At 63.8% G+C, this 114,757-nt stretch carries 108 protein-coding genes, 1 tRNA gene, 2 pseudogenes and 3 riboswitches (1 of these 114 cut by a window edge); of the genes and pseudogenes, 69 read left to right on the top strand and 42 right to left on the bottom strand.

What is annotated here, in order from left to right; all coding sequences use genetic code 11:
• From mnmG to NCT05_RS00470, 16 genes are all read left to right on the top strand, one after another.
• On the top strand, positions 1-469 hold the final stretch of the coding sequence (gene mnmG, locus NCT05_RS00545) for a tRNA uridine-5-carboxymethylaminomethyl(34) synthesis enzyme MnmG (RefSeq protein ID WP_250501863.1). It extends 1,496 nt beyond the left edge of the window; 469 of the gene's 1,965 nt are visible here — the last part of the coding sequence; the start codon falls outside the window, past its left edge; it ends in the stop codon at positions 467-469.
• Positions 466-1,131, top strand: coding sequence for a 16S rRNA (guanine(527)-N(7))-methyltransferase RsmG (gene rsmG, locus NCT05_RS00540; RefSeq protein WP_250501579.1), 666 nt, complete (start codon positions 466-468; stop codon positions 1,129-1,131). The genes mnmG and rsmG overlap by 4 nt, the downstream gene beginning before the upstream one ends.
• A 76-nt stretch (positions 1,132-1,207) precedes the next feature.
• Positions 1,208-1,987, top strand: coding sequence for a ParA family protein (locus NCT05_RS00535; RefSeq protein ID WP_008352447.1), 780 nt, complete (start codon positions 1,208-1,210; stop codon positions 1,985-1,987).
• Positions 1,988-2,031: 44 nt separating this feature from the next.
• Positions 2,032-2,934: a ParB/RepB/Spo0J family partition protein gene (locus NCT05_RS00530; RefSeq protein ID WP_008352449.1), complete on the top strand. Its 903-nt coding sequence runs from the start codon at positions 2,032-2,034 to the stop codon at positions 2,932-2,934.
• 12 nt (positions 2,935-2,946) lie between these two features.
• Positions 2,947-4,083, top strand: a complete 1,137-nt coding sequence (locus NCT05_RS00525) for an SLC13 family permease (protein WP_008352451.1) — start codon at positions 2,947-2,949, stop codon at positions 4,081-4,083.
• Between the two features lie 211 nt (positions 4,084-4,294).
• Positions 4,295-4,840, top strand: a complete 546-nt coding sequence (locus NCT05_RS00520) for an ATP synthase subunit I (protein ID WP_081851863.1) — start codon at positions 4,295-4,297, stop codon at positions 4,838-4,840.
• A gap of 177 nt (positions 4,841-5,017) precedes the next feature.
• Complete coding sequence (gene atpB / locus NCT05_RS00515) at positions 5,018-5,869, top strand: F0F1 ATP synthase subunit A (RefSeq protein WP_008352455.1); 852 nt, start codon at positions 5,018-5,020, stop codon at positions 5,867-5,869.
• An 89-nt stretch (positions 5,870-5,958) separates the two neighbouring features.
• A complete protein-coding gene (gene atpE / locus NCT05_RS00510; RefSeq protein ID WP_007180033.1) occupies positions 5,959-6,228 on the top strand; it encodes a F0F1 ATP synthase subunit C in 270 nt (89 codons plus the stop codon).
• A gap of 133 nt (positions 6,229-6,361) precedes the next feature.
• Positions 6,362-6,832: a F0F1 ATP synthase subunit B gene (locus NCT05_RS00505; protein WP_008352476.1), complete on the top strand. Its 471-nt coding sequence runs from the start codon at positions 6,362-6,364 to the stop codon at positions 6,830-6,832.
• A 2-nt stretch (positions 6,833-6,834) separates the two neighbouring features.
• Positions 6,835-7,377: a F0F1 ATP synthase subunit delta gene (locus NCT05_RS00500; RefSeq protein ID WP_034472325.1), complete on the top strand. Its 543-nt coding sequence runs from the start codon at positions 6,835-6,837 to the stop codon at positions 7,375-7,377.
• A gap of 70 nt (positions 7,378-7,447) precedes the next feature.
• Complete coding sequence (atpA, locus tag NCT05_RS00495; protein WP_008352478.1) at positions 7,448-8,989, top strand: F0F1 ATP synthase subunit alpha; 1,542 nt, start codon at positions 7,448-7,450, stop codon at positions 8,987-8,989.
• A 64-nt stretch (positions 8,990-9,053) separates the two neighbouring features.
• Positions 9,054-9,938, top strand: a complete 885-nt coding sequence (gene atpG, locus NCT05_RS00490; RefSeq protein ID WP_175979661.1) for a F0F1 ATP synthase subunit gamma — start codon at positions 9,054-9,056, stop codon at positions 9,936-9,938.
• Positions 9,939-9,976: 38 nt separating this feature from the next.
• The gene (gene atpD / locus NCT05_RS00485) at positions 9,977-11,371 is read left to right on the top strand and encodes a F0F1 ATP synthase subunit beta (RefSeq protein ID WP_033536458.1); all 1,395 of its coding nucleotides are present in this window, start codon (positions 9,977-9,979) and stop codon (positions 11,369-11,371) included.
• A gap of 77 nt (positions 11,372-11,448) precedes the next feature.
• Positions 11,449-11,874: a F0F1 ATP synthase subunit epsilon gene (locus NCT05_RS00480; RefSeq protein WP_008352481.1), complete on the top strand. Its 426-nt coding sequence runs from the start codon at positions 11,449-11,451 to the stop codon at positions 11,872-11,874.
• 279 nt (positions 11,875-12,153) lie between these two features.
• Entirely contained in the window at positions 12,154-13,884 is a 1,731-nt protein-coding gene (locus NCT05_RS00475; RefSeq protein WP_250501578.1) for an AMP-binding protein, read from the top strand.
• Between the two features lie 615 nt (positions 13,885-14,499).
• Positions 14,500-15,447: an alpha/beta hydrolase gene (locus NCT05_RS00470; RefSeq protein ID WP_250501577.1), complete on the top strand. Its 948-nt coding sequence runs from the start codon at positions 14,500-14,502 to the stop codon at positions 15,445-15,447.
• Between the two features lie 3 nt (positions 15,448-15,450).
• Here NCT05_RS00470 and NCT05_RS00465 read toward each other — a convergent pair whose 3' ends face one another.
• On the bottom strand, positions 15,451-16,296 hold the full coding sequence (locus tag NCT05_RS00465) for a transporter substrate-binding domain-containing protein (protein ID WP_250501576.1): 846 nt from the start codon (positions 16,294-16,296) through the stop codon (positions 15,451-15,453).
• 182 nt (positions 16,297-16,478) lie between these two features.
• On the opposite strand from NCT05_RS00465, the gene hemE reads away from it, so the two are divergent.
• Both hemE and NCT05_RS00455 read left to right on the top strand, forming a co-directional pair.
• A complete protein-coding gene (gene hemE / locus NCT05_RS00460; RefSeq protein WP_175979658.1) occupies positions 16,479-17,576 on the top strand; it encodes a uroporphyrinogen decarboxylase in 1,098 nt (365 codons plus the stop codon).
• 461 nt (positions 17,577-18,037) lie between these two features.
• On the top strand, positions 18,038-20,284 hold the full coding sequence (locus NCT05_RS00455; RefSeq protein ID WP_250501575.1) for a primosomal protein N': 2,247 nt from the start codon (positions 18,038-18,040) through the stop codon (positions 20,282-20,284).
• Position 20,285: 1 nt separating this feature from the next.
• Here NCT05_RS00455 and NCT05_RS00450 read toward each other — a convergent pair whose 3' ends face one another.
• Entirely contained in the window at positions 20,286-20,441 is a 156-nt protein-coding gene (locus NCT05_RS00450; protein WP_250501574.1) for a hypothetical protein, read from the bottom strand.
• 314 nt (positions 20,442-20,755) lie between these two features.
• Between NCT05_RS00450 and putA the strand changes: the two genes are divergently transcribed.
• Both putA and NCT05_RS00440 read left to right on the top strand, forming a co-directional pair.
• Positions 20,756-24,682 carry a trifunctional transcriptional regulator/proline dehydrogenase/L-glutamate gamma-semialdehyde dehydrogenase gene (gene putA, locus NCT05_RS00445; protein ID WP_250501573.1) on the top strand — a complete coding sequence of 1,309 codons (3,927 nt, stop codon included), beginning with the start codon at positions 20,756-20,758 and terminating at the stop codon, positions 24,680-24,682.
• Positions 24,683-24,794: 112 nt separating this feature from the next.
• Positions 24,795-25,940 carry a branched-chain amino acid ABC transporter substrate-binding protein gene (locus NCT05_RS00440; protein ID WP_008352495.1) on the top strand — a complete coding sequence of 382 codons (1,146 nt, stop codon included), beginning with the start codon at positions 24,795-24,797 and terminating at the stop codon, positions 25,938-25,940.
• A gap of 360 nt (positions 25,941-26,300) precedes the next feature.
• Here NCT05_RS00440 and NCT05_RS36930 read toward each other — a convergent pair.
• The 5 genes and pseudogenes from NCT05_RS36930 to NCT05_RS00420 form a co-directional block, all read right to left on the bottom strand.
• A pseudogene (locus NCT05_RS36930) lies at positions 26,301-26,351 on the bottom strand (hypothetical protein); the annotation flags it as partial.
• Positions 26,335-26,739, bottom strand: a complete 405-nt coding sequence (locus NCT05_RS00435; protein ID WP_250501572.1) for a hypothetical protein — start codon at positions 26,737-26,739, stop codon at positions 26,335-26,337. The pseudogene NCT05_RS36930 and the gene NCT05_RS00435, both read right to left, overlap by 17 nt.
• A 127-nt stretch (positions 26,740-26,866) precedes the next feature.
• A complete protein-coding gene (locus NCT05_RS00430; protein WP_250457094.1) occupies positions 26,867-27,382 on the bottom strand; it encodes a cytochrome b/b6 domain-containing protein in 516 nt (171 codons plus the stop codon).
• Between the two features lie 10 nt (positions 27,383-27,392).
• A complete protein-coding gene (locus tag NCT05_RS00425; protein WP_008352500.1) occupies positions 27,393-27,656 on the bottom strand; it encodes a PepSY domain-containing protein in 264 nt (87 codons plus the stop codon).
• Positions 27,657-27,734: 78 nt separating this feature from the next.
• Entirely contained in the window at positions 27,735-29,426 is a 1,692-nt protein-coding gene (locus NCT05_RS00420) for a thiamine pyrophosphate-binding protein (RefSeq protein ID WP_034472322.1), read from the bottom strand.
• A gap of 296 nt (positions 29,427-29,722) precedes the next feature.
• Here NCT05_RS00420 and flhF point away from each other — a divergent pair, with 296 nt between their 5' ends.
• From flhF to NCT05_RS00405, 3 genes are read left to right on the top strand one after another with little or no spacing between them, the layout of a single operon-like run.
• Complete coding sequence (flhF, locus tag NCT05_RS00415) at positions 29,723-31,495, top strand: flagellar biosynthesis GTPase FlhF (RefSeq protein WP_008352504.1); 1,773 nt, start codon at positions 29,723-29,725, stop codon at positions 31,493-31,495.
• Positions 31,488-32,405, top strand: a complete 918-nt coding sequence (locus NCT05_RS00410; RefSeq protein ID WP_034472320.1) for a MinD/ParA family ATP-binding protein — start codon at positions 31,488-31,490, stop codon at positions 32,403-32,405. The genes flhF and NCT05_RS00410 overlap by 8 nt, the downstream gene beginning before the upstream one ends.
• 18 nt (positions 32,406-32,423) lie before the next feature.
• Positions 32,424-33,155, top strand: coding sequence for an RNA polymerase sigma factor FliA (locus tag NCT05_RS00405; protein ID WP_008352509.1), 732 nt, complete (start codon positions 32,424-32,426; stop codon positions 33,153-33,155).
• A 6-nt stretch (positions 33,156-33,161) separates the two neighbouring features.
• On the opposite strand, the gene NCT05_RS00400 is transcribed toward NCT05_RS00405, so the two are convergent.
• A complete protein-coding gene (locus NCT05_RS00400) occupies positions 33,162-34,256 on the bottom strand; it encodes a GGDEF domain-containing protein (RefSeq protein ID WP_008352510.1) in 1,095 nt (364 codons plus the stop codon).
• A gap of 191 nt (positions 34,257-34,447) precedes the next feature.
• On the opposite strand from NCT05_RS00400, the gene NCT05_RS00395 reads away from it, so the two are divergent.
• Positions 34,448-35,458 (top strand): Rieske 2Fe-2S domain-containing protein, encoded by a 1,011-nt coding sequence (locus NCT05_RS00395; protein ID WP_250501571.1) that lies wholly within the window; start codon positions 34,448-34,450, stop codon positions 35,456-35,458.
• Between the two features lie 33 nt (positions 35,459-35,491).
• Here the strand turns inward: NCT05_RS00395 and NCT05_RS00390 are convergent.
• Positions 35,492-35,567: transfer RNA gene (locus tag NCT05_RS00390), tRNA-Arg, on the bottom strand.
• A gap of 312 nt (positions 35,568-35,879) precedes the next feature.
• Here NCT05_RS00390 and NCT05_RS00385 point away from each other — a divergent pair.
• The gene (locus NCT05_RS00385; protein ID WP_250457096.1) at positions 35,880-36,767 is read left to right on the top strand and encodes a c-type cytochrome; all 888 of its coding nucleotides are present in this window, start codon (positions 35,880-35,882) and stop codon (positions 36,765-36,767) included.
• 62 nt (positions 36,768-36,829) lie between these two features.
• Here the strand turns inward: NCT05_RS00385 and NCT05_RS00380 are convergent, their stop codons facing one another.
• Entirely contained in the window at positions 36,830-38,917 is a 2,088-nt protein-coding gene (locus NCT05_RS00380; protein WP_008352515.1) for a UvrD-helicase domain-containing protein, read from the bottom strand.
• A gap of 144 nt (positions 38,918-39,061) precedes the next feature.
• Between NCT05_RS00380 and NCT05_RS00375 the strand changes: the two genes are divergently transcribed.
• Positions 39,062-40,105: an oxidoreductase gene (locus NCT05_RS00375; protein ID WP_175979653.1), complete on the top strand. Its 1,044-nt coding sequence runs from the start codon at positions 39,062-39,064 to the stop codon at positions 40,103-40,105.
• A 62-nt stretch (positions 40,106-40,167) separates the two neighbouring features.
• Here NCT05_RS00375 and NCT05_RS00370 read toward each other — a convergent pair whose 3' ends face one another.
• A complete protein-coding gene (locus NCT05_RS00370) occupies positions 40,168-40,434 on the bottom strand; it encodes a hypothetical protein (RefSeq protein ID WP_250501570.1) in 267 nt (88 codons plus the stop codon).
• A 197-nt stretch (positions 40,435-40,631) separates the two neighbouring features.
• A riboswitch (glycine riboswitch) is annotated at positions 40,632-40,737 on the top strand.
• Positions 40,738-40,746: 9 nt separating this feature from the next.
• Positions 40,747-40,878: riboswitch (glycine riboswitch) on the top strand.
• A gap of 116 nt (positions 40,879-40,994) precedes the next feature.
• On the opposite strand from NCT05_RS00370, the gene gcvT reads away from it, so the two are divergent.
• The 7 genes from gcvT to NCT05_RS00335 all read left to right on the top strand — a co-directional run bounded on the left by gcvT (position 40,995) and on the right by NCT05_RS00335 (position 49,577).
• Positions 40,995-42,119 carry a glycine cleavage system aminomethyltransferase GcvT gene (gene gcvT, locus NCT05_RS00365; protein WP_034472309.1) on the top strand — a complete coding sequence of 375 codons (1,125 nt, stop codon included), beginning with the start codon at positions 40,995-40,997 and terminating at the stop codon, positions 42,117-42,119.
• Between the two features lie 62 nt (positions 42,120-42,181).
• On the top strand, positions 42,182-42,562 hold the full coding sequence (gcvH, locus tag NCT05_RS00360; protein ID WP_008352521.1) for a glycine cleavage system protein GcvH: 381 nt from the start codon (positions 42,182-42,184) through the stop codon (positions 42,560-42,562).
• Between the two features lie 62 nt (positions 42,563-42,624).
• The gene (gene gcvP, locus NCT05_RS00355; protein ID WP_250501569.1) at positions 42,625-45,555 is read left to right on the top strand and encodes an aminomethyl-transferring glycine dehydrogenase; all 2,931 of its coding nucleotides are present in this window, start codon (positions 42,625-42,627) and stop codon (positions 45,553-45,555) included.
• A gap of 124 nt (positions 45,556-45,679) precedes the next feature.
• A complete protein-coding gene (locus tag NCT05_RS00350) occupies positions 45,680-46,783 on the top strand; it encodes an alginate lyase family protein (protein WP_502801768.1) in 1,104 nt (367 codons plus the stop codon).
• A 21-nt stretch (positions 46,784-46,804) separates the two neighbouring features.
• Complete coding sequence (locus tag NCT05_RS00345) at positions 46,805-48,193, top strand: L-serine ammonia-lyase (protein ID WP_239295435.1); 1,389 nt, start codon at positions 46,805-46,807, stop codon at positions 48,191-48,193.
• 140 nt (positions 48,194-48,333) lie between these two features.
• Positions 48,334-48,831 (top strand): hypothetical protein, encoded by a 498-nt coding sequence (locus NCT05_RS00340; RefSeq protein WP_250501568.1) that lies wholly within the window; start codon positions 48,334-48,336, stop codon positions 48,829-48,831.
• On the top strand, positions 48,825-49,577 hold the full coding sequence (locus tag NCT05_RS00335; protein ID WP_008352529.1) for a hypothetical protein: 753 nt from the start codon (positions 48,825-48,827) through the stop codon (positions 49,575-49,577). The genes NCT05_RS00340 and NCT05_RS00335 overlap by 7 nt, the downstream gene beginning before the upstream one ends.
• A 9-nt stretch (positions 49,578-49,586) precedes the next feature.
• Here the strand turns inward: NCT05_RS00335 and flhA are convergent, their stop codons facing one another.
• The 5 genes from flhA to flgA all read right to left on the bottom strand — a co-directional run bounded on the left by flhA (position 49,587) and on the right by flgA (position 55,454).
• A complete protein-coding gene (gene flhA, locus NCT05_RS00330) occupies positions 49,587-51,692 on the bottom strand; it encodes a flagellar biosynthesis protein FlhA (RefSeq protein ID WP_008352531.1) in 2,106 nt (701 codons plus the stop codon).
• Positions 51,689-52,897, bottom strand: a complete 1,209-nt coding sequence (gene flhB, locus NCT05_RS00325; RefSeq protein WP_250501567.1) for a flagellar biosynthesis protein FlhB — start codon at positions 52,895-52,897, stop codon at positions 51,689-51,691. Before flhB ends, flhA begins: the two co-directional genes overlap by 4 nt.
• 219 nt (positions 52,898-53,116) lie before the next feature.
• The gene (locus tag NCT05_RS00320) at positions 53,117-53,551 is read right to left on the bottom strand and encodes a flagella synthesis protein FlgN (RefSeq protein WP_008352534.1); all 435 of its coding nucleotides are present in this window, start codon (positions 53,549-53,551) and stop codon (positions 53,117-53,119) included.
• Positions 53,552-53,631: 80 nt separating this feature from the next.
• Positions 53,632-53,973 (bottom strand): flagellar biosynthesis anti-sigma factor FlgM, encoded by a 342-nt coding sequence (flgM, locus tag NCT05_RS00315; RefSeq protein WP_008352536.1) that lies wholly within the window; start codon positions 53,971-53,973, stop codon positions 53,632-53,634.
• Positions 53,974-54,143: 170 nt separating this feature from the next.
• Positions 54,144-55,454, bottom strand: a complete 1,311-nt coding sequence (gene flgA / locus NCT05_RS00310) for a flagellar basal body P-ring formation chaperone FlgA (protein WP_250501566.1) — start codon at positions 55,452-55,454, stop codon at positions 54,144-54,146.
• Positions 55,455-55,694: 240 nt separating this feature from the next.
• Here flgA and flgB point away from each other — a divergent pair, with 240 nt between their 5' ends.
• The 10 genes from flgB to NCT05_RS00260 all read left to right on the top strand — a co-directional run bounded on the left by flgB (position 55,695) and on the right by NCT05_RS00260 (position 64,297).
• On the top strand, positions 55,695-56,174 hold the full coding sequence (flgB, locus tag NCT05_RS00305) for a flagellar basal body rod protein FlgB (protein WP_008352539.1): 480 nt from the start codon (positions 55,695-55,697) through the stop codon (positions 56,172-56,174).
• A gap of 18 nt (positions 56,175-56,192) precedes the next feature.
• Positions 56,193-56,618, top strand: coding sequence for a flagellar basal body rod protein FlgC (gene flgC / locus NCT05_RS00300; RefSeq protein WP_008352540.1), 426 nt, complete (start codon positions 56,193-56,195; stop codon positions 56,616-56,618).
• A gap of 23 nt (positions 56,619-56,641) precedes the next feature.
• Positions 56,642-57,364, top strand: coding sequence for a flagellar hook assembly protein FlgD (locus tag NCT05_RS00295; protein ID WP_008352541.1), 723 nt, complete (start codon positions 56,642-56,644; stop codon positions 57,362-57,364).
• A gap of 45 nt (positions 57,365-57,409) precedes the next feature.
• Positions 57,410-58,657 (top strand): flagellar hook protein FlgE, encoded by a 1,248-nt coding sequence (gene flgE, locus NCT05_RS00290; protein WP_008352542.1) that lies wholly within the window; start codon positions 57,410-57,412, stop codon positions 58,655-58,657.
• A gap of 49 nt (positions 58,658-58,706) precedes the next feature.
• Entirely contained in the window at positions 58,707-59,459 is a 753-nt protein-coding gene (flgF, locus tag NCT05_RS00285) for a flagellar basal-body rod protein FlgF (RefSeq protein ID WP_008352543.1), read from the top strand.
• Between the two features lie 57 nt (positions 59,460-59,516).
• Positions 59,517-60,305 (top strand): flagellar basal-body rod protein FlgG, encoded by a 789-nt coding sequence (flgG, locus tag NCT05_RS00280; RefSeq protein WP_008352544.1) that lies wholly within the window; start codon positions 59,517-59,519, stop codon positions 60,303-60,305.
• Positions 60,306-60,383: 78 nt separating this feature from the next.
• Complete coding sequence (locus tag NCT05_RS00275; protein WP_008352545.1) at positions 60,384-61,067, top strand: flagellar basal body L-ring protein FlgH; 684 nt, start codon at positions 60,384-60,386, stop codon at positions 61,065-61,067.
• Between the two features lie 2 nt (positions 61,068-61,069).
• Complete coding sequence (locus NCT05_RS00270) at positions 61,070-62,197, top strand: flagellar basal body P-ring protein FlgI (RefSeq protein WP_008352546.1); 1,128 nt, start codon at positions 61,070-61,072, stop codon at positions 62,195-62,197.
• 15 nt (positions 62,198-62,212) lie between these two features.
• Positions 62,213-63,274 (top strand): flagellar assembly peptidoglycan hydrolase FlgJ, encoded by a 1,062-nt coding sequence (flgJ, locus tag NCT05_RS00265; protein ID WP_051996850.1) that lies wholly within the window; start codon positions 62,213-62,215, stop codon positions 63,272-63,274.
• Positions 63,275-63,544: 270 nt separating this feature from the next.
• Positions 63,545-64,297 carry a flagellar brake protein gene (locus NCT05_RS00260; protein WP_008352549.1) on the top strand — a complete coding sequence of 251 codons (753 nt, stop codon included), beginning with the start codon at positions 63,545-63,547 and terminating at the stop codon, positions 64,295-64,297.
• A gap of 626 nt (positions 64,298-64,923) precedes the next feature.
• On the opposite strand, the gene NCT05_RS00255 is transcribed toward NCT05_RS00260, so the two are convergent.
• The gene (locus tag NCT05_RS00255; RefSeq protein ID WP_250501565.1) at positions 64,924-65,181 is read right to left on the bottom strand and encodes a hypothetical protein; all 258 of its coding nucleotides are present in this window, start codon (positions 65,179-65,181) and stop codon (positions 64,924-64,926) included.
• 42 nt (positions 65,182-65,223) lie between these two features.
• On the opposite strand from NCT05_RS00255, the gene flgK reads away from it, so the two are divergent.
• From flgK to NCT05_RS37165, 3 genes are all read left to right on the top strand, one after another.
• A complete protein-coding gene (flgK, locus tag NCT05_RS00250; protein ID WP_008352554.1) occupies positions 65,224-67,167 on the top strand; it encodes a flagellar hook-associated protein FlgK in 1,944 nt (647 codons plus the stop codon).
• A gap of 11 nt (positions 67,168-67,178) precedes the next feature.
• Entirely contained in the window at positions 67,179-68,414 is a 1,236-nt protein-coding gene (flgL, locus tag NCT05_RS00245) for a flagellar hook-associated protein FlgL (RefSeq protein WP_034473278.1), read from the top strand.
• Positions 68,415-68,660: 246 nt separating this feature from the next.
• Positions 68,661-68,990, top strand: coding sequence for an LAPAL motif-containing putative phage structural protein (locus NCT05_RS37165; RefSeq protein ID WP_502801773.1), 330 nt, complete (start codon positions 68,661-68,663; stop codon positions 68,988-68,990).
• 3 nt (positions 68,991-68,993) lie between these two features.
• Here the strand turns inward: NCT05_RS37165 and fliR are convergent, their stop codons facing one another.
• From fliR to NCT05_RS00190, 11 genes and pseudogenes are all read right to left on the bottom strand, one after another.
• Positions 68,994-69,785 carry a flagellar biosynthetic protein FliR gene (fliR, locus tag NCT05_RS00240; protein WP_008352560.1) on the bottom strand — a complete coding sequence of 264 codons (792 nt, stop codon included), beginning with the start codon at positions 69,783-69,785 and terminating at the stop codon, positions 68,994-68,996.
• Between the two features lie 10 nt (positions 69,786-69,795).
• On the bottom strand, positions 69,796-70,065 hold the full coding sequence (gene fliQ, locus NCT05_RS00235) for a flagellar biosynthesis protein FliQ (protein ID WP_008352562.1): 270 nt from the start codon (positions 70,063-70,065) through the stop codon (positions 69,796-69,798).
• A gap of 17 nt (positions 70,066-70,082) precedes the next feature.
• Positions 70,083-70,853: a flagellar type III secretion system pore protein FliP gene (gene fliP, locus NCT05_RS00230; protein ID WP_033536657.1), complete on the bottom strand. Its 771-nt coding sequence runs from the start codon at positions 70,851-70,853 to the stop codon at positions 70,083-70,085.
• Positions 70,854-71,098: 245 nt separating this feature from the next.
• Entirely contained in the window at positions 71,099-71,608 is a 510-nt protein-coding gene (fliO, locus tag NCT05_RS00225; RefSeq protein ID WP_250501564.1) for a flagellar biosynthetic protein FliO, read from the bottom strand.
• Entirely contained in the window at positions 71,605-72,036 is a 432-nt protein-coding gene (gene fliN / locus NCT05_RS00220) for a flagellar motor switch protein FliN (protein ID WP_008352569.1), read from the bottom strand. The genes fliO and fliN overlap by 4 nt, the downstream gene beginning before the upstream one ends.
• Positions 72,029-73,027 carry a flagellar motor switch protein FliM gene (fliM, locus tag NCT05_RS00215; protein ID WP_008352571.1) on the bottom strand — a complete coding sequence of 333 codons (999 nt, stop codon included), beginning with the start codon at positions 73,025-73,027 and terminating at the stop codon, positions 72,029-72,031. Before fliM ends, fliN begins: the two co-directional genes overlap by 8 nt.
• A 24-nt stretch (positions 73,028-73,051) precedes the next feature.
• Positions 73,052-73,540, bottom strand: a complete 489-nt coding sequence (gene fliL / locus NCT05_RS00210) for a flagellar basal body-associated protein FliL (RefSeq protein ID WP_250501563.1) — start codon at positions 73,538-73,540, stop codon at positions 73,052-73,054.
• A gap of 439 nt (positions 73,541-73,979) precedes the next feature.
• Positions 73,980-75,655 (bottom strand): annotated as a pseudogene (locus NCT05_RS00205) (long-chain-fatty-acid--CoA ligase).
• A gap of 51 nt (positions 75,656-75,706) precedes the next feature.
• Positions 75,707-76,570, bottom strand: coding sequence for a POTRA domain-containing protein (locus NCT05_RS00200; protein WP_250501562.1), 864 nt, complete (start codon positions 76,568-76,570; stop codon positions 75,707-75,709).
• Positions 76,567-76,908, bottom strand: a complete 342-nt coding sequence (locus tag NCT05_RS00195; RefSeq protein ID WP_250501561.1) for a patatin-like phospholipase family protein — start codon at positions 76,906-76,908, stop codon at positions 76,567-76,569. Before NCT05_RS00195 ends, NCT05_RS00200 begins: the two co-directional genes overlap by 4 nt.
• A 121-nt stretch (positions 76,909-77,029) precedes the next feature.
• On the bottom strand, positions 77,030-77,239 hold the full coding sequence (locus NCT05_RS00190) for a hypothetical protein (protein ID WP_250501560.1): 210 nt from the start codon (positions 77,237-77,239) through the stop codon (positions 77,030-77,032).
• A 9-nt stretch (positions 77,240-77,248) separates the two neighbouring features.
• On the opposite strand from NCT05_RS00190, the gene NCT05_RS00185 reads away from it, so the two are divergent.
• Positions 77,249-77,644, top strand: coding sequence for a hypothetical protein (locus NCT05_RS00185; protein ID WP_250501559.1), 396 nt, complete (start codon positions 77,249-77,251; stop codon positions 77,642-77,644).
• Here the strand turns inward: NCT05_RS00185 and NCT05_RS00180 are convergent.
• From NCT05_RS00180 to fliF, 6 genes are all read right to left on the bottom strand, one after another.
• Entirely contained in the window at positions 77,595-78,956 is a 1,362-nt protein-coding gene (locus tag NCT05_RS00180; RefSeq protein ID WP_175979640.1) for a flagellar hook-length control protein FliK, read from the bottom strand. The two genes, NCT05_RS00185 and NCT05_RS00180, sit on opposite strands and share 50 nt — an antisense overlap.
• Positions 78,957-78,986: 30 nt before the next feature.
• Positions 78,987-79,442, bottom strand: coding sequence for a flagellar export protein FliJ (gene fliJ / locus NCT05_RS00175; RefSeq protein WP_008352578.1), 456 nt, complete (start codon positions 79,440-79,442; stop codon positions 78,987-78,989).
• A 65-nt stretch (positions 79,443-79,507) separates the two neighbouring features.
• Positions 79,508-81,031 (bottom strand): flagellar protein export ATPase FliI, encoded by a 1,524-nt coding sequence (gene fliI / locus NCT05_RS00170; RefSeq protein ID WP_008352580.1) that lies wholly within the window; start codon positions 81,029-81,031, stop codon positions 79,508-79,510.
• Positions 81,025-81,699, bottom strand: a complete 675-nt coding sequence (gene fliH / locus NCT05_RS00165; protein WP_250501558.1) for a flagellar assembly protein FliH — start codon at positions 81,697-81,699, stop codon at positions 81,025-81,027. The genes fliI and fliH overlap by 7 nt, the downstream gene beginning before the upstream one ends.
• Positions 81,692-82,687 (bottom strand): flagellar motor switch protein FliG, encoded by a 996-nt coding sequence (gene fliG / locus NCT05_RS00160; RefSeq protein WP_008352584.1) that lies wholly within the window; start codon positions 82,685-82,687, stop codon positions 81,692-81,694. Before fliG ends, fliH begins: the two co-directional genes overlap by 8 nt.
• On the bottom strand, positions 82,677-84,473 hold the full coding sequence (fliF, locus tag NCT05_RS00155) for a flagellar basal-body MS-ring/collar protein FliF (protein ID WP_250501557.1): 1,797 nt from the start codon (positions 84,471-84,473) through the stop codon (positions 82,677-82,679). The genes fliG and fliF overlap by 11 nt, the downstream gene beginning before the upstream one ends.
• Positions 84,474-84,744: 271 nt before the next feature.
• Between fliF and fliE the strand changes: the two genes are divergently transcribed.
• The 5 genes from fliE to NCT05_RS00130 all read left to right on the top strand — a co-directional run bounded on the left by fliE (position 84,745) and on the right by NCT05_RS00130 (position 87,821).
• Positions 84,745-85,119: a flagellar hook-basal body complex protein FliE gene (fliE, locus tag NCT05_RS00150; protein WP_250501556.1), complete on the top strand. Its 375-nt coding sequence runs from the start codon at positions 84,745-84,747 to the stop codon at positions 85,117-85,119.
• A gap of 242 nt (positions 85,120-85,361) precedes the next feature.
• Positions 85,362-85,781, top strand: coding sequence for a flagellar export chaperone FliS (fliS, locus tag NCT05_RS00145; RefSeq protein ID WP_033536660.1), 420 nt, complete (start codon positions 85,362-85,364; stop codon positions 85,779-85,781).
• A gap of 29 nt (positions 85,782-85,810) precedes the next feature.
• Entirely contained in the window at positions 85,811-86,140 is a 330-nt protein-coding gene (locus NCT05_RS00140) for a flagellar protein FliT (protein ID WP_033536661.1), read from the top strand.
• Between the two features lie 53 nt (positions 86,141-86,193).
• Positions 86,194-87,510: a flagellar hook-length control protein FliK gene (gene fliK, locus NCT05_RS00135; RefSeq protein WP_008352594.1), complete on the top strand. Its 1,317-nt coding sequence runs from the start codon at positions 86,194-86,196 to the stop codon at positions 87,508-87,510.
• Entirely contained in the window at positions 87,507-87,821 is a 315-nt protein-coding gene (locus NCT05_RS00130; protein WP_008352596.1) for an EscU/YscU/HrcU family type III secretion system export apparatus switch protein, read from the top strand. Before fliK ends, NCT05_RS00130 begins: the two co-directional genes overlap by 4 nt.
• Before the next feature lie 7 nt (positions 87,822-87,828).
• Here NCT05_RS00130 and NCT05_RS00125 read toward each other — a convergent pair whose 3' ends face one another.
• Entirely contained in the window at positions 87,829-89,535 is a 1,707-nt protein-coding gene (locus NCT05_RS00125; RefSeq protein ID WP_250501555.1) for an isovaleryl-CoA dehydrogenase, read from the bottom strand.
• A 358-nt stretch (positions 89,536-89,893) separates the two neighbouring features.
• Here NCT05_RS00125 and NCT05_RS00120 point away from each other — a divergent pair, with 358 nt between their 5' ends.
• Positions 89,894-91,489 carry an OmpA family protein gene (locus tag NCT05_RS00120; protein ID WP_250501554.1) on the top strand — a complete coding sequence of 532 codons (1,596 nt, stop codon included), beginning with the start codon at positions 89,894-89,896 and terminating at the stop codon, positions 91,487-91,489.
• 78 nt (positions 91,490-91,567) lie between these two features.
• Here the strand turns inward: NCT05_RS00120 and NCT05_RS00115 are convergent, their stop codons facing one another.
• Positions 91,568-92,494 (bottom strand): LysR family transcriptional regulator, encoded by a 927-nt coding sequence (locus NCT05_RS00115; protein ID WP_008352602.1) that lies wholly within the window; start codon positions 92,492-92,494, stop codon positions 91,568-91,570.
• A gap of 128 nt (positions 92,495-92,622) precedes the next feature.
• Between NCT05_RS00115 and NCT05_RS00110 the strand changes: the two genes are divergently transcribed.
• The 11 genes from NCT05_RS00110 to NCT05_RS00060 all read left to right on the top strand — a co-directional run bounded on the left by NCT05_RS00110 (position 92,623) and on the right by NCT05_RS00060 (position 104,015).
• Entirely contained in the window at positions 92,623-93,066 is a 444-nt protein-coding gene (locus tag NCT05_RS00110) for a CidA/LrgA family protein (RefSeq protein ID WP_250501553.1), read from the top strand.
• Between the two features lie 10 nt (positions 93,067-93,076).
• Positions 93,077-93,799 (top strand): LrgB family protein, encoded by a 723-nt coding sequence (locus tag NCT05_RS00105; RefSeq protein ID WP_250501552.1) that lies wholly within the window; start codon positions 93,077-93,079, stop codon positions 93,797-93,799.
• An 82-nt stretch (positions 93,800-93,881) separates the two neighbouring features.
• Positions 93,882-94,017, top strand: a riboswitch (S-adenosyl-L-homocysteine riboswitch).
• A gap of 32 nt (positions 94,018-94,049) precedes the next feature.
• Positions 94,050-95,471 (top strand): adenosylhomocysteinase, encoded by a 1,422-nt coding sequence (ahcY, locus tag NCT05_RS00100; protein WP_008352605.1) that lies wholly within the window; start codon positions 94,050-94,052, stop codon positions 95,469-95,471.
• Positions 95,472-95,549: 78 nt separating this feature from the next.
• Complete coding sequence (locus NCT05_RS00095; protein WP_008352606.1) at positions 95,550-95,903, top strand: phage holin family protein; 354 nt, start codon at positions 95,550-95,552, stop codon at positions 95,901-95,903.
• Positions 95,904-95,939: 36 nt separating this feature from the next.
• On the top strand, positions 95,940-96,779 hold the full coding sequence (gene metF, locus NCT05_RS00090; RefSeq protein ID WP_250501551.1) for a methylenetetrahydrofolate reductase [NAD(P)H]: 840 nt from the start codon (positions 95,940-95,942) through the stop codon (positions 96,777-96,779).
• Positions 96,780-97,104: 325 nt separating this feature from the next.
• The gene (locus NCT05_RS00085; protein ID WP_250501550.1) at positions 97,105-98,739 is read left to right on the top strand and encodes an ABC transporter substrate-binding protein; all 1,635 of its coding nucleotides are present in this window, start codon (positions 97,105-97,107) and stop codon (positions 98,737-98,739) included.
• A 125-nt stretch (positions 98,740-98,864) separates the two neighbouring features.
• Entirely contained in the window at positions 98,865-99,875 is a 1,011-nt protein-coding gene (locus tag NCT05_RS00080; RefSeq protein WP_008352611.1) for an ABC transporter permease subunit, read from the top strand.
• Between the two features lie 91 nt (positions 99,876-99,966).
• Positions 99,967-100,884, top strand: coding sequence for an ABC transporter permease subunit (locus tag NCT05_RS00075; protein ID WP_008352613.1), 918 nt, complete (start codon positions 99,967-99,969; stop codon positions 100,882-100,884).
• A gap of 1 nt (position 100,885) precedes the next feature.
• Complete coding sequence (locus tag NCT05_RS00070; protein ID WP_175979632.1) at positions 100,886-101,878, top strand: ABC transporter ATP-binding protein; 993 nt, start codon at positions 100,886-100,888, stop codon at positions 101,876-101,878.
• Positions 101,875-102,879, top strand: coding sequence for a peptide ABC transporter ATP-binding protein (locus tag NCT05_RS00065; RefSeq protein WP_175979631.1), 1,005 nt, complete (start codon positions 101,875-101,877; stop codon positions 102,877-102,879). Before NCT05_RS00070 ends, NCT05_RS00065 begins: the two co-directional genes overlap by 4 nt.
• A gap of 44 nt (positions 102,880-102,923) precedes the next feature.
• Positions 102,924-104,015: a TraB/GumN family protein gene (locus tag NCT05_RS00060; protein ID WP_239295508.1), complete on the top strand. Its 1,092-nt coding sequence runs from the start codon at positions 102,924-102,926 to the stop codon at positions 104,013-104,015.
• Positions 104,016-104,047: 32 nt separating this feature from the next.
• Here the strand turns inward: NCT05_RS00060 and NCT05_RS00055 are convergent, their stop codons facing one another.
• The 5 genes from NCT05_RS00055 to pxpB all read right to left on the bottom strand — a co-directional run bounded on the left by NCT05_RS00055 (position 104,048) and on the right by pxpB (position 108,343).
• A complete protein-coding gene (locus tag NCT05_RS00055) occupies positions 104,048-105,004 on the bottom strand; it encodes a DUF979 domain-containing protein (protein WP_250501549.1) in 957 nt (318 codons plus the stop codon).
• Complete coding sequence (locus NCT05_RS00050; RefSeq protein ID WP_008352624.1) at positions 105,001-105,720, bottom strand: DUF969 domain-containing protein; 720 nt, start codon at positions 105,718-105,720, stop codon at positions 105,001-105,003. The genes NCT05_RS00055 and NCT05_RS00050 overlap by 4 nt, the downstream gene beginning before the upstream one ends.
• A 110-nt stretch (positions 105,721-105,830) precedes the next feature.
• A complete protein-coding gene (gene pxpA / locus NCT05_RS00045; RefSeq protein WP_250501548.1) occupies positions 105,831-106,580 on the bottom strand; it encodes a 5-oxoprolinase subunit PxpA in 750 nt (249 codons plus the stop codon).
• A 72-nt stretch (positions 106,581-106,652) separates the two neighbouring features.
• Complete coding sequence (locus NCT05_RS00040) at positions 106,653-107,693, bottom strand: 5-oxoprolinase subunit C family protein (protein ID WP_008352628.1); 1,041 nt, start codon at positions 107,691-107,693, stop codon at positions 106,653-106,655.
• On the bottom strand, positions 107,690-108,343 hold the full coding sequence (gene pxpB / locus NCT05_RS00035; RefSeq protein ID WP_008352630.1) for a 5-oxoprolinase subunit PxpB: 654 nt from the start codon (positions 108,341-108,343) through the stop codon (positions 107,690-107,692). The genes NCT05_RS00040 and pxpB overlap by 4 nt, the downstream gene beginning before the upstream one ends.
• A gap of 182 nt (positions 108,344-108,525) precedes the next feature.
• Here pxpB and NCT05_RS00030 point away from each other — a divergent pair, with 182 nt between their 5' ends.
• On the top strand, positions 108,526-109,038 hold the full coding sequence (locus NCT05_RS00030) for a winged helix DNA-binding protein (RefSeq protein WP_008352632.1): 513 nt from the start codon (positions 108,526-108,528) through the stop codon (positions 109,036-109,038).
• Here the strand turns inward: NCT05_RS00030 and NCT05_RS00025 are convergent.
• Positions 109,035-109,664: a 5-formyltetrahydrofolate cyclo-ligase gene (locus tag NCT05_RS00025; RefSeq protein ID WP_244256204.1), complete on the bottom strand. Its 630-nt coding sequence runs from the start codon at positions 109,662-109,664 to the stop codon at positions 109,035-109,037. The two genes, NCT05_RS00030 and NCT05_RS00025, sit on opposite strands and share 4 nt — an antisense overlap.
• Positions 109,665-109,683: 19 nt before the next feature.
• Between NCT05_RS00025 and NCT05_RS00020 the strand changes: the two genes are divergently transcribed.
• The 4 genes from NCT05_RS00020 to NCT05_RS00005 all read left to right on the top strand — a co-directional run bounded on the left by NCT05_RS00020 (position 109,684) and on the right by NCT05_RS00005 (position 114,600).
• Positions 109,684-111,651, top strand: a complete 1,968-nt coding sequence (locus tag NCT05_RS00020; protein ID WP_250501547.1) for a lytic transglycosylase domain-containing protein — start codon at positions 109,684-109,686, stop codon at positions 111,649-111,651.
• A 121-nt stretch (positions 111,652-111,772) separates the two neighbouring features.
• A complete protein-coding gene (locus NCT05_RS00015; protein ID WP_008352635.1) occupies positions 111,773-112,729 on the top strand; it encodes a complex I NDUFA9 subunit family protein in 957 nt (318 codons plus the stop codon).
• An 18-nt stretch (positions 112,730-112,747) separates the two neighbouring features.
• Positions 112,748-113,368: a glutathione S-transferase family protein gene (locus tag NCT05_RS00010; protein ID WP_008352636.1), complete on the top strand. Its 621-nt coding sequence runs from the start codon at positions 112,748-112,750 to the stop codon at positions 113,366-113,368.
• On the top strand, positions 113,365-114,600 hold the full coding sequence (locus NCT05_RS00005) for a multifunctional CCA addition/repair protein (RefSeq protein ID WP_250501546.1): 1,236 nt from the start codon (positions 113,365-113,367) through the stop codon (positions 114,598-114,600). The genes NCT05_RS00010 and NCT05_RS00005 overlap by 4 nt, the downstream gene beginning before the upstream one ends.
• The last annotated feature ends 157 nt before the right edge of the window (positions 114,601-114,757 follow it).

Below are 114,757 nucleotides of genomic sequence, written 5' to 3'. Positions count from 1 at the left end.
GCTCGGCAAGCCGATCGACCATGAGTACAGCTTGGCGGATCTGCTACGCCGGCCGGGTGTTTCGTACGACGGCATCTGCGCGCTGCGCGACGGAGCGTGTGGCCCGGACGCGCCGTTAGCGGAGGATTCGGTTCTTCTCAGCCAGATCAAGGAGCAAATCGAAATCGGCGTGAAGTACCAAGGCTACATCGACAGGCAAGCGGACGAGATCGTGCGGAACGGCGCGCAGGAAAATACGCGCCTGCCCGAAGGTCTCGACTACAACGAAGTCCGCGGCCTTTCGTTTGAAGCTCGCCAGAAACTGATTCAGCACCGGCCCGAGACCATCGGTCAGGCATCGCGAATCTCGGGCATTACGCCGGCCGCGATCTCGCTGCTGATGGTGCATCTGAAGCGCGGCGCGGGACGTCGCGGCCGCAACTCGCCTAGCGACGATTCGACAAGCGGTAATACGACGGCGGTTCAATGACTGAGCGCAACCAAACTCTGGCGACGACGCTCGAAAAGGGCGTCGCCGCGCTCGGCCTCGCGCTGTCGTCTTCGCAAAGCCAGAAATTACTCGATTATGTCGCGCTGCTCGGCAAGTGGAACTCCGTCTATAACTTGACGGCAATCCGCGACCCGCAGCAGATGCTGATCCAGCACATTCTGGATTCGCTCGCGATCGTCCCGGCTGTATCCGCGCGAAATCCGTCGACTCTGCTGGACGTCGGTTCGGGCGGCGGTTTGCCCGGCGTCGTGCTGGCGATCGCGCAGCCAGATGTGCGTGTGACGTTGAATGACATCGTCCACAAGAAAACAGCTTTTCAGTCGCAGGCGAAGGCCCAGTTAGGTCTGAACAATCTGTCTGTCGTAACCGGGCGCGTCGAAAGTTTACGTCCAGGCATCGAAGTACCGGAAAAATTCGATGTAATCGTGTCGCGCGCATTCGCAGAGCTCTCCGATTTCGTTACACTTTCGCGTCATCTGGTTGCGGACAACGGGCGGATTCTGGCGATGAAAGGGGTGAAGCCAGATGCCGAAGCCGCGCGAGTGCCGGCGGGCGCCACGGTGCTCGGCATCGAGCGCTTGAATGTGCCGATGCTCGACGCCGAACGGCATCTCGTCGAGATTGCCGTCGAGCCGGTATGACGGTTCGTTGAAGGTTTTCATCCGCCATTCCAGGCACGCTGATCTTCTGACAGCGAAGAAACGAGGACACTAAACGATGGCAAAAATCTTCTGCGTCGCAAATCAGAAGGGCGGCGTTGGAAAGACCACGACAGCGGTCAATCTCGCGGCGAGCCTCGCGGGGCTGGGTCAGCGCGTGTTGCTGATCGACCTGGACCCGCAGGGCAACGCGACCATGGGTAGCGGCATCGACAAGGCCGCGTGCGAGAACACGGTTTACGAAGTGCTCGTCGATGGCGTCACGCTGCGCGAAGCGCGTACCCGTCCGGAGGCCGTTGGTTACGACGTGCTGCCGGCCAATCGCGAACTCGCTGGCGCGGAAGTCGAACTCGTGGACATGGAAAACCGCGAGCGCATTCTTCGCGTCGCGATCGAAGAAGTAGTCGATGACTATGACTTCGTGCTGATCGATTGCCCCCCGGCGCTTTCGCTGCTGACGCTCAACGCGTTGTGCGCGGCGCACGGCGTCGTGATTCCGATGCAGTGCGAATACTTCGCGCTGGAAGGGCTGTCCGACCTCGTGAACACGATCAAGCAGGTTCACGCCAATCTGAACCGCGACCTGAAGGTCATCGGCTTGCTGCGCGTGATGTTCGATCCCCGGATCACGCTGCAACAACAAGTGTCGGATCAATTGAAAGAGCATTTCGGCAGCAAGCTGTTCGATGTCGTGATCCCGCGCAATGTGCGTCTTGCCGAGGCGCCGAGCTACGGGCTGCCGGGTGTCGTGTTCGACAAATCGTCGCGCGGCGCGCAGGCGTATATCCAGTTCGGCACGGAAATGATCGAGCGCGTGCGTGCGCTCGACCTCAACTAAGCAAACCCATTCGATGCGGCAGTCACGCCGATGGAGGAACCGAAATGAGCGCTGTGATGAAAAAGAAGGGTTTGGGCCGAGGCCTGGATGCATTGCTCGGCGGCAGCGTCGACATTACGGAAGCCGTGCGCGGTGAAGGCACGCCGTCGGTGTTGCCGCTCGACAAGCTGCAGGCCGGGAAGTATCAGCCGCGCACGCGCATGGACGAGGGCGCGCTTCAGGAGCTCGCGGCGAGTATCCGCGCGCAAGGGCTGATGCAACCGATCCTCGTGCGCTCCGTCGGCGACGATCACTATGAAATCATCGCAGGCGAGCGGCGTTTTCGCGCCGCGCGCCTGGCGGGGCTCGATGAAGTCCCCGTTCTTGTAAAAAACGTGCCAGATCAGGCTGCCGCAGCGATGGCGCTGATCGAAAACATCCAGCGCGAGGATTTGAATCCGCTGGAAGAGGCGCAGGGCATCCAGCGCCTGCTCGATGAGTTCAGCTTCACGCACGAACAGGCTGCCGAGTCGGTCGGCCGCTCGCGCAGCGCCGTCTCTAATCTGTTGCGTCTTTTGAACCTGGCGACGCCCGTTCAGACGATGCTCCTCGCCGGCGACCTCGACATGGGCCACGCGCGCGCACTGCTCGCCGTCGACGCAGCGACGCAAATTCAACTTGCCAATCACGTTGTCAATCGCCGCTTGTCGGTGCGTGAAACGGAGCGCCTCGTCGCGGCGACGACCAAGGAAGCGCCTGCGACAAAAGCACGCGCCGCGAACGACGGCGGACGTGATACGCGTCGGCTCGAAGAAGAGTTGTCGGATCTGCTATCGGCCAACGTGAAGATCAAGCTGGGCGGAAGAGGGCGCGGAAAAGTCACGATCGATTTCGGCACGCTCGACTCGCTCGAAGGCATTCTGACGAAGCTGCGCGGCAGCATCGAAGCGACGACTCCCACAGCCTGACCCGCGCACATCTTGTCCGAATTCGACGTCAACCGTACACGTTCCGACTTTCTTGCGCGCATCTGGCGGGCCGTCTCGAAAGAGCCGGTTCTCGCCATTTTGGTATTCGCGCTCGTCGTGTTGCAGATCGCCCACCCACGTCCGTGGATGTCCCTGCCGGGTCTCGTCGACTGGCAGACGGTGCTTACACTCGCGGGCCTGCTGGTGCTGACCAAGGCCATCGAATTATCAGGATTCCTGATGTGGGCCGCGCATCGCCTCGTGCATCACATTCATGGCGAGCGTACATTGGCGCTGCTGCTCGTGGCGCTCGCCGCGGGCCTCTCCACGGTGCTGACCAACGACGTAGCGCTTTTCGCCGTCGTGCCGCTCGCCTTGTCGTTGCACAAGCTCGCGCCGCTGCCGATCAAACGGCTCGTCATCGTCATTGCGCTGTCGGTCAACGCAGGCTCGATTCTCACGCCGCTCGGCAATCCCCAGAACCTTTTCCTGTGGCAGACGAGCGGCGTCGGCTTCCCGGCGTTCGTCTGGGCGATGCTGCCGCTGTGCGCCGCGTTGATGGCGCTGCTCGGCATCGTCACGTTCGCGATGTTCCGCGCGGAGCCGCTGGATCTTTCCGGCGATGTCGAGGAACATCGCGTCGATCGCGTGCTGTGCGGTGTCAGCGTGCTCGCGTTTGCGGCGTTCGTCGCGCTCGCCGATGCGCATCACGCCGGCCCGGCGCTGGCCGTTCTGGCGGCCGTCTTCCTGTTGTGGCGACGTGAAGTCGTGTTGAAGATCGACTGGCTGCTGCTCCTCATCTTCGTGATGATGTTCATCGTGCTGCGCAGCGCGGCCGCCTTGCCGTCGATTCACGCAGGCATCGCCCATATAGGCATCGATACGCCGATGCGCGCGTATGCGGCGGGCGCGGTGCTGTCGCAGGCCATCAGCAACGTGCCGGCGGCCATCGTGCTCGCGGAGTTCTCGAAGGACTGGCGCGCGCTCGCATTTGGCGTGAGCGTCGGTGGATTCGGTATCGCAATCGGTTCGCTCGCGAATCTCATCGCCGTGCGCTTGTCGGGTGAAAAAGGCATGTGGATGCCATTTCACATGGTGTCGATCCCGTTCTGGATCGTGGCAATCGTCATCGGCTGGGCGCTCGTTTGATGCTCGGCGCAGGCTCCTCCATCGAATGAAAATCTCCTTGCAATTGCAAGGAAAGTCTCGCTTTTGAGACCGTTTTTTAAGGTTCGTCTGCTTGGTTTTTGACGCGCCTAAACTATTGAATCCGTGACAACAATCGCTTACAATCGCCCGGATTTATCAGCTAGGCCACCTCGAAAGCGCAGCGAAAGCGCAGGGTGATTTTCCCGGACTTTTGGTTGAAGGTTGGAAGACGGTGCGAGAGGAAAATCGAGCGCCGGACGCTCACGCAACCGGCGATGAAAACGCCTCCGGAAATCAGCCGCGCAGTTCGTCGAGCGACTCGTGGGATGCCGAAGCGCAAGAAAATAATATCGTTCCGCTCACGCGGGATCAGGCACAGAAGCTGTTTGGGCCCGAGGTGAGTCGTCCATCGCGTGTCACGCCGTTTAAGGTCGTGGCAGCGCAAATGGTTTTGTCCCTGGGTGCGACGCTGTTGTGGTGGCTGTTCTACAAGCCGCCGGGCGATGCTGCGCTGTCCGCATTTCTGGGGGGAGCGATCTGCTGGGTGCCGAGCGCTCTGTTCGCCGCGCGCCTGCGGGCGAAGAGCGGCGCGGAGACGATCATGAGCTGGATGATCGGCGAAGCGCTCAAGATGGGAGCGACGATCGCCATGTTCGTGGCGGTCGCGTACTGGTACAAGAGCGCGTTGTGGTTGCCGCTGCTCGTTACGTACATCGTCGCTCTGAAGACTTACTGGGTTGCAATGGCGCTTCGGTGACGATTCTTGACGTCCCAGGTAAGTGCCCGCAGCACGGATTGTAAGTAGCATCACGTATGAACAAGTGCGGACGTTGTGCCGCACTCGGGCCTCTCGACCCGGAGCCGCGACGCGAAGCGGCGGCTCGGAAGCGACAGGCGGCGAAAGATTTTTGACAATTTGGGTGGCTTTAACGATATGGCAGCTAGCGAAGGAACGCACGCTCTGGATCCGTCCGAGTACATTGCGCACCACTTGCAGAATCTTTCCACGCACGCACAGACGTCGATCTTCGACATCCACGTCTGGAATCTCGACACGCTGTTCTGGTCGATCGTGTGCGGTGTCATCACCATCGTCATTCTCGGTCTTGCTGCACGCAAGGCGACGTCCGGTGTTCCCGGCCGTTTCCAGTGCGCCATCGAGATGCTGGTCGAAATGGTCGAAGACCAGTCGAAGTCGATGATCCACGGCAGCCGCCGCTTCATCGCTCCGCTCGCGCTGACCGTATTCGTCTGGGTCGCCCTGATGAACTCGCTCGACTTCATCCCCGTGGATCTGCCGCCGCGCATCATCGGCTGGCTCGGTCTCGAAAACGTCCTTCCGCATCATCGCATCGTTCCGACGGCTGACCTCAACGGCACCATCGGTATCGCGCTCGGCGTGTTCGTGCTGATGATCTACTACAACTTCAAGATCAAGGGCGCTGGCGGCTTCGTGCACGAACTGCTGTCCGCTCCGTTCGGCGCGCATCCGCTGCTGTGGATTCCGAACCTCGCGCTGAACATCATCGAGTTCGTCGCCAAGACGGTGTCGCTCGGCATGCGGCTGTTCGGCAACATGTACGCCGGCGAACTGCTGTTCCTGCTGATCGCCCTTCTGGGCAGCATGTGGACGTTCGGTGCGGACGCTTCCGTGCTCGGCTTCATCGGCCACGTGGTCGCGGGCACGGTTTGGGCGATCTTCCACATTCTGATCGTGCTGTTGCAGGCGTTCATTTTCATGATGCTGACGCTGGTGTACATCGGCCAGGCGCATGACTCACACTGACGCGTTGCGGCACGTTCCGGAATCGTTCAGGTTTTAGGTTTTCGTTTTTTATAAATCCAGTTCCAAAGTCTTTAATCAAAGGAGTGATCATGCAAGCTTTCATCGCCAACATCCAAGGTCTGACCGCCATCGGTATCGGCATCATCATCGGCCTGGGTGCAATCGGCGCCTGTATCGGTATCGGTCTGATGGGCGGCAAGTACATCGAAGCATGCGCCCGCCAGCCGGAACTGATGAACCCGCTGCAGACCAAGATGTTCCTGCTGGCTGGTCTGATCGACGCGGCGTTCCTGATCGGCGTTGGTGTGGCAATGCTGTTTGCGTTCGCGAACCCGCTGCTCTCGAAGCTCGCAGGCTGAGGTTCCTCGGAAGTGTGCGTCTGACTTTTTAAAGACGCTGAACGGAACGGGTGAGGCGCTGATCGAGCTCAACAAGCCGATGAGCGCCTTTTAACCGTTTCACCTCCGATCAAGCAACGTTTAAGGAAACACCGTGAATCTCAACGCAACCCTGTTTGCGCAAATGGTCGTGTTTCTGATCCTCGCGTGGTTCACGATGAAGTTCGTGTGGCCGCCGTTGATCAACGCCCTCGACGAGCGCTCGAAGAAGATTGCCGACGGCCTCGCCGCCGCCGACAAGGGCAAAGCGGAACTCGAAGCTGCGCACAAGCGCGTCGACCAGGAACTCGCGCAAGCGCGCAACGACGGCCAGCAACGCATCGCCGACGCTGAAAAGCGCGCTGCCGCAGTCGCAGAAGAAATCAAGGCCAACGCTCAAGCCGAAGCCGCGCGTATCGTTGCGCAAGCCAAGGCCGACGCCGACCAGCAAATCGTGAAGGCTCGCGAAGCGCTGCGTGGCGAAGTCGCTGCGCTGGCTGTGAAAGGCGCTGAGCAGATTCTGAAGCGCGAAGTCGATCAGAAGGCACACGCCGATCTGCTGAATCAACTCAAAACCGAGCTCTGATCATGGCCGAACTTGCAACCATCGCTCGTCCTTACGCAGAAGCGCTGTTCCGCGTGGCCGAAACCGGCGATCTCGCGGGCTGGTCCACCTTCGTTGAGGAGCTGGCACAGGTTGCGCGTCTGCCCGAAGTGGAAACGGTCGCTTCGAGCCCGAAGGTGAGCCGCCAGCAAATCGTCGATCTCCTGCTCGCCGCAGTGAAGTCGCCGTTGGCCCAAAGCCAGCCTCAAGCGAAGAACTTCGTCGGCATGCTGGTCGAGAACCATCGCCTGCCGCTGCTGCCGGAAATCGCCGTCCAGTTCGACGAGCTGAAGAACGCCCGTGAAGGTGCTGCCGATGCTCACATCGTGAGCGCGTTCCCCCTCGAAGGCGAACAGTTGAACGACCTCGTTGCAAGCCTCGAACGCAAGTTCCAGCGCAAGCTGAAACCGACCGTCGAAATCGATCAGTCGCTGATCGGCGGCGTTCGCGTGACGGTTGGCGACGAAGTGCTCGATACCTCGGTCCGCGCGCGCCTCGCCAGCATGCAGACGGCTCTGACCGCTTAATTTGCGAATTAATGCGATCAACCGAGTCTGATGACTGGCACGCAACAGAATTGACTATCAGGAGCGAATAATGCAACTCAATCCCTCTGAGATCAGCGAGCTGATCAAGAGCCGGATCCAGGGCCTTGAAGCGAGCGCGGACGTTCGCAACCAGGGCACCGTGATCTCCGTGACCGACGGTATCGTGCGTATCCACGGCCTGTCGGACGTGATGCAGGGCGAAATGCTCGAATTCCCGGGCAACACCTTCGGCCTCGCGCTGAACCTCGAACGTGACTCGGTCGGCGCCGTTATTCTCGGCGAGTACGAGCACATCTCGGAAGGCGACATCGTCAAGACGACGGGCCGCATTCTCGAAGTGCCGGTCGGTCCGGAACTCGTCGGCCGTGTGGTCGACGCGCTCGGCAACCCGATCGACGGTAAAGGCCCGATCAACGCGAAGGCAACGGACGCAATCGAAAAGATCGCCCCGGGCGTGATTTGGCGTAAGTCGGTGTCGCAGCCGGTGCAGACGGGTCTGAAGTCGATCGACTCGATGGTGCCGATCGGCCGTGGCCAGCGCGAGCTGATCATCGGCGACCGTCAGTGCGGCAAGACCGCGGTGGCCGTCGACGCGATCATCAACCAGAAGGGCAAGGATCTCATCTGTATCTACGTCGCGATCGGCCAGAAGGCTTCGTCGATCATGAACGTGGTGCGCAAGCTCGAGGAAACCGGCGCGATGGCTTACACCATCGTCGTGGCGGCTTCGGCTTCGGAATCGGCCGCGATGCAGTACCTCGCGCCGTACGCCGGCTGCACGATGGGCGAATACTTCCGCGATCGCGGCCAAGATGCGCTGATCGTCTATGACGACTTGACCAAGCAGGCGTGGGCGTATCGCCAGATCTCGCTGCTGCTGCGCCGTCCGCCGGGCCGCGAAGCGTATCCGGGCGATGTGTTCTATCTGCACTCGCGTCTGCTCGAGCGTGCGGCTCGGGTCTCGGAAGAGTACGTCGAGAAGTTCACGAACGGCGAAGTGAAAGGCAAGAGCGGTTCGCTGACGGCACTGCCGGTCATCGAAACGCAAGCCGGCGACGTGACCGCATTCGTTCCGACGAACGTGATCTCGATTACCGACGGCCAGATCTTCCTGGAAACCGACCTGTTCAACGCCGGTATCCGCCCTGCTATCAACGCGGGCGTGTCGGTGTCGCGCGTCGGCGGTGCGGCTCAGACGAAGGTCATCAAGAAGCTGTCGGGCGGTATCCGTACCGACCTCGCGCAGTATCGTGAGCTCGCCGCGTTCGCGCAGTTCGCATCGGACCTCGACGAAGCCACCCGCAAGCAGCTCGAGCGCGGCCGCCGCGTGACGGAACTGCTGAAGCAGCCGCAGTATCAGCCGCTGCAAGTGTGGGAACTGGCCGTCGCGCTGTTCGCAGCCAACAACGGCTATCTGGACGATCTCGAAGTTTCGCAAGTGCTCGCATTCGAAAAGGGCATGCGCGAATTCCTGAAGACCAGCCACGGCGATCTGATTAAGCGCATCGAAGACAATAAAGACTTGTCGAAGGACGACGAAGGCGCACTGCATGCCGCGCTGAAGGACTTCAAGAAGTCGGGCGCTTATTGATCGGGATAGAGGAGCAACGCGCGATGTCACCGGACGTCGCGCGGCTTCGATCAAGGAGTAAGCAATGGCTGGAATGAAGGAAATTCGCGGCAAGATCAAGAGCGTGCAGAACACGCGCAAGATCACGAAAGCGATGGAAATGGTCGCCGCATCGAAGATGCGCCGCGCCCAGGAGCGCATGCGTTCCGCCCGTCCGTATGCCGACAAGGTCCGTTCGATCGCATCGCACATGAGCCGTGCGAACCCCGAGTATCGCCATCCGTTCATGGTCGAGAACAAGGGCGCAAAGACGGCCGGCCTGATCCTCGTCACGACCGACAAGGGTCTGTGCGGCGGCATGAACACGAACATCCTGCGTGCGTCGCTGAACAAGATCAAGGAACTCGATCAAAGCGGTGTCCAGATCGAAGCTTCGGCGATCGGCGGCAAGGGACTCGGCTTCCTGAATCGCCTGAAGGCGAAGGTCGTGTCGCAAGTCACGCAACTGGGCGACACGCCGCATCTGGAAAAGCTGATCGGCGCGATCAAGGTGCAGCTCGACCTGTATTCGGAAGGCAAGATCAACGCGGTGTACCTCGCGTACACGCGCTTCATCAACACGATGAAGCAGGAAGCGGTGATCGAGCAACTGCTGCCGTTGTCGGTGGACGACCTGGACGCGAAGGACGAAGACGGCGTCACGCCGAAGACCTCGTGGGACTACATCTACGAGCCGGACGCGCAAACCGTGGTGGACGAGCTTCTCGTGCGCTACGTCGAAGCGCTCGTCTATCAGGCGGTCGCGGAAAACATGGCGTCGGAGCAATCCGCGCGCATGGTCGCGATGAAGGCCGCGTCGGACAACGCGAAGACCGTGATCAACGAACTGCAGCTCGTCTACAACAAGAGCCGCCAGGCCGCGATTACGAAAGAATTGTCGGAAATCGTCGGCGGCGCCGCAGCGGTCTGACGGCCGCGTGAAAGAACACAGTATCTAAAGGAAATGCGATGAGTACTACTGCTTTGGTAGAAGGCAAGATCGTACAGTGCATCGGCGCCGTTATCGACGTGGAATTTCCGCGTGCGCAAATGCCGAAGATTTACGACGCGCTCATTCTGGAAGGCACCGAACTGACGCTCGAAGTCCAGCAGCAGCTGGGCGACGGCGTGGTTCGCACCATCTGTCTGGGTGCATCCGACGGCCTGCGCCGCGGCACGATGGTCAAGAACACGGGCAAGCCCATCAGCGTGCCGGTCGGCAAGCCGACGCTCGGCCGCATCATGGACGTGCTCGGCCGTCCGATCGACGAAGCGGGTCCGATCGAATCGGAAACGACGCGTTCGATCCACCAGAACGCACCTTCGTTCGACGAGCTGTCGCCGTCGACGGAACTGCTCGAAACCGGCATCAAGGTTATCGACCTGATCTGCCCGTTCGCGAAGGGCGGCAAGGTCGGTCTGTTCGGCGGTGCAGGCGTGGGCAAGACCGTGAACATGATGGAACTCATCAACAACATCGCGAAGGAGCACGGCGGTTACTCCGTGTTCGCGGGCGTGGGCGAGCGTACCCGTGAAGGGAACGACTTCTATCACGAAATGAAGGACTCGAACGTTCTCGACAAGGTCGCGCTGGTCTACGGCCAGATGAACGAGCCGCCGGGCAACCGTCTGCGCGTCGCGCTGACCGGTCTGACGATGGCCGAGCACTTCCGTGACGAAGGCCTCGACGTGCTGTTCTTCGTCGACAACATCTATCGTTTCACGCTGGCGGGTACGGAAGTGTCCGCACTGCTCGGCCGTATGCCTTCGGCAGTGGGCTATCAGCCGACGCTGGCTGAAGAAATGGGCAAGCTGCAAGAGCGCATCACGTCGACGAAGACCGGCTCGATCACGTCCGTTCAGGCCGTGTACGTCCCTGCGGATGACTTGACCGACCCGTCGCCGGCTACGACCTTCGGCCACCTGGATGCAACCGTCGTGTTGTCGCGTGACATCGCTTCGCTGGGTATCTATCCGGCAGTGGACCCGCTCGATTCGACCTCGCGTCAGATCGACCCGAACGTGATTGGCGAAGAGCACTACACGATCACGCGCGGCGTGCAGCAGACGCTGCAGCGCTACAAGGAACTGCGCGACATCATCGCGATTCTGGGCATGGACGAACTGTCGCCGGAAGACAAGCTGTCGGTTGCGCGCGCTCGTAAGATCCAGCGTTTCCTGTCGCAGCCGTTCCACGTTGCTGAAGTGTTCACGGGCTCGCCGGGCAAGTACGTGCCGCTGAAGGAAACCATCCGCGGCTTCAAGATGATCGTCGAAGGTGAGTGCGATCATCTGCCGGAGCAGGCGTTCTACATGGTCGGCACGATCGACGAAGCCTTCGAAAAGGCCAAGAAGATCCAGTAAGAGTCGGGTGTTTTTCAGGCGGACGTCCGCGCAGCGCGGGCGTCCACTCATGACACCGACGACAGGAGTCGACATACATGGCAACCATCAAGGTAGACGTCGTCAGCGCGGAAGAGCAGATCTTCTCGGGCCAGGCGAAGTTCGTCGCGCTGCCGGGCGAAGCGGGTGAACTCGGCATTCTGCCGGGTCATACGCCGCTCATCACGCGCATTCGTCCCGGTGCGGTGCGTATCGAGGCGGAAGACGGTACGGAAGAGTTCGTGTTCGTTGCCGGCGGGATTCTCGAAATCCAGCCGGGCATCGTGACCGTGCTCGCCGATACAGCCATCCGCGGCGCGGATCTCGACGAAGCGAAGGCAGAGCAGGCGAAGAAGCGCGCCGAGGAAGCGATTCAAAACAACACCTCGGAGCTCGAGTACGCGACCGCGCAAGCGGAACTCGCTTACGCGACGGCTCAACTCGCGGCGATCCAACGTCTGCGCAAGGCGCACGCAAAGCACTAAGCGCACGACGCATCGAGCAGCAGCGATCAGCAGGTCAAGAAAGCAGCCTTCGGGCTGCTTTTTTTATGCTCCTAATCGGCAAGTCGCGCGCGCAAATCTGCATAACGGTTATGTGGCGCTCACTCCGATTCACGTAAGCGATTGATTCAGCGCATCTTTCGCCGATTCCACGAAAGCGGCATTGCGGGAAACACTCAATGCCCGCGCTCGTCCTCGCGATGCACAATGGCCTCCAATTAGCCTTCACCGGGCGGCGATTCACATTGGCGGAGACCATCGATGACAACTGAACCGACCCACGCCGGCGCGCAGATCGAACCGCGCGACGGCATTTCCTATGTTCGCGGCGCGACCGACATCCCATTGAGCGACGCGACCGTTGCGCGCTTCCTTCTCGAAACCGCTGGGAGATTCCCCGATCGCCCGGCCGTCGTGTTCCGCGAGCAGAACATCCGCTGGACGTGGCGCGAGTTCGCAAATCAGGTCGACGTGCTCGCGAGCGGACTGCTCGCGCTCGGCATCGAGGCGGGTGATCGCGTCGGCATCTGGTCGCCCAACCGCATCGAATGGCTGCTCACGCAGTTCGCCACCGCGCGCATGGGCGCCACGCTCGTCAACATCAATCCGGCGTACCGGCTGGCCGAGCTCGAATATGCGCTGAACAAGGTCGGCTGCAAGGCGATCATCGCGGCCGAGCAGTTCAAGTCATCGAAATATCTGGAGATGCTGCAGACGCTCGCGCCCGAACTCGCGCATGCCGAGCCGAACGCGCTTCACGCCGGGAAGCTGCCGGAATTGCGCGCCGTGATCCGCATGGGCGAGAGCAAGACGCCCGGCATGCTCAATTTCGAGGACGTGATGCGTACCGGTCGCGAACGGCTCGACGCGACGCCGCTCGACGCAGTCGAGGCGAAGCTGAAGCCGGACGATCCAATCAACATCCAGTTCACGAGCGGCACCACGGGCAATCCGAAGGGCGCGACGCTCACACATCGGAACATCGTCAACAACGCGCGCTATATCGCAATGGCGATGCGCCTGACCGAGCAGGATTCGCTGTGCATTCCGGTGCCGCTGTATCACTGCTTCGGCATGGTCCTGGCCGTGCTCGCGTGCGTATCGACGGGCTGCACGATGGTGTTTCCCGGCGAAGCCTTCGACCCCGCCGCGACGCTCGCTGCCGTGCACGAGGAAAAATGCACGGCGCTGCATGGCGTGCCGACGATGTTCATCGCCGAACTCGATCACCCGGACTTCGGGAAGTACGATCTGAGCCGGCTGCGCACGGGCATCATGGCGGGTTCGCCGTGTCCGATCGAGACGATGAAGCGCGTCGTGTCGAACATGCATCTCAGCGAGATCACGATCGCGTACGGCATGACTGAGACAAGCCCCGTATCCTTCCAGAGCTCGACGACCGATCCGCTCGACAAGCGCACCACGACCGTCGGACGCATTCAGCCGCATCTGGAAGTGAAGATCGTCGATCCGCTGGGCAATATCGTGCCGGTCGGCGAAACCGGCGAGCTGTGCACGCGCGGCTATTCGGTGATGAAAGGCTACTGGGGCGACGACGCCAAGACGCGCGAGGCGATCGTCGACGGTTGGATGCACACCGGCGACCTCGCGACCATCGACGCGGAAGGTTACTGCAATATCGTCGGCCGCCTGAAGGACATGCTGATTCGGGGCGGCGAGAACGTCTATCCGCGCGAAATCGAGGAATTCCTGTTCCGTCATCCGAAGGTGCAGTCGGTGCAGGTCTTCGGCGTGCCCGATCAGAAATACGGTGAGGAAGTATGCGCGTGGATCGTCGTGCGTCCCGGCGAGCAGGCGAGCGAGGAGGAAATTCGCGAGTTTTGCCAAGGACAGATCGCGCACTACAAGATTCCGCGCTACATCCGCTTCGTCGACGAACTGCCGATGACCGTCACCGGCAAGGCGCAGAAATTCGTGATGCGCGCCCGCATGATCGACGAACTGAAGATCGCCGAGGCCAAAACGGCCTGAACTTCGGCGCTGCTTCGCGGTGAAAAGACAAAGGGAGCGCTGCGGCGCTCCCTTCTGTCATTGGACGAAACGTTCGGGTGTTGAATCCCAAAACGCAAACGTTTGTCCGGGCGAAAAAAAAGCGGGCCTGGAGCCCGCTAAAAACCACACGCTACGGGGTTAGCGCGAGGAGACCAAACGTGGGATGTGTCGAATGCCTTGCATTCGAATAACGACCCCAACACCGATGCCCCAAATGTGAGTGCTTCGGCCACAGCCTGCCATCGGATCACGTTGTTTTCGCACGACGCGACCCAATACATCCGTGTTGAAACCGTTTCAACAGATTGTGGGCGAATTGAATCCGGGTCGCCGTAACAAAGTGTTTCAGGTTGTAACCCGCGCCCGATAAGGCTCGGAGGAAATTTTCGAGCGCGATTGTCCAGATTTCGACCGATATATTGTCTGTTATTCGGACGATTAATCCGTTGGGGATGACTTGACGCGCGATTGCAGATTTTCGAACTCGTGCGATTATTCTATTTTTTTCGCGGAAATCGAACGCCCGGACGCATGAAATCGATGCGCAAAGCAGGCCGCGCGCGCATAACGACACAAAAACCTATGGAGATACGCATGAGCATTGATGCAGCCCTGCTTCGCTATTACGGCGCCGTCAAGGACGCTTTTCCGGCTTTGCCGCCCGACGCGGACGCGCTGGCAATCCGGGAGCGCTTCAGCAAGGTCGCTCGAGCTTACGCCGGAGAGCGCGACGATGCCGTAACGGCGGAAAATATTCAGCTCGATCTCGAAGGCCGCACGCTTGCCGCCCGCATCTACAAGCCGAAAGAGGCGCGCGGCCCGCTGCCGCTGATCGTGTACTTTCACGGCGGCGGCTGGGTCGTCGGCGATATCGACACGCACGATGGCCTCGTCGCACGGCTCTCGCGCGACTCGCAATGCGCGGTGGCGAGCGTCGACTACCGGCTCGCGCCCGAGCATCCGTTTCCCGCGCCGTGCGAAGACGCGCTCGACGCGCTGCTCTGGCTCGCGGAGCACCGGTCGCGGCTCGGCTTCGCGACCGACCGGCTGGCTGTCGGCGGCGACAGCGCGGGCGCGCATCTGGCGGTTGTCGCGGCACGCGGCGCGAACGAGCGCGTCGCGGGCATCGTCGGCTTGCAACTGCTGCTTTACCCGGTCATGCGTCGTCAGTTCGAGAGCCCGAGTTGCATCGCCAATGCGAACTGTCCGGGTCTCACGAACGATGAGATGAAGTGGTACTGGACCCAGTTCCTTTCGGGTGAAACACCGCAGGCGCACGATGTGCGCGCCTTTCCGCTCTCCGAGCCGTTCGAGCGCACGCCGGCGCCCGCGATCGTCGTCGCGGCGGCGTACGATCCGCTCTATGACGACGCCGTCGAACTCGAACGCTTCCTACAAGCGAACGGCGGCCGTGTCGAGCTGATCGACGCGCGCGACATGACGCACGGGTTCGGCCGCATGCATTCACAGTCCGACGCGGCGCTCGGCTGGCTGCGCAAGATCGGCGAGCGCACCGGCGAACTCTTGCGCGCCGCGCGCTGACCGCTACTTCAGCCACTTGTCATAGACAGCCTGGAACTCGCCCGACGAACGGGCGAGATGCAGCCACTGATCGACATACTGCTGGAACGGCACGTCGCCGCGCGGCAGCAGATACGCCTTTTCGCCAAACTGGAACGGCTTGTCCGGATGCACCGAGCACAGCCCCGGATTGAGCTTCTGCTGTAGCAGCGTTTCGGATGCGTCCGTGACCATGACGTCGGCCTTGCCGTCGAGAATCTGCTTGAAGATGGTCACGTTGTCCGGATACTCGATCAGTTGCGAGCGCGCAAAGAACTGCTTCGCGAAGCGTTCGTTCGTACCGCCCGGATTCACGATCGTCCGCACGTTCGGCTGATCGATCTGCGCGACGGTCTGATACTTCTCGACATCGTCGCAACGCACGATCGGCGTCTTGCCGTCTTCCATGTACGGCGCGGTGAAAAACGCGCGCTTCTGCCGTTCGAGCGTCGTCGAGACGCCGCCCACGGCGATATCGCATTTCGCGATGAAGTCGTTCATCAGATTCGACCACGACGTCTTCACATACTCGGCCTTCGCGCCGAGCGACTTCGCGAGACTTTCCGCGAGATCGATGTCGATGCCCTCGAACTGCCCGTCCGGACGCAGGAACGAGTACGGTTTGTAATCGCCGGTCGTGCAGACGCGCAGCGTGTGGCGTGCGAGGATGTCGTCGAGGCGAGAGGGCGCGGCAACCGAGGAAGGCGCGGGCGCGGCGGACTTTGCTCCGGCGACGGTGCCGGCCTGAACCGTCTGCGCGTGCGCGGCGTTCAAAAGCGAGAGCGACACCGCGAAGGCAGCGGCTGCGAGACTGACGGACGTGCGTTGCATCGATTCTCCTGGTTCTAGTTGTGTAAGCACACCGATCATAACGAGGGCTTCGCTTGCCCGAAATCCGGCCAAACGACATAGGCCGCGCGGCATGAGCCGTTCCGAATTGCCGGGCTCAGCCGGCGTAGACGTTCGACCGCTCCGGTAGAATGGACGATTCTCTGCCTTGAGCATCGAGCGACGTGGCACACACTCTTCTGAACGACACCTTCCTGCGCGCGCTCTTGCGCCAGCCGACCGACTACACGCCGATCTGGCTGATGCGCCAGGCAGGGCGCTATCTGCCGGAATACAACGCGACGCGTGCTCGCGCGGGCAGTTTTCTCGGTCTCGCGAAGAATCCGGATTACGCGACCGAAGTCACGCTTCAGCCGCTCGAACGCTTTCCGCTCGACGCCGCGATTCTCTTCTCGGACATCCTGACCGTCCCCGACGCAATGGGGCTCGGTCTGAACTTCGTGCAGGGCGAGGGGCCGCGTTTCGAGCGCACGGTGCGTACCGAAGACGATGTGAAGCGCCTTGCCGTGCCGGACATCGGCGCGACGCTTTCCTACGTCACCGACGCCGTAAGCCAGATTCGCCGCGCGCTCACCGACGCGCAAGGCCGCCAGAAGGTCCCGCTGATCGGCTTCTCCGGTAGTCCGTGGACGCTCGCGTGCTACATGGTCGAAGGCGGTGGCTCGGACGACCATCGCACGGTCAAGTCGATGGCGTATTCGCGGCCGGACCTGATGCATCGCATTCTCGAGGTCAACGCGCAAGCCGTCACCGCTTACCTGAACGCGCAGATCGAAGCGGGCGCGCAGGCCGTGATGATCTTCGATACATGGGGCGGCGCACTCGCGGATGGCGCGTATCAGCGCTTCTCGCTCGAATACATCGCGAAGGTGGTTGCCGGCCTGAAGCGCGAGCACGATGGCGCGCGCGTCCCGGTCATCACGTTCACGAAGGGCGGCGGACTCTGGATCGAGGAAATCGCGGCGACGGGCGTCGATGCGGTCGGTCTCGACTGGACCATGAATCTCGGCCGGGCGCGCGAAAAGGTCGGCTCGCGTGTGGCGCTGCAGGGGAACATCGATCCGAGCGTGTTGTTCGCGCCGCCCGCGTCGATCCGCACCGAAGCGCGCGCCGTGCTCGAAAGCTTCGGCAATTTTCCAGGCCACGTCTTCAACCTGGGCCACGGCATCTCGCAGTTCACGCCGCCGGAAAATGTCGCGGAGCTGGTCGACGAGGTTCATCGACATAGCCGCGCCATGCGCGCCGGCCAAGCCGCCCGGTAAAAGGCGTACGAAAACATGCGTTGCGGACGCGTGCTGCAGTGCAATATCGGTGATTCGGGGCAAGTGATCAGGAGCTGGAGGGTTCTGTCCGGATCGCCCGCCTCAGGCGGCGCTCCCCGATGTCAAGACTGAACTTATGCACAATTTGTTCGCTGCGGCGCGCCATCAGACGTATGGCTTACAGCAACCAATAAGATGTCGCTATGTGTGCTTCAAGCCAATGATTTTTAACGCATTTCGACGGCGTCGCCCGAAATGTGGGTTAGCGCGCATAAGGGATTCGTGACATTGTTTGCGGCGATCACGGACGCACTTCTCAACAAAGTTATCCACAGGGCTGTGGAAAGCATCGGAAATCCAAAAATAATCGGCGGTTTACAGACGATTCTGATGTTTCACTTTAACTTCTCCCGCCTCGGGCGCTTGGTTCTGTCGAACCGTCTTGCGCGGGGTCCCGCGCGGTGACTGATCTATTCGTCCGCGTCGCCGTCGATCAGCCCATGCCCGTGCTGTTCGACTACCGCTATGCGCTGCCGGCCGCGCCTGCCGTCGGCATGCTGGTGCAGGTGCCGTTCGGGCGACGCGAAGTCGTCGGGTTGATCTGCGAAATCGCCCATTCAAGCGACGTGCCCGCTGCCAAACTGCGCGACATCACTTCGATTTGCGAAGGCTGCGCGCCGCTGTCGGAAAAGTGGATCGCGCTTGTCAGCTTCGCCGCCGATTACTATCAGCGCGGGCTGGGCGAAGTCGCGCTGCCGGCGCTTCCGCAGGCGTTGCGCGACGCCTCGCGCTGGGATCGCCTTTTTGCCGTCGAGCCGCGCTTTCGGATTCTCCCCGAAGGGCGCGCACAACTCCCCGATGCTTTGCCCGCCCGCGCCAGCGCCCTCCGGCGTCTCGCCGATGCGCTCGCGGAACAGCCGTCGCTGACGTTGTCCGACGCGCGCGCGTTGCATCCGAAAGCGGGCGCGACCTTCGACGACTGGATCGCGCGCGGATGGATCGAAACGGTGACAGCGCAGATCGCCGAACCCGACGCGAGCGCGCCGATGCTGCCGACCGGCGCGGTGCCGCTGCCCTTGCTGACCGATGAACAACGCGAAGCCGTCGATGCAATTTCCGGCGCGCAAGGGTTCGCCCCGTTCCTGCTGCACGGCGTGACGGGCAGTGGCAAGACCGAGGTGTATCTGCACGCGCTCGCCGCGTTGCTCGCCGACCGGCCCGACGCGCAGGCGCTCGTCCTCGTTCCCGAAATCAATCTGACGCCGCAGTTCGAAGCGGCGTTTCGCGCGCGTTTCGCGGCGCTCGCGGACGGCTCGATCGTCACGATGCACAGCGGACTCGCCGAAGGCGAACGCGCGCGCAACTGGCTCGCGGCGCATACGGGCAGCGCGCGCATCGTGCTCGGCACGCGCCTCGCGATTCTCGCGTCGATGCCGAAGCTCGCGATCATCGTCGTCGATGAGGAACACGATCCCGCGTACAAGCAACAGGAAGGCTTGCGCTACTCCGCGCGCGATCTCGCCATCTATCGCGCGAAGCAACTGGATATTCCCGTCGTGCTCGGATCGGCGACGCCATCGCTCGAAACCTGGTGGCAGGCCGAGCAGAGCCGCTACACGCGACTCACGCTCACGCGCCGCGCCGTCGCCGAAGCGGTGCTGCCGAGCGTCCGGCTCATCGATCTGGAAGAGGAAAGACGGCGAGGCCGCGCCTCGGTCGAGGGGCTCGCGGGGCCGCTGATCGCGGCGCTGAAGACACGCGTCGAGCGCGGCGAGCAAAGCCTCGTATTCCTGAACCGGCGCGGCTATGCGCCGATCCTGTCCTGCGATGCCTGCGGCTGGGTCGCCGGTTGTCCGCGTTGCAGCGCGTATGCCGTGCTGCATAAGCCTGAGCGCGCGCTGCGTTGTCATCACTGCGGCTGGGAATCGCGCATTCCGAAGTCGTGTCCGGAATGCGGCAACATCGATATCGCGCCGATGGGCCGCGGCACGCAGCGCGTCGAGGAAACGCTCGCGAGCGTGGTGCCGGGTGCTCGCGTGCTGCGCATCGACGCCGACAGCACGCGCCGCAAAGGCAGCGCGCAGGCGCTTTTCTCCGATGTCCACGCGGGCGAAGTCGACATTCTCGTTGGCACGCAGATGATCGCGAAGGGCCATGATTTCCGGCGCGTGACGCTCGTCGGCGTGCTGAACGCGGACACCGCGCTCTTCTCCCACGACTTTCGCGCGAGCGAGCGGCTCTTCGCGCAACTGACGCAGGTGAGCGGGCGCGCCGGACGCGCGGGCTTGCCCGGCGAAGTGATGATTCAGACGCGCTATCCGCGTCACGCGCTGTATCAGGCGCTTTCGCGACAAGACTACGTGGGTTTCGCCAATTCGACGCTCGCCGAACGCCGCGACGCGCGTCTGCCGCCGTTCGTCTATCAGGCGATGCTGCGCGCCGAAGGCCGCACGCTCGATGCGGCGCTGAAATTCCTCGAGGAAGCGGCGGCGGCGTTCGCGCCTCTGCCCGGCGCTGAGCGCGTGACGGTCTACGACGCGGTTCCGCTCACCATCGTGAAAGTGTTCAATGTCCACCGTGCGCAACTGCTGCTCGAAAGCGCGTCGCGGGCCGCGCTGCAGGCGTCGCTGCGCGCGTGGCAGCCGGCGCTGCGCTCGCTCAAGGGCGTGCTGCGCTGGAACGTGGAAGTCGATCCGCTGGACGTCTGATTCAGATTTCGGCGCGTGGAACGTCGCTGACCGCGCGGTCGCCTTGGCCGGAAGCGTCATCGGACCGATGAACGTGCGGCGACGCGCCCCGCACGAACAACACGACGCAGACTGCGAACATCGCCCAAACGCCGCCCACCACCATCCAAGTGCTCATGCTCGTTGCTCTCCCCGAAATCGCGGAATATCGACCGCTAAAGGCGTCGCCATCGACGGCGCATGGCGTTTATAACGGCGGTGCCCGAGGATTTACTTAGGGGCCGTCTCAAAAATTCCGGATTAGGGAAACTACTAGGCGCCGAGCGCCGCGCGCCATCCGGCGGTGCACCGCTCAAAGCCTTGTGCCACAAGGGTTTCATTGTGGTGCAACCCTAGCGAAAATCTCGGTTGCACCTTTTAAATCAGCGGGGTACGATTCGCCAACTTTTCAGGTCTCTGGCCGGCTGAGCACGACCGGCAAACGAAGGAAATATGGCGAGCACAACCCTAGGCGTCAAAGTCGACGATCTGCTGCGTTCCCGGCTCAAAGATGCCGCGACGCGCCTCGAACGCACTCCCCACTGGCTTATCAAGCAGGCGATCTTCGCTTATCTGGAGCGCATCGAGCATGGCCAGCTTCCGCCCGAACTGACGGGCGCGAACGGCTCGTCGGAAATGGCGGATGCACCTTCCGTCGATGGCGACGAAGACGGCGCGCCGCATCCGTTCCTCGATTTCGCGCAGAACGTGCAGCCGCAATCGGTGCTGCGCGCGGCGATCACGGCGGCGTATCGTCGGCCGGAGCCGGAGTGCGTGCCGTTTCTGATCGGTCAGGCGCGACTGCCTTCGAACGTCGCGGCCGAAACCGAAAAGCTCGCGACGAAGCTCGTCGAAGCGCTGCGCGCGAAAAGCTCGGGCGGCGGCGTCGAAGGTTTGATCCACGAATTCTCGCTGTCGAGCCAGGAAGGCGTCGCGCTGATGTGCCTCGCCGAAGCGCTCCTGCGCATTCCCGACCGCGCCACGCGCGACGCGCTGATTCGCGACAAGATCAGCAAGGGCGACTGGAAATCGCACATGGGCCAGGCGCCGTCGCTGTTCGTGAACGCGGCGACGTGGGGTTTGATGATCACCGGCAAGCTCGTCACGACGAACAGCGAAGCGGGCTTGTCGTCGGCGCTGACGCGTCTGATCGGCAAGGGCGGCGAGCCGCTGATCCGCAAGGGCGTCGACATGGCGATGCGCCTGATGGGCGAGCAGTTCGTCACCGGCGAGACGATTTCCGAAGCGCTCGCGAACAGCCGCAAGTACGAAGCGCGCGGGTTCCGCTACTCGTACGACATGCTCGGCGAGGCCGCGACGACGGAAGAAGACGCGCAGCGCTACTACGCGTCCTACGAGCAGGCGATCCACGCGATCGGCAAGGCGGCGGGCGGGCGCGGCATCTACGAAGGCCCGGGCATTTCGATCAAGCTCTCCGCGCTGCATCCGCGTTATTCGCGCTCGCAGCAGGAACGCACGATGAACGAGCTGCTGCCGCGCGTGCGCTCGCTCGCGCAACTGGCGCGCCGTTATGACATCGGCCTGAACATCGACGCCGAGGAAGCCGATCGTCTCGAAATCTCGCTCGATCTGCTCGAAGCGCTCTGTTTCGATCCGGAGCTCGCGGGCTGGAACGGCATCGGTTTCGTGGTGCAGGGTTATCAGAAGCGCTGCCCGTTCGTGATCGACTATCTGATCGATCTCGCGCGCCGCAGCCGTCATCGCCTGATGATTCGCCTCGTGAAGGGCGCGTACTGGGACACGGAAATCAAGCGCGCGCAAGTCGATGGACTCGAGGGCTATCCGGTCTATACGCGCAAGATCTACACGGACATCTCGTATCTCGCGTGCGCGAAGAAGCTGCTCGGCGCGCCGGATGCCGTCTATCCGCAATTCGCGACGCACAACGCGTTCACGCTCTCCGCGATCTATCACCTCGCCGGACAGAACTACTATCCCGGCCAGTACGAGTTCCAGTGCCTGCACGGCATGGGCGAGCCGCTCTACGAAGAAGTCACGGGCCGCGACAAGCTGAACCGTCCGTGCCGCGTGTATGCGCCGGTCGGCACGCACGAAACGCTGCTCGCGTATCTCGTGCGCCGTCTGCTGGAAAACGGCGCGAACACGTCGTTCGTGAACCGCATCGCCGATGAATCGATTCCGGTGAAGGAACTCGTGCGCGATCCGATCGACGAAGCGCAGGCGATCACGCCGCTCGGCGCGCCGCACACGAAGATTCCGCTGCCGCGTCAGCTTTACGGCAACGAGCGCTCCAATTCGATGGGCCTCGATCTGTCGAACGAGCATCGGCTGGCTTCGCTGTCGTCGGCGTTGCTGGCGAGCGCGCATCATCCGTGGCGCGCGGAACCGATGCTCGAAGGCGGTGACATCGGCAACGGCGTCGCGCGCGATGTGCGCAATCCGTCGGATTTGCGCGATCTCGTCGGCACGGTCGTGGAAGCGTCGCCGGAACAGGTGAGCGCCGCGATCGCCAACGCGGTCGCCGCCGCGCCGATCTGGCAGGCGACGCCCGTCGAAGACCGCGCCGATTGCCTCGCGCGCGCCGCCGATCTGCTCGAAGCGCAAATGCACACGCTGATGGGCCTCGTCGTGCGCGAAGCGGGCAAGTCGCTGCCGAACGCGATCGCGGAGATTCGCGAAGCCATCGATTTCCTGCGCTACTACGCGTCGCAGATTCGCGCCGAGTTTTCGAACGATACGCATCGCCCGCTCGGTCCGGTCGTGTGTATCAGCCCGTGGAACTTCCCGCTCGCGATCTTCATGGGCCAGGTCGCCGCTGCGTTGGCCGCGGGCAACCCGGTGCTCGCGAAGCCCGCTGAACAGACGCCGCTGATCGCCGCGCAAGCCGTTCGCCTCCTGCGCGAAGCGGGCGTGCCGGCGGGCGCGGTGCAACTGCTGCCGGGCAATGGCGAGACGGTCGGCGCGGCGCTCGTCGCCGATCCGCGCACGCGCGCCGTCATGTTCACCGGTTCGACGGAAGTCGCGCGCCTCATCAACAAGACGCTGTCCGAGCGCCTCGATCCGGATGGCCGCCCAATTCCGCTGATCGCCGAAACCGGCGGCCAGAACGCGATGATCGTCGATTCGTCGGCGCTCGCGGAGCAGGTCGTCGCCGACGTGCTGCAGTCGTCGTTCGATTCGGCTGGCCAGCGCTGCTCGGCGCTGCGCGTGCTGTGCCTGCAGGACGACGTCGCGGATCGCACGCTCGAGATGCTGACCGGCGCGATGAACCAGCTCGCGGTCGGCAATCCGGATCGTCTGTCGACGGATGTCGGTCCCGTCATCGACGCCGACGCGAAACGCGGCATCGACGCGCATATCGCCGGGATGCGCGACAAGGGCCGCAACGTCACGCAACTGCCGCTGCCCGACACCTGCGCGCAAGGCACGTTCGTGCCGCCGACGCTGATCGAGCTCGATAGCATCGACGAACTCAAGCGCGAAGTATTCGGCCCGGTGCTGCATGTGGTGCGTTATCGCCGTTCGAACCTTGATAAACTCCTCGACCAAATTCGCTCGACGGGTTATGGCCTCACGCTCGGCATCCATACGCGTATCGACGAAACCATCGCGCACGTGGTCTCGCGGGCGCATGTCGGCAACATCTATGTGAACCGCAATGTGATCGGCGCCGTGGTCGGCGTGCAGCCGTTCGGCGGCGAAGGGCTGTCGGGCACGGGTCCGAAGGCGGGCGGCGCGCTGTATCTGCAGCGTCTGCTCGCGAAGCGCCCGACCGGTCTGCCGAAATCGCTGGCGAGCACGCTCGTCGTCGATCAGGTGGCGTCGAAGGACACGCCGACGGCCGCGCTCACCGCATTGCGCGACTGGGCGATCGGCGAACGCGATCCGCAGACGGCCGCGCGTTGCGACGGTTATCTGCAGCATGTGATGGCGGGCGCGACGGCCGTGTTGAGCGGACCGACCGGCGAACGCAACACGTACACGCTCGGCGCGCGCGGCACGGTGCTGTGCGTGGCGGCGACGGCGAGCGGCGCGCGCGCGCAACTGGCCGCCGTGCTGGCGACGGGCAACAAGGCGTTGTTCTCCGGCTCGGCGGGCGAGCAACTGGCGGCGTCGTTGCCTTCTGCGCTCAAGCCGTTCGCGATGGTCAGGAAAGCGGCGGAAGACTTCGACGCCGTCTTGTTCGAAGGCGACAGCGATGAACTGCTGTCGCTCGTGAAGGAAGTCGCGAAGCGTCCGGGACCGATCGTATCGGTGCAGGGCGTGGCTGCGGGAGCGTTCGCCGACGCTGGCCACGACGGTGAAGACTACGCGCTCGAACGTCTGCTGACGGAACGCTCGGTGAGCGTGAACACGGCGGCGGCGGGTGGCAATGCGAATTTGATGACGATCGGTTGAGACACCCCTCGAACGCTCGGTTCAAACGAATTCAAACAATCGGCAGCAGGCACGGCGTAACGGAGACACGCGCGGCACAGGCTGCCATCCACACTGGAACACAGGAGAAGCTATGAAGCACACGATGACCAAGCTGGCGGCAGCCATGACGCTCGCCGGCCTGTTCGCGGGGACCGCAGCTGCACAGCAGGCAGAAGACGTGAAGGTTGGCTACGCCGGCCCGCTGACCGGTGCGCAGGCGCACTACGGCAAGGACATGCAGAACGGCATCACGCTCGCCGTCGAAGACTTCAACGCCACGAAGCCGGTGATCGGCGGCAAGCCGGTTCGCATCGTGCTGAACTCGGCGGACGACCAGGCCGACCCGCGCACGGGCACGACCGTGGCGCAACGCCTCGTCGACGATGGCATCAAGGGCATGCTCGGCCACTTCAATTCGGGCACGACGATCCCGGCATCGCGCATCTACGCGAACGCGGGCATCCCCGAAATCGCGATGGCGACGGCGCCCGAGTACACGACGCAAGGCTTCAAGACCGCCTTCCGCATGATGACCTCCGACACGCAGCAAGGCTCGGTCGCGGGCGAGTTCGCGGTGAAGACGCTGAAGGTCAAGAAGATCGCGATCGTCGATGACCGCACGGCGTACGGCCAGGGTCTTGCCGACCAGTTCGAGAAGGCGGCGAAGGCGGCGGGCGGCACGATCGTCGACCGTGAATTCACGAACGACAAGGCTGTCGACTTCAAGGCGATTCTGACGAAGATCAAGTCGACGAATCCGGACCTCGTGTACTACGGCGGCGCGGATTCGCAAGCCGGCCCGATGGTCAAGCAGATGAAGACGCTCGGCTTCCGCGCGCCGCTGATGGCGGGCGAAATGGTGAAGACGGACACGTTCCTGAAGATCGCGGGCGACGCGGCTGACGGCACGGTGGCATCGCTCGCCGGCCTGCCGATGGACGAAATGCCGGGCGGCGCGGACTACTCGGCGAAGTACAAGAAGCGCTTCAACGAAGACGTGCAGACGTACTCGCCGTATGCCTACGACGGGGCGATGGCCATGTTCACCGCGATGAAGGCTGCGAACTCGACGGATCCGGCAAAGTACCTGCCGTTCCTCGCGAAGACCGACATGCAGGGCGTGACGGCGAAGCACCTGTCGTACGACTCGAAGGGCGATTTGAAGAACGGCGGGATTACGCTCTATAAGGTCGTCGGCGGGAAGTGGACGACGTTGCAGAGCGTGGGCGGGAAGTAAGGGCTTGTCGCAGTGTTCGAACGGCCCGGTCGCGAAAGCGGCTGGGCCGTTTTGTTTTCTTCTAGCTGCTGACCGTCTTTCAATTGTTCCCATCTTCCGGTCGGCCTCTGGCGTACCGGAATTAGGTTGTCGGTCGCGGCGTCGTTGGAACAGGTCGCTCAAGACATCGCGCTCGTCTCCTCGCGTCTCATCCATCTTGTCGATGACTTCGGACATCGAGATGCGATAGCTCACTTCCTTTAGCAACATTGTGCTTGGTCGTTCAGGCTTGGCGTCGCCATTACTGACTGACTGCGTGAAGGTCCAGGTGACGATCATGACGCGGATTCCCAGAGTCTTGAGTTTGCGGACCAGTGGGACATAGTCGCTGTCGCTTGCAATCAACACGACGACGTCAAAGTGCTTGTGGATCGAAAGGTCGAAGGCTTCGAGCGCAAAGCCATACGTCGATCCCTTTTTCCTTTCCGGCGAAGTTCATCGGCAGATAATGCGCAGTGACATTCTCGCGCATCAACATGTCATCAACGACGCGATCGTAGTAGAACGCATCACCGCCTTTCTCTTTGCTCTTTTGCGCCGAGAAGCGTCCCCTGAAATAATGAGCGTCGATTACTTGACAGTTGCCAATGTCGACAGCTTCCTCGTCGGCAACCTTATAGCGGCTGTACTCATGCAGCCCGGGAATCGAAATCCAGGCCTTCTTCTCATGCTGATGGTTGTAGTACTTGCTGACGCGATCGAAATAATTGCCATCGTAAAAAACGCCGATCTTGGTCAGTTGCCTCGCTGCGTGAGACATCGTGCAGTCGCTCCTTTATCGTTTATCGAGGTCGGCTCTCTGAATCGAGAACGTGGATCCGATTATCCGAAGCTGCCAGATGTCTTCGATAGTGCAGGATGCTGAATTTAAGTTGCCCAGAAGCAGTTCAGTCGGACGCTTTCTTGATTCGCTTATTCCCCGTCACCATCGCCCGAACCAAATTCTCCCGCGTCCACACGCTCATCAGCACGGCCGCGGCGACGTGCACGCAGACACAAACCTCGACCGCGATGGCGAGCCACGCATGAATCTCCTGCGGCCAGTCCTCGCCCCAGAACGCATCGAGCCGCATGATCCACCCGGACAGCGCGAGCGCGAGAATCAGGAACCAAAGAAAGAGCGCCATCAACCCGCCAAGCGGATTGTGCGAAACGTGATGGATCGGCCTGGCCCTGGCAAGCGACCTCAGATAGTCGACGAGATGCGAGCGCGTCGGCCACCACGCCGAAAACCGCGCATGACGCGAGCCGACGAAACCCCAAACGATACGCGCAACGACAAGCCCGGCCGCGACATACCCGAGCACGCGATGCGTGGAATCCGTCGGTCCGAACAGATTCCACAAGACGATGCCCGCGACGGCCCAATGCGTCAGCCGGACGAAGCCGTCCCAGACTTTCACGGCGCGAGCGTCACTCGACTTCCGACTTCACGACCGCCAGCGTCTTCGTGTCGTAATAGATCTCTACCTTCTTGCCGTTCTTGTCGTGACCGTAGATTTCGTAGCAGTTGCCATCGACCTTGAACTTGCGGATCTTGTAGCCTTGCGCTTCAAGCTGCGCCTTGGCATCCGATTCCTTCATCCATTCGCTCTTCGGATGCGCCGTGCAATCCGCCTTCGCGAATGCCGCACCCGAAAAGCCCAACGCCAACGACAAAGCCAGAACCTTAAGCATCGCTAACTCCCGGTGTTTTCGAACTGGCTACTCTACTGCCACCGGAAGCGCGCTGCAAGCAGCTTGAAAGTTTGTCCGCTAGCGCTTGCCTTGCTGGCGAATTTGTTCGAGTGTCGCGCCCGGCGTGCTCTGGTCCCGCGGAATGCGAATCTCGATCACCGCGGGCAAGCCGGATTCCCGCGCGCGCTCGAACGCGGGCATGAACTGCTCCGTCGATTCGACCAGCTCGCCATGCGCGCCGAACGCGCGCGCATACGCCGCGAAATCCGGATTCGTGAGCTCCGTCCCGTGCACGCGATTCGGATAATGCCGCTCCTGATGCATGCGGATCGTGCCGTACTGCGCGTTGTTCACGACGATGAAAATCACCGGCAGCCGATACTGCATCGCCGTCGCGAGTTCGTTGCTCGACATCATGAAGCAGCCGTCGCCCGCAAACGCGATCACCGTGCGGTCCGGATACAGCGACTTCGCGGCGATCGCGGCGGGCACGCCGTAGCCCATCGCACCGCTCGTCGGCGCGCACTGCGACCGGAAATGCCGATACGAATAATGCCGATGCAGCCACGTCGCGTAATTGCCCGCGCCGTTCGTCAGGATCGAATCGGCGGGAATCGTCTCGGCGAGCTGACGCATGATTTCGCCGAGCTGCACATCGCCCAACATCGGGCGCGGCTTGCGCCACTCGAGATACGCGGCGTGCGCGGCTTCGGCGCTGCCATCCCATGCAACGCTGGCGGGCGCTTCCAGCGAAGCCAGAAGAGACGCGATCTCCGGCATGCCCGACACGATGGGCAATTCCGCGCTATACACGCGCCCGAGTTCCTCCGCGCCCTGATGCACGTGGATGAGCGTCTGCTTCGTCTTCGGGATATCGAGCAGCGTGTAGCCGCCCGTCGTCGATTCGCCCATGCGCGGGCCGAGCACGAAGAGCACGTCGGCATCGCGCACGCGCGCGGCGAGCGCCGGATTGATCCCGAGGCCGACATCGCCCGCGTAGTTCGGATGGTCGTTGGAGAGCGTGTCCTGAAAGCGGAACGCGCAGCCGACCGGCAGTTTCCACGCTTCCACGAAGCGCGCGAAGTCCTGCGTCGCCTCGGCGGTCCAGCCGCTTCCGCCCGCGATCACGAACGGCTTCTTCGCGTTGGCGAGCAGTTCGCGCAGGCGCTCCATCTGCGCCTTCGACGGCGACGCCGCCACGCGCTGATATCGCGGCGCGGGCGGCACGGCATCGACGGTTTCGGTCAGCATGTCTTCCGGCAGCGCGAGAACGACCGGACCCGGACGGCCGGACATCGCCGTGTGAAACGCGTGGCTCATGTATTCAGGCACGCGGCGCGGATCGTCGATCTGCGCGACCCACTTCGCCATCTGCCCGAACATGCGCCGATAGTCGATTTCCTGAAACGCCTCGCGATCCATGTGATCGCGAGCGCATTGGCCGATGAGCAGGATCATCGGCGTCGAGTCCTGAAACGCGGTGTGCACGCCGATCGACGCGTGCGTCGCGCCCGGCCCGCGCGTCACGATCGCGACGCCCGGCTTGCCGGTGAGCTTGCCGACCGCCTCGGCCATGTTCGCCGCGCCCGCCTCGTGGCGGCAGACGATCGTCTGAATCTGCTCGGTCTCGTCGTGCAGGGAATCGAGCACGGCGAGAAAGCTCTCGCCGGGCACGCAGAACACGCGCTCGACGCCGTGATGGACGAGCGCATCGACGAGCAATCGCGCGCCGGTGGTTTGATCCTGTGAGGAAGGGACAGCGGACGTCATGCGAAGAAGTCTCCTTTGATTGTCCGGCGCGGCTTCGATGCGCGCGGAGCCTAAAGCTTACGCCGCCGCGCCCACGCGCGGAAACGGGCGAAGCGGAATCTTTTTCCGGGCAAACGCCCGCCCTTGCGATGCACGGCGCGCTTCCATCAGCCGAAATACCCCTTTTTCTCACCCCTTATCCAGCGATGGACAAAGACTCAAGTTCGCAATAATGGCTTCACTGAAAAGCGGACACGGCAACGAGCCAAGTGGGTCCGCTTGCTAAAGATCGCAGTTTCACCTCATCGGGGGCAAGTTTGAACATTCGTAAATTCATCGGCGCGAACAGCCGCGACGCACTGCGCCAGGTTCGTGAAGCGCTCGGCCCCGATGCCATCGTGTTGTCCAATCGCACGCTCGATGACGGCTCGGTCGAGATCGTCGGCGTCGCGGACAGCGACATCGCGTCGATCTCGCCCGCCGCGAAGGAACAGGCAGCACGTTCGGCGGGGACGTCGCGCGCCGCGCTGGCCGCCGCTGCAGCCGCGATGCCGGCGAAGCAGCCGGCCGCGAATCCGTACGCGAGCGGCGATGTGTTCTCGTCCGTCTTCGGCGCGAACACCGATGCGGACGATGAATTTCACGCCGAGCCGGAAGCTCGCGCAGAAGACGACACGCCGCCGACGATGGCCGATTCCAATCCGTGGCTGATCGAGCATGCGAAGCGCATCGCGCAGCAGGCGTCGATGCCGTCGAACCGTCCGCTGACCGCGTCGGCTGCGATCGCACGCGGCATGGGCGTGCCGGTCCCGGTGACTGCGCAAGAGACGCGCGTCGAAAAGACGGCGGACTCGGCCCGCTACGCCATGCGTCAGCAAACGAAGCGCGCGGAAGCCGCCGTCGAGCCGAAGGTCCAAACGCCCGACTGGGCACGCGAAGCCGCGCAGATCGCCGCGCGCCGCGCCGCGCAGAAGATCAACGCGAGCGCGCCGCACGCCGAAGCAGCCGAGGCGAACGCCGCGCCGGCATCGAAGGAACACGCATTCGATGGCTTGCCCGCGAACGCGGCGGCCGTCGTCACCGAAGCGATCCGCACGCGCATGGAGCAGGTCGTCAACGAAACGGTGATGAACGAGCTTTCGTCGATGCGCTCGATGATGGAAGAGCACTTCTCCGGTCTCATGTGGGGCGAGCGCCAGCGCCGCAACCCGACGGGCGGCGCGCTCACGAAGCGTTTGTTCGCCGCCGGTTTCTCGGCGCAGCTCGTCCGCATGATGGTGGACAACATGCCGGAACTCGAGAGCGTCGAAGGCGCGCTCGAGTGGGTGCAGCAGGTGCTCGAATCGAACATTCCGGTGATGGACAGCGAAGACGCGCTGATGGAACGCGGCGGCGTGTTCGCACTGATGGGCCCGACTGGCGTCGGCAAGACGACCACGACGGCCAAGCTCGCCGCGCGCTGCGTGATGCGCTTCGGCGCAAGCAAGGTCGCGCTGCTCACGACCGACAGCTACCGTATCGGCGCGCACGAGCAACTGCGCATTTTCGGCAAGATTCTCGGTGTGTCGGTTCACGCGGTGAAAGACGGCGCGGACCTGCAACTCGCGCTTTCGGAACTCCGCAACAAACATATCGTGCTGATCGACACGATCGGCATGAGCCAGCGCGATCGCATGGTCTCGGATCAGATCGCGATGCTGTGCGGCGCGGGTCATCCGGTGCAGCGCATCCTGCTGCTCAACGCGACGAGCCACGGCGACACGCTCAACGAAGTCGTGCAGGCCTACAAGAGCGCGGCGGACCAGCCGCCGCTCGCGGGCTGCATCCTGACCAAGCTCGACGAGGCGACGAATCTCGGCGGCGTGCTCGATACGGTCATCCGCTACAAGCTGCCGGTGCATTACGTGTCGACCGGTCAGAAAGTGCCGGAGAACCTGTACGTCGCGACCAAGCGGTTTCTCATCAAGAGCGCGTTCTGCATCCCGCGCGACAACTCGCCCTTCGTGCCGCAAGACGAAGAAACGCCTGCGCTGCTGTCCGCGTTGTCCGCGCGCGCCACGACCGAACTGCATGAGGTGCACTTTGGATAAGTTCGTGCTCGACCAGGCGGAAGGCCTGCGACGGCTCCTCACGCGCGCCGGTTCGCGCGTGGTGGCGATCGCGGGCGGACCGGCGGGCATCGGATGCACGTCGGCGGTGGTGAATCTCGGCGCGGCGCTTTCCATCCACGGCAAGGACGTGCTCGTGATCGACGAGCACCGCAACGCGGGATCGGTGAGCCGTCTCGTGGGCACCGAAGACGCGGGCGCGCTCGCCTCGGTGATGTCGGGCCGGCGCATGCTCGGCGATGCCGTCGAGCGCACGCCGTTCGGCTTCTCGCTGATGGCCGCGCCGCGCGACGAACGCATCGTTCACGATGCCGCGCAATGCCGCGCGCTGCTCGACGGTCCGGCGGACATCGTGCTGATCGATGCGCAACTCGATCGCCACGGCGCGCTGTCGACGCTCGCGGCGCAGGCGCATGACTTTCTTATTGTGACGCGGGTAGCCGCGTCGGCGATCACCGAGGCGTATGCGTGCATGAAACGACTGCACTACGCCCATGCGATCGGCCAGTTCCGCGTGCTCGTCAATCACGTGCAGAACCCGGCCGACGCGGCGGTCGCGTTCGACAACCTGTCGGGCGTCGCGAGCCGGTATCTGGCCGTGTCGCTCGTGCAGGCGGGATATGTGTCCGAGGATGCGCGCGTCGCTCGGGCGATGGAACTCTCACGCTGCGCAGTCGAAGCGTTCCCGGCCACGGCCGCGGCGCGCGACTACCGCGCAATCGCGGCGGAGCTCCTGCACTGGCCGATGCGCCCCGCGCCTTATATGCGCGATGCGGGCGGCCAGGCCGACGCGCGAAATCCGGTTAGCGACTCTGTACAGGGCGCGCGGGAGGCGTCGCATCGTGCGGCTGCGCTTCACGACTTTGCATTGAGCAGCACGGCGTCGATGTGATCAAGATAGGTGACCAAGATGTATAACGCCCAAGGCAAACTCTCACAGTCGGAAGTGCTGACGAAATACGCACCGCTCGTTCGACGGCTGGGGCTCCAACTCGTCGCCAAGATGCCGGCGAGCGTCGATCTCGACGATCTCATTCAGGCCGGCATGATCGGCCTGCTGGACGCGGCGAGCCGCTACAAGGAAGATCAGGGCGCGCAGTTCGAAACATATGCGAGCCAGCGCATCCGCGGCGCGATGCTGGATGAGCTCCGCGCGAACGACTGGCTGCCGCGCAGCATGCGCAAGACGTCGCGCGAAGTGGAATCGGCGGTGCACAAGGTCGAGCAGAACCTCGGCCGCGCGGCGAGCGAGCAGGAAATCGCCGAGCACATGAAGATGCCGCTCGACGAATATCAGTCGATGCTTCAGGACCTGCACGGCAGCCAGCTGATCTATTACGAAGACTTCGATCGCTCCGCCGACGACGAGCCGTTCCTCGACCGCTATTGCGTCGATCGTTCGGATCCGCTGTCCGCGCTGCTCGACGACAGCCTTCGCGGCGCGCTGATCGAAGCCATCGATAAGCTGCCCGAGCGCGAGAAGCTCCTGATGAGCCTCTATTACGAACGCGGCCTGAACCTGCGCGAAATCGGCGCGGTGATGGAAGTGAGCGAGTCGCGCGTGTGTCAGTTGCACAGCCAGGCGGTCGCGCGTCTGCGCACGAAGCTGCGCGAGCAGGCGTGGACGAGCGTCGAGGCCTGACGTTCCCTAGCTGATCTCGAAGTCCCGCGTCTCGGCGAAGACCGTTTTCCCTTCGCCGAGACTTTTCGCGCGGTACATCGCGCGGTCGGCGGCGCGCAGCACGGCGGTCATGCCGGTTTGATGCGCGGACGCCGCGCTCGAAAGCAGGCATGCGCCGATGCTCGCCGATACCGACACCGGCCGCTCCTGCACCGACGTAATTTCGCCGAGCGCCGAATGGATGTTGTCGGCCACCGACAACACGGCGTCGCGGTCGCGCATCTGATGCGCGAGCACGACGAACTCGTCGCCGCCCAGACGCGCGATGGTGTCCGACTTGCGCATGCGCTTCGCGAGCGAGTCCGCGAAGGCTTGCAGCAGCAGATCGCCGACGGCGTGACCGTAGGTATCGTTCACTTCCTTGAAGCCGTCGAGATCGATCAGAAGGAGCGCGGTGGCGTGATCGCCATTGGCTTCGGGCGCGTTCATCGCGCGATCGACGACTCTTTCCAGCGCGTACCGGTTCGACAGACCCGTGAGCGGATCGGTCGATGCCTGACGCGCTAGATCGCGATTCGCGTTGCCGAGCCGATCGACGAGCACGCTCAGATACACCGATGCGCCGAGTACGCTCAGCGCGAGCCCGATCGCGGCGGGAAGATTCTCGTGCCACCACGGCTGCCAGACGGCCATCGCCGTGACGATGATGAGCGCCGTCGCGCACGATACGGCGAGCGTGCGCTTGCCGTATCGGCATCCCGAACCGATCAGAAACCAGAACATCACCCAGAGAAGCGGCAGCGCCGTTGCGCCGCCCGCGGCGAGCGCGAGCCCGAGGATCGTCTGATCGGCGATGGTCGTGACGGTCAGGCGCGCAACAGAAGGCGCGCTCATGCGGCTGACGATCAGAAGCGTGATCGCCCCATAAGACACATAGAGCGCGACGAGGCGCGTGGTCAGGAAGGCATCGTGTGAAGGGCGGAGCCACGCGAAAACGCCGTAAGCCAGAAGAACCACCGCTCCCATCCAGACCCGCAGCGTGGCCTGCTCGCGTTCCGGATTCCGGTGTTCGGACCATGCGAAGGCATAAGTCCGGCGTGCCGGTTGATGCGCCTGCTCCATACTGAACCCCTGGATGGTGATTTCTTTCTTTTATCTTGCTGCCAAGTACTGCGGCCCCGTCGCATGGCATCGGCTGAATGGAGTGGTATCGAGTTGCACCGAGCGAGCGATCCGCTATTTTGCAACGTTTTGCGAAGACGCTGTGTTTCGTGTAAGAACAGCTTAAGAACGTCCATTTCTCATTCACGGCGATGCGCGACGAATCCATTTCTTTAGCTGCCGAATGGCTGCCCGTTTGCAATAGCGAAGACGTGCCGGAAGGCGGCGCGCGCGGATTCATCGTGGCCGATGAGCGGATCGTCGTGTGGCGGGACAGCATCGGCGCGGCGCATGCGTGGCGCGATTACTGTCCGCATCGGGGCGCGCAGTTGTCGCTCGGGCATGTGATGCGCGATCAGATCGTGTGTCCGTATCACGGCTGGAGTTACGACATCGAAGGACAGTGTTTGCGGATTCCGTCGAATCCTTCATTGCGTCCGTCGAAGCGCGCGTGCGCGACGACTTTCGTTTGCGAAGAGAAGTACGGCGTTATCTGGATGTGTTTCGGCGAGCCTGCGTATGCGCTCGATTTCTTTCCCGAAGCCGCGATTCCCGGTGGCCGGCGCATCAATCTCGCGCCGCAGACGGTGAGGTCGTCGGCGCCGCGCGTCGTCGAGAATTTTCTGGACATGGCGCATTTCTCGTTCGTGCATGCGGGGATTCTGGGCGAGGACACGCATACGGAAGTGCCCGATTACGAAGTCGTCGCGAGCGATGAAGGTCTGGAAGCGCGGCAATGCCGATACTGGCAACCGGCGGGAATGCCGGGGCAGGGCGGCGGCGCGATGATCGATTATGTGTATCGCGTGAAGCGGCCTTTGATCGCGAAGCTGACGAAGATGGCGTCGGGCGGGCAGGGCGCGCTGCATATCATGCTGGCGGCGTCGCCGGTGACGCAGACAGAGACGCGCGCGTGGCTCGTCTCGGTTCACGAGGATGATTCGACGCATTCCGATCGCGAGCTATACGACTTCAATATGGAGATTTTGATGCAGGACACGCCGGTGGTGGAGTCGCAATGGCCGCAGCGCTTGCCGCTCGATCTCGATGCGGAGTTGCATCAGAAGTGCGATCGGATGGCGGTGGCTTATAGGAGGTGGTTGGCGGGGATGGGGTTTGGTTGGGGGACGACGACGGCGAACCGCGAGGGCGGACTCGAGTAGTTTCGACTGCGACGGCTGTCGAGTGGAAACGCTTGGCGCGCCCGGCTGGGATCGAACCAGCAACCCCTGCCTTCGGAGGGCAGTACTCTATCCATTGAGCTACGGGCGCATCGGAGAAGGTCTTGCGGAAGGACTACACACGCCGTAAGACGGCTGCAAGGCCCATGCGAATCCGAGAGGATACCTGTTTTCCGTGACGCCGTCCATCGTGCGGGACCGAGCGCCCTGCGCGGAACGAGTCACAAAGCATCACACGATTCGGGTAAACGCCCGCTTCACCGCCCCGGCCACCCCGCGCCGACAGTTAAGCGTTCCGTCTATAATCGACCGTGCCTTTCCCCAAGGCGCGCCTAGCGCACTGCCGTAGCTGTCACGCTGTCACTGAACCGACTCACACCAAAAAACGGGAGACGAGACAAGCATGAGCGAAGCACCCCACGGAGCCCCGATCAAGACACCCGGCCAACTCATCGCCGCGGTCATCGCGGGATTCGGCATCCCGGTCGCCATCATCATCCTGCTCGCGGTGTACGTGAACAATTCCACGCGCACCGGCGCCGGCACGGACATCGAGCAGTCGGTCAACGCGCGCATCGCGCCCGCCGCACAAGTCGATGTCCGCGACGCCAACGCGCCGCGCGTCTACAAGTCCGGCGAGGAAGTCTTCAAGGCCGTGTGCTCGGCCTGTCACGCGACAGGCACCGCCGGCGCGCCCAAGTTCGGCGATGCCGGCGCATGGGCCCCGCGCATCGGCGAAGGTTACGACACGCTGCTGCACAACGCGCTCAACGGCAAGGGCGGCATGCCCGCGCGCGGCGGCACCAGCCCCGACGATTACTCCGACTTCGAAATCGCGCGCGCGGTCGTCTATATGGCGAACGGCAGCGGCGGCAAGCTCGCGGAACCGGCGCAACCGGCATCGGGCGCCGCGGCTGCATCGAGCGCGGCAGCGCCCGCCGCAGCCAGTTCGAACGAAAATGCTCAGGCCGCCGCAGCGGTCGCGGCGCTCGCATCGGTGCCGGCGGCTGCATCGGCGGCGCCGGCCGCGGGCGCGCAAAGCGCCGACGCCGCTCAGGCGGGCAAGGCGCTCTACGAGCAGGTCTGTCAGGCGTGTCACGCGGCGGGCGTGCTCGGCGCGCCGAAGTTCGGCGACAAGGCCGCGTGGGCGCCGCGCCTGAAAGAGCCGATGGACACCGTCTACAACTACGCGCTGCACGGCAAGGGCGCGATGCCGCCAAAGGGCGGATCGAACGCATCGGATGCAGATGTGAAAGCCGCCGTCGATTACATGGCGAACGCGGCGAAGTAAGCGAAAACCCTGCGCGAGCGGCCGCGCGAGCGGGGTTTTTCATCAGCAAGACGGCAAACCGTTCACGTCTTCTGCAACATCGCCTTGAGCATCGCCATGCGATCTTTCGGCGACAAAGGCGCTTCTTCGGCCGTCGGCGGCGGCGCATCGTCGAGCAGCATCTCGGGGATGAACCGCGACGGCTCGCACACCACCGTCTCCCGCGCGCGCTTTCTCTTCTTGCACCAGTTCAGATGCAGACTGCGCTGCGCCCGCGTGATCGCGACATACATCAGCCGGCGCTCTTCCTCGATGCGCGAATCGTCGACGGGCGCGTCGTCGTCCGAACTGCCGCGATGCGGCATGATGCCTTCCTCGACGCCCACCAGAAAGACGTGTGGATACTCCAGCCCCTTCGACGCATGCACCGTCGACAGGCGCACTGCATCCGGGTCTTCTTCCTTGCCTTCGAGCATCGACATCAGCGCGACGGTCTGGATCAGGCCGAGCAGGTTCTTGCCTTCATCGGCGAAACCGTCGGCGGTGTCGAAACCGGTCTGCTCCGCGCCCGGCGCGGCTTCCGGCTTCGTGCCCTTGCGCTTCAGCCATTCGAGAAATTCGAGCACGTTCTGCCATTTCGACTGCGCCTGGCGCTCGTCGTACGCGTCATAGAGATACGACTCGTAGTGGATGGCTTCCATCATGTCGTCGAGAACTTCGGTCGCGGGATCGCGCGCGGCGCGGTCCGACAGACGCCGGATCCATTCGCAGAACGTGCGCAGCGGCTCGACCTGCCGCGCCGACAGACGCGCCTCGATGCCGCCCATGAACACCGCCTCGAACAGCGACACCTTCGCCGCGCCCGCGAATGCGCCGAGCGCTTCGAGCGTCGTGTTGCCGACACCGCGTCGCGGCGTGGTGATCGCGCGGATGAAAGCGGGATCGTCGTCGGGATTGGCGATCAGCCGCAGATACGCGATCAGATCCTTGATCTCGGCCTTGTCGAAGAACGATTGCCCGCCCGAGAGCACATAAGGAATGCGCTCCCGCCGCAACACCTGTTCGAAGATGCGCGCCTGAAAGTTGCCGCGATAGAGAATCGCGTAATCGCGAAACTGCGTGCGCCGCTCGAACTTGTGCGCCGACAAGCGAAACACGACGGATTCCGCCTCGTGCTCTTCGTCGTTGCAGCCGGTGACGGTGATCGTGTCGCCCATGCCGTGCTCGGACCAGAGCTTCTTCTCGAACAGCTTCGGATTGTTCGCGATGACGTTGTTCGCCGCCGTCAGAATCCGCACCGTCGAGCGATAGTTCTGCTCCAGCTTGATGACATGCAGCTTCGGGAAATCCTTGCCGAGCTGCGCGAGATTTTCAATGGTCGCGCCGCGCCAGCCGTAGATCGCCTGGTCATCGTCGCCGACGGCCGTGAACGCGGCGCGCGGACCGGCCAGCAGCTTCACGAGTTCATACTGGCACGCGTTCGTGTCCTGATATTCGTCGATCAGCAGATAGCGCAGGCGGTTCTGCCACTTGTCGCGCACCTGCTCGTTCTCCGCGAAAAGCTGCGCGGGACGCAGGATCAGATCGTCGAAATCGAGCGCCTGATACGCGTGCAGCGTCGCGGCGTAACTCCGATAGACGATCGCCGCCTGATGCTCGTCCTCGTTGCTCGCGAGCACGGACGCCTGATCGGGCGAAACCATCGCGTTCTTCCACAGCGAGATGATCGACTGGATCTTGCGGATCAGGCCTTTGTCCGTCGTGCCGAGCTGTTCCTGAACCATGCCGAAGCAATCGTCGGAATCCATGATCGAGAACTGCGGCTTGAGTCCGACGTGTTCCGCTTCCTGCCGCATGATCTGCACGCCGAGCGAGTGGAACGTGCAAATCGTCAACTGATTGACGGGAATCTTGCGGCCTTCCTTGCCGGGCGTCGTGAGCGTCTTGCCTTCGAGGAGCTTGGCCGTGCGCTCGCGCATTTCGAGCGCGGCCTTGTTCGTGAAGGTGAGCGCGGCGATGTGCTTCGGCTCGAAGCCGCGCCCTTCGATCAGATGCGCGATCTTCTGCGTGATGACGCGCGTCTTGCCGCTGCCCGCGCCGGCGAGCACGAGACAGGGACCATCGAGATAGCGCACGGCTTCGCTTTGCGCGGCGTTCAGACCAGCGGACATCGTTTTGGCTTTGGAGTTTGGGCGCGCCTGGCTGTGACTTGCGCGCGAAAGGAGAGCGCGATGTTAACACGATAGAGGCGGCGCGGTTCCGGCCCCTGTTCGTGCCACAATATCCGGTCAATTCAACGACAGGACGATGCCCGCATGGACACAGCACTCAAAGTCGGCGTAATGGGCTACGGCCTCGCCGGCGCGACGTTTCACGCGCCCGTCATCGAGCACTGCGGCCGCGCCGAAGTCACGGCCATCGCCACGTCGCAGGCCGAGCGCGCGCAGGCCGATTATCCGAACGCGCGGATCGTCGCGGATTTCGACGCGCTGCTCGCCATCGACGAACTCCAGTGCGTCGTCGTCGCGACGCCGAACGACACGCACTTCGATCTCGCGCATCGGGCGCTGTCGGCGGGCAAACACGTGGTCGTCGACAAACCGGTGACGCTTTCGTCGCGCGACGCCCGCACGCTCGCCGATCTCGCGCAGCAGAAAGGGCTCGTGTTCGCGCCGTTTCACAACCGTCGCTGGGACGGCGATTTCATGACGGTGCGCGCCCTCATCGAAAGCGGACGGCTCGGGCGCATCACGCATTACGAATCGCATTTCGACCGTTTCCGCCCGAAAGTGCCGCAGCGCTGGCGTGAGGAAGCGGAGCGCGGCGGCGGCCTGCTGTTCGATCTGGGGCCGCATCTGATCGATCAGGCGCTGACGCTCTTCGGCGCGCCGCAAACGGTGACGGCGTTCGTGAAGGCGCATCGCGACCACGCGCACGCGCCGGACTACGTGCATCTCGTGCTCGGTTACGCCGACAAGGAAGTAATCCTGCACGCGAGCGCGCTCGCGGCGCTGGAGCCGCCGCGTTTCGCGATCCACGGCACGCGCGGCAGTTATGTGAAGAACGGGCTCGATACGCAGGAAGATCAGTTGCGTTCGGGGATGCGCCCGGGCAATCCGGAGTTCGCGAAGAATCCGCCGGGCACGTTGCGCGAGGTCGATGGCGATCTCGATCTGCGTCACGAATTCGCCACGAAAGATGGCGCGTACGTCGAGTTTTATCGTGCGCTGGCGGCGGCGATTCTGGATGGCAAGCCGTTTCCGGTTTCGCCTCAGGACGCAGTCGACACGATGACGATCATCGAACTCGCGATGCAGAGCGAGCAAGAAGGGCGGCGCGTGCCCTTCGCGCGCGGCTGACGCCTAGCGGCGGCTGACGCTGCCGCACGTCGTCCGCACTTCGCCGGCGATGTCGCCGCAGTTCACGTTGCCCGACACCGTCGACACCGAGCACCGACATCGCCGCAAGTCACGTTGCCCGACACGGTCGACACGACGCCGACCGCGCCGTGAACCGCGACCGTATCGCAGTTGTCCGCCTGAAACGCCTGAAGGTCGCCGTGCACTTCGAGCGTGATGCGCGTCGCTTCGCCGGCGCTCACGTTCTTGCCGTCGACGAGCACGCGGCCGCCGCGAACCGACACATGGTTGCCTGTATAAGTAACGCCGTTGATGGTGATCGTGGCCATGTTCGTCGAAGAGGAATCAACGCGATCCGAACAGTGTACGCGTGATTTCATTGCGAAAAAGCGCTGCTTCTGAAACAAACTACGACGGATTTGTCGATACACGCTCGCGCGTTTGCATCGGTTTCGAATCTGCGGAAAAGCGCAATCGCGCAAGTCCGAATCCGTTTGACAACCCTAATTCGGTCGCGTAAATTCTGCCGCACGCGTCGGGAGAGCGCGTGGCCTTTCATCGCAACGAGAAAGACCGCGCCGCCGAAGGGGCATACCCGCAAACTCTCAGGCAAAAGGACCGACCGCGTCGAGGAACGAGTTTCCTCGCACTCTGGAGAGCGGCAGCGGCTTCGTCATTGAGCCAGTTGCCCACCGAAGGGGCGCGCGATGGACCGCGGCACAGCCGTGCACGGTTCGCGCAATCTCTCAGGTACCGAGGACAGAGGGGTCACGCATCGCAACCGCTCGCGGCATGGGCCTTGCGCGCTGCTTTCCGCAGCACGAAAGGCGCATCCGGCAGGCGAATAGTGCGCTGCGTGGCCTTTTTTGTTTCGCGAACCGAGGCCCCGATGACTTCTCTTCAACACACGCCGCTGCACGCCGCTCACCTCGCGCTCAACGCGCGCATGGTCGATTTCGGCGGCTGGGACATGCCCGTCAACTACGGTTCGCAGATCGACGAGCACCGCGCGGTGCGTACCGACGCCGGCATGTTCGACGTCTCGCACATGCGCGTCGTCGATTTCGAAGGCGAGGCCGTCCGCGAATTCTTCAAGTACGCGATCGCCAATAACGTCGACAAGCTGACGACGCCCGGAAAAGCGCTCTATTCCTGCCTGCTCAACGGCGACGGCGGCGTCATCGACGATCTGATCGTCTACTACTTCTCCGAAACGAGTTTTCGCGTCGTCGTGAATGCGGGCACGGCGGAGAAGGACATCGCCTGGTTCGGTCAATTGAATGCCGAAGGCGAATTCAACCTTTCCATCACGCCGCGTCGCGACCTCGCGATCATCGCCGTGCAAGGTCCGAACGCGCGCGAAAAAGCCTGGCAAGTGCTGCCGGACACGCGCGCGCAGACGCAGGACATCAAGCCGTTCAACGCGGTCGTTTTCCCGTCGACGCAATTCGGCGAACTGATGCTCGCGCGCACCGGCTACACCGGCGAGGACGGTTTCGAGATCGTCGTGCCGGCGACGCATGTGGAAGCGCTCTGGAACGCTTTGCGCGACGCAGGCGTGAAGCCCGCCGGCCTCGGCGCGCGCGACACGCTGCGCCTCGAAGCCGGCATGAACCTCTACGGCCAGGACATGGACGAGAACGTCTCGCCCCTCGACGCCGGCCTCGCGTGGACCGTCGATCTGAAGACGCCGCGCGATTTCGTCGGCCGCAGCGCGCTCGAAGCGCACGGCTCGAAGGCGAACTTCGTCGGGCTCGTGCTCATCAAGGAAAACGGCAAGGCGGGCGGCGTGCTGCGCGCGCATCAGAAAGTCGTCACGGAACGCGGCGACGGCGAAATCACGAGCGGCACGTTTTCGCCGTCGATGCAGGAGTCGATCGCGTTCGCGCGCGTGCCCACGGGTGTTGCCGTCGGCGACACGGTGCAGGTCGTCATCCGCGACAAGCAACTGCCGGCGCGCGTGGTAAAACTTCCGTTCGTGCGCAACGGCAAGGTTCTGGTTGAGCTTTCCTGAAGCCGTCGCGCCCGTTTCCTCCGATCAAGAACCTCACGAAAGAACCACGCAAGGAGCATCCAATGAGCATCCCGGCCGATCTGAAATACACCGAATCGCACGAATGGGTCCGCACCGAATCCGATGGCACGCTGACCGTCGGCATCACCGATCACGCGCAGGAAGCGCTCGGTGACATCGTGTTCGTCGAACTGCCCGCGGCGGGCAAGACCGTTGCGGCGGGCGACGCGATCGCGGTGATCGAATCGGTGAAGGCCGCTTCCGATATTTACGCGCCGGTGTCGGGCGAGATCGTCGCATCGAACGACGCGCTGACTTCGGCGCCCGATCAGGTCAACGGCGCGCCGTACGAAAGCTGGCTCTTCAAGATCAAGCCGGCCGGCGACGCCACGCTCGACAAGCTGCTCGACGCCGAAGGCTACGGCAAGTCGATCGGCGAATAACCCATCTCAATGACGATGGCGGCTCGCGCAGACCAAGAGCGAGCCGCGTCGCAGGAATTCACATGAAGCTCGAACACCCGGATCGCCTGATGAACCGCACATCCCTGTCACTCGCCGCGCTCGAATGCCACGACGCATTCGCCGAGCGGCACATCGGCCCCGATGATGCCGACCAGCGCGCGATGCTCGACGCGCTCGGTTTCGCGTCGCGCGCGGCGTTCATCGACGCGGTGATTCCTGAATCGATCCGCCGCAAGGACACGCTGCCGCTCGGCGCGTTCACGCAGCCGAAAAGCGAGGCGGAAGCGCTCGCGTATCTGCGCAAGCTGGCGGACGAGAATCTGGTGTTCCGGACTTACATCGGCCAGGGTTACTACGGCACGCACACGCCGGCGGTGATCCTGCGCAACGTGCTCGAAAATCCGGCGTGGTACACGGCATACACGCCCTATCAGCCGGAAATTTCGCAAGGGCGCCTCGAAGCGCTGCTCAATTTCCAGCAGATGGTCATGGACCTGACTGGCCTCGCGATGGCCAACGCCTCGCTGCTCGACGAATCCACCGCCGCCGCCGAAGCGATGACGCTGCTGCAACGCATCGGCAAGCCGAAGTCGAACGTGTTCTACGTTGCCGACGACGTGCTGCCGCAGACGATCGAAGTCGTGAAGACGCGCGCGAAGCCGGCGGGCATCGACGTGAAAGTCGGTCCCGCCGCCGATGCCGCCAGCGCGAATGCATTCGGCGTGCTGCTGCAATATCCGGGCGCGAACGGCGATGTGCGCGACTATCGCGCGCTCGCCGAAGCGATCCACGCGGCGGGCGGCCATGTGGTCGCCGCGGCGGATCTGCTCGCGCTGACGCTCATCACGCCGCCGGGCGAATGGGGCGCGGATGTCGCGATCGGCAATACGCAGCGTTTCGGCGTGCCGGTCGGTTTTGGCGGGCCGCACGCGGCATACATGGCCGTGCGCGATGAATTCAAGCGCCAGATGCCGGGCCGTCTCGTTGGCGTGACCGTCGATGCGCAGGGCAATCCGGCGCTGCGTCTCGCGCTCCAGACGCGCGAGCAGCACATCCGTCGCGAGAAGGCGACGTCGAATGTCTGCACGGCGCAGGCGCTGCTCGCGATCATGGCGAGCATGTACGCGGTCTATCACGGCCCGCGCGGTCTCAAGACGATCGCGCTGCGCGTGAATCGCGTGGCGTCGATCTTTGCGGCGGGCGTAAAGAAGCTCGGCTACACGATAGCGAACGACACGTTCTTCGATACCGTCACGATCGAAAGCGGCGCGAGCACGACCGCGCTGCATCAGGCCGCGTACGCCGCGCACATCAATCTGCGTCATGTGAGCGCGAGCCAGGTCGGCGTTTCGCTCGATGAAACCACCACGCGCGACGACTTGCAGAAGCTCTTCGCGCTCTTTGCGGAAGTCGCGGGCAAGACCGAAACGTTCGATATCGACGCGCTCGATCAATCGGTGACGGATTCGCTGCCGCAGGCACTGCACCGCACGAGCGAGTATCTGACGCATCCGGTTTTCAATCGCCACCACTCCGAGCACGAAATGCTGCGCTATCTGCGCAGTCTCGCGGATAAAGACCTCGCGCTCGACCGCACGATGATCCCGCTCGGTTCCTGCACGATGAAGCTCAACGCGACCTCGGAAATGCTGCCGGTCACGTGGCCCGAGTTCGCGGCGATTCATCCGTTCGCGCCCGCCGAGCAGACGGTCGGCTATCGCACGATGATCGATCAGCTCGAACAGATGCTCGTCGCGTGCACGGGTTACGCGGCGGTGTCGTTGCAGCCGAACGCCGGTTCGCAAGGCGAGTACGCGGGCTTGCTCATCATTCACGCGTATCACGAGTCGCGCGGCGAAGGGCATCGCAACGTGTGTCTGATTCCGGCGTCCGCGCACGGCACGAATCCGGCGTCGGCGCAGATGGCGGGCATGCAGGTCGTCGTCGTCGCGTGCGATGCGAACGGCAACGTCGATATCGACGATCTGAAGGCGAAGGCCGAAAAGCATTCGCCGAATCTCGCGGCGATCATGATCACGTATCCGTCGACGCACGGCGTGTTCGAGCGCAACGTCCGCGAAATCTGCGACATCGTGCACGCGCACGGCGGCCAGGTGTATGTCGACGGCGCGAACATGAACGCGATGGTCGGTCTCTGCGCGCCCGGCCAGTTCGGCGGCGACGTATCGCACTTGAATCTGCACAAGACGTTCTGCATTCCGCACGGCGGCGGCGGACCGGGCGTCGGTCCGGTCGCGGTCGGCGCGCATCTGGCGAAGTTCCTGCCGAATCAGACGTCCACTGGCTACAAGCGCGATGAAGCAGGCATCGGCGCGGTGTCGTCGGCGCCGTACGGCTCGGCCGCGATCCTGCCGATCTCGTGGATGTACATCGCGATGATGGGCGCGAGCGGCCTCACCGCCGCCACCGAAAGCGCGATTCTCGCGGCGAACTATGTCGCGAAGCGTCTCGCGCCGCACTATCCGGTGCTGTACAGCGGCGCGGGCGGACTGGTCGCGCACGAATGCATTCTCGATGTGCGTCCGATCAAGGAATCGAGCGGCATCTCGGTGGAAGACGTCGCGAAGCGCCTGATCGACTACGGCTTCCACGCGCCGACGATGAGCTTCCCGGTTCCGGGCACGCTGATGGTCGAGCCGACGGAATCGGAATCGAAGGAGGAGCTCGACCGCTTCATCGACGCGATGATCGCGATCCGCGAGGAAATCCGCGCGGTCGAAGAAGGCCGCGCCGATCGCGAGGACAACGTGCTGAAGAACGCGCCGCACACGGCGGCGGTCGTCGCATCGGATGCGTGGGAGCACAAGTACACGCGCGAAGCGGCCGCGTATCCGCTGAAGTCGCTGATCGCGCGCAAGTACTGGTCGCCGGTCGGCCGTGCGGACAACGCTTATGGCGACCGCAATCTGATGTGCTCGTGCGTGCCGGTATCGGAATACGCGGACGAGTAAGGCTACGCGCACGAACCTGAGAGAGCGCCGCCCGAAAGCGTAAAGCTTCGTCGGGCGGTTTTGCGGCGCGTTCCAGAACGGCTAACATCTCACCCCGGACCAAAAGCCAAAACAGGGAGTTCACATGGCGCTCAAGGTGCGAGAGGTGAAAGGGACGACCCGCGCGTGCGCGGCGCTGGCGATGCTCGGGGTGATGTCGCTTGCCGCATCGTCCGCGCACGCCGCGATGAATTTCTGCGCCGCGCCCGCGATGCAGACGAGCGAGCGCACCAACGCCGATCCCGGTGTGAAGGCCCTCGTGAAAATGGTGCAGTCGCGCGTGAACGATCAGCCGAAGCCGCGCGCGAAGCTGCATACGGAAGGCACGCTGCCGCACGAAGGCATCTACGACGAAAGCGTCGAAGCGGAGAAAGACCTCGGCCTGATGCGCGACGCCGCGCTCGCGTGGCGCGCGACCGGCGACGAACGTTACCTGCGTCTCGTCGACCGCTTCCTGTTCGCGTGGACGACCACGTATCAGCCGAGCTTCAATCCGATCGACGAAACGAATTTCGAATCGCTGATTCTCGCGTACGACCTCACGGCGAGCGCGCTGCCGGTCAAGACGCGCAACGCGGCGAACGCGTTCATCACGAAGATGGTGAGCGGTTATATCGACGATATGGACAAGCAGCCGCGCCCGCTGACCGGCAGCTATCGCAACAACTGGCAGAGCCATCGCGTGAAGCTGGTGGCGATGGGCGCGTTCACCATCGACGACCGCAAGCTCATCAACGCGGCGCAGCGGCTTTTTATCGAACATATCGGCGACAACATCGCGCCGGACGGATCCACGGTCGATTTCGCCGAACGCGATGCGCTGCGCTACGTCACCTACGATCTTCAGCCGCTCGTGACGGCGGCGCTCGCTGCGCGCAGGCACAACCGCAACTGGCTGCCGGAGCGCGCGCAGTCGGGTGCGACGCTGGCCGTGGCGCTCAACTGGCTCACGCCGTACGCGCTCGGCACGAAGACGCACGACGAATTCGTGAAGTCGTCCGTTCCTTTCGACGCCAAGCGGCGCGAAGCAGGATTGCCGGGTTACTCGGGTCAGTGGGATCCGAGGAACGCGGCGGAACTCTTTCATCTCGCGGCGCGTCTCGACGGCCGCTACGCGCCGGTGGCGCTGCGGCTCGCGCCCGCGCCCCCCGCGTGGCTCGCGGTGTGTCTGCCGCTGCCGGCGCGTTAATTCTTTCAGTCAGGTGATGTCATGGCAGTCAGCGTATTCGACCTCTTCAAGATCGGCATCGGACCTTCGAGCTCGCACACCGTCGGACCGATGCGCGCCGCGTTGATGTTCGCGCAGGGGCTCGAGCGCGACGAACTGCTGGAATCGACGGCATCGGTGAAATGCGAGCTGTACGGCTCCCTCGGCGCGACGGGCAAGGGCCACGGCACCGATCGCGGCGTGATGCTCGGCCTGATGGGCGACGCGCCCGATACCGTCGATGCTTCGAGCATCGTGCCGCGCCTGGAGCAAGTGCGGACGTCGAAAACGCTCGCGCTGCTCGGCGCGCGCAAGATTCCGTTCACGATCAAGGAGAACATCGCGTTCTACCGGCAGGCGCTGCCGGAGCATCCGAACGGCATGAAGCTCTACGCGTTCGATGCGAACGGCGCGTTGCTGCGCGAGGCGACATATCTGTCTGTTGGCGGCGGATTCGTCGTGACGGCGGGCGCGGCGAACACGGCGGTGCTGACGGCGCACGAGCAGTTGCCGTATCCGTTCCAGACCGGCGACGAGCTGATGAAGATGTGCGCGGACTCGCGCAAATCGATCGCGCAACTGATGTGGGAAAACGAGCGCGTGTGGCGTTCGGAAGACGAGATTCGCAGCGGGCTGCTGCGCATCTGGGACGTGATGCAGGATTGCGTCGCGCGCGGGTGCGGCATCGGCAATCCGGAAGCGGAAGGGCATCTGCCGGGGCCGTTTCAGGTGAAGCGGCGCGCGCCGCAGCTTTATCGCGCGCTGGCTGAAAAGCCCGAGCAGGCGTTGCGCGATCCGTTGTCGATGATCGACTGGATCAATCTCTACGCGATTGCCGTGAACGAGGAGAACGCGATCGGCGGACGCGTCGTGACGGCGCCGACCAACGGCGCGGCGGGCATCATTCCGGCGGTGTTGCATTACTACGATCGCTTCGTGCCGGGATCGAATACGCAAGGCGTGATCGATTTTTTGCTGACGGCTGCGGCCATCGGCATTCTGTACAAGATGAATGCGTCGATTTCCGGCGCGGAAGTCGGATGTCAGGGCGAAGTCGGCGTCGCGTGTTCGATGGCGGCGGGCGCGCTGGCCGCGGTGCTCGGCGGCACGCCGGCGCAAGTCGAGAATGCGGCGGAAATCGGCATGGAGCATAACCTCGGGCTGACGTGCGATCCGGTCGGCGGAATGGTGCAGATTCCGTGCATCGAGCGTAACGCGATGGGTTCGGTCAAGGCGGTCAACGCGGCGCGCATGGCGATGCGCGGGGACGGATCGCACTACGTTTCGCTCGATTCGGTAATCAAGACCATGAGGGAGACGGGCGCGGATATGAAGACCAAATATAAAGAGACTTCGCGCGGCGGATTGGCGGTGAATATCGTGGAGTGTTGAGCGCTAGGGGTTGCCTGCGGACAAGCCGCTTTATCGATGACTGAAACATTCGTTGTACGAGATAAATTTGCGGTGCGGACGCGGTTAGCATCAGCGGAATCCAAGACAGATTTTGCCGATTGCAGACCGAGAGAGCAGCATTGGAATCCGATCAATTGCTTGCCCACAAGCAGGCGTTCAAGACGCTGACTGCGTCGCCCAAGTTCAGGCAGATGAACAAGAGCAAGTGGCCGAAGCCATTCAGCAGAATGGCGCGTCCGCGTGTCCAGGCCACCGATCTGATTCTCGTTTCGGATGCGCACTGCGTGCTGTTCATGTGGCGCGATGGCGAAGAGCTAATGGATCGATCGTTCTACGGACACCTGCTCTGGACTTTGCCTCAAGGCGATTTGTATCCGCTGTTGGAGTTTCACTATCATCCGAGCCATAAAGGCGTGCATTGCAAGATGCCCTGCGAAACGACCATCGATTATCGGAATCGCTTGCTGCCGGGCGCGCCGGAGCTTAACCTCAAGTCATCTCGAATTTTCGATCCGCGCGTCACAGATGATCGCTCGGCGCTCATCGTCCTATTTTGCCGAGCGACAGGCATCACGATCTCTAACGAGCAAAACGGTCAAGGCGATTTATTGTGTTAGCCGAATTCCTGAAGCGAACGGTATGCGCGCTCTTCGAAGTTCACGAAGATCCGCGTGACGTGTTTCGCATCGTCACTCCGCTCGAGTATCCGGGCACCGGAGATCGCGTGGTGGTTCGAGTGCGCGTTCGCGATGGCGCGTTTTCGATCGACGAGAACGGTGAGGCTTGCCTTTGCGCCAGCATGATCGGCGGGGACGTCGAGTCCGGCGCCGTCGAGCAGTGGTCGCAGAGCCTTTTGCAGTACAGTCCGGCGCGTCTTTGCAACGACGAAGTCATTCGCGCCACGACAATGGACGAGCGGCTGGTGGTCCCGTACGTGTTTCGCGTGGCCGAGGCGGCGCAGCAGCTTTACGGTGTGGCGACGTCGCGCGTCGAACGCCGATCGGGAAGTGATTTCAAGGGACGCTTGTCACGCACGATTGCCGACATAGCCCAAGAATTCGACTTGAAGCACTATGCCGAGGTCGAACTGCCCATCTCAGGGAAATTCATCGCGGACCACGTGATCGAGACGCCGACGCCGTCGATCGTCATTGCAGCCATGAGCGACACGCGACTCCTGGAAGGGGAATTGATTCACATGCAGTATCGCGAGGCAAAGAAGTCAGGGCACATACTGGCGATCGCCGAGAGTCAGTTAGCCGTCGGCAAGGCACAGTTCGAACGCGCCAACTACTACACCTGGAAGACCGTCGTCTTCGATGCGCGAAACCTTCGAAGTCTGATCGGTTCGGTCCTTCATTGAAGCGGAACATCACGCCCCAATCAAATTCACCACCTTCACATTCCTCGTATCCGGCACTTCGGCATACGAGATCACCTTCAACTGCGGCAAGCTCCGGCGCAGGAACCGCGCCAGCATCGCGCGCAGCGAATGCTGCACGAGCAGCACCGGCGGCAAGCCCAGGTTCTGCTGACGCATGATCGCGTTTTGCGTCGAGTTCATCAGCGTCTGCGCGAGTCCCGGTTCCAGTCCCGGATTCGGACCCGTCGACAATGCCTGCGACAGCACGCGCTCCAGCGTCGGATCGAGGCCCATCACCTGCAGATCGTCGTTGCCCGGATACCACTGCTGCGTGATCGCGCGGCCCAGCGCGAGACGTACCGCCGCCGTGAGATCGTGTGCATCCGAAACACGCGGCGCGTGTTCCTGCAACGCGTCGAGAATCGTACGCATGTCGCGGATCGGCACGCTTTCGTCCAGCAGGTTCTGCAACACCTTCTGCAGCGTCGTAAGCGAAATGACCTTCGGCACGAGATCTTCCGTCAGCGAAGGCGTGTCCTTGCCGATGCGCTCCAGCAGCGCCTGCACTTCCTGACGGCCGAGCAATTCGGCAGCATGCGTCACGACGAGGTGATTCAAATGCGTCGCGACGACCGTGCTCGCATCGACGACCGTGTAGCCGTAGACCTGAGCCTGTTCGCGCAGATTCGTATCGATCCACACCGCCGGCAGACCGAACGCCGGATCCTGCGTCTGCGCGCCCGGCAGCGCGGCCGAGACCTGTCCCGGATTGATCGCGAGCCACTGACCCGGAAACGCCTCGCCGACGCCCACTTCCACGCCCTTCAGCGCAATGCGATAACCGTTCGGCCGCAGTTCGAGATTGTCGCGAATGTGGATGACCGGCGGCAAAAAGCCGATTTCCTGCGCGAATTTCTTACGGATGCCCTTGATCCGCTTGAGCAATTCGCCGTCGCTGTTGCGATCGACGAGCGGAATCAGGCGATAACCCACCTCGAGCCCGAGCGGATCGATGAGCGACACGTCCTCCCAACTGGCCTCGGCATTTTCGGCGGAAGCCGCAGCCGCGCTCGCCTGGAGCGGCGTGACATCGGTGACGGCGCTTTTCTTCTTCGCTTCGGCGCGCTTGTTCATCGTGCGCGCGGCGTAGATGAGGCCGCCGCCGAGCAGCATGAACGCGAAGTGCGGCATGCCCGGAATCAGGCCCATCACGCCGATGATCACGCCTGTAATCATCAAGACGCGCGGGTTCTGGAACAACTGGCCGGTCAGCTGCGTGCCGATGTCTTCCTCGGTCGCGACGCGCGACACGATCACGCCCGCCGCCGTCGAGATGATGAGCGACGGAATCTGCGCGACGAGGCCGTCGCCGATCGTGAGCAGCGTGTAGTTGGTCGCCGCGTGCCCGAAGTCCATGTCGTGCTGGAGCATGCCGACGATCAGCCCGCCCACCACGTTGATGACCATGATGAGCAAGCCCGCGATCGCGTCGCCGCGCACGAACTTCGACGCACCGTCCATCGAACCGTAGAACTCGGCTTCCTGCGCGACCGCCTGACGGCGCTTCTTCGCCGTTTCCTCGTTGATGAGACCGGCGTTCAGATCGGCGTCGATGGCCATCTGCTTGCCGGGCATCGCATCGAGCGTGAAGCGCGCGCCGACCTCGGCGATACGTCCCGCGCCCTTCGTGATCACCATGAAGTTGATGATCATCAGAATCACGAACACGACGATACCGACCGCGAAATTCCCGCCGACGAGAAAGTGCCCGAACGATTCGATCACCTGACCGGCCGCGTCCGGGCCGGTGTGACCCTCGAGCAGCACGATACGCGTCGACGCGACGTTCAGCGACAGGCGCAGCAGCGTCGAGAACAGCAGCACGCTCGGGAACGCGGCGAAGTCGAGCGGCTTTTGCGTGTACATGCTGACGAGCAGCACCATCACCGACAGCGCGATGTTGAAGGTGAACAACAGATCCAGCAGGAACGCCGGCAAGGGCAGAATCATCATGCCCAAGATCATGCAGATCAGGATCGGGCCGGCTAAGGCGCGAAGGTTCTGCGTGCCCAGCGCGTCGGGCCGTTTGGCGAAAAATCCAGCGCGCGCGTTCATGCTGCGGCTCCATTGTCAGTGTTGTCGCCAGCCAGGGCTTCGGCAGCCTCCTGATCGGCGTCGGCGTCGGAAACGCCGCCTTTGTCCAGTTCCTTCGGCACCTTGAGATCGGACGGTTCGTCCGGCTTGATGCCGCCATCTTCCTTGTAGCGCTTGAGCTGGTAGACCCACGCCAGCACTTGCGCGACCGCGCCGTACAACGCGCCCGGAATCTCGCGGTTGATCTCGACGTTGTGATACAGCGCACGCGCGAGCGGCGGCGCTTCGAGCAGCGGCACGTTGTGCTCGCGGCCCAGTTCGCGGATACGCGCCGCGACCAGATTCACGCCCTTCGCGACCACCTTCGGCGCGCGCATCTCGCCGTCGGCGTACTTCAGCGCGACGGCGAAGTGCGTCGGGTTCGTGACGATGACATCGGCGGTCGGAATCGCCTGCATCATCCGGCGACGCGCGGCCGCGCGCTGCTGCTGGCGGATCTTGCCCTTGATGTGCGGATCGCCTTCGTTTTCCTTGTGCTCGCGCTTCACTTCTTCCTTGCTCATGCGCAGCTTCTTCGCGTGCGAGTAAAGCTGATACGGCACGTCGACGGCCGCGACGAGAAACAGTCCGCCGATCGCCATCGCGCAGCACACGAAGATCATGTGCATCGCGTCGGCGAGCGCGAGATCGAGCGGCTTCGTCAAAAGGCCGAGCACTTCGGCCTTGCGGCTCCACATCGCCCAGCCCGCCATGCCGCCGACCACCGCCGTCTTCAAGAGCGACATGCCGAGCTGCACCGGTCCTTGCATCGAGAAAATCTTGCCGAGACCGCTGATCGGATTCAGACGCCCGAAGTTCGGCGCGAGCGGTTTCGTCGTGATGAGCCAGCCGCCGAGAGCCATCGGCGCGACGAGCGCGGCGAATCCGGTCAGCAGCAGCACGGGCAAAACGGCGAAGAGACCTTCCCGGCCCGCGTTTGCCGCGCCGATCATCATCTGGTGCGTGTCGAGCACCGTCGCGTGATCGAACGTGAACGCGCCGCGAAGAATCGTCTGCAAATGCTGGTTGATCGGCCCCGACAACGCCCACACGCCGAAAAAACCCGCCGCCAGCAGCGCGAACGACGCGAGCTCGCGCGAACGCGCAACCTGACCGTCCTCCCGCGCCTTTTCCAGGCGCTTGGGAGTCGCTGATTCGGTTTTTTCGAGATCGCTTTCTTCTGCCACCGGGCCTTACTCCATCGCTTCCATCGGTTTCACATGCGAGCGGCACGAAGCCGCTTTTTGATGAAAGCGATTATTGCGGAAGGCGTCGAGCAGCCATCGGCGGATAAAGCCGGGGAAAAGGGGGTTATTCGGCCGATGAAAGCGCGGGAAACAAAAGCGGCGCGCGCCTCGCGAGAAGCGCGCGCCGTTCGAGAGGCGAGAAACGGCAATGACAGGCGATCAGGCGCCGGGCACGCGGCCGTCCGGACCGTAGAAGCCGCCCTTCGACGGAGCGACCTGCAACGCGGCGAGCGCCTTGCGGTTGTATTCCATGCGGGTGCGGATCAGCACGCCGTTGTTGTTGTTGCCCTGTTTCGCGCGGCGGGCCGCGGCGGTGAGCAGCGCCCATTGCTCGGCGATCTTGCTGTCGCCCGCAGCGGCCGCTTCCATGCCGACGAAGCCGCCGGGAAAACCGAGCGCGTTCAATTGTTCGTCGCGCGCCTTTTCGAGAGCGGAGATGCGTTCGGTGAGCGCGGTCTTGTTCTCGATGATCGTCGGCAGCGCCGGAAGCGGCTGCGCGGCGATCAGCGCTTTTTCCTCGACCTCGAGGAGGGATTCGAAGGCCAGAACAGCGGCGACTTCTTCGGTGACAGTGGCAAGCAGGGCGTCTCTCATTGCATCGCTCGAAAAGCGGTTTGAAAAGCCGCCCGGTGTCGCCAACGCTCGCCGTCACGCGGAAGGCGCTACGGAAGCGTTCAGCCGCCGGTCGGCGGGGTTCTCGTTTGCAGCAGGTCGCGAGCGGTGCTCAAAATGCCGTCGGCGATCTTGCTGGTGTCCATCTTCAGGCTGCCGTCGCGGATTGCGGCCTTGATCGACTCGACTTTCGCCGTGTCGATGTCCGAGCCGCTCGATGCGCGCAAGTCGCTCGAAACCGACGACAGACTCACCGTCGAATTCTTCGCCGGGCTCGCGCCCGCTTGCGATTGCTGCACGGTGCCCGCGGCACCTTTCGCGTCGTTTTGCGACGCGCGCGGCAGATTGTCTTGAAGGCCAGCCAGATTGGTGTTGCTATTCGATTCGATCTTCACGATGTCCATTCCCGAACGTGTTGAGTCCTTTAACGGCGACGGGTCTTGAAAACTTTACCCTGACGCCGGACTGCCAACTGCCGTTCGCTCTGCCTATCGCGCTCTGAGCCTTATTTGGCGGGCATCGAGCGCATTTGCAACAAAATGAAACAAGTGTGGGGGACCGAACACATCCCGTTTTACAGGGCCACTTCCACCGTCTGACTGTCCTTCACGATGCCGGTGATGATCTGGCCACCGGCGGTTTTGACGCGTACTTGCTGGCCGGGCGCCGCGTTGTTCATCACGGTGCCGTCGGCGGAAATCGAGAATCCGGAGCCGCCGGCGACGACGTGCACGGTCTGGCCGATCGACACCGACGTCGACGCGCGCAGCATGTCGGTGCGCAGCGGCAGGCCGGCCGGCACGCGCGACAGTGCGACTGCGCCGACGGCCTGAGCCGGATCGGTGACGATGGCCTGCGGCATCACGGTGAGATCGCCGTCGCGGGCGACGAGATCGGCGTTGCTCAGCACTTCGCCCGGCGCGATTGCGCGCGCGGCGGTGTAGTAAGTGGCGTTGATCGATACGCGCGCCTGCACGTAAAGCGTCCACGGACGCTCGCCGACGCAGCGCACGCCGACCGTCAGTCGACCCCAGAGGCGCGCGCCCGTCGGCATGAACGGATCGAGCGCCGAGCACGCCGCGAGACCGCGCGGAAAGACCGGCGTCACGGTGATGTCGACCTTGCCCGGCAAGCCGGCGGCCTGCTGCTGAAGAAAGTTGAGCGCGGTGAGGCGGATCGATTCGCCGTCTTGCATGGTGGCGGCTGCCGCTGCGGCCGGCGTTGCTGCTGCCGCCGACGGATTGAAGCTCACGCGCTTCATCGGCGAAGCGGCGGCGGCGACGGGCGTCGCGGGGCTGGCCGCGACGGGTTTGACGCTCGCGCCGCGGACGACGCCATCGTCGCGCGTCACGACGACGGGCATCACCTCGCGCGAAGCGGATGCGGCCGGCGCTTTCTGAAGCGCAGGCGCCGCAACCGCAACCGCGCGCGCAGGCTTCGCTTCGCCCGGTCCGGGAATCACGATCATGCCGCTCGCGTCGTTCATCGCGCTGTTCATCGCGCTGTTCATCGCGCTGTTCATCGAATCGTCGGCGGCGTCGGCGCGGGCGTCGAGTTCGAGCGCGGCGTTGCGCATCGCGGCGTCGGCGGCTTTGGTCGCGGCGCGATAGCCGCTCGGGCCCGGACGCGTCATTTCAGGCGCGGGCGCCGCGGCAACGGGCGTCGCGGCGCGTGCCGTCAGCTTTTGGGCCATGTCGGCTGCGGCGGCCGGATTGGTTTCGGCGTTGCCCGGAATGACGATCGGGCCGTCGGCCTGCTGCGCCTGTGCGAGCGCAGCCACTCCCATCCATAGAGACACGCCGGCCAGACCGCGCAGCGTGCGGCGCGCGAACGTCGCTGCGGCGCGAGCCGTAGGGTTCGATGCACGTTTCGCGGACCTGCTCATCGACTTTCTCCGTACCTGATTCGATCGGGCCGCAAACGATGCGGCGACTGCATTGATCCGTTTGCGGCGGGAAAAAGACCCGCAATCGGCAACGAGACGAATTCTAGATATCGGCCGGATAACGCAAGCGTCGAATAGAGGCCCCGTTTCCCGGTTATTCGTCGGATTAGTTATTGCGCGCCGCTCCTAAGATGCGTGTCATGCAAAAAGGCCCCGGCGCTGCCGACAGGAGAAACCGCAATGCTTGACAGACTCGACAAGGAATTCGCATTTGGCCGCGAGGCGCTCGACGTGCGCGCGTATCGGCAGGAATTGCTGTCGTCGAATATCGCCAACGCCGACACCCCCGGCTACAAGGCGCGCGACGTCGACTTTTCGAGCGCGCTCGCGGGCGCGCTCAAGCAGGGCGGCAGCGCATCGAACGGCTCGACGCTGAAGATGGCGCAACCCGTCCGCGTCAGCACGAGCGGCGGCATGGCGACGACGGCCAAGGGCCACATGAGCGGCACGTCGACGCTGTCCGCGTCGGGCGGCCCGAGCGACGACTACGGCAAGCTCGCCTATCGCGTGCCGAGCCAGCCGTCGCTCGACGGCAACACGGTGGATCTCGACTCGGAACGCGTGCAGTTCGCGGACAACGCGCTGCACTTCGAGGCGGGCATGACGGTGCTGTCGTCGCAAATCAAATCGATGTTGTCGGCGATTACGTCGAACAGTTGAGCGCAGTAGGAGAAACACATGCCTTCCTTGATGAACATCTTCAACGTCGCCGGCTCGGCGATGTCAGCCCAGGCGCAGCGCCTGAACGTCACCGCGTCCAACCTCGCGAACGCGGACAGCACGACCGGCCCCGACGGCAAGCCGTACAAGGCCAAGCAGGTCGTGTTCGCGGTCGATCCGCTCGGCGGCGCGAAGACCGCGTCGGGCCAGCAGGTCGGCGGCGTGCAGGTGACGGGCGTCGTCGACGATCCGAGCCCGATGAAGACCAGCTACGACCCGAGCAACCCGGCGGCGAACGCGGACGGCTATGTGACGCTGCCCAACGTCGATCCGGTGCAGGAGATGGTCAACATGATTTCCGCGTCGCGTTCCTATCAGGCGAACGTCGAGACGCTCAACACCGCCAAGCAACTGATGCTCAAGACCCTGACCATCGGAACCTGATAGAGACACTCAAGGAACACAACGTGACGACCAGCACAACCATCGGCAGCAACGGCACCACGGTGTCGCAGACGCTGCTCGACACCATGAACGGCGCATCGTCGAGCTCGTCGACGTCATCGACCTCGGCGACCGGCGCGCAATCGGCGTCGGATCTGCAGAACACATTCCTGACGCTGCTCGTGACGCAGCTCAAGAACCAGGATCCGACGAATCCCGCCGACAGCTCGCAGATGACCTCGCAGCTCGCGCAGATCAACACGGTGACGGGCATCGGCCAGCTGAACACGTCGCTGTCCTCGCTCGCGACTCAGCTTTCCGCCGGCCAGCAGACGCAGGCGGCGCTGCTCATCGGCTCGAACGTGCTCGCCGCGGGCAACAACATGACGGTGTCGAGCGGCAAGTCGTCGAGCTTCGGCGTGCAACTGGCCAACGACGTGAGCGACCTGCAGATCGTCGTGAAGAACTCGTCGGGCCAGATCGTCAACACGCTCGACCTCGGCGCGCAAGGCGCGGGCGTCGTGCCGGTGACGGGCTGGACGCCGGTCGATTCGAAGGGCGCCACGCTCGCCGACGGCACGTACACGATCACCGCGCAAGGCACGATCAACGGCCAGCAGGCGACCGCGACGACGCTGTCGGCTTCGCAAGTGCAAAGCGTCGTGCAGATGTCCGGCGGTGCGCCGGGCCTCAAGCTGTCGAACGGCTCCACGGTCGCGCTGTCGGGCGTCGCGTCGATCCTCTAAATCCAATTTCAGGACGGGCGCGGGCTCGTTACGGAGAAACATCAAATGAGTTACCAACAAGCACTGAGCGGTCTGGGCGCTGCATCGAGCGATCTCGACGTCATCGGCAACAACATCGCCAACGCGAACACGGTCGGCTTCAAGCAGGGCTCCGCGCAATTCGCCGACATGTACGCGAATTCGATGGCCACGGCCGTGAACAACCAGATCGGCATCGGCACGAAGCTCGCCGAAGTGCAGCAGCAGTTCTCGCAAGGCACGATCACGACGACCAACCAGGCGCTCGATGTCGCGATCAACGGCAACGGTTTCTATCAGTTGTCGAACAACGGCTCGATCGTGTATTCGCGCAACGGCGTGTTCCATCTCGACAACCAGGGCCGCATCGTCAACTCGGCGGGCCTGCAACTGATGGGTTACGCCGCGAACTCGGACGGCGTCGTCAACAGCGCGAGCACCGTGCCGCTGACCGTGCCGACGTCGAACGTCGCGCCGACCGCGACCAAGAACATCACGGCCGCGTTCAACCTGAACTCGCAGGACACCGCGCCGACCGGCGCCTTCGATCCGACCGATTCGACGACCTTCAACCAGTCGACGTCCGTCGATGTATACGACTCGCTCGGCGGCACGCAGAAAGTGTCCGTGTACTTCCAGAAGAGCGCGACGACGAATACGTGGCAAGCCTACGCGACCTACGGCGACCCGGTCAGCGCGCCGATTTCGCTCGGCACGATGGCGTTCAATTCGTCGGGCACGCTGACCTCGACGACCGATTCGAGCGGCGCGGCGACGGCGGCAACCGGCAAGTTCACGTTCTCGATTCCGAACGGCGGGGACGGCGGCGCGACGCAGCAAGCGCTGACGATCGACCTCAACGGCACCACGCAGTACGGCGCGAAAGACGGCGTGACCAACATCGCGCAGGACGGCAACAGCACGGGCGAGCTGACGGGCTTCACGGTCAGCACCGACGGCACGCTGACGGGCAACTACTCGAACGGCCAAACAAAGGCGCTCGGGCAGATCGCCATCGCCAACTTCAACAACCAGAACGGCCTGCAGGATCTCGGCGGCAACGTCTACGCGCAGACCTCGGCGTCGGGCGCACCGCAAGTCGGCGTGCCGGGCTCGACCAACCACGGCACGCTGCAGGGCGGCGCGGTGGAGAACTCCAACGTCGACCTGACGAGCGAGCTCGTGAATCTGATCACCGCGCAGCGCAACTATCAGGCGAACGCGCAGACGATCAAGACGCAGCAGACCGTCGATCAGACGCTGATCAATCTGTAACCGTCGTCTGCACGCGAATTTGACGCATTAGGAAGAAGGAAAGCGATTCATGGACCGTCTGATCTACACCGCGATGACCGGCGCGAGCCAGGCGCTCGAGCAGCAGGCCGTCGTGGCGAACAACCTCGCGAACACGTCGACCACGGGTTTCAAGGCGCAGCTCGCGGCGTTCCGCCAGGTGCCGATGTCGTTCGAAGACCAGTCCGCCGATGGCACGACGCGCACTTTCGTGCTTTCGTCGACGCCGAACGCGGACTACTCGGCAGGCCCGATCCAGCAGACGGGCAATCCGCTCGATGTCGCCGTTCAGGGACAGGGCTGGTTGTCCGTGCAGGCCGCCGACGGCAGCGAGGCTTACACGCGCGCCGGCAATCTGCATGTGGATCAGAACGGCCAGCTCGTCACGGCGAACAATCTGCCGGTGCTGGGCAACAGCGGTCCGCTGTCGATTCCGCCGGGCGCGGAAGTCACCATCGGCAAGGACGGCACGATCTCCGCGCTGATTCCCGGCGACCCGCCGACGGCGATCGCGGTCGTCGATCAGCTCAAGCTCGTGAATCCCGATCCGGCGACGCTCACGCGCGGCGATGACGGGCTCTTTCGCACCGCCGGCGGCGACCCCGCCGACGCGGATCCGAACGTGGTCGTGGCCGGCGGCGCGCTCGAAGGCAGCAACGTGAATCCGGTTGCCGCGATGGTCTCGATGATCACCAACGCGCGGCAATTCCAGATGCAGACGAAGCTGATGGAATCGGCGGACCAGAACGAACAGTCGGCCAACAAGCTGCTCAACTTCTCTTAAGCGGCAAACAGGCTGCAAACACGCGGCAAACGCCGGCTACACAGGATACGAAACAAGATGAATCGCTCTCTCTACATCGCCGCGACCGGCATGAATGCGCAGCAAGCGCAGATGGACACCATCTCGAACAACCTCGCCAACGTGAGCACGAACGGCTTCAAGGGCTCGCGCGCGGTGTTCGAGGATCTGCTGTATCAGACGACGCGCCAGCCGGGCGCGAATTCGACGCAGCAGACCGAACTCGCATCGGGCGTGCAGCTCGGCACCGGCGTGCAACAGGTCGCGACCGAGCGCCTCTACACGCAGGGCAACCTGCAGCAGACCGGCAATTCGAAGGACGTCGCGATCAACGGCCAGGGCTTCTTCCAGGTGACGATGCCCGACGGCTCGACCGCCTACACCCGCGACGGCTCGTTCCAGACGAACTCGCAAGGCCAGCTCGTCACGTCGAGCGGGTATCAGCTGAATCCGGCGATCACAATTCCGCAGAACGCGACGGGGATCACCATCGGTTCGGACGGCACGGTGTCGGTGACGACCGCGAACACGTCGACCAGCACGACGGTCGGCCAGGTCACGCTCGCGACCTTCATCAACCCGGCCGGCCTCGATGCGCGCGGCGAAAACCTGTTCTCGGAAACGAGCAGCTCGGGCGCGCCGAACGTGTCGCAGCCGGGACTGAACGGCGCGGGCTCGCTGCAACAGGGTTATGTGGAAGCGTCGAACGTCAACGTGGTGCAGGAACTGGTCAACATGATCCAGACCCAGCGCGCGTACGAAATCAACAGCAAGGCCGTGACCACGTCCGACCAGATGTTGCAGACGCTTTCGCAAATGCAGGTTTAATCCCCTCTATTCGACGGATGGGAATCGCGGCGATGGCGTCACACTGATGCCTGAATCCGCTTCAGAAGAGTTATCACGATGTCGCTCACTCACATTCTTTCGCGCGCGTCGATCGGCGCGCTCATCGCATCGCTGGCCGCGTGCGGCCTCGTGCCGAAAGAGCCGATCATCCAGCAGCCGATGACCGCGCGTCCGCCGCAGCCGCCCGTCGGCACGCGTTCGCCCGGCGCGATCTACAACGCGGGCTACGCGGGCCGGCCGCTGTTCGAAGACCAGCGTCCGCGCAACGTGGGCGACATCCTGACCATCGTGATCTCGGAAAACGTCAACGCGACGAAGTCGTCGGCGGCGAACACCAACCGCGGCGGCAACGCGTCGTTCGCCGTGCCGACCACGCCGGGCCTCTTCGGCGGCCTCTTCAACAACACGAACCTTTCGGCCACCGGCGCGAACAAGTTCACCGCGACGGGCGGCGCGAGCGCGGCCAACACGTTCAGCGGCACGCTGACCGTGACCGTCACGGACGTTTTGCCCAACGGCAACCTGCAGGTGAGCGGCGAAAAGCAGATGCTCATCAACCAGGGCAACGAGTACGTGCGCTTCTCGGGCGTCGTCAACCCGACGACCATCTCGGGTAGCAACACCGTCTATTCCACGCAGGTCGCCGACGCGAAGATCGAATACTCGGCGAAGGGTTACATCGACGAAGCGCAGAACATGGGCTGGCTCCAGCGCTTCTTCCTCAACGTCGCGCCGTTCTGATCATGAATCCGTTTCTCCGTTTCGTTTCGTTCTCGCTCGCAGCCGCGCTCGTCGCCATCGGTTCGGCGCATCAGGCGCACGCCGAGCGCCTCAAGGATCTCGTGCAGTTTCAGGGCGTGCGTGACAATCCGCTGATCGGCTACGGTCTCGTCGTCGGTCTCGACGGCACCGGCGACCAGACGATGCAGACGCCGTTCACGACGCAATCGCTCACCAACATGCTCGGCAACCTCGGCATCACGGTGAACCCGTCGACGTCGTCGAACATGCAATTGAAGAACGTGGCCGCCGTGATGGTGACGGCCACGCTGCCGCCGTTCGCGCGTCCCGGCGAGGCGATCGACGTGACGGTTTCGTCGCTCGGCAACGCGAAGAGCCTGCGCGGCGGCACGCTCCTGATGGCGCCGCTGAAAGGCGCCGATGGCCAGGTGTACGCGATGGCGCAGGGCAATCTCGTCGTCGGCGGCGCGGGCGCGAGCGCGAACGGCAGCAAGGTGCAGGTGAACCAGCTCGCGGTCGGCCGCATCTCGGCGGGCGCGATCGTCGAACGCGCGGTGCCGTCGGCGTTGCAGCAGCAGGGCGGCGTCATGCAGATGGAACTGCGCGAAATGGATTTCGACACGACGCAGCGCATCGTCGCGGCCGTGAACAATCAGTTCGGCATGGGCACCGCGCTCGCGCTCGACGGCCGCACGATCCAGTTGCGCGCGCCGCAGGAGCCGAGCGAGCAGGTGTCGTTCATGGCGCAGCTGCAGAACATCGACGTGCGTCCGGCGCAGGCCGCCGCGAAGGTGATCCTGAACGCGCGCACGGGTTCCATCGTGATGAATCAGATGGTCACGCTGCAGAACTGCGCGGTCGCGCACGGGAATCTGTCGGTCGTCATCAACACGAAGACGGCGGTGAGCCAGCCGAACGCGTTCTCGAACGGCCAGACGGTTGCGGCGAAGGAATCGTCGATTCAGCTGAAGCAGGACAGCGGCGCGCTCAAGATGCTGTCGGCGGGCGCGAATCTCGCGGATGTCGTGAAGGCGCTCAATGCGCTCGGCGCGACGCCGGCCGATCTCATCTCGATCCTTCAGTCGATGAAGGCCGCGGGCGCGCTGCGCGCAGACCTCGAAATCATCTAAAACGAATAAGAACCTATGAACTCGAACACGAACGGCATCGCCGGCACCGCGCTGGCATCGACCGATACGAGCAGCGGATTCTCGAATCTCTCGAACCGTTTCGCGCTCGACACGCAGGGCTTCGACGCATTGCGCGCGCAGGCCGGCGCGAACCCGCAGCAGGGCCTGAAGGAAGCGGCCAAGCAGTTCGACGCCGTCTTCACGCAGATGATGCTGAAGAGCATGCGCGACGCGACGCCTTCGGACAGCCCGTTCGAATCGAACGATTCGAAGACCTTCACGTCGATGCTCGATCAGCAATTGTCGCAGCAGATGTCGTCGAAGGGCATCGGCGTCGCGGACATGATGCTCAAGCAGCTCATGCGCAACTCGGGCGCGCAGACCGGCGCGGACGGCAAGGGCGGCGCCATGAACACGATGAGCACGATGAACGCGATGCAGACGCTCGGCGGCATGTCGGGCGGCGGCGGCGATCTCGACGCGAACGCGGGCAATCTCGCCGCGATGAACGCGATGGCGAAGGCTTACGCGGCGGCGCAGGGCAACAGGAACAACGCGTCGCTCGCGGGCAAGGGCTACACGGCGGCGGATTCGGTGGAAGCGCCGGCGCGCGGCAACGGGTCTGACAAGGTGAACGCGTTCGTCGACCGGCTCGCCGTGCCGGCGCAGGCCGCGAGCGCGGCGACGGGCATTCCGGCGCGCTTCATCATCGGTCAGGCGGCGCTCGAATCGGGCTGGGGCAAGCGCGAGATCAAGCATCCGAACGGCGCGACGAGCCACAACATCTTCGGCGTCAAGGCGACGAAAGACTGGAACGGCAAGACTGTCAGCTCGGTGACGACGGAATACATCAACGGCCGTCCGCAGAAGGTCGTCGAGAAATTCCGCGCTTACGATTCGTACGAGGACGCGCTTACCGATTACGCGAGCGTCATCAAGAACAATCCGCGTTATGCGCCGGTGATTCAGGCTTCGCGCGACGTCGCGGGCTTCGCGCACGGCATGCAGAAGGCGGGCTACGCGACCGATCCGCAGTACGCGAAGAAGCTCATCTCGATCATGCGTCAGATCGTCTGACGCCCGTTCGACCGCGTAGTTCGATATTGAAGCGCGGGCCACGCCGCGCATTCAGCCGATGTATTCGGCCGCTTTATTGCTTCGGGGAAGCAAACGTTTTACGTCCATAGGGACGGCGCACCACATACATTTTTCGGCGGGCGACCCTAAACTTTTGAAGAGGTATGCCGCTAACCTGAATAATCGAAGTGCCGGACCTATTCGGTTCGGATCGTCGCGCGATGTTCGAGGGTCGGGCAGCGCGCGAGCACAATGAACACGGCTAGCACCATGAACACCAATCAAAAGCATGACGTTGCCGACGAGGATATCGCGCCGATCGTGGATTTCGGCAGGCGTAATCCGCTGGAAATCGGCGTGGCGCTGCGCAATCTCGCCAATCGCGGGGACTTTCTGACGGCGCAATACGGCGACGGTCAGATCGTCACGCGCGTGCTCGACGTCGATGTGACCGCGCATCGCTTCACGTTCGACTGGGGCGGTCTCGACGAGCAGAATCGCGGCGTGCTTGCGTCGCAGAAGCTGATTTTCAGTGCGGCGCCGGATGGCGTGCGCGTCGAGTTCACGACGCCGGGTGCGCGCGAAACGATGTTCGACGGGCGTCCGGCGTTCGAAGTCGATTTTCCGACGGTGCTGTACTACATGCAGCGGCGCGAGTATTTCCGTGTCGATACGCCGGTTCTCGATCCTTACATCTGCACGGGTTCGTTGCCGGATGGCGAGCGATTCCGCTTCGAGGTGCATGATCTGTCGCTGGGCGGCGTGGCGCTGCGCACGACGGATGATCGCATCGCGGATCTGGAGATGGGCATCGTGTTTCAGGATGCCGAGCTGCATTTCAGCGCGAATGGACGTGTGACGGTGGATATGATGCTGGTTTCGCATCGGGAATCGACGACGGCGAAAGGGGATCGGCGATATACCATCGGGTTCAAGTTTGTTTCGATGCCGGGGTCGGCGGAGAATACTCTTCAGCGGCTGATCACTCAGCTTGAGATGAAGCGACGGTCTTTGGCGAAGTAGGGGTTTTGCTTTTGCTTTCGTTTTCGCCGGATCCCGTTTTCGTGTCGGTCTATTAGCACTGCCCCTGTGCGGGGCGGCACTCACTTTCTTTGCTGCTGCAAAGAAAGTAAGCAAAGAAAGCAGCTACTGACACGCCCGCGGTCACACGCAATTTGGGTAGTCCTCTCGTCCATCGTGGGCTGCCTAAAGAGTGCCCTCATAGGCCCCATCGGGCTTGGCTCGCGCACGGTCCGCCATCACTCGCCACACAACAAACCGGTTCAGCACGAAATGGCTCCGGCCCGCTTCGCGGCCGACCGGCCAATCGGGGAAGCATGCGCTTCTTCACTAACGCCTCCATCTCACTGCAACCGCCGCACGTTGGTTTCCCTCGCATACCCGGCGGCAGCGCGTAGCGCTGTGCCGAAGCTCTTTCGTGCTGAACCAGCGTTCACAACGGTTTCGGGCGGCGGACCGTGCGCGAGCCAAGCCCGGTTATTGTGATGAGGGCACTCTTTAGGCGAGTGCCGCCTGGGACGAGAGGACCACCCAAATTGCGTGTGACCGCGGGCCTGAAAAGCTGCTTTCTTTGCCTACTTTCTTTGCAGCAGCAAAGAAAGTAGGTGCCGCCCCGCACAGGGGCAACGCTAATAGACCCACACGAACACGGGATCCGGCGAAACCGGAAGCAAAAGCAAAAGCGAAAGCAAAAGCGAAAAACCAAGGCCAACGAAACAAAATCGAAGAATTAGCCCCAAAAAGGCATGCTCTTCGCGCAATAGCCATTGCGCCACCTCTCCGATAATGGCCCCATCGCAAAAACCGCCCGGGCTTCGGTAAAAGCCAAAACTCAGCCCGCAAACGCTCAACTTCCCCGGCAATCGGCCGATATACAAATCAGCCATGCGGCAGCGCTCGATCCAACGCCGCTTCACCAGGATTCACGCATGTCCAATAACATCTTCAGCATTGGTCTTTCCGGTTTGAACGCGGCCCAATGGGGCCTCACGACGACGGGACAGAACATCAGCAACGCCGCGACGCCGGGCTATACGCTCGAGAAAGTCCAGTATCAGGAGTCGCCCGGTCAGTTCACCGGCTCGGGCTATCTCGGCAGCGGCGTTCAGGCCGTCACCGTCACGCGCCAGTACAGCCAGTACCTGACGACGCAAGTCAACAACACGCAAGCGTCCAGCAGCGCCGCCAGCACGTATTACTCGCTGATCTCGCAGCTGAACAACCTCGTCGGCGATCCGACTTCCGGCATCTCGAAAGGCATCTCGAATTACTTCTCCGGCCTGCAGTCGGTGGCGAATTCGGCGAACAGCTCCTCCGCGCGCCAGTCGCTGATGAGCAGCGCGCAAACGCTCGCCGATCAGATCAACACGGCAGGCCAGCAATACGACCAACTGCGTCAGAGCGTCAACACGCAACTGACGAGCGCGGTCTCGCAGATCAACAGCTACTCGCAACAGATCGCCGATCTCAACAAGCAGATCAACATCGCCAGCGCGGGCGGCCAGCAGCCGAACCAGTTGCTCGATCAGCGCGATCAGCTCGTCACGAACCTGTCGTCGATGATCGGCGTGCAGGTCGTGCAGTCCGACGGCAACTACAACGTGTTCATCGGCAACGGGCAGCCGCTCGTCGTCGGAGGTACGCAGTACGGGCTGCAAGCCGTGCCGTCGCCGTCCGATCCGAGCGAGCTCACGATCGCCTACCAGAGCAGCAACGGCGCGACGCAGACGGCCGCGAACATGCAGTACCTCGACAACTCGGCGCTGACGGGCGGCACGGTCGGCGGTCTCATCGACTTCCGCACGCAGACGCTCGATCCGGCGCAGGCGCAACTCGGCGCGATCGCGACGAGCTTCGCCAATCAGTTGAACGATCAGAACGCGCTCGGTCTCGACCTCAACGGCCAGGCCGGCGGCAAGCTGTTTTCGACGAGCGATCCGACCGTCATCTCGAACGCGCGCAACAAGGGCACCGGCGTGCCGACGGCGACGATCGCCGATGGCGCACAGCCGCCGACGAACGACTTCACGGTCACGTACGACGGCAGCAAGTACACGGTGACGGACCCGGCAAGCGGCAATACACTCGGCACGATCGATCCGGCGACGGAGACGAACAAGACGATCAACGGCCTGAACATCGACGTGTCGACGCTCAGCGGCGTGCAGAAGGGCGACTCGTTCACGATCCAGCCGACGCGCGGCGCGCTCGACAACTTCAAGCTCACGACGAGCAACGGCGCGGCGATCGCGGCGGCGTCGCCCGCGGTGACGTCGGCGGCGACCACGAACACCGGCACGGCATCGATTTCGTCGGCGACGGTGACGAGCAACACGATGACGTCGGGCATCAACCTGACGTACAGCGCGTCGGCGAACGGCTTTACATCGGATGTCGATGTCACTGTCGGCACGACGACGTACACCGCGGGCACGACGATTCCGTACGACGCGAACAACGGTCTCACGGTCTCGGCGATGGGCGTTTCGGCGACCATCAGCGGCACGCCGAAGGACGGCGACGCGTTCGCGATCGCGCAGAACAAGGGCGGCACGAGCGACGGCAGCAATGCGCTCGCGATGTCGAACCTGGTGTCGGCGAAGTCGCTCAACGGCGGCACGGACACGCTGACGAGTTCGTACTCGAGCTATATCAACAACATCGGCAACCAGACGAATCAGCTCAAGGCGACGAGCACGGCGCAGACCTCGCTCCTCAACCAGGCGACTTCGGCGCAGCAATCGGTGCAGGGCGTGAACCTGAACGAAGAGGCGGCCAACCTGATTCAGTACCAGCAGCTCTATCAAGCGAACAGCAAGGTGATTCAGACCGCCGCGACGCTGTTCCAGTCGCTGCTCGGCATGTTCAACTGAGGCTAAACGCGATGCGTATTTCCAGTTCCCAGTACTTCAACCTGAACGTCGCTTCGATGAGCGACCAGCAAAGTACGCTTTCGTCGATGTATCAGCAGATCTCGTCGGGCAAGCGCCTTCTCACCGCGTCGGACGATCCGCTCGGCGCGGCGCAGGCGGTGCAGCTCACGATGAAAAGCGGCGCGCTCACGCAGTACGGCACGAATCAGACGACGGCGTTGTCCGCGCTGCAGCAGGAAGACGCGACGCTGAGCAGCGTGAGCAGCGCGCTGACGAGCGTGCAGACGCAGATCGTGCATGCGGGCGACGGTTCGCTCACCGATTCGGACCGCACGGCCATCGCGAACACGATTCAGGGTTTGCGCGATCAGCTCTTCAGCCTCGCGAACACCACGGACAGCAACGGCAACTATATTTTCTCGGGACTCAAGGGCGGCACGCAGCCGTACACGAACGACCCGTCGGGCGTCGGCGCGCAGTATTCGGGCGATTACGGCCAGCGCACGGTGCAGATCAGCGAAGGACGGACGATCCCGGTGGGTGACACGGGCGCGTCGATCTTCGGCAGCGTATTGCCGACGGAAAGCGATCCGGTGTCGAGCGCGGCCAGCACGAACACGGGCACCGGGACGATCAGCGGCGTGAGCGTCAACGATACGAGCAACGCGGCCAATGCGAGCACGTACACGATCAAGTTCTCGGTCTCGGCGACGGATGGCTCGACGACCTACTCGGTCACGTCGAACCCGGCGGATTCATCGTTGCCGACGAACGTGGCCTACACGGGCAGCACGGACATCGCGCTTGGCGGCCAGAAGGTGACGATCGACGGCACGCCCGCCGATGGCGACACGTTCTCCGTGGAGCCGGCGGCGTCGGGCAACAACGACATCTTCGCGACGCTCGACAGCCTCGTGAACGCGCTCAAGCAGCCGACGGGATCGCCGGGCGCGCAGGCGGCGCTGACCAACACGCTGACGACGATCGGCACGAAGGTGAGCAACACGTTCAACAACGTGCTGGCGGCGCAGACGGTGGTGGGCGGACGCGAGCAGCAAGTGCAGTCGACGCAGAGCGCAATGCAGACGAGTCAGACGCAGACGGCGAGTGACATCGCGAATCTGACGAGCATCGACCTCGTTTCGTCGATCAGTCAGTACGAGTTGACGCAGAGTTCGCTGCAGGCCGCGCAGATGGCGTTTTCGCAGATTCAGAAGATGTCGTTGTTTGATTACATTCAGGGTTGAAGGCGGCTTTTTTTGCTTTCTGCGTTCTCCCTTCTGCTTTCGCCGGATCCCGTATTCGCGTCGGTCTATTAACGTTGCCCCTGTGCGGGGCGGCACCTACTTTCTTTGCTGCTGCAAAGAAAGTAGGCAAAGAAAGCAGCTTTTCAAGCCCGCGGTCACACGCAATTTGGGTAGTCCTCTCGTCCTCGGTGGCACTCGCCTAAAGAGTGCCCTCATAGAACCAATCGGGCTTGGCTCGCGCACGATCTGCCGCCCGAATACGTTGAGCGCGCTGGTTCAGCACGAAACAGCTTCGGCACAGCGCTACGCGCTGCGGTTGGGTATGCAAAGGAAGCCAACTCGGACAAGGACGGAAACAAATGGCGCGTTCACGACGGCCAATATCCTTTTTTCGCCGCATTGGACGACGAAGTATTTCTGAGCAAAGTGAATAGCGGCGAACGCTTTGGAAAAGGCGACGTCCTCGTCGTCGATCTACGCCAAATTCAATCGATCGAAGCTGGCGCGTTGAAAAACGAGTATCGAATCATCAAAGTGCATGAGCATCGGGCGCCCTTGCAGCGGGCGCTTCTTTAGCGACTAAAGCGCCCCCGCAACCCGCCCAATCTGCGCAATCCCCACATCGAAAACCCGCTGAAAAAACGGCATCAGATTCGGCACCATGAGCTGCAACAAAAGCAGCCCGACGAGCATCGTCACCGGAAACCCGACCTGAAATATCCCGATCTGCGGCGCAGCGCGATTCAAAACGCCGAGCGCCAGATTGGCGATAAGCAGCGCCGCCACGATCGGCAACGCCAGCAGCAAGCCCGTCGAAAACACGCTCGCGCCATACCCGACCAACACGCGCCATCCCTGCGCATGCGAGGCCGACGCCACCACATTCGCCTCGATCGGCACGCTCTGAAAAGTCGCCACCAGCGCGCTCATCAACTGCAGATGGCCATCGAAGACGAGAAACGCGAGCATCGCCAGCGTGTTCAGATAGCGCGACACGACCACCGCATTGCCACCCGCGCGCGGATCGTAAAGCGTCGCGAAACCGAGGCCCATCTGCTGCCCGATGAACTCGCCGGCTGCATCGACGGTCGCGAACGCGATCTGCATCACCATGCCGATCGCCGCGCCGATCAGAAACTGATTCACGATGATCCACACGCCCGCCGCCGAAAACACCGTCGCCTGCGGCATCGCGGGCAGCGTCGGCGCGACGATCAGCGAGATGAAGGCCGCAAGCGCGATCTTCACGCGCATCGGAATCGCCATGTGGCTCAGCACGGGCGCGGTGGCGATCAGCGCGAGAATTCGCACGAACGGCCACAGAAACGCCGTGAGCCAGCCGTTCAGCTGCGCATAGGTGACGGAGAACATCGAACGAAACTCAGCCCGTGATCGCAGGCGTGATCGTGAAAACGTGGCGCATGTAGTCGAGCAGCGTCGAGAGCATCCACGGACCGGCGATCACGAGCGTCACCGCCACCGCGATCAGCTTCGGAATGAACGAGAGCGTCGATTCGTTGATCTGGGTGGCCGCCTGGAACAGGCTCACCACGAGACCAACGACGAGCGCGACCAGCAACAAGGGCGCGGCGAGCAACAAGGCGACGTACATCGCCTGATGCGCCATCGTCATGACGGATTCTGGCGTCATTTCAAAGTCTCACGAAATCAGGAAACGAAGCTCTGCGCGAGCGAGCCGATCAGCAACTGCCAGCCATCGACGAGCACGAACAGCATCAGCTTGAACGGCAGCGCGATCGTCGAAGGCGAAACCATCATCATGCCCATCGACATCAGCACGCTCGCCACCACCATGTCGATGATGAGAAACGGAATGAAGATCGTGAAGCCGATCTGAAAGCCCGTCTTCAATTCGCTCGTGACGAACGACGGCACGAGCAGCGAAAGCGGCACGTCTTCCGGTCCGTTCATCGGCGCGGCGTGCGAGATGCGCGCAAACAGCGCGAGATCCGATTCGCGCGTCTGCTTCAGCATGAACTGCTTGAAGGGCGCGACGCCGCGCGTCATCGCCTGATCCATCGCGATCTGGCCTTCGGAGAAGGGCTTGTATGCGTCGGTGTAAGCCTTGTCGAGAACCGGCGACATCACGAAGAACGACAGAAACAGCGCGAGGCCGACGAGCACCTGGTTCGGCGGCGTGCTCGTGGTGCCGAGCGCCTGCCGCAACAGCGACAGCACGATGATGATGCGCGTGAAGCTCGTCATCATCAGGACCATCGCGGGCAGGAACGAGAGCATCGTCAGCAGCAGCATCGTCTGCACGCTGAGCGAGTACGTCGTGCCGCCGTTCGGGCCGGGACTCGTGTTGAAGGCGGGCAGCCCCGCCGTGCTTTGCGCGAACGCCAGATACGGCGCGAGGCCGATTGCGACGGGCAGCGCGAGCTTCACGCCGCGCACGATGTTACGACTCACCTGCATTACTTGCTCCCGCCGACGATGCTTGCGAGGGCATCGAGAATGCGCTGACCTTGATGAACGACAAACGTGATGACCATGGAATCCTGCCTCTTTCGATAGCGTGAATTCTCGGCTATCGCGGCATGGGACGATGGGGCGAAAAGAGGGGGAAACCCGCGCCAACTCGTTCTATTGCGAACGTGCGCCGTAAACGCACATCGGGCGCGGTCCTCGCGAACCGCGCCCGATGCATCGGCAAGACTGACTTATTTGCCGGGAGAAACGAACTTCTGGAGCCGCTTGTTCGCTTCGCCGGCGAGGGCGTCGCGAAAGCGCTGCCCGAAGTTGCCCGCCGGCGGCGACGATTGCGCGGGAACGCCGACGCCTTCCACATCCGCCGAGCCTGCGGGCATCGTGTGCAACAGACGCACGTTGCCAGGACCGGCGCCGAGCACGAGCCACGTATCGCCCACTTCGACGACCGCGACGCGTTCCTTGTTGCCGAGCGATGCGCCGCCCACGACCTTCACGAGACCGCTGCGCCTGCCGCCCTGATAGCCGAACTTGCGCGCGAGCCATGCGCAGCCGAACACGAAGCCGATAACGATCACGAGTCCGAGCAGCGTCTGCAACACCGCGCCGAAACCGAGCGATGGCACCGCGGTGCCCGCGCCGACGCCCGAGGCGATCTGCGCGGCGTGGTTCACCGCGTTCATGTCGGCGGCATGGGCGAAAAGAGGCGCGGCGAAGAGCAGCGCAACGGCCAGGCGTTTCATCGATTCAACTTCCGGATGCGTTCGGACGGCGTGATGATGTCGGTCAGGCGAATGCCGAACTTGTCGTTGACGACGACCACTTCGCCCTGCGCGATGAGGCAGCCGTTCACGAGCACGTCCATCGGTTCGCCGGCGAGGCCGTCCAGTTCCACGACCGAGCCTTGCGCGAGTTGCAGCAGGTTGCGGATCGCGATCTTCGTGCGCCCGAGTTCCACCGTCATCTGCACGGGGATGTCGAGAATCATGTCGATGTCGTTGCGCGTCGACGGCGCCGCCGCCTTCGACAGCGGCTGGAACACGCCCGCGCTCGCGGCCACCGGCGCTTCGTTGCCGTTCTGCTCGGCGAGCGCGCTCGCCCAGTCGTCCAGCATCAGCTCTTCACCTTTTTCCGGCGCGCCGGGCGCGTCGTTCTGCATCAGGTCACTCATATCCACCTTCCTTCATCGTATCGCTCGCGCTGATCATCTTTTGCACGCGCAGCGCGTATTGACCATTAAACATTCCGTAGCCGCATTCCATCACCGGCACGCCGTCCACCTTCGCGACGACCTGCTCCGGAATGTCGATAGGCAGCACATCGCCTACGCGCATGTTCAGAATCTGCTCGAACGACGAGCGGATCTCGGCGAGATCCACCGTCAGTTCCACTTCCGCCGACTGCACTTGCTGCGACAGCACGCGCACCCAGCGGCGGTCCACTTCGAGCGCTTCGCCCTGAATCGGCGAGGAAAGCACGTCGCGGATCGGCTCGATCATCGAGTACGGCATGCAGATGTGCAGCGTGCCGCCCGTCGAGCCGAACTCGATCGTGAACTGCGTCACGATGACGATTTCGTTCGGCGTCGCCACGTTGGCGAACTGCGTGTGCATCTCCGAGCGCATGTATTCGAACTGCAGCGGCTTCACGCTGCGCCACGACGTCGCGTAATGCTCGAACACGAGATTCAGCAGTTTCGCGATGATGCGCTGCTCGGTTTGCGTGAACTCGCGGCCTTCGACGCGCGTATGAAAACGCCCGTCGCCGCCGAAAAGGTTATCGACCACGAAGAACACGAGATTCGGGTCGAACACGAACAGCGACGTGCCGCGCAAGGGCTTCACATGGACCAGGTTCAGATTGGTCGGGATCGGCAGATTGCGCGTGAATTCGCTGTATTTCTGCACCTTCACCGGACCGACGGAAATTTCCGCCGAGCGCCGCATGAAGTTGAAGATGCCCACGCGCATGAGGCGCGCGAAGCGGTCGTTGATGATTTCGAGGCCGGGCATCCGGCCGCGGACGATGCGTTCCTGCGTCGCAATGTTGTACGGACGTACGCCGGCGGGCTTTTTCTCGTCAGCTTCCTGATCGATCTCGCCGGTGACGCCCTTGAGGAGGGCATCGACCTCCTCCTGCGACATGAACTCTTCGTGGCCCATGACTCTTTACTCGCTGATGCGGCGTTACTGAACGACGAATTCGGTGAACAGCACTTCCTCGACGCGCACCGGTTTCTCCGCCGTGCTCGCCGCGGTTTCGACCGACGCGCGCAGTTCGTTGGCAAGCTGCTTCTTGCCGTCGACGGTCGCGAGATCGTCCGGGCGCTTGCCGGAAAGCAGAAGCAGCACATGGCTGCGGACTTCCGGCATGTGCTCGGTGACGAGCAACTGGATCTTTTCGTCCTTCAGCTTGAGCGTGAGGCCGGCGCGGAGATAGTGCATGGCGCCGTCGTCCGACTGGAGATTCACCGTCAGCGATTCGAGCGGGAAAAACACGGGCGGCGGCTCCGGCGCCGGCTTGGCCGGACCATGATTCTTCCCGACGAAGAAGTACGCGCCACCGGCGCCCGCGCCGAGCAGCACGATCGCGCCGACGGCGATGATCAGGATCTTTTTGAGCTTCCCGCCTTTCGCGGGAACGATGGGTTGCTGGTTTGCGGTCGTGGTAGCCATGAAAATGCGTGCCTCTTTCGATAGGGTGAATTGTTGGCTATCGCGGTGTAAAGCGATGGGTCGAACAGAGGGGGGTTTTCTGGCTATTCCGTTCGATTGCTCCGGGCCTGCGCGGACCCGCTCTTCGATACCTATCTCGGCTTTTCGGACCGAAAACTTGAGGCCGGCGCGGGCATTGCGCCCGCGCGGGGAAAGAAAAGGGAAGGGAGAGCCCGGCGCAGTGGCGCGCCGGGGAACCGCTCAGAAGCGGTAATTCACCGCGGCGAAAGCCGATCGAAGCCTTCCACGGCGATTCGGCCGGCGCGCTCGCGCTTCCTGCGTTTGCGGCGTTAGCGGCGGCGCGTCGTCGGCGCGGGCATGGCGTGCGAGCGCCAGCATGGCCACCGCCGCAACCTCTTTCATCGAAACGAATTGCTTCACGTCTTTCTTCCTTCCGCGCTCACGCGGTTCCATCGCGCAGTTCCCTGCGCAAAACCTTTCCGATATTGCTCTTGGGCAGACTCTCGCGGAACTCGACTGCCTTGGGCCGCTTGTAGCCCGTCAGGCGCTCCTTGCAATGCGCGATCAGATCGGCCTCGGTGAGGGCCGGGTCGCGCCGCACGACGAAAATCTTCACGGACTCGCCGGAATGACGGTCGGGCACGCCGACCGCCGCCGCCTCGAACACGCCGGGATGCGCGGCGACCACGTCCTCGATCTCGTTCGGATAGACGTTGAAGCCCGAGACCAGGATCATGTCTTTCTTGCGATCGACGATCTTCAGGAAGCCGTGTTCATCCATCACGGCGATATCGCCCGACTTGAAGAAGCCGTCGGCCGTCATGACGTGCGCCGTCTCGTCCGGACGATTCCAGTAGCCCGCCATGACCTGTGGCCCGCGAATGCACAACTCGCCGGGTTCGCCGGGCGCGGCTTCGTTGCCTGCGTCATCGCGGATCGAAACTTCCGTCGACGGCAGCGGCAAGCCGATCGTGCCGCCACGCTGCGTCGAGTCCGCCGGGTTGCAAGTCACGCACGCGGTCGTCTCGGTCAGGCCGTAGCCTTCGATGATCGGCACGCCCGTCTTTTCGAGCCAGCGCTGCGCCACGGCCTGCTGCACCGGCGCACCGCCGCCGACAGCCGCGAAGAGCCGCGAGCAATCGAGCTGCGCGAAATCCGGGTGATCGAGCATCGCGTTGTAGAGCGTGTTCACCGCCGGGAACATCGTGATGCGATAGCGCCGCAGCGTCCGGATCATGCCGCCGATGTCGCGCGGATTCGGGATCAGCACGCCCAATGCGCCGGTCTGGATCGTCAGCAGTCCGCACGCCGTCAGCGCGAAGACGTGATAGAGCGGCAACGCGATGGCCGTCGTGAGTTGTCCGGACGTGGGCCGCTGCGCGCGCGGGCCGGTTCGAGCCACGCCTGCGTCTGCAGCATGTTGGCGATCAGACTGCGATGCGGCAGCACGGCGCCCTTCGCCACGCCCGTCGTGCCGCCCGTGTACTGCAGAAGGGCGATGTCGTCCGGCTGCTGCTCGACCGGCGTGAACGCCATGTGCCTGCCGCGGGCGAGCGCCGCGTTGAACGCCGTGTGGCCGGGCAGGTTCCATGCGGGCACCAGATTTTTGACATGCCGCGCGACGAAGTTCACGAGGCATCCTTTCGCGCCGAGCAAGTCGCCCAGCGTCGCGACGACTACGTGTCTGATCGTCGTCTCGTGCACGACCGCTTGCAGCGTCGCCGCGAAGTTGTCGAGCAGGATGATCGCTTCGGCGCCGCTGTCCTTCAGCTGATGTTCGAGCTCACGCGGCGTGTAGAGCGGATTCACGTTCACGACGACGTAGCCCGCGCGCAGGATCGCCGCGAGCGCGACCGGATATTGCAGCACGTTGGGCATCATGATCGCGACGCGCGCGCCTTTGCGCAGGCCGGTCGACTGCAGCCACGCGGCGAGGTCGCGCGAAAGCGCGTCGAGCTTCGCGTAACTGATGGACGCTCCCATGCACGCGAACGCCGGTTTCCCGGCGTAAAGGCGGAAGCTCTGCTCGAGCAGGTCGGTGACGGAGCGGTATCGGTCGGATTCGATCTCGGCAGGCACGCCGGATGGATACGATGCAAGCCAGGTTTTGTTCATGAAGTCATGTGGTTGTTGTTGTAAGAAATGCGCGCGCGGGCCACGTCGGCCTCAGAACTTCGCGCCGAACTGGAGATAGACGCTTTGAATGCCGCCCGGCGCGATCGCGTAGCCGAGATACGCCGGGCCGAGCGCGGTCGTCGCGCCGACGAACACGCTGAGGCTCTTCTTCAGATCGCCCATGCGAAGTGCGCTGCGCTCGAACGTTGCGTTGCCGGCTTCGGCCATCGTGCCGAGATACACGTCGTTCACCGCCGTTCCGTTCGGCGACGCCACGCGAAACTGGTACGTCAGCTGGCTGTAGAACACGTAGTTCCCGGAGAACTGATTGACGCCATACGCCGCGAGATGTCGGAGGCCGCCGAGCGAGAACAGCAGGAAGTTGGATCCCCAGCTCTTTTCCGCCGGGTTCACGCGCGGGCGGTTCACGCCGTCCTCGTGGACGAATTCGTGCGAGACGCTCTTGAAGTAGCCGCTCGTTTCGAGGCGCGCGAGGCGTTCGTTGATTTCGTGCGCGTCGTAGGCATCGCCTTCGTTGAGATCTAGCGCCCGCCGGACATAGTCGGTCGGAATGCGCGGCGACGTCACGATGTCGATCGTGTCGATGCGCGCGGCGGTGGGCCGCGATGCGGTGCGATGCGCGGCCTGATACGCCGCGTAGTCTTCGACCGATAGCGACAGCGCGCCGGCCGCGGCCTTTTCGCCGTCATCGATCGCCTCGTGCGCGCGCGCGAAGTCGGTGAACTTGATGTGGCCGAGATCCGGGCTGATCAGGATGTCCCTCGGGCCGAGCGAGTCTTTCGCCGCCGTCACGTTCTGGCCGATCAGGATGCCGATCATCTGCTGGGCGACGTCGGCGGGCGACTTGATGTTCTCGCGCTTCCTGAGCGGCGTGCCGGTTTGCACCGCGATCACGTATCGGCGCCGAGTTCGCGCGCGACATCGACAGGCAGGTTGTCGACGATACCGCCGTCGATCCGCACGCGGCCGTCGACTTCGATCGGCGAGAAGACGCCGGGCGCGGCCATGCTCGTGCCGACGATGAAATCGACCGGAACGCGCATGCGTTCCAGCACTTTCAGCACGCCGATATGCGAATAACCGCGCGCGCCGCCGCCGGACAAAACCAGCGCGATCCGCGGCCGGGACTTGGGCGCGGCGTCGATTACGGGCGATGACGAACCTTGGGCGAAGGCGTCGGAAAAAGGGACGTGCAGGCAGAAATCCAGCAGCAGTGAAACGAATGCGCGCATGACAAAGCGTCGCGCATGTTGCTGCGCGGCGGCAAAGGAGACGAGTCGCGCAGATTCTAGGAGCGCCCTTCAGACCACCATCAGAGGAATACTAAATGTTGCACTCATGCTGTGTTCTGTCTCAGGACGATGCCGAGACTTTGAGAAAAGTCCGCCAATTGGGAGAACGCTGATCGTCGTTTGAGTCGGCCGGTTTCCATCTGGCGAGCGCCGCGTCGATCTGGCCGCCTTCGGGCGTCGCGATGGCGGCTCTCATGCTGACGCGCCGTGCGGCTGGCCTGCGGTCATCGGCGGACTCGCCGGCGCGCAGACGCTCGTCGGCGTGCTGCATCGGAGGAGCGTGCTGCACGCGCTTTTCGCCGCGCTTCTGCTCATCGCCGCACCCGCGATCGCGCTCGGCATCGTCGTGCGTTTCACGCACGTCCCGCTGCGCGGCCTCTATCTCCTGCGCGCGCTGCTTTCTGCGGCGCTCGTCTCCAGCGTGCTCGCGTGCGGCATCGACATCACGTCGGCGTCGTCGCATGTGCTCGACTTCCCGATGAACGCGCCGCTGCGCGGCGTCGCGCATTTCGTCGGCATGTTCGTCACCACGCCGGTGGCCTTTCAACGGACGATGCCCCCCGGCATTACATCGTCGTCGTCGAGCGCCTGCGCGCCGAATGTGCGGCGTGAGGCGCTGAGAAGGATCAGGCGAACGTATCGACGAGTCCGACCGTGCGTCGCACGGGCACGTTGATACTCGCCGCAACGGAATCGTCGGCGCTCACGCCGCCCAGACCACCGATTCCGCCCGACGCACGGCCGCCGCCGCCCGATCCCGAGCGGCCGTCACCGCTTTGTTGCTGCGACTGGCGCGTGAAGCCATCGGCGACGGACGCGCTTCCGAGACTGATGCCGTTCGCTTCCATCGCTTCGCGCAGCTTCGGCATCGCGGCTTCGATCGCTTCGCGCACCTGCGCATGCTGCGACACGAACAGCGCGTGCGCGTGGTTATCGGAGACCTGCAGCGTCACCTGCAACGGCCCGAGATCTTTCGGATTCAGCGTCAATTCCGCGCTTTGCTGATCCGCCTTCGACAGAAACACGACCTTCTGACTGAACGCGTCGTCCCAGCCAGAGCCGCCAACGTGCGGTGCGATCGCGGCGCTGGTCGCCGATGCCATCGCGCCCTGCGGACTCGACACCGCCGAACCCGCCGATGCCGTCTGCATCGCGACCGCGTGCGCGGCCGCGTCGGCGGCTTGCTTGTAGGCGGCGGTCGCGGCGTCGGCGGATATCGCCGGCGCGGTTTGCGCGGATGCGAGCGCGGCTGCGTCGACAGCCTTGTCGCCGGCCTTCGCATTCGCCGTCAGCCCGGGCAGGCTCGCGCCCTTTCCGCCTTTCGCGAAGAGGCCGCCCTGATCGTCGCCTTTCCCGCCCTCGCGCGCCGTCCCGACCGAACCGTTCGCCGCGGCATTCGCGGGCTGCGTGTTGTTCATCGAGGCGAGCGCGGCGGCCAGCGCGTCCTGCGCCGACTTCGCATCGCTGCTCTTGTGCGTCGTGTCCGTCGCTTTGTCGTCGTCGGTCGATGCGGTCGTCGTGACGAGCGATGCAGCGTCGGCCGCATCGGCGAGCGCGGACTCGGTATCGTCCGAGTCGGCGTCGGCTTCGTTCGCGGCGTCCGCGCGGGCTTTCGCTTGCGCAGCGGCGGCCGCATCCGATGACGATCCCGACGCCGGCTTCGACGCGTCGGCCGTATTCGTCTTGTCCGCAGGCTTCGATGCCTCTTTCGGCGCGTCCGTCTCGTCGGGCTTCGCGGCGGCCTGAGCATCGGATGCGTCGTCGCTCTTCGATGCGTCGTCGGAAGGCTTCGGCGCGTCGTGCACGCTCGATGTGTCGGCGGACGAATCCGCGAACGCCTGAGCCGCTTGCGCATCAGCGTTGGCGCGGTCGGTGATGCCCTGGAGCGTCTTGCCGAACGACGCGCCGGCGCTCGCCGCGCGCTGCGCCGCGGAGTTGCCCGATGACGTGGCGCCGGAAAGCGCGCCGAGAAGAGAAACGGAGGACATGCTAAGCCTCTGGAAATATCGATGAATGGGTTACGACGAAGCCCGCTCGGCGCGCATGCGCAGCACCTTGGCGGCGTGTTCGTCGGATTCGCGCTGCTCGACGCGCGCGGCCTTCTTCGCGAGGATCGCCTCGCCGCGTGCGGCCAGCACTTCGTAGCTGCCGAGCTTCTGTTTCTTGAGACGCCAGTCGGGTTTCGCCGCCTCGATGCGCTGATCGGCCATCAGGAGCAGCGTGCGCTGCTGCGCGATGGCGCTGTCGAGCGTATCGACGAAAGCCTGGAAATTGCGCAGCGTCTGCGCCGTCGTGCCTTGCTGCGCCGACGCCGTGAAACGCGCGTGATACTCGTCGCGATACGTCACGAGCGCGTTCAGTTGCGTTTCGATCTCGTTGCGTTCCTGCTGAAGCTTGCCGAGCTTCTTCGTGGCGTTATCGAGTTCCTCTTCGGCGAGTTCGATGAGGGTGTTGATCGGCAGATTCTTCGACATGGCGTGGCGGTCCCGTAAGGTCTTTGTGCTTTCTTGTGACGAATGCTTCGGATACTAGTCGAAAACTATTCGAACAGTTGATTCAACATCGCGATGCTCGGCTCGAACGGCGCCTCTTCGCGAAAGCCTTGCTGCAAAAACGACTCCATGCGCGGATACAGCGCGATGGCGCGGTCGAGCAACTGGTCGCGTCCGCTCGAATACGCGCCCACGTTGATGAGATCCTTGTTGCGCTGATAGCGCGACAGCATCTGCTTGAAGAGACGCACGCGTTCGAGGTGCTTGTCGTCGATGATCGACGTCATCACGCGGCTGATCGACTGCTCGATGTCGATCGCCGGGTAGTGCCCGGCTTCCGCGAGCGAGCGGTTCAGCACGATATGGCCGTCCAGAATCGCGCGCGCCGAGTCGGCGATCGGATCCTGCTGATCGTCGCCTTCGGTGAGCACGGTGTAGAACGCCGTGATCGAGCCGCCGCCTTCGGGACCATTGCCGGTGCGCTCGACGAGCGCCGGCAGCTTCGCGAACACCGACGGCGGATAGCCTTTGGTCGCGGGCGGCTCGCCGATGGCGAGCGCGATCTCGCGCTGGGCCATCGCGTAACGCGTGAGCGAATCCATCAGCATCAGGACGTGCTTGCCCTGATCGCGGAAGTATTCGGCGAGCGAGGTCGTGTACGCGGCGGCCTGCATCCGCAGCACCGGCGACACGTCGGCAGGCGCGGCCACGACGACCGAGCGCGCGAGTCCGTCCTCGCCCAGAATCTGCTCGATGAATTCCTTCACTTCGCGGCCACGTTCGCCGATCAGCCCGATCACGATGACTTCCGCGCTCGTGTAGCGCGCCATCGTGCCGAGCAGAACCGACTTGCCGACGCCCGAACCCGCGAACAGGCCCATGCGCTGGCCGCGTCCGACCGTCAGCAGCGAGTTGATCGCGCGCACGCCGACGTCGAGCACCTTGTGGATCGGCTCGCGATTCAGCGGATTGATGACCGGACCCGCCAGCGGCGCATCGACCTTGGCGCCGAGCGGGCCGAGCCCGTCGAGCGGACGGCCGGACGCGTCGACCACGCGGCCGAGCATTTCCCAGCCGACCGGCAGACGCTTCGCGCCCGCCATCGGATCGTTGATCGGCGCGCTTTCCAGCGGATAGACGCGCGCGCCCGGCAACAGGCCGGCGACTTCGGTCGTCGGCATGAGAAAGAGCTTGTCGCCCGCGAAACCGACGACTTCGGCTTCGGCGGTCGGAATCGCGCTGCCCGGCGGCAGCTCGATGATGCATTCGGAGCCGACGCCCATCTTCAGGCCGACCGCTTCGAGCACGAGACCGGCGGCGCGCGTGAGACGTCCGCACGGACGCAGCGGCTTCGCGATCGCATTGCGCGAGCGCAGCGCGTCGAGCTTGTCGCGCCACGTGTCGATGTGCGGATTGCCCGCGATACCGGCCAGTTCGGCGATGGTGCGCGCGGCGAGTTCGTCGGGCGATTCGTCTTCCGCGCGCTCTTCGGCGAGCGGGCCGAACGACGCGCGCGCGAGTTCCTGTTCGAGTTCGCTCAGACCGTCCTGCGTGATCCGTTGATTCACCACGGCTTGCTTCTCCCCAACGCGGCCACGACGCGCTCCCAGCGCGACACGTTGGTCGCATCGATTTCACCGGTTGCGGCGTGCGCCTTGCAGCCGCCGCGCTCGACTTCCGGATCGGGCCGCACGGTCCAGCCGGCGGCTTCGAGTTCGTCCTTCAGATACGCATCGACGATAGCCAGGTCGGCCGGATTGACGATGAGCGTCGGCGCGCCGCACAACTCCGGCTCGGACGCGATGACTTCGCGCGCCACGGCGACGAGCGCCGTCGGATCGAGTGCGAGATGCTGGCGCACGACCTGCTGCGCGATATCGACCGCGAGTTCCGCGAGCGATTCCGCGATGGCCGCATCGGCGGCTTGCAGGGCGGTCTTGAACGCATCGGCGATCTCGGCGAGACGCGCGGCCTGCGCGAGCGCTTCCTTGCGGCCGTCCTCGAAACCCTTCGCCTGACCTTGCTCGTAACCCGCCTGATACCCAAGCGCCTGCCCCGCGACGTGCCCCTTCGCGAGACCTTGCTGATACGCGTCGTCCTCGACGCGGCGCAGGTGCGCTTCGAGCGCGGCCTGTTCCGCCGCGCTGTTGTCGACCTTGATCTCGACGGGATCGAACGACGCCATTTCCCAGCGCTGATACGCCGAGACCGGAGCCTTTTGCGCGCGGGTGTTAGACATATGCGTCCTCGGCCTTGCCGCCTAACTGGATCTGACCGTTTTCCGCGAGATTGCGGACGATCTGCAGAATCTTGCGCTGCTGCTGCTCGACTTCCGACACGCGCACCGGACCGCGCGAATCGAGGTCTTCGGCGAGCAGTTCGGCCGCGCGCTGCGACATGTTCGACAGGAACTTCTGGCGCAGCGCCGGCTGCGCGCCCTTGAGCGACACGATCAGCGTTTCCGATTCCACTTCCTTCAGCAGAAGCTGGATCGCGCGGTCTTCCAGATCGAGCAGGTTCTCGAACACGAACATTTGGTCGATGATCTTCTGCGCGAGCTCGGCGTCGTATTCGCGCACGTTCGCGATGACGCCTTCTTCGTGATTGCTCGACATGAAGTTGAGAATCTCGGCCGCCGTGCGGATGCCGCCCATCGGCGCGCGCTTCAGGTTGTCGCTGCCGGAGAGCAGCGTCGTCAGCACGTCGTCGAGTTCGCGCAGCGCGGCGGGCTGGATGCCGTCGAGCGTCGCGATGCGCAGGAGCACGTCGTTGCGCAGGCGGTCGGACAACAGCGACACGATTTCCGACGCCTGATCGCGGTCCAGGTGAACGAGGATCGTCGCGATGATCTGCGGATGCTCGTTCTTGATGAGTTCCGCGACCGCGCCCGAGTCCATCCACTTCAGGCCTTCGATGCCGCTCGTATCGCTGCCCTGCAGGATACGGTCGATCAGCGCGCCGGCCTTGGTTTCGCCGAGCGCCTTCGTCAGCACGGAGCGGATGTACTCGCTCGAATCCAGCGAAAGCGCCGTGTGCTGCTCGGCTTCGCTCACGAATTCGGTCAGCACGTTGTCGAGCTGCTCGCGCGTCACGTTTTTCAGGGCCGCCATCGTCGCGCCGATCTTCTGCACCTCGCGCGGGGCGAGATACTTGAAAACTTCGGCGGCTTCTTCCTCGCCGATCGACATCAGGAGGAGAGCGGCTTTATTCAGGCCTTCAGCGTTCATCGGACACCCAGTTCTTTACGACCGTCGCAACGATTCTCGGATCCTGACGCGCGACCATGCGCGCGTAGTCGAGATTGCGGTCGAATTTGGCTTTCTTGCTTTCATGACCGAGGAGACTCACCTCGGCATCCTTGTCTTCGTCTTCCAGCTTCGCCGTGCCGCCGCCGTCGAGCGACGGGCCGTCGAGCAGCGAGAGTTCGTCCGGTACGGCGAGCGTCGGCGCGGCTTCGGGCGGCGGCGGGAAGGCGCGCTTCATCGCCGGCTTCACCATGCTGAAGTACAGGAACAGACCGACGATGCCGATGCCCAGATACTTCGCCGCCTGAATGCCCATGCCGATCGATTCCGGCGTCTTCCACCACGGCACGTCGGGCGTCGCGTTCAGATCAGCGGAGAACGCGCTGTTCACGACGTTCACCGAGTCGCCGCGCTTGTCGTCGAAGCCCATCGCGTCCTTCACGAGCTGCTGGACCTGCGCGAGTTTGTCGGCGGCAAGCGGCGTCATCGTGACGTTGCCCTTCGCATCGACCTTCTTCTCGTAGTTCACGACCACCGCCACCGACAGACGCTTGATCCCCCCCGTCGCCTGCTCGTAGTGACGCACGGTGCGATCGACTTCGTAGTTCGTCGTCGTGTCCTTGCGCTGATTCTGCGGACCCGTTTTCGCCGATGCGCCCGCCGCGCCCGATGCCGCTGCGTCGACCGGCGCGGATGCCGGCTGCGGCGGCTGGTTCGACAGCGCGCCCGGCACGCCGCCGATGCTGCTGCCGCCGGATTCGCTCGACTCGCTCGACTGCTGGCTGCGGATCGCCGTGTTCTGCGGGTTGCCGTTCGGGCCGTAGCTTTCGGCGGTTTGCTCGAGCTTCGAGAAGTCGATGTCGGCGCTGACCTGCGAACGCGCGTTGCCGGCGCCGAAGAGCGGCGCGAGGATCGCGTCGATGCGCTTTTGCGTGTTGTGCTCGATCTGCTGCACATACTTCAGTTGCGATGCGTCGAGGCCGTTCGCGGCGTTCTGGCTCGTCAGCAGGTTGCCCTCCTGATCGACGATGTTCACGTTCTTGACCGGCATGTCCGCGACGCCGGACGCCACCATGTGCGTGATCGCCACCACCTGGCCTTCGTCGAGCACGCGGCCGGGGTACAGATTGACCATCACGGAGGCGGTCGGCAGTTCCTTGTCGCGCACGAAGACGGAAGGCTTCGGAATCGCCAGATGCACGCGCGCCGACTTCACCGACGAAATCGAGCCGATCGTGCGCTCCAGCTCGCCTTCCAGCGCGCGCTGATAGTTGACCTGCTCGGCGAACTGGCTGATGCCGAACTTCTGGTTGTCTATCAGCTCGAAGCCGACCGAGCCGGCCTTCGGCAAGCCCTGGCTCGCGAGACGCAGACGCGTTTCGTGCACCTGCTCGGCCGGCACGAGAATGGCGCCGCCGCCGTCGGAGAGCTTGTACGGAATGTTGCCCTGCTGGAGCGCGGCAACGATTGCGCCGCCGTCCCGGTCGGACAGATTGGAAAAGAGCACGCGATAGTCCGGCTGGCGCGACCACATGACGAGGCCCGCGACCACCATCACCAGAATCGCGACGGCCACGATGAGCGGCACGCGCGGATTCGAGCGGAACTGGTTAAGCATCGGCATGCGCTGCGCGAAGCCGCCGAAGTCGGCTCCCGCGCCGCCCGCGAGGCTCGCGCCCGCGGTGGCCGTTCCGGCTGCGCCCGGCTGTGCGCCCGCCAGGCCCATTCTGGCGTCGGGCGTGATGAGTGAGTTGTTGGGCGTTTCCATTTAGCGTCGAAGCTCCGAATCCTGAGGTTCCCCTCCGCCGCTTCCCGCTTCCATGTAAGCGGCGGTGGAGGACTTTTCACGATGGGGATTATCCGCAGAAGATTGCAAGTCGATTCGGCGAATAGAGCGGGGTTTTCCCCGTTCTTCCCGCGCTTTGAAAAACCGCCGGCTGCTAATCTTTTTCGTACTCGGCGAACCTCCGCAAATGCGGGCCGGGCATCGGGTCTCCGCCACGAGCGGCACCCGTTATTTCCTGTCATCCGGAGTCAACATGAACTTTCCGATCAATCCGCTTTCCTCGGCTATGTCGGCCATTCAGTCGATGGCGTCGCAAGCCGCCGGCGGCACCGGCGCCGCAAACGCCGCGTCCGTCGCGTTGGGCGCCGTCATGGGGCAGAGCGGGACATCGGGCGCGGCGAGCGCCGGCAGCTTCGCCGACGCGCTGAAATCGTCCATCGACAACATCAGCGACAACCAGAACAAGGCACTCGGCGAGGCGCACGCATTCGAAATCGGCGCGCCGAACGTGTCGCTCAACGACGTGATGGTCGACATGCAGAAGGCGAACGTCGGCCTGCAGTTCGGCCTGCAGGTGCGCAACAAGCTCGTGTCGGCCTACAACGACATCATGCAGATCTCCGTCTGACGGTCTTCGCACGATCCGTCCCTCGATCCTCGCGATTGCTCTAGAGCCTTGAGTCCTAAAGCTTTGCCGCGTTTTTCCGATAACCCCGGTAACGGCACGGCGAACGATGGTTCGCCCGCTTGAGGCGGGCGGCACGCTCGTCTCTCACCGGTTTTACCGGACCCACACGGATCAGGACGAGCGGCACGGCGTCCGCTTGAAGCCCGCGCACGCTGCGGCATCGCATAAGGAGAACCCGAGAGATGTATTCCCCAGGACACGCAGGAGCCAGCGCCTACGCACGCGTGGGCGTTCAGACAGGGGTGATCGGAGCGAGCCCGCACAGGCTGATCGTGATGCTGTATCAAGGCGCGCGTCAGGCGATCGCGCAGGCGCGCATGCATCTGCAGCAGAACAACGTCGGCGCGCGCGGCGCGGCGATCGGCAAGGCCATCAGCATCATCGAGAGCGGATTGCAGCAGGCGCTCAACAAGGATGCGGGCGGCGAGATCGCGCAACGGCTGGACGCGCTGTACACGTATATGACGCGCCGGCTGCTCGAGGCGAACATCAAGCAGAACGAGTCGATGCTCGTCGAAGTCGACGGCCTGCTCGCGACGCTGGAAGAAGCCTGGGTCGGAATTGGACAGGAAGTGGCGCAAATGACCGCCGTGCCCGCATGACGGGTATGAGCGTCGACTGCCTCGAAAGAATGAAGACGACACAAGAATATTTCGCCCACTACGAGGCCATTGCGGCGGTTTCCGGTCAGATGCTGGTGGCCGCGCGCGGTGGCGAATGGAGCGAGCTGAAGGCGTTGCAGGGCACCTATCGCGAGCTGGTCGACCGGCTGAAGGAAGTCGATACCGGTTCGGATCTCGACGAAACCGCCCGCGCACGCAAGCTGGACCTCGTGAAGAAGATTCTCGCCGACGACGCCGCGATCCGCGATCTGACCTCGCCGAGTCTCGCGCGCCTGTCCGCGCTCTTCACGGTCAACAGCCCGGCCCGCGTACTGAAGAAAATGATCGGACTGCGCTAGCCGCGGTTCCGCGCCAGCCGGACGATCCGGCCGGCGCTTACGAGGATGTGGGCATGACTGGACTCGATTCTGCGATCGCATCGTTGCTCGCCAGCCGCACCGAGCTCCTGATGTCCGCGATTCGCGCGCCGGGCGGCGTGAGCGGCAGCGGCGTGACGGGCACGAGCGTCGGGCAGACGACGCAGCCGGACATGCCGCAGACCGTCGGCGCGCCCGCCGTGGCGGCGGGACCGGCGGCGTCGGCGCAAACCGAGCTTTCCAGCGTCGCGCGCACGCTCGACGTGATTTCGCGCTTCGGCGGCGCGACGCCCGCGCTGACTGGCGACGCCCCGCTCTGGCCGACGCCGCCGCGCCCCGCGAGCGCCTTCGCCGCGCTCACGACCGGCCTCTTCGATACCGCTTTCTCCTCCAATGCCGCCGCCGTGGCGGCCGCGCGCGCCGCGACGCAGAATCTGCCGCCGCTGCCCGCCGCCGCGCTGGCGACGGCGCTCGCAAGGACCGTCGGCGAAAGCGGGCTTTTCTACGAATCGCATCTGGTGCAATGGCTCGCGGGCCAGCGCAGCGCGGCGTCGCTCGGCAACGAACCGCAGGCGCGCGTCGATGCCCGTTCGATGTCCCTGCCGTTCGAGCTCGCCAACGCCGTCACGCCGGCCGACACCGGCCTCGACGATGCCCGCGCGCCGCAGCTCGCGCCCGATCTGCCCGATTTCCACGGCCGCCCGATCGCGACGCCGCAGACGCCGCAGCAGGCGGCCGCGCTCGCGGCGTCGGTGCGCGATGCGTCGCCGTCCGAGCTCTCGAATTCGCAGAACGGAACCGCGAACGGCGCCAACGCGCAGACGGCGCAACCGAGCCGGCACGAATCTGCGCTGCAGGCGTCGCTCGCGGCGGGCATCCATCCGGCGACGCTCAATGTCGTGCGTCAGCAACTCGACGTGCTCGCGAACGAGCAATTCCGCTGGCAGGGCGAGGCGTGGCCCGGCACGCGCTTCGAGTGGGAAGTCGCCCGCGAACCGCGCGATCAGCGCGCTTCCGACGACGCCGCCGACGAACGCGCCTGGCGCACGCGCATCACGCTGTCGCTGCCCGCGCTCGGCACCGTCGACGCCGAACTGGTGCTGTCGGGGGACAAGCTCGTCACGCGCATCAAGGCGGGCGACGCGGGCGCGCGCCGTCTCGCCGCCGACGGCGCCGCGTTCGCGCGTCAGCTCGAAGCGGCGGGCATCGCGCTCGCGTCGCTGTCCGTGCGTTCGATGGACGGCACGACCGATCTCGCGCTTTCCGGCGACAAGACCGCCGCGAAAAAGCCGGTGCGCTCGCCGCTCGAACATCTGTTCCACCCGCCGCACGGCGATGGGAGTGAAACATGAGCGGCCAGGATCATCCGCCGTACACGCGCAGGCAGGCGACGGCGCTCGCCTACGACGCGGGCAATCGCGAGGCGACGCCGCGCGTCGTCGCGAAGGGCTACGGCATCGTCGCGGACATGATCGTGCAGCGCGCGAAGGAAGCGGGGCTGTACGTGCACGAATCGCCGGAAATGGTGTCGCTGCTGATGCAGGTCGATCTCGACGCGCACATTCCGCCCGCCTTGTATCAGGCGGTCGCGGAATTGCTGTCGTGGGTGTATCGGCTGGAGAACGAGGAGCCGTTGAGGGAAGCGGGGCGGGCGATCCGCTGACGCTTTCTCAGGCGGCGAACGCCCGCGTGACGATCGCCGCGTGATCGAAGCGTCCGGGCAGCGTGCCGTACACGCGCCCGTTTTCGCCGCGCGCGTCGCCAAGACGCGATTCGATGAACGCATCGGCGACATCCTGCGGCGCGTGCCGCGCGAGCAGCACGCCCTGCGCGCACAACGTCAATTGCTGCGCGATGCGCCGGGCCGACGCTTCCCGGATCGACGGATCGTCCGTCAGCATCGCAATCAGCGACGACAGCGCGCCCGCCAGCGCCGGATGCGCGCCCGCCGTCGTCTTCCAGTCGTCGATGAGCGCGTGCGCGGCGTCCTGCTCGCGCTCGAACGCGCGCAGGACGTCGAGGCACATCACGTTGCCCGAGCCTTCCCAGATCGAATTGACCGGCGCCTCGCGATAGAAACGCGCCATCGGCCCGGTTTCGACATAGCCGTTGCCGCCCCAGACTTCCATCGCCTCGCCGGTGAATTCGAGCGCGCGCTTGCAGACCCAGAATTTCGCGGCGGGCGTGACGATGCGCCGCCACGCGCGTTCGGCGAGCGCTCCGCCTGGCGCGGCGCTCTGCTCGAACGCGCCCGCGAGCCGCATGAATAGCACCGTCGCGGCTTCGGATTCGAGCGCGAGATCGGCGAGCACGTTGCGCATCAGCGGCTGATCGACGAGATGCGCGCCGAACGCGCTGCGCTGCCGCGCGTGATGAATCGCCTGGACGAGCGCCGCGCGCATCAGCGCCGCACTGCCGATCACGCAATCGAGCCGCGTGAAATTCGCCATCTCGATGATGGTCGGCACGCCGCGTCCCTCGTCGCCGATCATCACGCCGTAAGCATCGAGAAACTCCACTTCGCTGCTCGCGTTCGAGCGGTTGCCGAGCTTGTCCTTCAGGCGCTGGATCTGGACCGCGTTCTTGCGGCCGTCCGGCGCGAAACGCGGCACGTAGAAGCACGACAGGCCGCCTTCGTCGGCGGTGCGCGCGAGCACGAGATGCGCGTCGCATTGCGGCGCGGAGAAGAACCACTTGTGACCGACCAGCCGATAAGCGCCTCCGCGTCCCGTCGCGCCGTTTCTGTCGATGGCGTGCGCGCGCGTGCGGTTGCTGCGCACGTCGGAGCCGCCCTGTTTCTCGGTCATGCCCATGCCGATCATCATCGAATGCTTGCCGGCTTCGAGCGGAATGTCGCGCGGATCGTGTTCGCGCGAAAGCAGCGCATGCGAAACGCGCGCGAACAGGTCGGGTTCGTTGCGCAGAACGGGGATGCCCGCGAAGGTCATCGTGATCGGGCACAGCGAGCCCGATTCGAGCTGGCCGTGCAGATAGTAGCCGGCGCAGCGCGCGGCCATCGATCCGGCGCGCGCGGACGGCTCGAACGGCATCGCGTGCAATCCCTCATGGCGCAGCCGCCGCAGCAGTTCATGCCACGCCGGATGAAACTCGATGGCGTCGATGCGCTCGCCGCGCGGACTGTGCGTCGCGAGTTCGGGCTCGTGGCGGTTGGCGAGCTCGGCCAGCGCGACGACGTCCGGCTGCGTCAGCGCCATCCCGTCGCGCGAAAGCGTCTGCACATGCCAATGCGCGCCTTCGCGTCCGACGGCGGCGACGAGCGCCGGATCGAAGGCGAACGCGTCATAGCCGACGAGCGGCGACGCCTGATTCGTGACGTCGTGGGTTTGCCCGAACGGGCGATCGGCGGGATCGGACATCGTCGCTCTCCTTCTGCGGTGATTCGTCGCTGTCGGACGCGTGCAACAGCGCTTTCGGCGGATCGGCCGTCCGGGCGTCATCTCGAATTCAGGAATCATAGGCCGCGCACGGATCGGCCGTGTAGAGGCACCGTTCTTTTCGGGATCGATCGGGAATTTTTGATGCGCGCTCCTAAAGCGCCGCTCACTGAGATAAATCCGATTGTTAATCCCGCCCCGATGACGCGCCGGAACCCGAACCTATAATCGGCACGCCTAATTCCGGCGATTGCAGTAACGCCTTTCACGGAAGCATTCTCAATGAGCATCAACCTCAATCAACTTGTCCAGGGCGCTTTGACCGAAAGCGTGTTGCAGCATGTCGCCGGGCGCATCGGCTGCGCGCCGGAATCCGCGCGTCGTGTCGCTGTGCGGGCCGGCGCTGATCGGCGCGATGACGAACAAGGCGTCGTCGCTCGAAGGCGCGCGTCATCTGTTCGCGGCGATCATGTCGCCGGCGACCAACGCGCTGATCGCCGAAGAACTGCCGCACTTCGTCGTGCAGGACGAGGGTTTCAAGACGCTCGTCGACAGCAGCGAAAAAGCCGATGCCGAAATCGCCTCGCGCGACAATCTCAATCTGCTCGCCGAGCGCATCGCCGAATACACGGGCGTCGCGGCGAGCGCCACGCGCACGCTGACCGGCGTGGTCGGCGCGACGCTCTTCGGCGTGCTCAAGCGCTATCTCACGCAGCACAACGGCAATCCCAGCCAGCTTCCGACGCTGCTCGGCCATCAGTTGCCGGTCGTGCGCGCGAACATGACCGACGCGTTTGCCAACGCGCTCGGTCTCGGTTCGGTCGGCGCGTTTCTCGCGGGTGTCGCATCGCGGCTGAAGGCGGTGTCGGCGCATCTGGAACATCCGGCGACGCAGGAAGCCGCCGTCTTCGCGCAGCCGCAGGAAGCGCCCGCCGCCGCCGATCACGCCGTGAAGGAAGACGCGGGCCGGAAGAAATGGTGGTGGATCGCATCCGCTGCCGCGCTCGCGATGTTCGCGGTTCTGGCCGGTCGCGGCTGCTCGACGGACAACAAGCCGGAAGACGCCGCGCCCGTCGCGAAGCCGGACGCCGCTTCCGACGCGAGCGCCGAGACGGCAACGGGCGCGACGGCCGCCGCGGCCGATCAGGCGTCTGCGCCGGCCGCGCTGCCTTCCAAGGACGCAACGATGTCCTTCGTCGTCGACGCATCCGGCGTTCCGACGCTGACCGCCACCGTCCACGACGAGCACGAACGCCGCGAACTGCTCGACGCGCTCGCCGCGAAGCTCGGCGCGGACAAGTTTAAGGCGGACATCGCGGTCGATCCGGACACGAAGCCCGCCGCGTGGATCGCGAAACTCGACGGCCTGCTCCCGGTCATGACGCTGCCGGGCGCGCAAGTGCGCGTGGTTGGCGACAAGATCGACCTGAGCGGCCGCGCGGGCGATTCGAAGCTCGGCTGGCTGGACAAGCTGAAGGCGTTCTTCGGCGACGGCTGGACGATCGGCGCAACCGACACGACCGCCGCCGCAAAAACGCTCGCCGCGTCGGACGCTGCCGCGAATTGCAGTGCCGCCGACGTCGCGAAGAATCTGAATCTGCGTCCGATCAAGTTCGGCTTCGCGTCAAACGAGTTGCCGCGCGCGGCGCTGAACGAACTCGCCGAATCCGCGAAGGTGCTGAAGGATTGCGACGCGAACGGCAAGCCGATCAAGCTGCAGATCGGCGGCTACACGGACAGTTCGGGCAATCCGGCGGTGAATCTCCACTTGTCGGAAAAGCGCGCGCGGTCCGTGCGTTCGTATCTGAGCCAGCGTGGCGTGCCGGCCGACACGCTGACGGCGGAAGGTTTCGGCGACGCGCATCCGATCGGCGACAACGCCACGCGCGAAGGCCGCGCGGCGAATCGGCGAATCGAATTCAAGGAACTGAACTGATTCGGGAATCGCGCGAGCCGCTGTAAATGACGCGCCGGTCCGCTCATCGCGGGCCGGCGCGTTTTTTTTGCGTGGATGTCACCGGTTTCGCGGAAAGCCATCGGCCATGAAATCCTGATCCAGATTCGCGGGCAGCATTTCCCGCGCGACCTCGATCCACGCGCGCGCCGCGTGCGACAGATAACCGTTGCGCCGCCAGCCGAGCGCCATGTCCCAGTGAATCTCGGGCGCGACGACCGGACGGCAGGTGAACGCGTTCGCGTCGAGACGCCGGCAGTACGGCGCGGGCAGCAGCGCGATGCCGATGCCTGCCTGCACGAGCGCCGCCATGAAATCCCAATGCCCGCTGCGGCCGACGATCGTCGGCGCGAAACCCGCCTCACGGCACGCGTTGAGCACGACGTCGTTGAGCGCGAGGCTCTCGCCGTAGAACACGAACGGTTCGGCGGCGAGATCGGTGAGCGCGACTTCGCGGGCGTCGTCCCAGCGCGAACCCTTCGGCGCGACGAGCCAGAGAATCTGCCGGCTCACGGGTAGGACGTCGAACATCGCGGTGTCGACCGGCTGCAAGACGCCGCCCAGTTCGAGCTCCCCGTCGATGAGCGCCGCCTCGATCGCCTTCGAGCCGCGCTCGAACAGCTTCAGCTCAACTTTCGGATAACGGCGACGGAACGCGGCGATGGCCGGCGTGAAGAGCGATCCGCCCATCGGCGGAATACCGATCGTCAGCGTGCCGCGCCCGAACGTGCCGAGATCGTTCAACTCCGCTTCCAGACGCGCGTGCGCCGCCAGCACCTCGACGCCGCGCTGATAGACGATCTGGCCGGCGTCGGTCAGCACCATCTGACGCCCCTCGCGCAGAAGAAGCGGCGAGCCGACCTCGTCCTCCAGCGCCTTCACCATCTTGCTGATGGTCGGCTGCGTCACGAACATGTGTTCGGCGGCAGCGGTGAAGCTCTTCTGCTTCACCACTTCGATGAAGTACCGCAAGGCGCGCAATTCCATCGTTGGCTCCGAATTCCAGTTTGGAATGATTCGAATAAGGTTAAGTCATTTTTATTATGCAAGGTGCGCCCATATACTCAGCCTACGGGATAACCCTAATCAATCGCCTTCAGCCCACGAGAGCCGCCATGTCCACCGCCCTGCCGATCAAAACGCCGTCCGCCTTCGCCCGCTTCCTGCGCGTCGCGGTGCAGTCCGCCGCGCTCGCGGGGATCTGGGTCGTAGCGGATTGCGTCGCGCGCAAGCTGTCGCTACCCGTGCCGGGCGGCGTGGTCGGCCTCGTCGCGCTGCTCGCGCTGCTGTTCTGCGGCGGCGTCGCGCCGCGCTGGGTCAAGGCGGGCGCGGACTGGCTGCTGTCCGACATGCTGCTCTTCTTCATCCCGGCGGCGGTCGCGGCGGTCCAGTACGGCGGCCTGTTCATGGAAGACGGCTGGCGGCTCGCGCTCGTGGTCGTCGGCGGAACGTTGATGGTGATGGTGGCCGTGGCGTTCGCCGTCGACCGTGCGGCGCGCCTGGAACGCCGTCTCGCCCTGCGCCGTGTGCTCGTCGCGCGACACGCGGCCCGCGCCTGAGCGAGCGGACATGAACCACTTCTTTGCCTCGCTTCTCGAAGACGACGCCGCGCGCCTCATCGCGGCCGGCTGCTTCGTGGTGACCGTCGCGCTGTACTTCGCGGCCAAGCATCTTTACGCGCGCTTCCGGCGGCCGTGGCTCACGCCGCTTCTGGCCGTGCCGGCGGTGCTCGCGGTCATCGTCGTGATTGCGCGCATTCCGTACTCGGTCTATTACACCGACACGCGCTGGCTCATGTGGCTGCTCGGACCGGCGACGGTCGCGTTCGCGGTGCCGATCTATGAGTACCGCGAACTCATCAAGCGGCACTGGATTTCGCTGACCGTCGGCGTGACGGTCGGCATTCTGGTGGCGGTCGGCGGTTCGCTCGCGCTCGCGAAGCTGCTGCATCTGTCGCCGGAATTGCAGCGCAGCCTCGCGACGCGTTCCGTGTCGACGCCGTTCGCGCTCGCCGTCTCCGACAAGATCCACGCGCCCAAAGACCTCACCGCGCTCTTCGTAATCGCAACGGGCGTCTGCGGCATGCTCTTCGGCGAAATCGTGCTCGCGCTCGTGCCGCTGCGCACGCGGCTCGCGCGCGGCGCGTTGTTCGGCGCGGCGGCGCATGGCGTCGGCACGGCGAAGGCGCGCGAACTGGGGAGCGAAGAGGGCGTCGTCGCGAGTCTCACGATGATGATCGCCGGTGTCGTGATGGTGCTGCTCGCGCCAGTGCTTTCCGTACTGCCTTTCTGAGCGCTTGCGCGCGCCGCGAAAGTCCCTCTTCGGCGTCTCGAAAACGCATTCGCCACACGAGACTTTGCTACAATCGACGCTCGTTTCCGAGGAGCGTTGCGACGGGCGATTCATCGAATCCGCCCGCCAGGCTCGGAAGCATTCAATCCGGACGGTTCGAAAGCGCCAGGCAGTCAAGGCGCCCGCTGAGCCACCGCATCGAACGGCGCTCACGTCAACATTTCTAGTCTTTTTAGAAAAGGAGGGCGTGATGAACGCCGCAGTTCTCGATTCCAACGGTTCCAAGGATTACATCGTTGCCGACATGTCGCTTGCCGCATGGGGCCGCAAAGAGCTCGACATCGCCGAAACGGAAATGCCGGGTCTCATCCAGACGCGCGAAGAGTACAAGGCGCAGCAGCCGCTGAAGGGCGCGCGCATCGCCGGCTCGCTGCACATGACGATTCAGACGGGCGTGCTGATCGAAACGCTCACGGCGCTGGGCGCGGACGTGCGCTGGGCATCGTGCAACATCTTCTCGACGCAGGATCACGCAGCTGCAGCGATCGCCGCGGGCGGCACGCCGGTGTTCGCGTTCAAGGGCGAATCGCTCGACGAATACTGGGAATTCTCGCATCGCATTTTCGAATGGCCGAACGGCGAATTCGCCAACATGATTCTCGATGACGGCGGCGATGCAACGCTGCTGCTCATCCTCGGCGCGAAGGCGGAAAAGGACCGTTCGGTCATCGCCAAGCCGACGAACGAAGAAGAAATCGCGCTCTACAAGTCGATCGCGAAGCACCTCGACGCCGATCCGACGTGGTACTCCACGCGCCTTTCGCACATTCAGGGCGTGACGGAAGAAACCACGACGGGCGTGCATCGCCTGTATCAGATGGAAAAGGAAGGACGCCTGCCGTTCCCCGCCATCAACGTAAACGATTCGGTCACGAAGTCGAAGTTCGACAATCTGTACGGCTGCCGCGAATCGCTCGTCGACGGCATCAAGCGCGCGACCGACGTGATGATCGCCGGCAAGATCGCGGTCGTCGCGGGTTACGGCGACGTGGGCAAGGGCTGCGCGCAATCGCTGCGCGGTCTTGGCGCGACGGTGTGGGTCACGGAAATCGATCCGATCTGCGCGCTGCAAGCCGCAATGGAAGGCTACCGCGTCGTGACGATGGAATACGCCGCGAGCCGCGCCGACATCTTCGTCACCGCGACGGGCAACTATCACGTCATCAACCACGATCACATGAAGGCGATGCGCAACAACGCGATCGTCTGCAACATCGGCCACTTCGATTCGGAAATCGATATCGCGTCGACGCGTCAATACACGTGGGACAACATCAAGCCGCAGGTGGATCACATCGTCTTCCCGGACGGCAAGAAGATCATCATTCTGGCTGAAGGGCGTCTCGTGAACCTCGGCTGCGCGACGGGCCATCCGTCCTTCGTGATGTCGAACTCGTTCACGAACCAGACGCTCGCGCAGATCGAACTGTTCACGCAGGGCAAGAAGTACGAGAACAAGGTCTACGTGCTGCCGAAGCATCTCGACGAAAAGGTCGCGCGCCTTCACCTCGGCCGTATCGGCGCGGAACTGACCGTGCTGTCGGACGAGCAGGCCGGCTACATCGGCGTCGACAAGAACGGCCCGTTCAAGCCGAACCACTACCGCTATTAAACGCTGACGGCAGCCGTAACAGGCGCGGGCGTGACGACCACGCCCGCGCGATTCAACGCATCAACCGGAGATTTCTCGATGACCGTGCTGCTGACATGGCTGATCAACGCGCTCGCGCTGCTGATCATCACCTACCTCGTGCCTTCGATTCATATCCGCAGTTTCGGCACGGCGCTCATCATCGCGGTGGTGCTGGGTCTCATCAACGCGATCATCCGGCCTGTTCTCATCATCCTCACGTTGCCGGTGACCATCGTCACGCTCGGGTTCTTCATACTCGTCGTGAATGCGCTGTGCTTCTGGCTGTGCTCGTCGCTGTTGAAGGGCTTCGAAGTATCGGGCTTCTGGTCCGCGTTCTTCGGCTCGATTCTCTACAGCATCGTGTCGTGGCTGCTGTCGGCGCTGATCTTCGGGAATCGCAACTTCGGTTGACGTTGGACCGCGCGCTGCCGTGCGTCAAAAAACATCATGAAACCGATCGAACTCTCATTCGAGTTTTTCCCGCCGAAGACGCAGGAAGGCGTGGACAAGCTGCGCGCGTCCCGCGCCGAGCTGAAGAAGCTCTCGCCCAAGTTCGTCTCCGTGACGTTCGGCGCGGGCGGCTCCACGCAGCAAGGCACGCTCGACACCGTGCTCGAAATGGCCGCGGAAGGCTTCGAGGCCGCGCCGCATCTCTCGTGCATCGGCTCGTCGAAGGACAGTCTGCGCGCCATTCTCTTGCAGTACCGCGAGCACGGTATTCGCCACATCGTCGCGCTGCGCGGCGATCTGCCTTCGGGCATGGGCGAAGTCGGCGAGTTGCGCTATGCGTCGGAACTGGTGGCGTTCATCCGTCAGGAGCACGGCGACTGGTTCAACATCGAAGTGGCCGCGTATCCGGAGTTTCATCCGCAATCGAGGTCGCCGAAAGCCGATCTCGAAAACTTCGCGCGCAAGGTGAAGGCGGGTGCGAACTCGGCGATCACGCAGTACTTCTTCAACGCCGACTCCTACTTCAAGTTCGTCGAGGAAGCACGCAAGCTCGGCGTCGACGTGCCGATCGTGCCGGGCATCATGCCGATCACGAACTTCTCGCAACTGATGCGCTTCTCCGACATGTGCGGCGCCGAAGTGCCAAAGTGGATCGCGCGGCGGCTTGAAAGCTTCGGCGACGATCGCGAGTCGATCCGCGCGTTCGGCGTCGACGTGGTGACGGGCCTGTGCCGCCGTCTCATCGATGATGGCGCGCCGGGTCTGCACTTCTACACGCTCAACGGCGCGTGGGCGTCGAAGACGGTTTGCGAACGTCTCGGCTTCAAGAGCGCCTGATCAGCATCAATGTTTCACCCGCGCGGCGCTCGCCGCGCGGTTCTTTCTCTGATTCCCCCTACCGTCGTCTTTTTTTGCGTCAGCGCGCGCCTATTCGAGCAATATTTCGTCGCCCGATGTATCAGGTGCGAACATGCCCGATAACCTACCCTTATCGGAGCGCCACCGACGACAAACTCTAGTGGGGAAAACCAAGTACACGTGTCACTTTTGTTCGTGCTAGGGTAGCGCCCACTTTGCGCGTGTGCTTCGAAAAAAGCGGGGCGGCGCGATCAAGTACACTCGCGCTACGTCGGCCAGAAGCCGGCATCGACTTGGAGGAAACATGAACAAAAACAGCCTGTTGCGAGCCATCCGCGGATCGGCGCTCGCAGGCGCCGTCGCCACGGCGACGCTCTTTGCAGCAACCGCGGCAAACGCCGCGGGAATCCCGAACAAGACGCTCGTGTATTGCTCGGAAGGCAGCCCGGCCGGCTTCGATCCGGCGCAATACACCACCGGCACAGATTTCACCGCGAACACCTTCACCGTCTATAACCGTCTCGTCGAATTCGAGCGCGGCGGCACGAAAGTCGAGCCCGGTCTCGCCGAAAAGTGGGATGTGTCGTCCGATGGCCTCAGCTACACGTTCCATCTGCGTCACGGCGTGAAGTTTCAGACGACGTCGTTCTTCAAGCCGACGCGCGAATTCAACGCGGATGACGTGATCTTCACGTTCAACCGCATGCTCGATCCGAACAACCCGTTCCGCAAGGCGTACAACGTCCAGTTTCCGTACTTCACGGACCTCGGCATGGACAAGCTGATCTCGAAGATCGAGAAGGTCGATCCGTACACCGTGAAGTTCACGCTGAAGGAAGTCAGCGCGCCGTTCATCCAGAACATGGCGATGGAATACGCGTCGATCCTGTCCGCCGAGTACACGGACAAGCTGCTGAAAGACGGCAAGGCCGCCGACATCAACCAGCAGCCGGTCGGCACGGGTCCGTTCATCTTCCGCAGCTACACGAAGGACGCGACCATCCGCTTCGACGGCAATCCTGATTACTGGAAGCCGAACGCCGTGCAGATCAGCAAGCTGATCTTCTCGATCACGCCGGACGCGGCCGTGCGCGTGCAGAAGCTGAAGAACAACGAATGCCAGGTGATGAGCTATCCGCGTCCGGGCGATATCGCCGCGCTCAAGTCGGCATCGAATGTCGATACGCCGTCACAGGCGGGCTTCAACGAAGGCTATGTCGCGTACAACGTGACGAAGAAGGGCCTCGACAACACCGACGTGCGCCGCGCGCTCGACATGGCGATCAACAAGAAGGCGATCATCGATTCCGTGTATCAGGGCGCGGGCCAGCCGGCCACCGCACCGATGCCGCCGACGCAGTGGTCCTACGACAAGAACCTGAAGGGGCAGACATACGACACCGCGAAGGCGAAGGAACTGCTCGCGAAGGCGGGCTTCCCGAACGGCTTCGAAATCACGCTCTGGGCGATGCCGGTTCAACGCGCGTACAACCCTAACGCGCGGCTGATGGCGGAAATGATCCAGGCCGACTGGGCGAAGATCGGCGTGAAGGCGAACATCGTTTCGTACGAGTGGGGCGAGTATCTGAAGCGCGCGCACGCGGGCGAACACGATGCGCTCCTGATCGGCTGGACCGGCGACAACGGCGACCCCGACAACTGGCTCGGCACGCTGCTCGGCTGCGACGCCGTGAAGGGCAGCAACTTCTCGAAGTGGTGCTACAAGCCGTTCGACGAACTCGTCGTGAAGGGCCGTTCGACGACGGATGTCGCCGCGCGCACGAAGGCTTACACCGATGCACAGCAGATCTTCGCGCAGCAACTGCCGTTCTCGCCGATCGCGCACTCGACGGTGTATCAGCCGGTGAGCAAGAAGGTGACGAACATGAAGATCGAGCCGCTCGGCTACGTTCGCTTCGATGGCGTCGGCATGCAATAAAGTTTGTCTACGGAACGCTTTTTGCACTAAACCATAGTTAATCGAACAGGTCCGGCGGCGCGGGTCCACAAGATCCAAGCCGCCGGTCACGTTTTGAGTCCTCCCAATACCGAAAAGGACGATCCATGTTCCGATTCGTTTTGCGACGCATAGGAATGGTGATACCGACGTTCATCGGCATTACGATTCTCGCGTTCGCGCTCATCCACCTGATTCCCGGCGACCCCATCGAAGTGATGATGGGCGAGCGTGGCGTCGATCCCGCGATGCACGCCGAAGCCATGAAGCGCCTCGGTCTCGACCAGCCGCTGCCGGTCCAATACCTCACCTACGTCGGGCACGCGCTGAAAGGCGATCTCGGCACGTCGATCATCACGAATACCAGCGTGATGGGCGAGTTCCTCGCGCGCTTTCCGGCGACCGTCGAACTCTCCATCTGCGCGATGATCTTCGCGCTCGTCGTCGGCTTGCCGGCGGGCGTCGCGGCGGCGCTCAGGCGCGGCACGGTCGTCGATCACGGCGTGATGGGCACCGCGCTCACGGGCTATTCGATGCCGATTTTCTGGTGGGGCTTGATCCTCATCATGTTCTTCTCGGCGAAGCTCGGATGGACGCCGGTGTCGGGCCGCATCGCGGTCGAATACGACATTCCGCACGTCACCGGCTTCATGTTGATCGACGCGCTCTTCTCCAGCGACGAAGGCGCGTTCACGTCGGCGGTGTCGCATCTGATTCTGCCGACCATCGTGCTCGGCACGATTCCGCTCGCGGTCGTCGCGCGCATGACGCGCTCGTCGATGCTCGAAGTGCTGCGCGAGGACTACATCCGCACGGCGCGCGCGAAGGGTTTGTCGCCGCTGCGCGTGGTCGTCGTGCATGCGCTGCGCAACGCGCTGATTCCTGTCGTGACCGTGATCGGCCTGCAGGTCGGCACGCTGCTCGCGGGCGCGGTGCTGACCGAGACGCTGTTCTCGTGGCCGGGTGTCGGCAAGTGGCTCATCGACGCCATTTCGCGCCGCGATTATCCGGTCGTGCAAGGCGGCATTCTGATGATCGCGACGCTCGTGATCGTCGTGAATCTGGTCGTCGATTTGTTGTACGGCGTGTTGAATCCGCGCATTCGCCATACTCGCTGAGGAAAACATGTACCCCCACGCTCACACTTGTTCGCTGCCCCCCAAGGGGGCGCATGCCTCGCTTGAGGCCGCTCGGCGCGAGGCATAACGAATGGCTGACGTTCAAAACAATCTCCCGCCGGGCGCGCTCACGCCGCCGTCCGGCCGCATGGTCGCGGCGCGCGAATTCTGGGCGAATTTCTCGCGCAATCGCGGCGCCGTCGTCGCGGGCGTGATCGTGCTCGTGCTGATTCTCGTCGCGCTGCTCGCGCCGCTGATCGCACCGCATAGCCCGATCGAGCAATATCGCGATTACGTGAAAATTCCGCCCGCGTGGCTCGAAGGCGGCAACCGCATGTTCCTGCTCGGCACCGATGAAGCCGGCCGCGACATTCTCTCGCGTCTCATGTACGGCGCGCGGCTGTCGTTCTGGATCGGCTTCGTGTCGGTCGTGCTCGCGCTGATTCCGGGCGTCGTGCTCGGTCTGATGGCCGCGTTCTTCCACTGGCTCGATACGCCGATCATGCGCGTGATGGACGTGCTGCTCGCGCTGCCTTCGCTGCTGCTCGCGGTCGCGGTCGTCGCGATCATCGGGCCGGGGCTCGTCAACACGATGCTCGCCATCGCCATCGTCGCGCTGCCGGGATACGTGCGTCTCACGCGCGCGTCGGCGCTCGGCGAATTGCAGAAGGAATACGTGACGGCATCGCGCGTCGCGGGCGCGGGCACCGTGCGCCTGATGTTCTCGCAAGTGCTGCCGAACTGCGCCGCGCCGCTGATCGTGCAGGCGACGCTCGGTTTCTCGTCCGCGATTCTCGATGCTGCCGCGCTCGGCTTTCTCGGCCTCGGCGTGCAGCCGCCGGCGGCGGAGTGGGGCGCGATGCTCGCATCGGCGCGCGATTACATCGAAAGCGCATGGTGGATCGTGACGATGCCAGGCCTGTCGATCCTGATCTCGGTGCTCGTCATCAATCTGCTCGGCGACGGTCTGCGCGATGCGCTCGATCCGAAACTCAAACGGATGGGCTGACATGAACGATCTTCTGACTATCCGCAATTTGCAGGTGACGTTCGGCGGCACGCAGGCCGTCGATCGCATCGATCTGTCCGTGAAGCCTGGCGAGGTCGTCGGCGTCGTCGGCGAATCCGGCTCGGGCAAGAGCGTCACGATGATGGCGCTGATGGGCCTCATCGACGCACCGGGCAAAGTAACCGCCGATCAGGTCACGTTCGACGGGAAGGACTTGCTGAAGGCGTCGGCGCGCGCGCGTCGCAGGATCATCGGCAAGGACATCGCGATGGTGTTTCAGGACGCGCTGACGAGCCTGAACCCGAGCTACACCGTCGGCTATCAGATCAAAGAAGTACTGAAGCTGCACGAAGGTCTGCGCGGCGATGCGCTCGACAAACGCGCGCTCGAACTGCTCGATCAGGTCGGCATTCCGGACGCGAAGAACCGCATCAATTCGTTTCCGCATCAGATGTCGGGCGGCATGAATCAGCGCGTGATGATCGCGATGGCGGTCGCATGCAATCCGAAGCTTCTGATCGCCGACGAGCCCACCACCGCGCTCGACGTGACGATCCAGGCGCAGATCATGGAACTACTCGTGAAGCTGCAGAAGGAACGCGGCATGGCGCTTGTGCTGATTTCGCACGATCTCGCGGTCGTGTCAGAAGTGGCGCAGCGCGTCGCGGTGATGTACGCGGGCGAGATCATCGAAACGAATCATGTGCCGACGATCTTCAGCGAGCCGCATCATCCGTACACGGAAGCGCTGCTCGCGGCGATTCCCGAGCATTCGCGCGGCGCGGAACGTCTCGCGGCGCTGCCGGGCATGGTGCCGGGCAAGGACGATCGCCCGAGCGGATGTCTCTTCGCGCCGCGCTGCAAATATGTCGTCGACGATTGCCGGAAGGCGCGGCCGAATCTGTATCAACTCGACAAGAACGATCCGGCCGTGCGGGCGCGCTGCATCAAGCCGTTGAACATCGATGTGGTCGTGGAAGGAGGCGCGCGATGAACGCCGTACCGAAGGAATCGAATCAGGACATCGTGCTCGCCGCCGACAAGCTCACGAAGCATTACGACGTGAAGCGCAGCGCGTTCAAGCACGGCACGGTGAAGGCGTTGAACGGCGTGTCGTTCGAATTGAAGCGCGGGCGCACGCTTGCGGTCGTCGGCGAATCGGGATGCGGCAAGTCCACGCTCGCGCGTCAATTGACGATGATCGAAGCGCCCACGTCGGGCCGTCTACTGATCGAAGGCGACGATGTCGCGGGCGCGAGCCGTGCGAAGATCGCCGAGTTGCGTCAGCGCGTGCAGATGGTGTTCCAGAATCCGTTCGCGTCGCTGAATCCGCGCAAGACCGTCGAGCAGACGCTCGGCGAACCGCTCGCGATCAACACGAAGCTCTCGTCGACGGAGCGCGCCGAGCGCATCGCGAAGATGATGCGTACCGTGGGCTTGCGGCCGGAGCATGCGTCGCGTTATCCACACATGTTTTCGGGCGGGCAGCGTCAGCGCGTGGCGATCGCGCGGGCGATGATTCTCGATCCGCAGATCGTCGTCGCCGACGAGCCGGTGTCCGCGCTCGACGTGTCGATTCAGGCGCAGATCCTGAATCTGTTCATGGATCTCCAGGCGCAGTTCGGCACGAGCTACGTGTTCATCTCGCACAATTTGTCGGTGGTGGAGCATATCGCCGATGACGTGATGGTGATGTACTTCGGCGGCGTCGCGGAAGTCGGCGACAAGAAGACGATCTTCGCGAAGCCGCGCCATCCGTACACGCGCGCGCTCATGTCCGCGACGCCCGCGATCTTCGAGGAAGACCGGCGCATCAAGATCAAGCTGCAGGGCGAGATGCCGTCGCCGCTCAATCCGCCATCGGGCTGCACGTTCCATCAGCGCTGCCCGTATGCGATCGAGCGATGCCGCGTCGAAGAGCCGAAACTGCGCGTGGTCGATGGACGTCAGGTGTCGTGCCATCGCGCCGAGGAGGTCGGCGAAGCCGAAGTCTGAATCTCGCCGGAAGGCTGCACGACGCGTCACGCGAATGTTTTAAGATGTCGATCGTGCAGGATTCAACCGTCAAGCCGCGCTTTTCGCGCGCGGCGTTCGCCAAAACGACAGCCCTCGTGCTGTCGTTCTTGCTGTTTACGGCGGGTGTCTCGGTGTCGCCTTCGGGCTTCGCGGTGGTCGGATCGCGCACGCCGCAGGCCGCGGGCGATGCGGCGTCCGCCGCCGCGCCCGCCAATCCCGCTCCGCCGCCGCGCACGGACCGCTCGACCGGCACGACCGCGAGCGGCCCGGTGCGCGCGCAGCCGCCGCGCATGCCGTTCTACGTCGCGACCAAGGGCACGACGACCATCTATCTGCTCGGCACGCTCCATGTGGGTTTCGCGAGCGACTATCCGCCCGAGCAACCGTTTCGCAAATCGATACTCGCGGCGCTCGATGCATCGCCTACGCTCGCGCTCGAGATTTCCCCCGACGATCTCCTGCTCTCTCAAGACGATGTGAATCGTTATGGCATGTGCCGCAGCGCGTGTCTGATCGACTATTTGCCTGACTCGATGTGGAAGAAGGTCGAGGCGCGCATGCGCAGCAATCCGGCGGCGCTGAAGGAGATCCGGCATACGCGGCCATGGCTCGCATCGATGCTGATCGAAACCTACGACACGTTGAAGGCCGGGTTTCAAAGCGAGTACGGAACCGAGGCGCAGTTGCAGAACGTGTATCTTCGTGCGCGCGGGAAGATCGTCGGACTGGAAACGCTGAACGAGCAGATTTCGACATTCACGCGGCTTTCGTCGGCGCAGCAACGCGAAATGCTCGCGCAGGATCTCGTGCAGACGCCGGCGGAGAACGTCGCCGATGTGAAGGAATTGCACCGGCTGTGGCGCATCGGCGACGCGGATGCGCTCAAGGCCTGGGACGACGCCAAGTCGAGCAAGCTGGCGCGGAACAAGGCGCTCGCGGCGCAGGTCGACAATCGCGTGGTGTATCAGCGGAATCAGCGGTTCGTGCAGCGGATCGTCGCCATCGCCGCGCCGGATAAACCGGTGTTCGTGGCGATCGGCGCGTTGCATCTCGGCGGGCCGCGGGGCGTGCTCGAGCTTCTGAGAAAGCGAGGGTTCGTGGTGGAAGCGGGGTAGGCGCGGAACTGACGCCACCCGCGCGTTAAATATCAAATAAACATCAGCCAGTTCAACAAGAATATATTCGCGACCAGCAACGTCACCGCCGTCGGCACCTGCACCTTGATGACCGCGTTCTTGTCGGGCAACTCCAGCAGCGCCGCAGGCACGATGTTGAAGTTCGCGGCCATCGGCGTCATTAACGTGCCGCAGTAGCCGGAGAACATGCCGATCGCGGCCATCGTCGCGGGATTGCCGTGGAATACGCCGACGAGAATCGGTACGCCGACGCCGCCCGTCATGACCGGAAACGCGGCGAAGCCGTTGCCCATGACCATTGTGAAAAGCGCCATGCCGAGGACATACACCGCCACCGCGACGAGCCGGTAATCCATGTTGACGTAAGCCGTCGTCACATGCGCGACCGCCTTGCCTACGCCCGCATCCGAGAACACGAGGCCGAGCATGCCGAGCATCTGCGGCAGCACGGCAGCCCACGACAGCGCATCGATGAGACGGCGCGTTTCGCGCATCGACTGGCCGACCGTGTCGCGCGTCATCACGCAGGCAATGGCCAGCGCGATCACGCAGCCGATGCCGAAGCCGATCAGCGTCACGTTCTTCAGCTCGATCAGCGGCACGCCGCCGAACACGAGGTATTTCGCGCCGAGCGTGAGGATCACGGTGACGACGGGAATCGTCAGCGCGGGCACGAAGAGCTTGTTGCCGAGCCGCGCGGCGCTCCGGCGGCGCGTGTCTTCGGAAAGCATCTTCGGCTTCGCGCCGGTGACGCCGCCGAAACCCGCGATCAGCGCCATCGCCACGACGAGCACGCCGACGACCGTCACCGGAAGCCAGTCGCCGACGAGAAAGATCAGCGCGTAGATCAGCCAGAATCCGCCAGCGGTCAGACGCCGCGGATGCAATTTGTCCGTGAGGATCATCCCGCCGACGACCAGCAGAATGATGCCGACGAGATAGAACAGATAGTTGATCGTGAGCGTCATGCTTTTTCTCCCGCGACGTTGCGCGTGAGCGCGTCGAGTTCGCGCGCGAGCCTGCGGTCCAGCAGCCACAGACGGAAACCGTGAATCAGGAACGCGCAGATTGCCGTCGGAATGCCCCACACGGCGACGTGCATCGGCTCCACGACGATGCCCGCTTCCTTCAGGAACGTGACCATCAGCACGATCGCGCCGAACGCCACGAAAATGTCCTCGCCGAAGAACAGGCCGACGTTGTCGGTCGCCGCCGAGTACGCGCGCAGCTTGAAGCGCGTCGCATCCGAGAGCTTGCCGTAGCGCGCTTCGGTGGCGCCTTCGGCCATCGGCGCGAGCAGCGGGCGCACCATCTGCGGATGGCCGCCGAGCCCCGTCAGGCCGACCGCCGCCGTGAGTTCACGCACGAACAGATAGACGATCAGCAGACGCCCGGCTGTCGCGGCCTTGATGCTCGAAATCCACATTTGCGCGCGCTCGCGCAGGCCGTGCCGTTCGAGCAGACCGATCACCGCCAGCGGCAACAGGATGATGAGCGGAATGTTGCGCGTCTTGAGAAAGCCGGTGCCGATCGCGGTCAGGATTTTCTCGATGGGAAAATGCGCCGCGAAGCCGGTGATGATCGCCGCGGCCGCGACGATCAGCATCGGATTGAAGCGCAGCACGAAGCCCGCGATGATGACGGCCACACCGATGAGCGGCCATAGATTGACAGGGGTTGCCATGAGTTCTCCAAACAATATTGACGTCACGCCTCGTACCGGGCGCGTGGATTCACTACTTCCTTGCTAAAACGCCCCGGCGTTGCGGGGCGTTCGAACCTGCGTTGACGGCATCAGGCGTCGGCGTGCGCGGCGCGGATTTCGATGCCCGCATCCGCCAGCGCGCCGCGAATGCGCCGCGCGAATTCGAGCGCGTGCGCGCCGTCGCCGTGCAGGCAGATCGTCTGCGCGTTGAGCGGCACCCATTCGCCGGACACGGCCTGCACCCGCTGATCGCGCACCATCGCGAGCGTGCGGTCGAGCACGACGTTTTCGTCATCGAGCAGCGCGCCCGGCTCCTTGCGCGGCACGAGCGAGCCGTCCGCGCGATAACCGCGATCGGCGAACACTTCTTCGATGGCGATCAAGCCCGCGCGCCGCGCCGCTTCGATGAACCCGCTGTTCGCGAGACCGAAGACGAGCAGCGACGGATCGAAATCGTGCACGGCGGAAACGATGGCATCGGCGATTTCCGCGCTTCTCGCCGCCTGGTTGTACAGCGCGCCGTGCGGCTTGACGTGCGCGATGCGTCCGCCTTCGGCCTGCGCGATCGCCGAAAGCGCGCCGAGCTGATACAGCACGCCCGCGTAGATTTCCTCCGGCGGCAGGTCCATTTCCTTGCGGCCGAAGTTCTCGGGATCGTTGAAGCTCGGATGCGCGCCGATGGCGACGCCTTTCTCGACGGCCCAGCGCACGCAATCGCGCATCGCCGTGGCGCCGCCCGCATGCCAGCCGCACGCGATGTTCGCGGAACTCACGAGATCGAGCAGCGCCTCATCGGTGCCGCAACCTTCGCCGAGATCGGCATTGAGATCGATTTCCATGATGTTTTCGCACTCGTTCCGTTGGATGTTGGATGTATGCGCCGCGTCGTTCGCGCGGCTTTCGCCCCGCTGCTAAGAGCCGGCGCGCGCGATGCGTTCCTCGTGCATCGCGATCGCCGTTTCCACCTGACTTACGTATTGCCGTTCGTCGGCGAGCGCGTGACGCGCCTCTTCCGCCGACGTCTCGATAAAGCGCACGCCGCCGTTCAACCTCACCTGCGCGAGCTTCCACAAATCAGCCTTGATGACCGCGCCGATCTTCGGATAGCCGCCCGTGGTCTGCGCGTCGCCCATCAGGATGATCGGCTGGCCGTTCGGCGGCACCTGGATCGTGCCGGGCAACACCGCGTGCGACAGCAGCTCGATCTTTTCGCGCCGCTCCAGCGCCGTGCCCGCGAGGCGAAAGCCCATGCGATTGCTGTTCGGCGTGATCGTCCATTCCTCGTTCCAGAAAACCTGTTGCGCGGCGTCGCTGAAACTCGCGTATTCCGGGCCGCGCAGCACGCGAATCGGGGCGGCCCACGCGAGGCTCGGCGAATGGCGTCCGCGGCGCACGGGTTCGTCGACGAGCACGAACTTGCACCACGCGGGCGCTTTCACGCCGAACGCGGGTTCTTCCGGCGAAAACGCGATGCCCTTGTGCGGCTGCGGCACGCCGACCGGCAGGCGATCGCCGTCGCGCAGCGCGCGTCCGCCGAGGCCGCCGAAGCACGCGCCGAGATCGGTCGAGCGCGAGCCGAGCATCGGCAGAACGTCGATGCCGCCTGCGATCGCCACATAACAACGCATGCCGCGCTTCGCCGCGCGCAGCGTCAGCTCCTGGCCCGCGCGCACCGGCAGGCTCCACCACGAATACACCGGTTCGTCGTCGAGCGTCGCGCCGAAATCGGTTCCAGTGATGGCAATGCGCGTCGCATGCTTGAAGCGCAGCACGGTCGGCCCGAACGTGATCTCGATGCCCGCTGCATCCGCCTTGTTACCGACGATGCGATTGCCGATTTCCAGCGACAGCGCGTCGAGCGCGCCACCGGAACTCACGCCGAGATGCCGGTAGCCGCGCCGGCCGAGATCCTGGACGGAAGTGAGCACGCCCGCGCGAATCACGTCGATCATGCGCGTACCTCCAGCGCCTTGAAGCGCACGCGGTCGCCGGGCTGCATGAGCGTCGGCGGATTTCTGGCCGGATCGAAGAGCTTCAGTTCGGTGCGCCCGAGCAATTGCCAGCCGCCCGGCGACGCCGCCGGATAGATGCCTGTCTGCGCCCCGCCGATGCCGACCGATCCCGCCGGCACTTCGAGACGCGGTTCGGCGCGGCGCGGCATCGCGAGCGCGGGATCGAGCCCGCCGAGATACGCGAAGCCCGGCTGGAAGCCGAGGAAGAACACGACGTACTCGGTTTGCGTATGACGCTTCACCACGTCATCTACGGACAAGCCCGTGTGCTGCGCGAGCGCGGCGAGATCGGGGCCGTCGGCGCCGCCGTAGCGCACCGGAATCTCGATTTCGGCGCTGTCCATGTCGGGCGTCTCGGCCGCGTCCCAGCCGCTTTCGAGTTGCGCGGCGAGCGTTTCGTAGTCCGCTTCGAGCGGATCGAACACGATCGTCAGATTGTTCATGCCCGGCACCACTTCGACGACGTGCGGCATCAGGCGCGCGTGCTCCGCCAGCGCCCAGATGCGGCGCTGGCAGTCGAGCGTGGCGGGCGGCGCGGCTTCGCACACGAGCGCGGAGTCGCCCAGCGAATGAATACGTGGTCTTGTCATGCCTCAATTTGCCTTTGCGATGCGCGAAATTCGTCGATTCGATGAACGCCGCACCGTCGCAGAATGTTACATTGTCAATAAATTATCAAGAAATTATCAATACAGGTTTTCGCCGAGGCGCGCCGTCGCTCGCAAAATCGACGTTGCGCTACACTCCAACGCACTTCAATTCGGTCACCGCCATGCCGCGCCATCCCACCAAGATCGTTTCGTCCGAGCATCTCGTCTCCGAAGCCAGCGCGGAATTGTCGGAGTTCGAGTACGGCCTCATCATGGCGGGCAACGCGTTCAATCGCTGGATGGTGCGCTGCATGTCGGCGGCGGGCGCGAAGGACATGACGGCGGTGGAAGTGTCGCTGCTGCACCACGTGAGCCATCGCGACCGCAAGAAGAAGCTCGCCGACATCTGCTTCGTGCTGAACATCGAGGACACGCACGTTGCCACGTATGCGCTGAAAAAACTCGTCGCTCGCGGCTATGTGCAGAGCGAGAAATCCGGCAAGGAAGTGTTCTTTTCCGCGACGCCGGCGGGCCGCGAGCTGTGCGGCAAGTATCGCGAAGTGCGCGAAGCCTGCCTGATCGAGACGCTGCGCGAAAGCGGCCTCACCAACGAGCAGATCGGCGAGGCCGCGCAACTGATGCGCAACGCCTCCGGCCTTTACGATACGGCCGCGCGCGCGGCGGCCTCGCTCTAATAGACAGCGGATTCGGTGACGATCGCGTCAAGCGGCATGTCGTGCGTCTCGCGCGGCAAGGTCGCGCACAGACCCGATTCGTACGCGACGCCGATCGTCACCGGCCGCGCGCCGTTCGGCCACGCGGCGAGCGTGCGGTCGTAATAGCCGCCGCCGTAGCCCAGCCGATACCGGTCCGCATCGAAACCGACGCACGGAATCAGCAGCAGTTCGGGCACCACGGCTTTCTCTTCAGCGGGCACCGGAATACGGTAGCGGCCTTCTTTCATCGGCGAGTCGGCGCGCCAGGCGTGGAAGACCATCGGCGCGTGCGGTTTCACAACGACCGGCAGCGCGGCGCTGCGCGTGGCGTCGGCGGCGAGCCAGCGCGTGAGCGCGTCGCGCGCGTCGAATTCGCCCGCGACCGGCCAGTAGAACCCGACGCTGCGCGCTTCGTGCCGCGCGAGCACTTCCTGAAGACGGATCGCGAGCGCCTCGTTTCGTGCGTCCTGGCCGGCTTGCTCCTGTTGCGCCTCGCGCTTCGCGAGAAGGGTCGCGCGCAAGGCGCTTTTCGGCTCACGCTTGGGTTCGTCGCAAACGTTGCGTGCTATGCTTTCCTCCGATCTCAGGACCCGGTTCAAGACCATTCGCGCTCCAGAAATAAAGATGTCAAAACGCCTCAACCGAGTATATCTCGCGGTCGGCGCAGCCCTTGCCGCCGCGACGCTCGTCGCCTGCGGCACGGCCTCCGCCGTCCGTCCCGATGCAGATTTCTCCCCCACGTCCGACGACCGCGTCTTCCTGCAGCTGCGCGATGCCGCGCGCGCGAACGATGCGGGCAAGGCCGCGATGCTCGCCGGCCAGATTCCGAATTACCCGGCGCCGAGCTACATCGAATACTTCACGATCAAGCCGCAGCTTTTCGATTCGCAGGGCCACGCGCGCCTCGACGCGCCCGACGCGCCGGTGCTCTCGTTCCTGCAGCGCTACGACGGCCAGGCGATTGCGGACCGCCTGCGCAACGACTATCTCGTCGTGCTCGGCGGCCGTCACGACTGGAAGAACTTCGAGCAGCAGTATTCCCGTTTCGTTCTCAACGACGACACGCAGGTCAAGTGCTATGCGCTCGAAGCGCGTTTGTCGCGCGGCGAGAACGTCGCGGATGCGGCGCGCGCGCTGCTCGTCGAGCCGAAATGGTATGGCGACGGTTGCGTCGATCTGATCGGCGCGCTCGCGGCGTCCGGCCAGTTCACGAGCGACGATGTCTGGCAGCAGATCCGCCTTGCCTACGAGCAGAACTACACGTCGACGGGTTCGAATATCGTCGACGCGCTCGGCCAGGAAAAGCCGAAGGATTCGCTCTTCGACGACGCCGTCAACAAGCCGCCGCTCTATCTCGCGCGCGGCGTGATGCCCAACACGCCGGCGCATCAGCTGACGCTGCTCGCGGTCACGCGCCTCGCCCGCAACGATCCGGCGATGGCTGCCGCCACGTTCAGTTCCGTCGCGCCGAGTCTCACGCCCGCGGAGCGCGCGACCGGCTGGGGCACGATCGGCTATCAGGCGGCGATCAAGCGCATGCCGTCGGCGGCCGACTGGTATCGGCTGTCGGCGGACGCGCAATTGTCCAACCCGGCGTACGAATGGCGCACGCGCAGCGCGCTGCTCATTGGCGACTGGAACATGGTGCGTTGGTCCATCGAACAGATGCCGCCCACACTGCGCGCCCAGCCGTCGTGGGTCTACTGGCACGCGCGCGCCGTGAAGCAGGCCGGCGATACGGCCGCGGCGAATCAGGAATTCCAGAGCATCGCCGATCAATACAACTTCTACGGCCAGCTCGCGCTCGAAGAGCTCGGTCAGAAGATCACGGTGCCGCCGCGCACCACGGTGTCCGACGCCGAGATCGAGCAGATGCAATCGGTGCCGGGCTTCGCGCTGTCGCAGCGTTTCTACGCGCTGAACATGCGGCTCGAAGGCAACCGCGAATGGAACTGGCCGCTGCGCACGATGACGGATCGTCAACTGCTCGCCGCCGCGCAGTATGCGAAGCGCATCGAGATGTTCGACCGCACGGTCAACACCGCCGACAAGACGAAAGCCGAGCACGATTTCACGCTGCGCTATCTGTCGCCGTTCCGCGATATCGTCGAGCGCGACGCGAAGGACACCAATCTCGACATCGAATGGGCGTACGGGCTGATCCGTCAGGAATCGCGTTTCATCATCAACGCGCGGTCGGAAGTCGGCGCGGGCGGCCTGATGCAACTGATGCCGGGCACGGCGCAACTCGTCGCGAAGAAGATCGGTCTTGGCACGGTGTCGCGCGCGCAGATGAACGACATCAACACCAATATCCTGCTCGGCACGAATTACCTGTCGATGATCTACAATCAATTCGATAACTCGCCCGTGCTCGCGACCGCTGGCTACAACGCGGGGCCGGGCCGGCCGAAGCAGTGGCGTCAGGACTTGCGCGCACCCGTCGAGGGCGCGGTTTTTGCTGAAACGATCCCTTTCACCGAGACTCGCGATTACGTGAAGAACGTGCTGTCGAACACCGTCTATTACGCGGCGCTGTTCGAAGGCCGTCCGCAGTCGTTGAAGGCGCGTCTGGGCTACATCGCACCCTGACCGTCTGAAACGAAGCTTCACGCCCGCGCGTCGAACGACAGGACGCGCGGGCGTTTTCATTTCTGCGCCGGCGTTCTGAACTGAAGCCGCATTCGTCAGGCCGCGACCCAAGAGGCGAACTATGCGACACCAACATATAGCGTTGATCGGCGGTTCGGGATTCATCGGCAGCCATCTCGTCAATGCGCTCGTCGATCTCGGCAAGAACGTGCGCGTCGCGACGCGACGGCGCTCGAACGCCGCGCATCTCACGCTGTTGCCCGTCGATGTCATCGAGACCGATGTGCACGATCCCGTGCAACTCGCCGCGTTCATCGATCAGAGCGATGCCGTGATCAATCTCGTCGGCATTCTTCAGGGACGGCGCGACGATCCGTACGGGCCGGAGTTCGCGAAAGCGCATGTCGAACTGCCGCGCAAGATCGCCGCCGCGTGCGAGGCGAAGGGCGTGCGGCGTCTGTTGCATATGAGCGCGATCGGCGCCGATCCGGCGGGCCCGAGCATGTATCTGCGTTCGAAGGGCGACGGCGAAAAGATCGTCCGAGAATCCGGACTCGACTGGACGGTCTTTCGCAGTTCCGTCGTGTTCGGTCCGGAGGACAATCTCCTGAATCAGTTTGCGTTTCTGGAACGCATGTTCCCGGTGATTCCGCTCGCTTGTGCCGATGCGCAGTTTCAGCCGGTCTTCGTCGGCGACGTGGCGAAGGCGATGGTCAACGTGCTCGATCTCGACGCCGCCAATGGCCATGTCTACGAGCTCGCCGGGCCGAGCGTCTACACGCTCGCGGAACTGGTGCGTTTCGCGGGCGCGACCATCGGCAAGCATTCGCGCATCATCAAGCTGCCGGAGAGCCTCGGCCGCCTGCAGGCGATGACGATGGAAATGGCGCCCGGCCAGCCCGTCATCTCGCGCGACAATCTCGATTCGATGAAGACGCCGAGCATCGCGAGCGGGCCGCTTGCGCCGGAACTGGGCATCGACGAGCCGGCGAGCATCGAGACCATCGCGCCGCTGTATCTGAGCGGCAACTCGCCGCGCTCGCGCTTCAACGGATATCGCGCAACCGCGCATCGTTAATCTTCTTTTTGTGATCGCATGAAACTCGTTATCGGTGACAAGTTCAATTCTTCCTGGTCGATGCGCCCGTGGGTGCTGCTCAAACATTTCGGCATCCCGTTCGAAGAGACGCTGATCCGCCTCGGCCAGCCCGACACGAAAGCGAAGATTCTCGAAGTGTCGCCGTCCGGCAAGGTGCCGTGCCTCATCACCGATGCGGGCGATTCCGTGTGGGAGTCGCTCGCGATCGTCGAAACGATCGCCGAGGCGCATCCCGAACACGCGATGTGGCCACGCGATGCGGCTCTCCGCGCGCGCGCCCGCAGCATCAGCGCGGAAATGCACGCGGGTTTCGCGGACTTGCGCGAGAACATGCCGATGGAAATCACGACGCGCGCGCCGGGCGCGGGCGCGACGCCGGGCGCGCTCGCGAACATCGCGCGCATCGAGGCGATCTGGGCGGAGTGCCTGGCGAAATCGGGCGGGCCGTTTTTGTTCGGCGAGTTCGGTATCGCGGACGCGATGTTCGCGCCGGTCGTCATGCGCTTCAACACCTACGCGCCTGAACTGAGCGCGACGTCGCTCGATTATGCGAAGCGCGTGACGGCGCTGCCCGCGGTCGCGGCGTGGATCGACGGCGCGCGCGAGGAAGCGCGATGAACATCTACGCAGTCGGCGGCGCGATCCGCGACGAATTGCTCGGCGTGCCGGTGGTGGATCGCGATTATGTCGTCGTCGGCGCGACGCCCGAGCAGATGGTGGCGCAGGGTTATCGGCCGGTCGGCAAGGACTTTCCGGTGTTTTTGCATCCGCAGACGCACGAGGAATACGCGCTCGCGCGCACGGAGCGCAAGACGGCGGCGGGTTATCACGGCTTCCAGTTCTACTTTTCGCCGGATGTGACGCTCGAGGAAGATCTCGCGCGCCGCGATCTCACGATCAACGCGATGGCGCGCGAAGTCACGCCGGCGGGCGAGCTGACCGGTCCGGTGATCGATCCGTTCGACGGGCAGAGCGATCTGAAGAACACGTTGTTCAGGCATGTCGGCGATGCGTTCATCGAGGATCCGGTGCGTATTCTGCGACTCGCGCGTTTTGCGGCGCGTTTCGCGGATTTCGATGTCGCGCCCGAAACCGCCGAGCTGATGAAGAGGATGGTCGCGGCGGGCGAAGTCGATGCGCTCGTCGCCGAGCGTGTGTGGCAGGAAGTGTCGCGCGGGCTGATGGAAAAGAAGCCGTCTCGCATGTTCGACGTGCTGCGCGGATGCGGCGCGCTCGCGCGGATTCTGCCGGAGGTGGATGCGTTGTGGGGCGTGCCGCAGCGCGCGGACTATCACCCGGAAGTGGATACCGGCGTGCACGTGATGATGGTGCTCGACTACGCGGCGTCGCAGGGATTCGCGTTGCCGGTGCGCTTCGCGGCGCTGACGCACGATCTTGGCAAGGCGACGACGCCGGAGCATGTTTTGCCGCGGCATATCGGCCATGAGGGACGCAGCGTCGACCTCTTGCGGCCTTTGTGCGAGCGCTTGCGCGTGCCGAACGAATGCCGCGATCTGGCGATGCTCGTCGCGCGTGAGCACGGGAATATTCATCGCGTGATGGAGATGGGCGCGGCGGCGCTCGTCAGGCTGTTCGAGCGATCGGATGCGATACGCAAGCCTGCGCGGTTTGCTGAAGCGCTACAGGCTTGTGTCGCGGATGCGCGTGGGCGGCTTGGGTTGGAGCAGCAGGCTTATCCGCAGGCTGAACGTTTGCGGGAAGCGTTGGTTGCGGCTCGTGCGGTCGATGCCGGGGCCGTTGCGCAGGCGTTTGCTTCTAATCCTTCCAAGATCAAGGATGCCGTGCATGATGCGCGGGTCGCGGCGGTGAAAGGCGCTTTGGGGGTTTGACGGCTTCTTGTTTTGCTTTGTTTTGCTTTGTCCTGCGGTTCGTTTGTTTTTTTGTTTTCGCCGGATCCCGTGTTCGTGTCGGTCTATTAGCGTTGCCCCTGTGCGGGGCGGCACCTACTTTCTTTGCTGCTGCAAAGAAAGTAGGCAAAGAAAGCAG

Origin of the sequence: Caballeronia sp. AZ7_KS35, assembly GCF_023631045.1 — a bacterium.
Taxonomy (GTDB): Bacteria; Pseudomonadota; Gammaproteobacteria; order Burkholderiales; family Burkholderiaceae; genus Caballeronia; species Caballeronia zhejiangensis.
This window is presented reverse-complemented; position numbering and strand designations above follow the sequence as displayed.

Bases quoted from the DNA above. Each gene is read 5' to 3' on its own strand.
- fliH (WP_250501558.1), bottom strand. From the start codon at position 81,699: ATGTCTAACACCCGCGCGCAAAAGGCTCCGGTCTCGGCGTATCAGCGC.
- metF (WP_250501551.1), top strand. From the start codon at position 95,940: ATGAAACCGATCGAACTCTCATTCGAGTTTTTCCCGCCGAAGACGCAG.
- NCT05_RS00040 (WP_008352628.1), bottom strand. From the start codon at position 107,693: ATGATCGACGTGATTCGCGCGGGCGTGCTCACTTCCGTCCAGGATCTC.
- pxpA (WP_250501548.1), bottom strand. From the start codon at position 106,580: ATGGAAATCGATCTCAATGCCGATCTCGGCGAAGGTTGCGGCACCGAT.
- fliL (WP_250501563.1), bottom strand. From the start codon at position 73,540: ATGGCTACCACGACCGCAAACCAGCAACCCATCGTTCCCGCGAAAGGC.
- NCT05_RS00140 (WP_033536661.1), top strand. From the start codon at position 85,811: ATGAAGACGACACAAGAATATTTCGCCCACTACGAGGCCATTGCGGCG.
- NCT05_RS00475 (WP_250501578.1), top strand. From the start codon at position 12,154: ATGACAACTGAACCGACCCACGCCGGCGCGCAGATCGAACCGCGCGAC.
- fliQ (WP_008352562.1), bottom strand. From the start codon at position 70,065: ATGACGCCAGAATCCGTCATGACGATGGCGCATCAGGCGATGTACGTC.
- gcvT (WP_034472309.1), top strand. From the start codon at position 40,995: ATGACTTCTCTTCAACACACGCCGCTGCACGCCGCTCACCTCGCGCTC.
- fliJ (WP_008352578.1), bottom strand. From the start codon at position 79,442: ATGTCGAAGAATCTGCCGATCAACACCCTCATCGAACTCGCCGAAGAG.
- NCT05_RS00180 (WP_175979640.1), bottom strand. From the start codon at position 78,956: ATGTCCTCCGTTTCTCTTCTCGGCGCGCTTTCCGGCGCCACGTCATCG.
- flgC (WP_008352540.1), top strand. From the start codon at position 56,193: ATGCCTTCCTTGATGAACATCTTCAACGTCGCCGGCTCGGCGATGTCA.
- putA (WP_250501573.1), top strand. From the start codon at position 20,756: ATGGCGAGCACAACCCTAGGCGTCAAAGTCGACGATCTGCTGCGTTCC.
- fliS (WP_033536660.1), top strand. From the start codon at position 85,362: ATGTATTCCCCAGGACACGCAGGAGCCAGCGCCTACGCACGCGTGGGC.
- NCT05_RS00270 (WP_008352546.1), top strand. From the start codon at position 61,070: ATGAATCCGTTTCTCCGTTTCGTTTCGTTCTCGCTCGCAGCCGCGCTC.
- NCT05_RS00260 (WP_008352549.1), top strand. From the start codon at position 63,545: ATGAACACCAATCAAAAGCATGACGTTGCCGACGAGGATATCGCGCCG.
- fliE (WP_250501556.1), top strand. From the start codon at position 84,745: ATGAACTTTCCGATCAATCCGCTTTCCTCGGCTATGTCGGCCATTCAG.
- NCT05_RS00345 (WP_239295435.1), top strand. From the start codon at position 46,805: ATGGCAGTCAGCGTATTCGACCTCTTCAAGATCGGCATCGGACCTTCG.
- rsmG (WP_250501579.1), top strand. From the start codon at position 466: ATGACTGAGCGCAACCAAACTCTGGCGACGACGCTCGAAAAGGGCGTC.
- NCT05_RS00010 (WP_008352636.1), top strand. From the start codon at position 112,748: ATGAAACTCGTTATCGGTGACAAGTTCAATTCTTCCTGGTCGATGCGC.
- atpE (WP_007180033.1), top strand. From the start codon at position 5,959: ATGCAAGCTTTCATCGCCAACATCCAAGGTCTGACCGCCATCGGTATC.
- NCT05_RS00120 (WP_250501554.1), top strand. From the start codon at position 89,894: ATGTCGCCGGGCGCATCGGCTGCGCGCCGGAATCCGCGCGTCGTGTCG.
- NCT05_RS00400 (WP_008352510.1), bottom strand. From the start codon at position 34,256: ATGGAGCAGGCGCATCAACCGGCACGCCGGACTTATGCCTTCGCATGG.
- fliM (WP_008352571.1), bottom strand. From the start codon at position 73,027: ATGGGCCACGAAGAGTTCATGTCGCAGGAGGAGGTCGATGCCCTCCTC.
- flgE (WP_008352542.1), top strand. From the start codon at position 57,410: ATGAGTTACCAACAAGCACTGAGCGGTCTGGGCGCTGCATCGAGCGAT.
- NCT05_RS00020 (WP_250501547.1), top strand. From the start codon at position 109,684: ATGTCAAAACGCCTCAACCGAGTATATCTCGCGGTCGGCGCAGCCCTT.
- NCT05_RS00110 (WP_250501553.1), top strand. From the start codon at position 92,623: ATGTCCACCGCCCTGCCGATCAAAACGCCGTCCGCCTTCGCCCGCTTC.
- NCT05_RS00255 (WP_250501565.1), bottom strand. From the start codon at position 65,181: ATGGCTGATTTGTATATCGGCCGATTGCCGGGGAAGTTGAGCGTTTGC.
- pxpB (WP_008352630.1), bottom strand. From the start codon at position 108,343: ATGACAAGACCACGTATTCATTCGCTGGGCGACTCCGCGCTCGTGTGC.
- NCT05_RS00190 (WP_250501560.1), bottom strand. From the start codon at position 77,239: ATGCAGCACGCCGACGAGCGTCTGCGCGCCGGCGAGTCCGCCGATGAC.
- NCT05_RS00055 (WP_250501549.1), bottom strand. From the start codon at position 105,004: ATGACGCTCACGATCAACTATCTGTTCTATCTCGTCGGCATCATTCTG.
- fliO (WP_250501564.1), bottom strand. From the start codon at position 71,608: ATGAAACGCCTGGCCGTTGCGCTGCTCTTCGCCGCGCCTCTTTTCGCC.
- NCT05_RS00085 (WP_250501550.1), top strand. From the start codon at position 97,105: ATGAACAAAAACAGCCTGTTGCGAGCCATCCGCGGATCGGCGCTCGCA.
- NCT05_RS00125 (WP_250501555.1), bottom strand. From the start codon at position 89,535: ATGTCCGATCCCGCCGATCGCCCGTTCGGGCAAACCCACGACGTCACG.
- fliF (WP_250501557.1), bottom strand. From the start codon at position 84,473: ATGGAAACGCCCAACAACTCACTCATCACGCCCGACGCCAGAATGGGC.
- NCT05_RS00130 (WP_008352596.1), top strand. From the start codon at position 87,507: ATGAGCGGCCAGGATCATCCGCCGTACACGCGCAGGCAGGCGACGGCG.
- NCT05_RS00060 (WP_239295508.1), top strand. From the start codon at position 102,924: ATGTCGATCGTGCAGGATTCAACCGTCAAGCCGCGCTTTTCGCGCGCG.
- flgF (WP_008352543.1), top strand. From the start codon at position 58,707: ATGGACCGTCTGATCTACACCGCGATGACCGGCGCGAGCCAGGCGCTC.
- NCT05_RS00370 (WP_250501570.1), bottom strand. From the start codon at position 40,434: ATGGCCACGATCACCATCAACGGCGTTACTTATACAGGCAACCATGTG.
- NCT05_RS00005 (WP_250501546.1), top strand. From the start codon at position 113,365: ATGAACATCTACGCAGTCGGCGGCGCGATCCGCGACGAATTGCTCGGC.
- atpB (WP_008352455.1), top strand. From the start codon at position 5,018: ATGGCAGCTAGCGAAGGAACGCACGCTCTGGATCCGTCCGAGTACATT.
- NCT05_RS00535 (WP_008352447.1), top strand. From the start codon at position 1,208: ATGGCAAAAATCTTCTGCGTCGCAAATCAGAAGGGCGGCGTTGGAAAG.
- fliR (WP_008352560.1), bottom strand. From the start codon at position 69,785: ATGTTCTCCGTCACCTATGCGCAGCTGAACGGCTGGCTCACGGCGTTT.
- flgA (WP_250501566.1), bottom strand. From the start codon at position 55,454: ATGAGCAGGTCCGCGAAACGTGCATCGAACCCTACGGCTCGCGCCGCA.
- flgM (WP_008352536.1), bottom strand. From the start codon at position 53,973: ATGGACATCGTGAAGATCGAATCGAATAGCAACACCAATCTGGCTGGC.
- NCT05_RS00425 (WP_008352500.1), bottom strand. From the start codon at position 27,656: ATGCTTAAGGTTCTGGCTTTGTCGTTGGCGTTGGGCTTTTCGGGTGCG.
- flgB (WP_008352539.1), top strand. From the start codon at position 55,695: ATGCTTGACAGACTCGACAAGGAATTCGCATTTGGCCGCGAGGCGCTC.
- NCT05_RS00375 (WP_175979653.1), top strand. From the start codon at position 39,062: ATGGACACAGCACTCAAAGTCGGCGTAATGGGCTACGGCCTCGCCGGC.
- fliP (WP_033536657.1), bottom strand. From the start codon at position 70,853: ATGCAGGTGAGTCGTAACATCGTGCGCGGCGTGAAGCTCGCGCTGCCC.
- ahcY (WP_008352605.1), top strand. From the start codon at position 94,050: ATGAACGCCGCAGTTCTCGATTCCAACGGTTCCAAGGATTACATCGTT.
- NCT05_RS00115 (WP_008352602.1), bottom strand. From the start codon at position 92,494: ATGGAATTGCGCGCCTTGCGGTACTTCATCGAAGTGGTGAAGCAGAAG.
- NCT05_RS00065 (WP_175979631.1), top strand. From the start codon at position 101,875: ATGAACGCCGTACCGAAGGAATCGAATCAGGACATCGTGCTCGCCGCC.
- NCT05_RS00395 (WP_250501571.1), top strand. From the start codon at position 34,448: ATGCGCGACGAATCCATTTCTTTAGCTGCCGAATGGCTGCCCGTTTGC.
- gcvH (WP_008352521.1), top strand. From the start codon at position 42,182: ATGAGCATCCCGGCCGATCTGAAATACACCGAATCGCACGAATGGGTC.
- flgK (WP_008352554.1), top strand. From the start codon at position 65,224: ATGTCCAATAACATCTTCAGCATTGGTCTTTCCGGTTTGAACGCGGCC.
- NCT05_RS00465 (WP_250501576.1), bottom strand. From the start codon at position 16,296: ATGCAACGCACGTCCGTCAGTCTCGCAGCCGCTGCCTTCGCGGTGTCG.
- NCT05_RS00440 (WP_008352495.1), top strand. From the start codon at position 24,795: ATGAAGCACACGATGACCAAGCTGGCGGCAGCCATGACGCTCGCCGGC.
- atpG (WP_175979661.1), top strand. From the start codon at position 9,054: ATGGCTGGAATGAAGGAAATTCGCGGCAAGATCAAGAGCGTGCAGAAC.
- NCT05_RS00095 (WP_008352606.1), top strand. From the start codon at position 95,550: ATGACCGTGCTGCTGACATGGCTGATCAACGCGCTCGCGCTGCTGATC.
- flgG (WP_008352544.1), top strand. From the start codon at position 59,517: ATGAATCGCTCTCTCTACATCGCCGCGACCGGCATGAATGCGCAGCAA.
- NCT05_RS00470 (WP_250501577.1), top strand. From the start codon at position 14,500: ATGAGCATTGATGCAGCCCTGCTTCGCTATTACGGCGCCGTCAAGGAC.
- NCT05_RS00105 (WP_250501552.1), top strand. From the start codon at position 93,077: ATGAACCACTTCTTTGCCTCGCTTCTCGAAGACGACGCCGCGCGCCTC.
- flhA (WP_008352531.1), bottom strand. From the start codon at position 51,692: ATGAACGCGCGCGCTGGATTTTTCGCCAAACGGCCCGACGCGCTGGGC.
- NCT05_RS00420 (WP_034472322.1), bottom strand. From the start codon at position 29,426: ATGACGTCCGCTGTCCCTTCCTCACAGGATCAAACCACCGGCGCGCGA.
- NCT05_RS00450 (WP_250501574.1), bottom strand. From the start codon at position 20,441: ATGAGCACTTGGATGGTGGTGGGCGGCGTTTGGGCGATGTTCGCAGTC.
- flgL (WP_034473278.1), top strand. From the start codon at position 67,179: ATGCGTATTTCCAGTTCCCAGTACTTCAACCTGAACGTCGCTTCGATG.
- NCT05_RS00075 (WP_008352613.1), top strand. From the start codon at position 99,967: ATGGCTGACGTTCAAAACAATCTCCCGCCGGGCGCGCTCACGCCGCCG.
- NCT05_RS00530 (WP_008352449.1), top strand. From the start codon at position 2,032: ATGAGCGCTGTGATGAAAAAGAAGGGTTTGGGCCGAGGCCTGGATGCA.
- NCT05_RS00275 (WP_008352545.1), top strand. From the start codon at position 60,384: ATGTCGCTCACTCACATTCTTTCGCGCGCGTCGATCGGCGCGCTCATC.
- fliK (WP_008352594.1), top strand. From the start codon at position 86,194: ATGACTGGACTCGATTCTGCGATCGCATCGTTGCTCGCCAGCCGCACC.
- NCT05_RS00480 (WP_008352481.1), top strand. From the start codon at position 11,449: ATGGCAACCATCAAGGTAGACGTCGTCAGCGCGGAAGAGCAGATCTTC.
- NCT05_RS00385 (WP_250457096.1), top strand. From the start codon at position 35,880: ATGAGCGAAGCACCCCACGGAGCCCCGATCAAGACACCCGGCCAACTC.
- NCT05_RS00015 (WP_008352635.1), top strand. From the start codon at position 111,773: ATGCGACACCAACATATAGCGTTGATCGGCGGTTCGGGATTCATCGGC.
- NCT05_RS00380 (WP_008352515.1), bottom strand. From the start codon at position 38,917: ATGTCCGCTGGTCTGAACGCCGCGCAAAGCGAAGCCGTGCGCTATCTC.
- NCT05_RS00320 (WP_008352534.1), bottom strand. From the start codon at position 53,551: ATGAGAGACGCCCTGCTTGCCACTGTCACCGAAGAAGTCGCCGCTGTT.
- atpA (WP_008352478.1), top strand. From the start codon at position 7,448: ATGCAACTCAATCCCTCTGAGATCAGCGAGCTGATCAAGAGCCGGATC.
- atpD (WP_033536458.1), top strand. From the start codon at position 9,977: ATGAGTACTACTGCTTTGGTAGAAGGCAAGATCGTACAGTGCATCGGC.
- NCT05_RS00405 (WP_008352509.1), top strand. From the start codon at position 32,424: ATGTATAACGCCCAAGGCAAACTCTCACAGTCGGAAGTGCTGACGAAA.
- NCT05_RS00050 (WP_008352624.1), bottom strand. From the start codon at position 105,720: ATGGCAACCCCTGTCAATCTATGGCCGCTCATCGGTGTGGCCGTCATC.
- NCT05_RS00435 (WP_250501572.1), bottom strand. From the start codon at position 26,739: ATGTCTCACGCAGCGAGGCAACTGACCAAGATCGGCGTTTTTTACGAT.
- fliN (WP_008352569.1), bottom strand. From the start codon at position 72,036: ATGAGTGACCTGATGCAGAACGACGCGCCCGGCGCGCCGGAAAAAGGT.
- gcvP (WP_250501569.1), top strand. From the start codon at position 42,625: ATGAAGCTCGAACACCCGGATCGCCTGATGAACCGCACATCCCTGTCA.
- NCT05_RS00030 (WP_008352632.1), top strand. From the start codon at position 108,526: ATGCCGCGCCATCCCACCAAGATCGTTTCGTCCGAGCATCTCGTCTCC.
- NCT05_RS00080 (WP_008352611.1), top strand. From the start codon at position 98,865: ATGTTCCGATTCGTTTTGCGACGCATAGGAATGGTGATACCGACGTTC.
- fliG (WP_008352584.1), bottom strand. From the start codon at position 82,687: ATGAACGCTGAAGGCCTGAATAAAGCCGCTCTCCTCCTGATGTCGATC.
- NCT05_RS00350 (WP_502801768.1), top strand. From the start codon at position 45,680: ATGGCGCTCAAGGTGCGAGAGGTGAAAGGGACGACCCGCGCGTGCGCG.
- NCT05_RS00195 (WP_250501561.1), bottom strand. From the start codon at position 76,908: ATGCGCGCATTCGTTTCACTGCTGCTGGATTTCTGCCTGCACGTCCCT.
- NCT05_RS00025 (WP_244256204.1), bottom strand. From the start codon at position 109,664: ATGGTCTTGAACCGGGTCCTGAGATCGGAGGAAAGCATAGCACGCAAC.
- flgJ (WP_051996850.1), top strand. From the start codon at position 62,213: ATGAACTCGAACACGAACGGCATCGCCGGCACCGCGCTGGCATCGACC.
- NCT05_RS00070 (WP_175979632.1), top strand. From the start codon at position 100,886: ATGAACGATCTTCTGACTATCCGCAATTTGCAGGTGACGTTCGGCGGC.
- NCT05_RS00500 (WP_034472325.1), top strand. From the start codon at position 6,835: ATGGCCGAACTTGCAACCATCGCTCGTCCTTACGCAGAAGCGCTGTTC.